Genomic DNA, 112,533 nt, shown 5'->3' with positions numbered 1-112,533 from the left:
AGCCGCACCGTCTACGAGGACGACGACGTGATCGCCTTCCTCGACGCCAACCCGCTCGCGCCGGGGCACACGCTCGTCATCCCGAGAGACCACTACGAGACGCTGAACGACCTGCCCGACGGCGAGGCCGCCGCCGTCTTCGACGCGCTCCACGACCTCACGCCGGTCGTCGAGGACGCCGTCGACGCCGACGGCTCGAACGTCGCGTTCAACAACGGCGAGGCCGCCGGCCAGGAGGTGCCCCACGTCCACGGCCACGTCATCCCGCGGTTCGACGGCGACGGCGGCAACCCCATCCATGCCATCGCCGGCAGTCGCCCCGACCTCTCCGACGACGAACTCGACGATATCGCCGACCGGATCGCGGACGGCGCGGAGTAAGCGCGGCGACGGGTCGGCCGTTCTTCGACCGCCGCGTCGAGGCGACACCGGTATTTTTTATTCGGGAAGGAATGAAATGAACTCATGCCCACTGACACGGCCACGCTGGTCGGCGCGACTGGCGGGGCAGGGACGACCAGGCTCTCGATCGAAGTCGCCGCGACGCTCGCGCGGGACGGCCGCAACGTCGCCGTCGTCGACGCAGCGTACGACACGCAGGGGCTCTCGCACTACGTCGACGGCCGGATCGATCCCGACGTGACGACGCTCGTGACCGACGAGACCGCGTCGGTCGGCGACGCGCTGATCGACCTCGACTACGGCGGGCCGGGCCGACTCGCCATCTGTCCGGCCAGGGCCGCGTTCGAGGCGCTCGCCCGGGCGAAAACCGCCGTCGCGGCGGAGCGCCTCGGTGACGAACTCCGGACCGCCGCCGACGCGGTCGACCACGTCGTCGTCGACGCGCCGCCGGTCGCCGACAACCCCGCCGTCACCGCGGTGACCGCTGCGGACCGCGTCGGCGCGGTGATCCCCGCGACTCACCGGGGCGTCGACGCGCTCCAGCGGCTCCGCGGCCGCCTCGCCGACGTGGGGAGCAGCGCGGACCTGGTCGTCGCGAACCGCGGGGAAGACCCCGTCGGGACGGCCGACGTGTCGGTCCCAGAGAGCGAGGTCACCCGTCCGGCGAACGCCCCGGCCTGCGCCGACCCGGACCCCGAGTTCGCGCCGGCCGTGGCGTCGCTCGCCGAGGCGCTGTTCGAGGTGTCGCTGGACCTGGAGTTCCCCGAGGAGAAGTTCCTCTCCCTATAGGAGGTCGTCGACGGAGCTCATCGCCTCGTCGAGCGGATCGTCCGCGGGGCCGCCGTCGGCGAGGACCCCCTCGGCGGCGTCGGCCGCCGCCGGGATGGGGTCGTGGGTCTCGACGTAGGCCGCGAGCGCGAACTCCGTCTCGGATCCGCCGGCGAGCGCCAGCGCGTCCGACCGCGGGAGCTCCGCCGCCAGCCAGTCCCTGACGACCTCGCGCTGTCGCGGGGAGAGCGGGGACAGCCCCTGCACGCCGAGCCGGTGGAGCGCCTTCGCCGCGGTCATCGGTGCGAGGCCGGCGGCCCGCCCGGCCGCGCCGACGCTCGCGCCGTCGGCGTACGCCTCGACGACCGTTGCGGCCGCGTCGGCGGCACAGGGGAGTTCGTCGACGTGGTCGGACAGCCGCGCGGCCAGGTCCGCGTCGGTCTCGTCGACCGTCGCCACGCCGGGGTCGCGCTGCTCGGCGGTGACCTCGATACCGGCGGCGATGTCCGACAGCGTCATACCCCACTCTCCTCTCTCCATCCGTTAAAAATCATCGATCACTGGGGCGGAATCTACTCGTCTGTGATGGGGAACGTACCGGTCACCGGTACGCTCCACGTCGAGAAAGCGCCGTTCGTTCCGCGTTTCGTCCGTGTTTAAATATCCCGTCGGGCCGAAGCTTCGACTGTGATGAGCACGACACGCTCTTCCCCCGCCTGTCCGGAGTGCGACGGACGACTGAACGAGAGCGGCGACGAGACGGTCTGCGCGGAGTGCGGTCTCGTCGTGGCCGAGGACCGCATCGACCGCGGGCCGGAGTGGCGGTCGTTCGACGACGACGGGACGAACCGCGAGCGCACCGGCGCGCCGCTGACCCGGTCCAGACACGACCGCGGCCTCTCCACGGAGATCGGGTACGGCTCCGGGTCGAACACGCGCCTGACCGGCCGGAAGCGTCGGCAGGTCGCCCGGATGCGCCGCGAACACAACCGCGCCCGCATCTCCTCGAAGTCCGACCGTAACCAGGTGTACGGCTTCACCGAGATCCGCCGGCTGGTGAGCTCGCTATCACTCCCCGAGAACGTCCGCGACCGCGCCTGCACGCTGTTCGAGTCGGCCCAGAACGAGGACCTCCTCCGCGGCCGCTCCGTCGAGGGGTTCGCTGCCGCCGCCGTCTACGCCACCTGCCGGGTCGAGACGGTGTCGCGGACGCTCGCCGAGGTCACCGCTGACGCCCGCGCCGACGAGAGCGAACTCAAGGCGGCCTACGACGCGCTGAACCGGGAACTCGGCCTCCCGACCGGGCCGATCGACCCGCGCGAGTACCTGCCGCGCTTCGCCAGCGAACTCGACTGCTCGCGCGCCGTCGAGCGCCGCGCGACGGAGTTCGCGGAGCGGGCGACCGACGAGGGCATCGTCGGAGGCCGGGACCCCAGCGGCGTCGCCGCGGCCTGCCTCTACGCCGCCGACCGCGAGCGCGACGGCGGGCTAACCCAGACCGAGGCCGCGGAGGTCGCCGGCGTCTCGCCGGTGACGCTCCGCTCGGCGTACTACGCGATCACCGACGAGGAGTGACGGTCGGGCGGCGGAAGCGGGTCAGCGGTGACCGACCGGTTACTCGTCCCGGTCGGCCGCGTCCGGCAGCGTGAACGAGAACGTCGCGCCCTCGCCGGGTTCGGACTCGACCCGGACGTCGCCGCCGTGGCGCTCAACGATGCGCTTGACCAGCGCCAGTCCGATGCCGGTCCCGGAATCGTCGGGGCCGTGGAGGCTCTGGAACACCTCGAAGACGCGGTCGGCGTCGTCCGGGTCGATCCCGATCCCCTCGTCGCTGACGGAGATCACCCACTCGTTTCCGCCGTCGGCGCGGTCGGCGGCGACGCGGATCCGCGGCGGCGCGTCGCCGCTGTACTCGATGGCGTTCGAGAGCAGGTTCTGGAACACCTGATTGAGTTGGCTCGCGTCGCCGTTGACGCGGGGGAGGTCGTCTGCGGCGATCGCCGCGTCGGACTCCTCGATCTTCACCTGGAGGTCGTCGCGGACGTCCGCGAGGACGTCGTTGAGTTCGACCGGCTCGAACGGGTCCCCGCGGGTGTCCACTCTGGAGTACTCCAGAAGCCCCTCGATCATGTCGCGCATGCGGTCCGCGCCGTCGACTGCGAATTCCAGGAACTCCCGGCCGTCCGCCTCCAGTTCGTCGGCGTACCGGTCCTCGATCAACTGGAGGTAGCTGGAGACCATCCGAAGCGGTTCCTGCAGGTCGTGGGAGGCGGCGTAGGCGAACTGCTCGAGGCGCTCGTTCGACTCCTCGAGTTTCCGCTCGTACTCCCGGCGCTCGGTGACGTCCTGGACGACGAGCATGCCCGCGAAGACTTCGTCGTCGGCGTTCCGGACTGGCAGGGTCTGACTGAACAGATGCCGGTCGTGATACTCTATCTCGAACGTATTCGACTCACCCGCAAGGGCGGCACGGAAGTTCGGTTCGACCTCTTCGAGGAGCTCGTCCGGGTACAGTTCGCGGACGCTGCGGCCGATTCTGTCGTCCGGATCAATGCCCTCGCTCGTTAGGAGCTGGCCGCCCACAGCGGTGTACTGCAGGTCATCGTCAAACAGCGCCACCGCGCCATTGGGGAAGTCCTCCACGAGTGTCCGGTAGCGTCGCTCGGACTCTTCGAGGGCCCGCTCCCGCTCCTTCCGTTCGGTGATGTCCTCGGCGATACCGACGACGCGAGTTTTCCGGTCGTTGTGGACGATGCCAGCTTGAACGTCGAGCCACCGGGTCTCGCCGTCGGGTGTGACGATGCGGTACTCCTCGTCGAACCCCTCCTCGGGGGTGGTATCGTACGCCCGTTCGACGCGCTCGCGGTCGTCCGGGTGCACTGCCTCGAGGAACGAGAACGGGTTCTCGTACACCGAGTCTCTGTCGCGCCCGAAGACTCGTTCGTACGCCGGGTTGATGTAGAGGATCTCCCGCGTGTCCGGGTCGGACATCCAGACCACCTCATCGAGGTTCTCAGCGAGCATTCGGAACTTCGCCTCGCTCTCTTCGAGCGCCCGCTCGCGCTCCTTGCGCTCGGTGACGTCCTGAACGACAAGCATCCCCTCGCTGACTTCGCCGTCCGCGTCCCTGATAGGCAGGGTGTGAGCCGAGAGGTGTCGGCCGCGGAACTCGATCTCGAAGGCGTTGGTCTCGCCGGCGAGCGCGGCGTGGAAGTACGGTTCGATCTCGTCGAGGAGGCCCTCGGGGTGGAGTTCGCGGATGCTGTGCCCGATGCGGTCCTCGGGATCCACGTCGAGGGTGTCCAGCAGTTCCCCGCCGACGGCGGTGTACTCCAGGTCCTCGTTGAACAGCCCCACCGCGCCGTTCGGGAAGTTCTCGACCAGCGTACGGTACCGGCGTTCGGATTCTTCGAGGGCTCGCTGGCTCTCCCGACGCTCGGTGATGTCGGTCAGCGTGATGACCCCGCGGGTCACCTCACCGCGCTCGTCGCGGACCGGCATCCCCTCGGCCCTGACGATGCGACGCTCGCCGTCGGCGGCCTCGATCTCGACGATGTCGGGGTCGGTCACCTCCTCGCCGTCGACGACGCGCGCCAGCGTCATCTCCGCCGGTTCGACTCGTTTGCCTGAATCCGCCCGTCGCACGGGATACCGCTCGTACTCGTCGACGGACCCCGCGTCGAACACGTCCCCGCCCCAGATCTCGTGGGCGGTGTCGTTGGCCTCGACGATCCGGCCGTCGGCGTCCGCGACGATGACGCCGACCGGCAGGACATCGAACAGCGTCTTCAACTGCTCGTTGTTGCGCTGTAGTTTTCGCTCCGCTCGCTTCCGGTCCGTGACGTCCTGTGACATCCCCAACGCGGCGAAGGCCTCACCGTCCTCGTCCCGGACGGGGACGACCTGAAACTGGTAGATCCGGTCGTCGAGGTCGATCTCGAACGCGTCGGACTCTCCCTCCAGTGCGGCCTCATAGCGCGGGACGAGCTCGTCGGCCAGTTTCGGCTGCACGCTCTCGGTCACCGGTCGCCCCTCTATCTCTTCGGCGGTGACGTCCGCCACGTCGCGGGGGTGTCCGCCGACGGTCTGGTAGCGGAGTTCCTCGTCGACGAGCGCGACAGCGCCGTTGGGGAAGTGCTCGATCAGTGCCCGGTAGCGCTGCTCGGACTCCTCTAGCTCGCGTTCTCGCTCCTTGCGCTCGGAGACGTCGCGGTCCGAGACGAGGATCGAGACGACCTCGCCGTCGTCGTCGGTGACCGGGCGGAAGACGCCGTTGAGTGTGTACCGCTCGCCGTCCGGGCGAGTGAGGTCGGCTTCGAACTCGACGTACTCGCCCGCGGCCGCACGCATGGTCCATTCCCTGACGTCCGCCGCCACGTCGTCGCCCTCACCCCACCACGGCGTCTCCCAGAACGCCTCCCCGGTGACCGCGTCGAGGTCGGCGTCGATGTACTCCATCGCCGTCCCGTTGATGTCGAGCACCGTCCCGTCGGGCTCCAGCAGGCCGACGAGGATGTTCGGGTCCTCGAAGACGGCCTCGTACCGGCGCTCCATCTGTCGGAGTTGCCGCTCGTCGCGCTCCCGCTCGGCGGCCGACGCGAGGGCGTTCGCGACGCTCCGGACGAAGGTGACGTCGCGCTCGGTGAACGACCGCCGGGCGGTCGCGAAAACGCCGAGCGTCCCCCACGGCTCGTCGGCCGGACCGACGGGGACGCTGATCCCGCTGCCGACATCGTTGTCGGCCAGCAGGTGGTCGCCGTCGAAGCGGTCCTCGGCGCGGCGGTCGTCAACGACGACCGGTTCCTCCGAACGGAGCGCGAACCCCGCCTGCGTGTTTCCTTCTGCGGACACCGTCGCCTCCCCGACCGACTCCGCCGGCCAGCCGGCGCCCTGACGCAAGAGAAACGCCTCCCCATCGGGTAGCAGTTCAAGGACGCGGCAGTACTCCGCGTTCAGCGTCTCCGCGACGAGCGCCGCCGCGTCGCGCAGCAGCTCGTCGAGCGGCTCGGCTTCCAGCGCCCGCTGGCCGAGTTCTGCGACGATCTCCTGTTGGCGAACCCGCGCTTCGAGTTCGGCCTCGGACGGCGATGGAGAATCCATCTACCAACACGTCCGCGACCAGCGGGATAAAAGTCTCTTGGTGCGATCGCTTCCCCGAGCGAAGGTTCCCGCCAGATGTCGGTAACGACGCGGTTCCCGTACGGCTTCGCACGGTTCACACACCCGTCCGGACAGTTGGACGCCCGACGCCACGGCCGCGACCGGGTGTAGTTTATCCGCTTCCCGCCCCTAGGGCCGTCGATGACTACGCGAGACGACGGCGGGTCGGTCGCAGACGAGGACGAGAGCCCGTCAGCGTCGGTTCGGGACACCGACGCGGCCGGTTCTCGGGAGCGGACGCGCACCTGCGACGAGGGCGAGAGCGGTGCGGGCATCGGCGAGAACGGTGCAGGCGTCCGCGAGAGCGGTGTAGATGCCGTCGATGACATGGCGACTGGCGGCGAGGACGAAGCGGCTGGCGGCGTCCACGCGGACCGTGAGAGCGCGGCCGAGGTCGCCGTCGCCGTCGAGGGGCTCCGCAAGCGGTTCCGGACCGGCGACGACGCAGTGACGGCGGTCGACGGAGTCTCCTTCGAGATCGAGGCCGGGGCCGTCGTCGGGATCCTCGGACCGAACGGCGCGGGGAAGACCACCCTGATCAAATCCGTTCTCGGGATGGTGCTGCCGGACGAGGGCGAGATCCGGATCAGCGGCGTCGACGCTCAGGACGACCCGCGCGCCGCGTACGCGCACGTCGACGCCATGCTCGAGGGCGCGCGCAACGACTACTGGCGGCTCACCGTCCGGGAGAACCTCCGGTACTTCGCGACGGTCAGCGGCGTCGACCCGGACTCGGTGGCCGACCGCCAGGAGCGCCTGCTCGACCGCCTCGAACTCGCGGAGAAGGCGGACGTCCCGGTCCGCGACCTCTCGCGTGGGATGAAGCAGAAGGTGTCGCTCGCGAGCGTGCTCGCCGGCGGCGCGGACGTGGTGTTTCTCGACGAGCCGACGCTCGGGTTAGACGTCGAGAGCGCGCGGACGCTCCAGCGGGAACTCCGCCGCCTGGCGACCGAGGAGGGGCTGACCGTCGTGCTGAGCAGCCACGACATGGACGTCGTCGAGACGGTCTGCGACCGCGTCATCGTCATGGCGGACGGCCGGATCGTCGCCGACGACGCCGTCGACGCCCTGCTCCGGAGCGGCGACGACGCACACCGCGTCCGGATCGCGAGCCGCGACTTCGACCGGGAGCTGCTCGCGGAGCTGCGCGACCGGTTCGACGTGACCGGCGTCGAACAGCTCGATCCCGGCGCGCGCGTCGAGGTGACGGCCGACAGCGAGGGGCTCTACGCGGTGATGGCGTTCCTGCGAACGCGCGGGGTGACGCTCGATCGGGTCGTGACCATCGAACCGGACATGGAGGACGTGTTCGTCGAACTCACCGCGGGCGACCGGGGAGACCGATGAGTTCTGACGACCGCAGGGTCGCATCCGCGCCCCGCGAGGACGCGTCTACGCCCCGCGAGGCCGGCTATCTCGACCTCGCGGCGGCCGTGCTGTACCGCGAGTTCCTGATCTTCGTCCGCTATCCGGCCAACGCCGTCGGCGGCGTCGTCGTCTCGCTGTTCTTCTTCGGCCTGCTGTTCTACGGCGGCCGGATGATCGCCGGGCGGGCGCTCACCGACTCCATCGAGGGCATCATCGTCGGCTACTTCCTGTGGACGCTGTCGGTGGGCGCGTACTCCTCGATATCGAACGACATCGGCAGCGAGGTCCAGTGGGGCACGCTGGAGCGACACGTGATGACGCCGTTCGGGTTCGCGCCGGTCGCGCTCCTCAAGGGCGTCGCGAAGGTCGTCCGGACGTTCCTCACGTCGGCGGTCGTCCTGCTGGCGATGCTCCTCATCACCGACACCGCGCTCCGGATCAACGTCCTGACCGTCGTCGCCGTGTCCGCGCTCAGCATCGCGTCGGTGCTCGGCCTCGGCTTCGCCGCCGGCGGCATCACCGTGCTGTACAAGCGGATCGGCAACTGGCTGAACCTCCTGCAGTTCGGCTTCGTCGTGCTGATCTCCGCCCCCGCGTTCGACCTGGGCTGGACGCGGGCGCTCCCGCTGGCTCACGGGAGCGCGCTCCTCCAGCGGGCGATGATCGACGGGACCCGGCTCTGGGAGTTCTCGCTCGTCGACCTGGGGATCCTGGTCGGGACCGCCGTCGGCTACCTCGCGCTCGGCTACGCGGTGTTCCAGTACTCGACGCGACGGGCGCGCCGCCTCGGGGTTCTGGGCGATTACTGACCGGGCTACCGACTACTTCTCGAAGTCTTCGGTGATCGGCTCGCCCTCCTCCGTCGGCGGGGCGACGTGGTCGACGAACTCCTCGGGCGTGGGCTGGGTGACGGTCACGCGGACCTCGATGTCGCCAAGTTCGTCGGGGTTGCCGACCGCGAAGTTGATGACGCCCTGAAACGCCGCCTGCTTTTTCAGCGCGAACGAGAAGGTGTCGCCGCGCAGGGTGTCGAAGAACTCCCGGCGGGCGGTGTCGAGTATCTCCTGGCGGTGGAGCAGCTCGGAGAAGTGCTCCATCGAGTGCGCCGTGGCGACTACCTCGCCGGGGCGGGACTCCGTCTCGGCCTCGGGGAAGACGTTCGTCACCGCGTCGGCGACCCGGTCGGTCACCTCGGTGTCTTTGACGGGCGCTACGATCCGGACGTCGACGCTGTACACCGTACTCATGGTTCCTCCGTGAGCGCGTCGGGGCCGTCGGCGATCAGCGTCCGGACGCGTCGCCGGAACGCCGCCAGCGAACCGGTGTTCTCGATGACGGCGTCGGCCCGGTCCATTGCTTCGCCCATGCCGAAGCCGAGTTCGCGCTCGTCGCGCTCTTCGAGGCTCTCGCCGCCCTCGTCGACGCCCTTGTCGCGCCCGCGGTCGTCGACGCGCTCGGCGCGGAGTTCGAACGGGGCCTCGATGCTGACCAGCGTGAACGCGTCGCCGAACGCCGCCTTGAAGCGCTCGACCTCGATGCCCGAGCGGAGGCCGTCGACGAGCACGGTGTCTGACTCCTCCAGCGCGTCCTCGACGACCGGGAGCGACCGCTCCGCGATCGCGTCCGGGCCGTTCTCCTCGCGGAGCGCCTGCGCGATCTCCCCGTGATGCGTCGCGGGGTCTAACCCCCGGTCCCGGCACTCCCGGCGGATGACGTCGCCCATCGTCACGACGGGGACGCCCAGTTCCTCGGCGACGGCCGCGGCCTCGCCTTTGCCGCTGCCCGGCAGGCCGACGGTCCCGATGACTCTCATTGGGTCGTGATACTTGCGTGGCGCGCTTAAGGTCTTTGAAGCGCTCAACGAGTACGAAACCCAACTTATTTTGAGTCCTGTGACGGAGGAATACCCGAGGGCACGTAGCTCAGTCCGGATAGAGCGTCGGACTTCTAATCCGACGGTCGTGGGTTCGAATCCCATCGTGCCCGCTGCTGCGAACGACAGTGAGCAGGGAGCGGTAGCTGTGGGATTCGAGGCACGGAACGAGGGAGCGAAACGACCGAAGTTCAGGAGGTTCGAATCCCATCGTGCCCGTTCTCTGCGACCGAAGCGAACGGGACCGACGCGGTGAGTTTCCGCCCGCGGCGGCCGACGCGCCGACGTTCGAACCGCGCGTTCGGCGCGATTCCACCAGTTTCTTTTCGCACTTCGTTGATGGATAAATAGAGCCGCCCTCCAGAGGCTCTGTGACACCATGGACATCGAACGCTTCAGATCCGAACACGTCCCCACCGACAGCGCCGAGACCTTCCAACTAGAGAACAGCTACACGCTCGACGTCGAGGTCGACGGCAGCGTGATGGCGAAAGCCGGGTCAATGGTCGCCTACACCGGCGATCTCTCGTTCACCGGCCGGGCGTCGGCCGAGGGCGGCATCACGGGCTTTCTCAAGGAGGCCGCGACCGGCGAAGGCACGCCCGTGATGACCGTCGAGGGCGACGGACACGTCTACCTCGCCGACCGGCAGAAGAAGGTACAGGTGCTCGAACTGGGCGCCGACGACGCCATCACGGTCAACGGCGAGGACGTCCTCGCCTTCGAGTCGGGGCTCGACTACGAGATCGACACCATCGACAGCCTCGCCGGGTCCTTCGCCGGTGGGCTCACCAACGTCTACCTCCAGGGGCCGGGCCACGTCGCGATCACCACTCACGGCGACCCACTGGTGCTCGATCCTCCGGTCTCGACGGACCCGAGCGCGACGGTCGCCTGGACCGGAACCTCGCCGGACGTGGAGGTCAACAAGAACCTCTCGGACATGGTCGGCCAGGAGTCCGGCGAGCGGTTCCAGATGAACTTCGAGGGGGAGGGCGGCTTCGTCGTCGTCCAGCCGTACGAGGAGTTATAGCGGTCGCGAGGTGAAGCTCGCGCCTCCCACCGCGAACGGTGTCAGGGGGAGTGGTACGAAACTTCCACGTACTCGCACCCCTCCGACAGTTGTGACGGTTCCCCCGATCGACGCGACTACTTAGGCCATCGCCCCCAGTCGGCGGACGGGTCAGCTACCCTGTACTTGTCGCCGACGACCGCTCATCGCGGGGGGCGAAACGGGTCGTTTAACTCCTGAAAGAGTGCTGGTGAGTGACTTACGGGACGGTTTCTCACGAAACGGACTTCTCTCCTTTTCAGCGTGGCGGCGCAACCACGGTCTGCGGGTGAACTGATTATGACCGACGACAGCCTTCTTGAGCGGATAGCGGACGACGAGACGCGGCGTTCGTTTATCAAAAAGAGCGCAGTGACGACGGCCGGAACGGGACTGGCCCTCTCCGGCACCGCCAGCGCGCAGGACGACGATGCCGGAAGCGGCGGCCTCGACGACGATTGGAAGGCGCTGATCCAGGCGAGCAACTTCCACCCGGAAGGGAAGTTTGCTATCGTGTCCGGTGTCGTGAGTTGGACGCCGAACTACGGCGATATCCAGGACAGCTTCTTCAGCGACTACAACACCCGGATGATCCGGTGGCAGAACACCGGCGAGGTCGTGCCGCTGTGGGCCGCCGAGGAAGCGAACCTCGGTTCGTTCGACGGGGACCGAGGGTTCGTCTCCGACGCGCACGACGACCAGGATCAGCCCCAGCTGTTCCAGATGAACAAGGAGTGGACGCCGTTCGGCGACAACCCCGAACTCGTCACCGTCAAGGTCAGCCCGGTGAACGAGGACGACGAGGACAGCCTCCTCGACGTCGACGAGTGGTTCGTCGACGGCGACGACGAATCCTGACTGTCCGCGTCACGAAAGCCGCTCTTCCGCGAACTCCTTCTTTCGATCCGCCCGAAAGCGGCGGCCGTCGTAGCGGGCTCGTCCGAAAGAATATCGCGGAGGCGTCACCGGCCGCCGACGGACACCTCGGATCGCGTCGTCGGTCACGTCGCCGTCTCGTTCCCGGCCGTCGCGTTCGCGGGTTCTACAGCCCCGTCGCCCGTGGCGTTCGCCGCTTCGGCGTCGGTGAGGTTGTCGCCCGCCTCCAGCGTCTCGTTCTCGGCGGCGCCGGTCGGCGCGCCCGTCGACGACCAGTTCACGTCGACGAGGATCGACGCGTTCTCGCCGGTGTCGACGGCTACGAACGGCGTCCCGACGCCTCCCGTCGCGTTCCGGTCGAAGCGGACGGCGACGTCGGTGGCGACGAACGACAGCTGCCGGTCGTCGGCAGTGAGGTTCAGGACGACGTTGTCCGTCGACCCGTTCGCCGCGTGGTAGGTCCAGTTGCGGTTGTCGGACGCCGCGACGCCCGTCAGGAAGTTGTCGCTAGCGTTTTCGAACAGCAGGCCGGCGGAGGGGCCGAGCATCGGGTCGTCGCCAGCCGTGTTCCGGACTTCGAGGCCGGACACGACGTTCTCGGTGGCGTTGAAAAACGCCATCCCGGCGAGGGACTGGTTCGTCGCGGTCACGTTCCGGAACTGGGTCCGGTGGCTCTCGGCCACGAAGTACCCGACGAACCCGTTGTCCGCCGCGCGGACGGAAGACAGCGCGTTGTCGTCGGCGCTGAACGCGATGACGCCGAAGACGGCGTTGTCGTCCGCGCGCACGTCGCTCACGGACGTGTCGGTGACGTTCTCGAGGATCAGTCCGGATTCGGCGTTCCCGCTCGCGTCGACGCCCGCTATCGTCGAGCCCGTCACGTTGCTCGCGAACACGCCGCCGAACCAACCGGTGCTGCTGACGTTCCGCACGGTGACGTTCGTCAGGTTCGCGCGCGCGTCGTGGAGCGGCAGGACGGCCACGCCGACGTCGGGGGAGAACGTCTCGTTCTGCCCGGTCGCCGCCGTCTGATTCGCGTCGCCCGACGCGTTCGTCACGTTCGCGTCGGCCGTCGCGCTCCCTATCGATACGCCAGTGTCGACCGGATCCCCGGTGGACCCTTCGACAGCGTTCCCGCCGCCGTTCAGCACTACGTCGTCGGCGGCGACGACGACGCAGGCGGTGACCCGCGTCCCGTCGAACTCCAGTATCGTGGCGTTCGCCGTCGCGTTCGTCAGGTCACCGGCCAGTTCGTACGTGCCCGGTTCCGTGATCGTCGTACACGAGTCGATCGTCGTCGCGCCGTCGCCCTCCTGTCCGTCGTCCTGAGCGATCGCCCCTGCCGGGACGACGCTGACGACCAGGACCAGCGTCATCACGAGCGCGACGCCGGATCGAAGTTTGTCGTACGTCATCAACCAACACACTAGCCGGAGCGGAGTTTGTTATGATTCGGGTAGGAGCGCCCTCGTACGACCTAGGGGGAAATTTGTGAGCGGTCCAGGATAAAAATCAAGTGAGATCGATCGTTTCGATCAGTTCGAGCGTCGCCCGTGTCGACGGTAATCGGAGGTCAACCGCCGGAAACGGCCAGTTACCGGTCACGATGCCGGACCGACCCCGGAGAGCGGTGCGGACGACGCGCACCGACTCGTTCTCTCGACCGTAGAAGCGGGGCCCGTTCGCCGCTACCGCGCCCGCCGCACCAGCCGGCGCAGGTCGAGGTGTCCCGCGCCGTGGTACAGCTCGCCGCCCGGTGCGTCCCGCGCGGTCTCCCGGATCAGGGTTTCGACCTCCTCGGGACTGGCGTCGGGCCGCAGGGAGCGGACGAGCGCGTACGCGCCCGTCACCTGCGGGGCCGACATCGACGTGCCGGCCTTCCAGCCGGAGCCGGGGACGGGATTACCGTCATCGTCGTACTGGACGATAGTAGAGAACACGAGGTCATAGAACCAACCGGGGACACCCTCTTCGATCGCCTCCAAGTCTGCGTCGCCGCCGGCGGCACTCACGTCAACTCCGTGCCCGTAGTTAGTGTAGAACGCGGGGGAATCGGTCCCGTCATCCAGCGTCTTCAGACTCTTGTCCTCGCGACTGTCCTGCTTGTCGTCCCAGAGGTAGCCGATAGGGCCGGTCGCGGAGACGCCGAAGATGCCCTCGGCTTCGGTCGGCATACTCATGACTCCCTCCTCGGACATGTTCATCGAGTCGTTACCCGTCGAGTTGACGATGGTCATCCCTCTCTCGTGAGCGTAATCGGCGAGACGCTCATACAGTTCCTTGATCTCGAGAAGATAGGGATACTCCTCGGGATCGTAGTGAATGTACCCGACGCTGAAATTTGCGACGTCGCAACCCTTGTCTGCGGCGGTATAAAGCGCGGCGAGCGAGTCGCCGGTCGCCCCCTCCACGCCGGAGAACACCCGGTGGGACACGATCTCGGTGTCGGGCGCGGTGCCGAGGACGCCCTCGCCGTTCGCGTTCGTCGCAGCGATGATGCCCGCGACGTGCGTCCCGTGGTCGCCCGCGCCGTTCGGCCGCCAGTCGTAGTCGTCGGTCGTGAAGTTCTCCGAGAGTTCCTCGTTGACCACGTCCGCGAGGTCGGGGTGGCCGTCGTAGACGCCGGTGTCGACGACGGCGACGCGGGTCCCTTCGCCCGTGGTCGTGTCGTGCACGACCCGGCGGTCGTCGGGGCGTTCGGTCAGGTCGTCGACGCGCTGGACCCGCTTGTCCCACTGGAGTTCGGTGTTCGTGGGCGCGCCGCTGTCCCAGGCGGGGCCGTTGCTCCCCTCGGAGTTAACGTTCCGCTCCGCGACTGGCCCTCCTTCGGGCGTCGCGTCGTGGCGATACACCGATACGTCCGGCGTCGTCGACGCCGACCCGGGTACGGCGTTCGGGTCGCCGCGCGCCGCGAGGATGTCAATGCCGTCGAGGTCGTGGACGATCTCGACGTCATCGGGCACCTCGCTCCGGGAAACCTCCCGCAGGTCGATGAGGAAGCGTCGGTTTTCCCGACTGCCTCCGCCGGCGCTGGCGGGACCGCTGACCAGCGCGGCGGCACCGACCACGCTACCCGTCGCCTTGAGGAACGATCTTCTGTTATGGTTTGACATTGCACTCCGTTCATCGACAACTTCGATAATAAATAGTTCCCTATTTATAATGAATTAGAGATAAGTTGCCGATAGTTACTAACGGATACTATCCAGATAGAATCCAGCGCGAAAATCCGCTCTATGCGTCGGAATCGTCGCGATAGACACTATACGGCGGTCGCTCCGCCGGAAAATGCCGCGATACGGGGGAGGCGGGAATCGCTAACTATGGCTGGCGATGCGTGCACGACGCGCAGGCCGAACCGGAAAAACTCGGTCCCTCAGACGAGGTTGTCGCCGACGTCCTCGAAGTCGGCGCGACAGAACGGACAGCGGTAGTTCGTCGCGAAGCCCGACGTCTGGGCGACGGTCCGGGCTTCGAGTTCGTGCATGGCGATGTTACGGCCACAGTCCGGACAGGCGACCTTCGGCATACTTCACGAACTTTCAGGCCATACACTTAACTGATCCGATGTGTGGCGAAAACGCCGCGGAGAGGTGTCAACAGTCTATAAATTGGTTCGCGGCGACTCGCTCGGATCGATAGACCGATCACCGGCAGGCGGTTTCGTGGTATTCCTCTGATCGGGAGAGACAGTTAGATCGTCGTCTCAGCCCTCGAATCCGTCCTCGAACCGGAAGGTGCCGTCCCGCTGGATCACTTCGCCGTCGACCTCGATGTAGGAGTCCTCGCTCATGTCGACGATCATGTCCACGTGGACCGCGCTCTGGTTCTGTTCGTTATCCTCGCCGACGTTGGCGTCGTACGCGCGGCCGACGGCCATGTGGACGGTGTCGCCCATCTTCTCGTCGAACAGCATGTTGTAGGTGAACCGATCGATGTCGCGGTTCATCCCGATGCCGAGTTCGCCGAGGCGGCGCGCTCCCTCGTCGGTGTCGAGGACCTCGGTGAGGGTCTCCTCGTTCTTGCTGGCCGAGTGGTCGACGACCTCGCCGTCCTCGAACTTCAGGTAGGCATCGAGCACCTCGCGGCCCTGATGGTAGAGGGGCTTGTCGAAGAGCACCTCGCCCTCGACGGAGTCGGGCACCGGCGCGGTGAACACCTCGCCGCCGGGGACGTTGTTGCTGCAGGTGTCGTTGATGGGGTGGTTGCCGGCGACGCTCATCCGGACGTCCGTCGTGTCGCCGCTGACGATCCGGACCTCGTCGGCGCCGTCGAGGATCTCCACGAGCTGCTGCTGGAACTCGTGCTGTTCGTCCCAGTCCTTGTTGACGGCGTCCCAGACGAAGTTCTCGTAGCCCTCGGTGCTCATCTCCGCGAGCTGGGCGTTGGCGGGCGCGGGGTACTGCGTGAGCGTCCAGTTGTCGGTGAGGCGCTCGTTGAGGATGGGTCGGTGGGCCTGCTGCCAGGCGGCGTTCTGCTCGGGGTCGACGTCGCTGGCCTCGGTGACGTTCTCGTCCGCGCGGATGTGGATGTGCGCGTCGGCGGCCTCGACGAGCGCTCGCTCGTGCTCGGGCGTCTCGAAGTCGCCGTCGTGCGCGCGGAGGTACGAGCGGATGGCGCGGCCGCCCCGGTTGGTGTACTGGGCGACTGGGTTCGCCCCGACGTCGCCGATCACCTCGTGGAGGGCGACGACGAGGTCCTGGGCGACCGGTGACGCCTTGATGACGACGTCGTCGCCTTCTTCGAGTTCGAGTGCTTCGTGGACCAGGAGCGACGCGTGTTCGCGGATGCGCGGATCCATACCCGCCTCTGGTAGCGGTGCGTGCAAAACCGTTTGGTTTCCGATCGGTCGGGTGGGAAACGTTCGCCCGGCGCCGCGGCCGCCGGCGGCGACGCGTCGACAGCCCCAACCGCGGCGTATTTCCCGAACCGCCGCGAACGGCGACGTATGATCGATCTCCGGAGCGACACGGTGACGAGACCCGACGCGGCGATGCGCGACGCCGCCGCGAACGCCGAGGTGGGCGACGACGTCTACGGCGAGGACCCGACGGTGAACGAGCTCGAACGCCGCGCCGCCGAGGCGGTGGGCATGGAGGCCGCGCTGTACGTCCCGACGGGGACGATGGGCAACCAGGTCGCGATCCGCACGCACACCGAGCGCGGACAGGAGGCGCTGGTCGAGCGCGAGAGCCACGTGTACAAGTGGGAACTGGGCGGCATGGCCCAGCTGTCCGAGCTGCAGGTCCGCACGCTGGACGGCGGCGAGCGCGGGGTGCCGACGCCCGAGCAGGTCCGCGAGGGCTACGTCGCGGAGGACCTGCACCGACCCGGCACCGGCCTGCTCTGTCTGGAGAACACGCACAACAGCAAGGGCGGCGTCGCGATCGACCCCGAGAAGATCGACGCGGCGGCCGCAGCCGCACACGACCGCGGCGTCCCCGTCCACCTCGACGGCGCGCGCGTGTTCAACGCGGCGACGGCGCTCGACGTGCCGGCGGCGCGCATCACCGAGAGCGTCGACTCGGTCATGTTCTGCCTCTCGAAGGGGCTCGGCGCGCCGGTCGGGTCGATGCTCGCGGGGAGCGAGGAGTTCGTCGAGCGCGCTCGCCGCAACCGGAAGCTGTTCGGCGGCGGGATGCGTCAGGCCGGGGTCATCGCGGGGCCGGGCCTCGAAGCGCTCGACAACGTCGACCGCCTCGCCGAGGACCACGACAACGCCCGCGCGCTTGCGGAGGGGTTGGACGATATCGACGGCCTCGCGGCCCGCCCGCCGGAGACGAACATCGTCCTCGTCGAGACCGACGGGGCCGGACTGAGCGCGGAGGAGTTCCTTGCCGTCTGCGAGACCGAGGGCGTGCTCGGCGTCGAGTTCGGCGAGACGGTCGCACGCTTTTGCACGCACTGGGACGTCGACCGCGACGACGTGGAGACGGCCGTCGAGCGCGTCCGGACGGCGCTCGCGTGAGTCGGACCGCGGAGCGTCGCGCTTTCGACGCTACCGTCGCCCGTCGTCCATCCCCTCCTTGAACCCGAGCAGGGTGCGACGGAGCATCAGGTAGAAAAAGAGGATCAGCGCGAGCAACGCGCCGACGATGAGCACGATGAAGGGGTCGACGGAGGCCATGTCGCCGGGTAGTCGCGGGGCGAGGAAATAGGTTTCGACGGCGAAACGGCCGCGTAATTTCCGGTGGCGAGGGAGAAAGTTCATGCCGCCTGACTCGCATCACCGACACATGGCCGACCTCCTGCCCTCCACGTCGGACGCGTCCGCGCCCGAGGACGCGGACCCCCGGGTCGTCGGCGTCGACAGCGAGGACGCGGACGACGTCCTCGCCGCGCTCTCGTCGGCGACCGCCCGGGAACTGCTCGCGGTCCTGCACGACGACCCCGCTACCCCCTCCGAACTGGCCGACGCGGTCGACACGTCGCTCCAGAACACCCAGTACCACCTCGGCAACCTCGAGGACGCCGAGGTCGTCGAAGTCGTCGACACGATCTACTCCGAGAAGGGGCGCGAGATGAAGGTGTACGCCCCCGCCGACCAGCCGCTCGTCCTGTTCGCCGGACAGGAGGAGGAGACGTCGACGCTGAAGTCGGCGCTCTCCCGCCTGCTCGGCGGCGTCGGCATCGTCGGCGCGGCGAGCGTCGCGCTCCACCGGCTGGCCGGCGAGATGGCGGTCACCCCGCCGAGCAGCGGCGGCAGCGGCGGGAACCGCGAGGGCGGCGCGGTCGGCGGCGACGCCGACGGCGGCGAGTACCTCACCGGGGACGACGCCGACCCCGGCGGCCCCAACCAGACCAACGGCGGCGAGGCGACGGAGACGGCGACCACGACCACCACCGAGAGCGGCGACGTCGGCATCATGAACGAGGAGACCACGGAGGCGACGAGGACCGCCGAGGCGACCGAGTACGCCGAGGAGGACACCGTCGCCGAGACCGCGGTCGAGACGACGCGAGAGACGGCCACCGAGACCGCGGACGCCGCCGACGGCACGACCACGGTGGTCGGCGACGCCGCGGAGGCGGCCAACGACACGGCGACCTCCGTGCTGGACCTGAGCGGGGCGATATCGCCCGGGCTGGTCCTGTTCGTCGCCGGCACGATCGCCGTGACGGCGTGGGTGTTCTTCTACTACGTCGAAAGGTGAAATAGCCGTTTGAGCTTACGCTGACTTCTTGATTGTTCCGCCGGTAGTCGCTGTTGCGGTCTCCGTGGCACCCTGCCCTCCGCACAGCCCTCCGCGCCGCGGCGGTCGGCCCTCCGCGCCGCGGCACTCCGCCGTCCGAAGCGGCCTCGACCGCCGCGACGGCCCCACGCTGTCCGCATCGGCCCTCCCGACCACGCAACCGGCTTCGCCGGCCGACAGCCCGCCGGCGACCGGATCGCCGCGTCGAACGCTATTCTCCGGATCCCGCGTCCCCGACCGCATCGACCTCGAACCGCTCGACGACCGTTCCGTCCGGTTCGAGCAGTCGCCCGCGAGCGCCGCCGTCGCGCGGCTCTAGCTCCGCGTAGCCCGGCCTGTTGCCCCGCGGATCGGCGTAGCTCCCCGGGTTCAGGAGCGTCACGTCGCCGGCGCGGGTCACCGAGGGACGGTGCGTGTGCCCGGAGACGACGAGATCCGCGCCGCGGGAGCGGCCGAACATCGCCAGCCCCGTCGCGCCGCCGTCCCGGCGGTGGGTCAGCGCGACCGTCAGGTTGCCGGCGGTCACCGTGCGGGCCGGCGGCAGGCGCTCGCGGACCGCGGAGCCGTCCGCGTTGCCGTGGACGGCGAAGAGGCGGTCGCTCTCCGCGCGGAACGCGTCGAGCGCGGCCTCGGACGTGAAGTCGCCCGCGTGGAGCACGAGGTCGGCCGCCGCGACGGCGTCCGCCATGTGGTCGGTCAGTTCGTGGCCGGTGCCGCTGTGGGTGTCCGAGCAGACGACGATCACGGCGGTGTTTGCCCGCCCCGGCGTACCACTCTTTCGTCACAAGTTCAATAGGGGACCCTTCCCTACTGGTGCCCATGAGCGAGGAGTGGGGGGACGACGCCGAACTCCGGGGCGACGGGAGCGCGGAGCGCGGCGACGACCCGGAGACCGTCCTCGCCGCCTTCGTCGACGCGGCGCCGCGGACCGCCGCGGAGGTGGCCGACGCGGTCGACGCCCCCGCCGACGCCGTCGCCGAGGAACTCGCCGCCCTCGAGGAGCGGGGCGACCTCCGACGGACGGAGGTCCCGGTCGAAGGTGCCGACGCCGCCGAGGGGGACGACGAGACCCTGTCGCTGTGGTACCTGCCGGCCGAGACGCTCCGGGAGCGCGCGTCCGAGGGCCTCGCGGAGGCCGACGACGACGTCGACCGCGCGCTCGCCGAGATGGCGGTGCCCGGCGCGAGCCGGATGATGCGCGACTGGCGCCGCGACGCCGTCCGCGCCGTCGTCGAGTTCCTCCGCGAGGAGGGGCCGGCGACGGCCGCGGAGATCCGCGCGGCGGTGTACCCTCCGCACTCCGCGGGGTACGACGACCCCGACGTCTGGTGGGACTGCGTGCGACCGCGCCTGCTGAGCGTCCCGGGCGTCCACCGCGAGGACGGCGTCTGGCGCTCCGAGGAGTCCTGAGGGCGTCGGAACCCCCTACTTCTTTCATAGCGGCGGTCGCCGTTGGGAGTGATGGCAAGTAGCAAGTCGGTCGTCATCGCCGCGCTCATCGCCAACGGCGCCATCGCGGTGCTGAAGTTCGTGGGGTACCTGCTGACCGGGAGCCCGTCGATGCTGTCGGAGACGTATCACTCTATCTCCGACACGGGCAACCAGGTGTTCCTGCTGATCGGTATCCGGTTCAGCGGTCAGGAAGCGACGCGGTCGCACCCGTTCGGCTACGGGAAGGCGCAGTTCTTCTACAGCTTCCTCGTCAGCGTCTTCCTGTTCGGTATCGCCGGGTGGGAGAGCGTCAAGCACGGCTACGACGCGCTCCAGCACGGCGTCCACCGCGCCAGCGAGCCCGTCCAGTTGCTCGGTGTCACCTTCGATCCCGTCTACGTCAACTACGCCGTGCTGATCGGCGCGATACTCTTCGAGGCGTACGCGTTCAAGAAAGCGAACGACGCGATCACGAAACAGATGGACCAGCACGGGTGGAGCGGCTACCGCGAGGCGTTCCGGAAGACGAGCGACGTGACGACGCTGACGGCGCTGACCGAGGACTTCATCGCCCTCTCGGGGGCCGCCATCGCGCTGCTGGGCATCTACCTGACCCGGACGACCGGGAACTACATCTACGACGCCGCGAGCGCCGTGATCATCGGGATCATGCTGATGGGCTTCGCCCTCGCGCTGGCGTGGGAGAACAAGCGGCTCATCCTCGGCGAGAGCGTCCCGAAAGACGAGGAGCGCGAGCTCCGGGAGATCGTCGAGAACGCCGAGGGCGTCACGGACATCGTCGGCTTCCGGACGGTCTACTTCGGCACGGACCAGATCCTCGTCACCGCGGACGTCGCGTTCGACCCCTCGCTGGAGACCAACGAGATAGACGACCGGATCACGAAACTGGAGGACGACCTCATCGCGCACAACCCCGGCGTGAAGAAGGTGTACGTCGAGCCGGAGGTCGAGTCGTCGGCGTAACGGTTCCCGCCCCGTTCTCCGGGCTCGTTACGGGCGTTACTGGTCGCTGTCACGCCCTCGCCGTCAGAGCGGTTAGCGGACGCGACGGCGATGTAGCACGTGTTATCCAACCACGACTAGTGGCAAATTTTTCGCCGGTGCGTTCCGTCGACCCGTTCAGACAATGAGCGTTTCCGTATCTGAGATAAGAGAAGCCCGCGACAGGCTCGACGACGAGTCGGTCGTCCGGGAGACGCCGATCGAAACGAGCAGGTCGCTCGAAGCGGAGACGGGGGCGACGGTCCGGCTCAAGATGGAGCACCTCCAGCGGACGGGGTCGTTCAAGACCCGGGGAGCGTACAACAAACTGAAGCAGGCGACGTCCGCGCGGAGCGAAGCGACACGGGCGGTCGCGGCGAGCGCGGGGAACCACGCGCAAGGGGTCGCGCTCGCCGCCACGAAGACCGGCCTCGAATCGACGATCGTCATGCCGAAGAACACGCCGCAGACGAAGATCGACGCGACGTCGGACTACGGGGCTGACGTCGTGTTGCACGGGCACGACTTCCGCGAGGCGATGGCGCACGCGAAGTCGATCGTCGACGACGACAGCGTCTTCGTCCACGCCTACGACGACCCGGCGATCGTCGCGGGGCAGGGGACGCTCGGGCTCGAAATCGTCTCGCAGGTCCCGGACGTGGACACCGTGATCGTCCCGATCGGCGGCGGGGGGCTCATCGCGGGCGTCGCCGCGGCCGTCGACGAGACGTCGCCCGAGACGCGAGTCGTCGGCGTGCAGGCCGAGGCGGCGGCGACCGTCCCCCAGAGTCTGGACAAGGGCGAACCGCGGACGATCGACTCGGTGCAGACCATCGCCGACGGGATCGCGACCGGGGGCATCTCGGACCTCACCTACGAGATGATCGCGGAGCACGTAGACGAGGTGATCACGGTCTCCGACACCGAGATCGCCGAGAGCGTCCTGTTCATGCTGGAGCGAACCAAACAGATGGTAGAGGGCGCGGGCGCGACGACGGTGGCGGCGATGCGAAGCGATCGGCTCGACGTCCGCGACGAGGTGGTCGTCCCGGTCCTGTCCGGCGGCAACCTGAGCATGACCGACCTCCGGACGGTGCTCACGCACGGGCTCACCCATCGCGGGCAGGTCGTTCGACTGCGCGTCCACATCGTCGACCGCCCCGGCGAGATGAACCGCGTCTCGGAGATCATCGCGGACTGCGGCGCGAACATCTACGAGGTGAACCACGAGCGGTCCGTCGAGGAACTCGACGTCGGCAACGCGTACCTGCAGTTCCGTATCGAGACGAGCGGCACGGACCAGACGGACCGCATCGTGGAAGCGATCCGCGACGCGGGCTACTCCGTCACCCGTGTCAGCTGAGGCGGGACCCCGTCCCGCGCGTTCGGATGCAGGCGGCCGAGACCCGGCGTCCGGAGTCGTTCGGTCCACTCGCTGGGTACGGGATCACTTTCACCGCGGCGGCCGAGACTTTTTGTCCGGTGGCGCGAAAGGACACCGCGTGGCAGAGACCAACGGGTACATGCGGTTCTTCCCCTACGACGCCCCCTACGACAACCAGCGGGAGGCGATGGACCGCATCTACAACGCGCTCTCGCGCGAGCAGGACGTGCTCTTCGAGGGGGCCTGCGGCACCGGGAAGACGCTGTCGGCGCTCGTCCCGGCGCTTGAGTACGCCCGCGAGGAGGACAAGACGGTCGTCATCACGACCAACGTCCACCAGCAGATGCGCCAGTTCGTCACGGAGGCGCGCCAGATAACCCGGCAGGAGCCGATCCAGGCCGTCGTGTTCAAGGGGAAGTCGTCGATGTGTCACATCGACGTGGGCTTCGAGGAATGCCAGGTGCTCCGGGACAACACCTACGAGCTCGTCGACGCCGAGCGCGACGTGCGACAGCTGGAGCGCCGACAGGAGGAGCTCTTAGAAGAGAGCCAAGAGGGCAACGAGCGCGCCACCGAGGCCCGCTCCGCGGTGATGGACGAACTCGACGCCGTCGAGGCGGAGGTCGAGGACCTCGAAGAGCAGAACACCTGCGAGCACTACTACAACAACCTGACGCGGGACTCCGACGAGTTCTACGGCTGGCTGTTCGAGGACGTTCGCACCCCCACGGAGATCTACGAGTACGCTCACGAGCGGACGCTCTGCGGCTACGAACTCCTCAAGGACGGCATCGAGGGCGTCGACCTCGTCGTCTGCAACTACCACCACCTGCTCGACCCAGCCATCCGCGAGCAGTTCTTCCGGTGGCTGGACCGCGACCCCGAGGACGTGATCACCGTCTTCGACGAGGCCCACAACATCGAGGGGGCCGCGCGCGACCACGCGACGCGCACGCTCACGGAGAACACGCTGGACCAGGCGCTCGACGAACTCGACGACAGCGACGACGCGCGAGCGCCCGGCGCGGAGAACGTGATCCGGGCGTTCCGGGACGCCCTCGTCGAGACGTACGAGGACTCCTTCGGCTTCGGCGACCGGGAGCGGGTCGGCGAGGACTGGGAGGACGTTTCCGTCGCCAACGACGAGGGCCGCGACGACCTGACGCGGGCGTTCCTCCAGCAGTACTCCGGGCCGGGCATCGACTCGGATCTGGAGGCCGCCGCGAACCTCGGCCTCGAACTCGACGAGGAGTACGAGGAGGCGTACAAACGCGGCGAGACGACCACGCGGACCGAGTGCCAGACCCTCCAGGCGGCGTCGTTCGTCTCCTCGTGGATCGACGAAGGCGCCGAGCTCGGCCAGTACCCCGTCCTCTCCGTCCGCCGCGACGCGGGGACCGAGGAGGTGTACGGGCGCGCGGAGCTGTACACCTGCATCCCGCGGGAGGTGACCGGCCAGCTGTTTGATGAGGTGTACGCGAGCGTCCTGATGAGCGCCACGCTGCGCCCGTTCGACGTGAGCGAGGACGTCCTCGGCCTGGAGAGCCCGGTGAACATGGCCTACGGCCTCCAGTTCCCCGAGGAGAACCGCCGGACGTTCGCCGCCGGGACGCCGGCGCTGTTCGCCAGCGAGCGCGACGACCCCGAGACGCAGGACGTCGTGGCCGAGACGCTCTCGGACGCCGTCCGGTTCACGCCGGGGAACACGCTCGCCTTCTTCCCGAGCTACGCCGAGGCCGAGCGCTACGAGGAACTGCTCGACGTGGAGGCGACGGTGCTGCGCGACCGGCCGGGCGAGTCCGCCGAGGAACTGCGCGAGCGGTTCGCCGACAGCGAGGACGCCGTCCTCCTCACCTCGCTGTGGGGCACGCTGGCCGAGGGCGTGAGCTTCGACGGCGACGACGCCCGCACCGTCGCGGTCGTCGGCGTCCCGTACCCGCACCTCGACGACCGGGCGAAGGCCGTACAGGACGCCTACGGCGCGGCGTACGCGGAGCGCAGCGACGACGCCGGCTGGGAGTACGCCGTCGAGATCCCGACGATCCGCAAGACGCGGCAGGCGATCGGCCGGGTGATCCGCTCGCCCGACGACTTCGGCGTGCGCGTCCTGCTCGACAAGCGCTACACCGCCGCCGCCGAGGGCGAGATGGGCAAGTACAGCGTCCACTCCTCGTTCCCGAAGGAGGAGCGCGAGGAGATGATAGACGTCGCGCCGGAGAAGCTGAAGTTCGCGATGCTGAACTTCTACCAGGGGCAGGACGCCTACGAGGACGGGCCGCCGGCGCCGTAGGGGACCGCGTCCCGGTACCGGGGTCCTAGGCGGGGAGCGAGACCGTGCTCACGGACTCGTCGTACGTCGCGTCCCAGAACTGGAGCTTCGACACCGTCCAGGAGACCCGCTCGACGTCGCGTTCGGCGAGGCGGCGGGCCGCTTCCTCGTCGCCGTCGCGGGCGAGCGTGACGTGGGGCGTGTAGTCGTCGCCTTCGAGGTTCTCGACCGCGCCGAACTGCTCGACGAGCCGTCGGTGGAGCCGGCGGAGGCCGGGGCTCTCAACGGACAGGTAGACGACCGGGGAGGAGCCCGACGGCGGGTCGGTGAAGTAGTCGATGCCGGTGACTTCGACCTCGACGGCGGGGGCGTTCGCGAGCGCGCGCCGCGCCTCGTGCTGGACGTGGCCCGCGTACTCGGGGGTACCGAGGCGTTTCACCAGGATCGAGTGACGCTCCCGGAGGTGGTCGAAATCGACCAGCTCCGGATGCATCTCGGAGGCGAGCCGGGAGACTCGTCCGGGGACCGGGGCGTTGATGCTGAACACGGGCGGTCTAGGAGGTCGCCTGTCAAATGGGTGCCGATCAGAGACGGTCGAGGAGCCAGAGGACGACCAGGATCACCGCGAGCAGCGTGATCACGGGCCGGAGGGGGCCGAGAACGGCGAGGAGACCGCCGACGAGGAACTCGACGATTTCCAGGACGAGCAGGAGGGCGAGGAGACCGAGCACCACCTTCAGTAGCGTCTCGACCTCGACGTCACCGCGGGAATCGAGCATGCGCGACCGTTCGGTCCAGATAGATAAATACTCTGTGGCTATCGGGACGACAAGATATTTCCCCGTGCCGTCGACAGCGGGAAACGATGCACGGCACGACGAGGTCCCTGCTTGCGCTCTTGGTCGCGACCGCGCTGGTAACGGCCGGCGTCGGAACCGCCCTCGCGACCGCCGGTGCGACGCCGGCCGCGGGCGAGGATCCGGATCCGAACGCCCTTCACCAGAGCGTCGAGACCGACGAGATCCGCATCCTCGTGTCCGTCGACGAGAACGGGACGGCGCGCTGGGAGATGCAGTACTGGACCAGACTCGACGACGACAACTCGACGCAGGCCTTCGAGGACCTGCAGCGCGACGTCGAGGAGAACCCGGAGAACTACACGTCGCGGTTCCGGGAGCGCATCGAGCGCACCGCCGCCGCCGCGGAGAACGAGACCGGTCGAGAGATGTCGGTCCGCGACGTGAGCGTTCGGGCGGAGACGCGGTCGATCCCGCAGGAGTACGGTGTCGTCACGTACTCGTTCACCTGGGAGCGCTTCGCCGCAGTCGACGGCAGCGAGATCCGGATCGGCGACGCCATCCGCGGGTTCTTCCTGAGCGACGAGACGCGCATGACCGTCGAGTGGCCGGCGGGGTACGAGGCGTCCGTCGTGTCGCCGGACGCCGACGACAGCGGCGACCGGTCGGTCACCTGGCGGGGGTCGCAGACGGACTTCGGGACCGACGACCCCCGGATCCTGCTCGGCCCGTCGAACGGGGGAGACGGCGCCGACGGCGACTCCCCCGACGCGTGGATGCTCGGTGCGCTCGCGCTCGTCGGCGCGGTCGGCGTCGCCGCCCTGGCGTACTGGGCGCGGCACCGAGACGCGAGAGGCGACGAGACGACCGGGGCGACCGGCGGCGGTGGCGACGCCGACGCGGCAGGCGAAGGCGACGGCGACGCGACCGACGACGGACCGCCGCCGGAACTGCTCTCCAACGAGGAGCGCGTCCTCCGGCTGCTCGACCAGCAGGGCGGGCGGATGAAACAACAGGAGGTCGTTCAGGCGCTCGACTGGACCGAGGCCAAGACCAGTCAGGTCGTGAGCGACCTCCGGGACGAGGGGAAAGTAGAGAGCTTCCGCCTCGGTCGGGAGAACGTGCTGTCGCTCCCCGACGAAGGCGAGGAGTAACGGGTCCGGCAGTCGCCGAATAGCTCCCTCGCACCGGCAATCGGGCGACTGCACCGGGATGAACCGTCTTGAATCCGCCTTAATCGGGGTTGATCCGGAGCGAGGGAGTGTCAGTTATATGGAGAGCGGTCGCGTACGACCGGGTAGATGGAACGACGCACCCTCCTCGCGCTCGCCGTCCTCGCCGCCGCGCTGGTGGCGGCGCCCGCCGCCGCGTTCGCGGGAGCGGACGGGAGCGTACCGCAGGACGACGACGACGCGAACGACGGGAACGAATCGGTCGCACCGGGCGAACGCCTCGCCGGCGTCGTCGGCGTGCAGGGCGCCGAGATCGACGGCGAGATGGAGGAGCGGACCTTCGGCGTCCGCGTCGCCGCCGCCGCGAGCGACGAGGCGCGGGCCTCGATTGTGGCCGGGGAAATCAACGACACCGAGGAGCGCCTGACCGAGCTCGAACAGCGCCGGGCCGAGCTGGAGCAGGCCCGCGACAACGGGTCGATCTCCGAGGGCCGCTACCGCGCCGAACTGGCGAAGGTCGCCGCGGAGATCCACACCGTGCAGCGCATGGCGAACGCGAGCGAGAACGCCGCCGAGGGGATCCCCGCCGACGTCCTCGAAGCCAACGGCGTCGACGCCGACGCGGTCCGGTCGCTGCGCGATCGCGCCGAGAACCTCTCCGGTCCCGAGGTCGCCGAGATCGCTCGCTCTATCGCCGGTGAGAATCCCGGTTCGCCTGCGGGACGAGACGTCGGGCCCGGCGACCGCGGTCCGGGCGAAGGCGTCGGGAACGAGACGACGGCAGACGAGACGACGACCGGCGAAAACGGAACCACGACCGCCGACAACGAGACGGCGTCCGACGACAGCGAGACCGCGGACGACGAGCCGTAACGCCGATCCGACGGCCGCGAGGCGCGCGGCGTAACTTTTGCCCCGCCGGAAGGGTTTAATAGCCCAGTACCGCTACGTGGACTTACCGATGGCACGGTCTCGCCGCGCCGCGCTCGCGACGGCCGCGAGCGGCGGGTCCGGCGCCCCTTCTCCGCGACCGCGACCGCGACGACCGGGCCTCTTCTAGGCCCACCTCTACTCCACTACTTCGACCCGATTCGCAACGAACCCCTGAGAACGCTTTAGGCCGCCTATAGACATCTCTGCGTATTTCTTTTATAAACTAAAAGGAAGGATTTAAGCCCCTGAAGGGGCTCTCTCCGGGTACAAATGGAACGCGTGGCACTCGCCTTCTCGGGCGGACTCGACACCACAGTATGCGTCGGACTGCTCGAAGAGGAGTACGGGTACGACGAGGTCATCGGCGTCACCGTCGACGTCGGCCAGCCCGACGAGGAGTTCGAAGAAGCTGAGGAGACCGCCGAAGCGCTCGACGTCGACCAGTACGTGGTCGACGCGCGAGAGGAGTTCGCCACGCTCTGTCTCGACTCGCTGAAGGCCAACGCGACCTATCAGGGCTACCCGCTGGGCACCGCGCTGGCGCGCCCGGTCATCGCGAACGCCATCCTCGAGACCGCGAAGGAACACGACTGCGACGCCGTGGCTCACGGCTGCACCGGCAAGGGCAACGACCAGCTCCGCTTCGAGGCGGTGTGGCGCGACTCCGACCTCGACGTCATCGCGCCCGTCCGCGAACTGGAGCTCACCCGCGAGTGGGAGATAGAGTACGCGGAGGAGCGCGGCCTCCCCGTCGAGAGCGGCAACGAGGGCGACTGGTCGATCGACACGAACCTCTGGAGTCGCTCGGTCGAGGGCGCGAAGCTGGAGGACCCGGGCTACGTCCCACCGGAGGACATCTACGAGTGGACGGACGCGCCCGGCGAGGCCGGCGAGGCCGAACTCGTCGAGATCGAGTTCGCGGACGGCGAGCCCGTCGCCGTCGACGGAGAGGAATACGGCCCCGTCGAACTCATCGAGTACCTCAACGACCTCGCGGGCGCGTACGGCGTCGGTCGCACGGACATGATGGAAGACCGCATGCTCGGCCTGAAGGTGCGCGAGAACTACGAGCACCCCGCCGCGACCGTCCTGCTCAACGCCCACGAGGCGCTCGAAGGCCTCGTGCTCACGCAGGAGGAGCGCGACTTCAAGGCACAGGTCGACCAGCAGTGGTCGAACAAGGCGTACCAGGGCCTGATCGACGCGCCGCTGGTCGGCGCGCTCGAGGGGTTCATCGACGAGACCCAGTCCCGCGTCACCGGCACCGTGACGATCAAACTCGAAGGCGGGAGCGCCCGCCCGGTCGGCCGCGAGAGCGAGTACGCGGCCTACTCCGAGGACGCCGCCTCGTTCAACACCGAGACCGTCGAGGGCCAGGGCATCACCCAGAAGGACGCCACCGGCGTCGCGAAGTACCACGGCTTCCAGGGCCGCCTGGCGAACAAGGTCATCGACGCGAAGGACAAGCAGACGCTCGCCACGGACGGGAGCGGAGCGAGCGACGGGACGGAGGAGTGAGGATGTCCGAGGGGAACTCAGGCGACGTCGTCCGCCGGGACCGCTTCAGCGGCGGCCCCGCCCGGGAGTTCCTCTCCTCGCTCGACGCCGACCGGCGCATCTTCGCGGCCGACCTCGCGGTCGACCGCGCGCACGTCGTGATGCTCGCCGAGCAGGGGATCGTCGACGGCGGGACGGCGGACGAGATACTCGCCGCGCTGGACGAGGTCGAGGACGTCGGCCACGGCGCGCTCCCCGAGGGCGAGGACGTCCACGCCGCCATCGAGACGGCGGTCATCGACCGCGTCGGCGAGGCGGGCGGGAAGATGCACACCGCCCGCTCGCGCAACGACGAGGTGGCGACCTGCATCCGCTACCGCCTGCGCGAGGACGTGCTGGACGCCGCGGAGGCGACGCTGGGGTTCCGCGAGGCCCTGCTGTCGGCGGCCGAAGCCACCACCGGGGCGGTGATGCCCGGCTTCACGCACCTCCAGCCCGCCCAGCCGACCACCGTCGCGCACTGGCTCTGCTCCTACGAGTCGGCCGTCGCGCGCGACACCGAGCGCCTGCTCGACGCCTACGACCGGATCAACCGGTCGCCGCTCGGCGCGGCGGCGTTCGCGGGGACGCCCTTCGACGTCGACCGCGAGCGCACCGCCGAGCTACTCGGGTTCGACGCCGTCGTGGAGAACTCGATGGACGCGAGTTCCGCCCGCGACTTCCTGCTGGAGGCGACGGCGGCGCTGGCGAACCTCGCCACGACGCTGTCGGGGCTCGCCGAGGACCTGATCGTCTTCGCGAACAAGGGGTACGTCGACCTGAGCGACGACTACTCGTCGACCTCCTCGATCATGCCCCAGAAGAAAAACCCCGACACGCTGGAGCTCGTCCGCGCGACCGCGGGCGACGCCGCGAGCGGGGTGAACGGCCTGCTGACCACGCTGAAGGGGCTACCCCGCGCGTACAACCGCGACCTGCAGCGCGCGACGCCGCACGCCTGGGAGACGGTCGACGCCGTCGTCGAGGCGGTCGACGTGGCGGCCGGCGCGGTCGCCACCGCCGACTGGGACGAGGCCGCGCTCGCGGACGCCGCGGGCGAGGGGTTCTCGACGGCGACCGGCGTCGCCGACCTGCTGGCGATGCACGGCCTCCCGTTCCGTACCGCCCACGAGATGGTAGCGGTGGCGGCCGAATCGGGGGCCGATTACGACGCGCTCGACGCCGCGGCCCGCGAGGTGCTCGGCGACCCCCTCGCCGAGTACGTCGACCGCGAGGACGTGGAGGCCGCACTCGACCCCGCCGAGAGCGTCGCCAGTCGCGACTCGACCGGCGGCCCCGCGGCGGCCGCGGTGGCCGACGCGCTCGACGCCGCCGAGGCGACGCTGTCCGCCGACGCGGACGCCGTCGAGTCGAAGCGGTCCGCGCTCGCCGACGCCGAGGACGCCCTCCGTACGGAGGTGAGCGAGTATGCGTGACCGACCGATGCGACCGCCACTCCTCCCGCTACCGCCGTCCCCGCGAGGGGACAGATAACATATTCCGAAAGTGATACTCGGAACGCGAATCTCGGTTCGTTCGCCTTTCTGACGCGATTAGAGGCGGGTGCAATTACTTAATTTATCTGGTAAGTTCGAAGGTTTTAAGGTGTGCTGGCGTCGAGTAGAGGGTACAATGGCAGAATGCGTTGAGTGCGGGGCCGACGTGGACCTGCACGACGACCTCGAAGTGGGAGAGATCGTGGACTGCACCACCTGCGGCGCAGAGCTCGAAGTGACCGACACCAACCCGCCGGTCCTCCAGAAGGCCCCCGAGCTGGAGGAGGACTGGGGGGAGTAAGGTGACGGACGAGACGACTTCCACGCGCGTCCGAAAGGGCGCGACGACCGCAGCGACATCGGAGACACGCACATGAACGTCGGAATGCTGTACTCCCGGATCCGCAAGGACGAGAAGCTGCTCCTCTCGGAGCTGCGCGACCGGGGCCACGAGGTCACGAAGATCGACGTCCGGAAACAGCAGTTCAACATCGAGGACGCCCCCGAGAAGTTCGAGGGCCTCGACGTGGTGCTGGACCGCTGTCTGGCGACCAGCCGGAGCCTCTACGTCACGCGGTTCGCGGAGGCCTACGGCGTACCCGTCGTCAACAGTCCCGACACCGCGGAGGTGTGCGCGGACAAGGTGAAAAACAGTCTCGCGCTGAAGGGCGCGGGCATCCCCACGCCGAACACCGACGTGGCGTTCACCAAGGACGCCGCGATGGAGACGATCGAGGAGTTCGGCTACCCCTGTGTCCTCAAGCCCGTGATCGGCTCCTGGGGCCGCCTGATGGCGAAGATCGACGGCCGGTCGGCCGCCGAGGCCATCCTCGAACACAAGGCGACGCTCGGCCACTACGAGCACAAGGTGTTCTACGTCCAGGAGTTCGTCGAGAAGCCCGGCCGCGACATCCGGGTGCTGGCGACCGACGGCGAGCCCGTCGCCGCCATGGTCCGCTCGTCGGACCACTGGCTCACGAACGCGGCGAAGGGCGCGGAAACCGCCGAGTTCGAGCTCGACGACGAGGCCAGAGACCTCGTCGAGCGCGCGAGCGACGCGGTCGGCGGCGGCCTGCTCGGCGTCGACCTCATGGAGACGGGCGACTCCTACACCGTCCACGAGGTCAACCACACCGTCGAGTTCAAGGCGCTGAACGACACGACGGACGTCGACGTGCCCGGCGCGGTCGTCGACTGGCTGGAGGCGAGAGTCGAGCGCGAACAGGGCCAGGAGGTGACGGCCTGATGGCGGGCGAGTCGCTCTCGGCGTCGGTCGTCGGCGGCAGCGGCTTCACCGGCGGCGAGCTCCTGCGGCTGATCGACGCGCATCCGCGCCTCGACGCGCAGCAGGCGACCAGCCGGAGCTACGACGGCAAGAGCGTCGGCTCCGTCCACCCGAACCTCCGGGGCACCGACCTGCGCTTCTCCGATCCGGCGGACCTGGAGAGCGTGGACGTGCTGTTCACGGCGACGCCGCACGGCGTCTCGATGGAGCGGATCGACTCGTTCCGGGAGGTGGCGGACACCGTCGTGGACCTCTCGGCGGACTTCCGGCTCGACACCGAGGAGCAGTACGACGAGTGGTACGACGGCCACAGCCGGCCCGAACTGCTCGACGAGGCGGCGTACGCCCTCCCGGAGATCAACCGCGAGAACCTCGAAGGGGCGGACCTGATCGCCTCCGGCGGCTGCAACGCCACCGCGACGATCCTCGGGCTCCACCCCCTGTTCGAGCACGGCGTGCTCTCGGGGGACGAACAGATCGTCGTCGACGTGAAGGTCGGCTCCTCGGAGGGCGGCGCGGGCGGCGGCGAGGCCTCGTCGCACCCGGAGCGCTCGGGCGTCGTCCGCCCGTACGCGCCGAAGGGGCACCGCCACGAGGCCGAGATAGAGCAGTTCCTCGGAACGTCGGTGTCGTTCACGTGCCACGCCGTGGACATGATCCGCGGCGCGTCCGCGACCTGCCACGTGTTCCCGGACGGCCCCGTCTCGAAGGGCGACCTCTGGGGCGCGTACCGCGAGTCGTACGAGGAGGAGCCGTTCATGCGGCTGGCCGCCGGCGGGAGCGGCGTCTACCGCTACCCCGAGCCGAAGGCGGTCGCGGGGACGAACTACGGCGAGGTCGGCTTCGAACTGGACCCCTCGAACAAGCGCGTCGTCGCGTTCTCGGCCATCGACAACATGATGAAAGGCTCCGCCGGACAGGCGGTCCACGCGGCCAACGTCGCGCTCGGCTTCGAGGAGACGGCGGGTCTGGAGTTTCAGGGACTCCACCCCGTCGGCGCACCCTGATTTTATGAACGCAGCACCAACTACGGAGGTTTTCGTACCATGACAGTAGTAGTCAAGATCGGTGGCGCGCGCGCCGTCGAACCGGAAGGCGCACTGGCGGACGTCGCCCACCTCACGGCCAACGGCGAGGACGTCGTCGTCGTCCACGGCGGGTCGACCGCGGTGGACGAGACGCTGGAGGAACTGGGCGAGGAACCGGAGTACGTCGAGACGCCCGGCGGCGTCGTCGGGCGGTTCACCGACGAGCGAACCATGGAGGTGTTCGAGATGGTGATGCCCGGGAAGCTGAACACCGACCTCACCGCCGCGCTCCAGAACGAGGGCGTCGACGCGGTCGGCCTCTCGGGCGTCGACGGGAAACTGCTCACCGGGCCGCGGAAGTCCGCGGTGCGGGTCGTCGAGGACGGCAAGAAGAAGATCAGACGGGGCGACCACTCCGGCACGATCGAGGACGTGAACGCCGACCTGCTGGAGACGCTGCTCGCGGGCGGCTACACGCCGGTCGTCACGGTGCCGATGCTGTCCGGCGAGGGCACGCCGGTCAACGCCGACGCCGACCGCGCCGCCGCGGCCGTCGCCGGCGCGCTGGAAGCGGACCTCGTCGTTCTCACCGACGTCGCCGGGATCTACGAGGACCCCGACGACGAGTCGACCGTCATCGACGAGGCGACGACGCCCGCGGAGTTCGAGCGCGTCGAGGACGCCGCGGAGGGGTTCATGACGAAGAAGGTGATGGCGGCGACCGAGGCGCTGGAGGGCGGCGCGGCCTCCGTCACCGTCGCGGACGCGAACCTCAACGACCCCATCGTCGGCGCGCTCGACGGACAGGGGACGACGATCACGCCCGGCGCGGTCGGCGCGGAGGGTCCTGACGGGGCGGACGTCGCCGAGGAGGACCTCCTGTGACGGGGTTCATCTTCTCCGAGAAGCCGGTCCGGATCGAGCGCGGCGAGGGCGCGTACGTCTACGACGAGGGCGGGAACGAGTTCCTCGACGTGGGAGCGTCGTACGCCTGCGTCCCGCTTGGGCACGGCCACCCGGCCGTTCACGAGGCCGTCACCGAGCAGTTCGAGAAGCTCACCTACGTGCAGGCGTCGTACCCGAACTCGGCGCGCACGGCGCTGTACGAGCGCCTCGCCGAGACGGCTCCCGACCCGATCGGCAAGGTGTGGCTCTGCAACTCCGGCACCGAGGCCAACGAGGCCGCGCTGAAGTTCGCCCGCTCGGCCACGGGGAACGCCAAGATCGTCGCGACGATGCAGGGCTTCCACGGCCGCACGATGGGGTCGCTCGCGACCACGTGGAAGAACAAGTACAAGGAGCCGTACGAGCCGCTGATCGACGGCGTCGAGTTCGTCCCGTACGACGACGAGGAGGCGCTCGCCGAGGCGGTCGACGACGAGACGGCCGGCGTCATCGTCGAACCGGTTCAGGGCGAGGGCGGCATCAATCCCGCCTCCGCCGAGTACCTGCAGGCGGCCCGCGAGATCACCGACGAGGCCGGCGCGGCGCTGATCTTCGACGAGGTCCAGACCGGCCTCGGCCGGACGGGGACGCTGTGGAACTGCGAGCAGGCGGACGTGGTCCCCGATATCCTCACGTCGGCGAAGGGCCTCGCCAACGGCCTGCCGATGGGCGCGACGCTGTGTCGCGACTGGATCGCCGAGGACTACGGCTCCCACGCCTCGACGTTCTCCGGCGGTCCGGTCGTCTCGGCCGCTGCGGAAGCGACCGTCTCGACCGTCGTCGAGGACGATCTGCCGGCCCACGCCGGGGCGATGGGCGACTACCTGCAGACCGAACTGGCGGCGGCGCTCGGCGACGAGGTGCGCGAGGTCCGCGGCGAGGGGCTGATGGTCGGCGTCGAGGTCGGCCGCGGCGCGAACCGCGCGCTGAAGGAGCTCGCGCTGAACCACGGCGTGCTCGCCCTGCCCGCGGGCCGGACCGTCGTGCGCCTGCTCCCGCCGCTGACGATCGGGGAGGAGCACGTCGACCGCGTCGTCGAGGCGATGGAGGACGTCGTCGGATGAGCGCGACGGCGACCGTCTCGGCCGACGAGGCGCGCGAGCTACTCGTGGACCTCGTCTCCATCCCCTCGCCCACCGGCGAGGAGGCGGCGGCGGCCGAGCGCCTTGTCGACTTCTTCGAGGCCCACGACCGCGAGGCGTGGACCGACGAGGTGGGCAACGTCCGCGCCCCCGCCGACGACTCCGTCCTGCTCACCTCGCACGTCGACACCGTGCCGGGCGAGATCCCGGTGGAGATCGACGAGGACGGCGGTCCGTCAGAGACGGACCGAGACGGAGCCGGTGAAACCGGCGAAGTGCTGTGGGGCCGCGGCTCCGTCGACGCGACCGGGCCGCTCGCGGCGATGGCCGCCGCGGCGGTGCGCACGGGCATCTCCTTCGTCGGCGTCGTCGGCGAGGAGACCGACTCCCGCGGCGCGCGCCACCTCATCGAGGACCGCGACGCGCCCGACGCCGTCGTGAACGGCGAACCCAGCGGCTTCGACGGCATCACGCTCGGCTACCGCGGCTTCCTCGCGGGCACCTACGTCGCGACGAGCGAGTCCGGCCACACCTCCCGCCCGGAGCCGAACGCCATTCAGGACGCCATCCGCTGGTGGTCCCGCGTCGAGGACGCGTTCGAGCCTGACGAGTGGGAGCCCGTCTTCGAGCAGGTGACGACCAAGCCCGTCTCCGTCGACGGCGGGTTCACGGCGGACGGCCTCTCCGTCGAGGCGACGATGGACGTGCAGCTGCGCATCCCGCCGGAGATGACCGCCGAAGCGGTGCGGGAGATAGCCGACGGCGAACTGGAGTCCGGTACGGTCACCTGGGAGGAGCCGATCCCGCCGGTGATGGAGAGCCCCCGGAACGACGTGGCGCGGGCGTTCCGCGTCGCTATCCGGGACGAGGGCGGCGACCCGCGGCTCCTCCGCAAGACCGGGACCAGCGACATGAACCTCTACGCGAGAGCCTGGGACTGCCCGATGGCGACGTACGGCCCCGGCGACTCCGACCTGGACCACGCGCCGAACGAACACCTCGATCTCGGCGAGTTCGACCGCTCCGTCGCGGTGCTCGAAGCCGTCGCCGAGGACCTCAAAGCATGACGAGACACTACCTCGACGTCGACGACCTCTCCGAGGACGAACTGGAAGCCGTCCTCGACCAGGGCGCGGAGTACAAGGAACAGCTCGCGGCCGGCGAACCCCACCGCGACCTGCGGGACCGGACGCTCGGCATGCTGTTCCAGAAGCCCTCGACGCGGACCCGAGTCTCCTTCGAGACGGGGATGACGCAGCTCGGAGGCCACGCCGTCTTCCTCGGCGAGAACGACATCCAGCTCGGCCGCGGCGAGCCGCTCAAGGACACCTCGCGGGCGCTCTCTCGCTACGTCGACGTGGTGATGGCCCGGGTGTTCAAACACGCCAACGCCGAGGTGCTGGCGGAGTCCGCCGACGTGCCGGTCGTCAACGGCCTGACCGACGACGCCCACCCCTGCCAGACGCTGGCCGACCTGCTGACGATCCGCGAGACGATGGGCGGGTTCGACGGCGTCTCGGCGGCGTGGATCGGCGACGGCAACAACGTCGCTCAGTCGTTCGCACTCGGCTGTGCGCTGACGGACGTCGACCTCACGGTCGCCACGCCAGAGGGGTACGGCATCGACGACGACGTCGTCGAGCGCGCGAACGACCTCGGCGGCGACCCGACGATCACACAGGACCCCGTCGCCGCCGCCGAGGACGCCGACGTCATCTACACGGACGTCTGGATCAGCATGGGCCAGGAGGACGAACGCGACGTGCGGATGGACGACTTCGAGGGGTTCCAGGTCTGCGAGGAACTGCTCGACCGCGCCGCCCCGGACGTCTCCGTGATGCACTGCCTGCCCGCCCACCGCGGCGAGGAGATAACCGACGACGTGATGGAGAGCGAGCGGGCGCTCGTCTGGCGGCAGGCGGAGAACCGGATGCACGCCCAGAAGGGGCTGCTCGCGTGGCTGCTGGACGAGGCGTAGCGGCCGCCCCGATTCTCCCGCGATCGACTGTCCCGACTACCTGACGAGTGCGGCGAACGCCGCGCCGGTGAGACCGCCCCAGACGACGTGTCCGACCAGCGGCATAACCCCGAGGAACGGTGCGGCGGGCGCGTTCGCGAGGCCGACGCCGTTGAGCCACAGGGGCCAGAGGAAGACGATGTTGACCGCCCAGAGGAGCGCCCCGAAGCCGACGCCGAGGCCGGCGTTGCGGAACGGGCGGCGCGAGACGGCGCGGAGCGGCTCGCGGTCGAGCACGAGGCCGAACAGCCCGCCGAACAGCGCGCTGTGGAACACGTGCGCGACCCAGCCCGCCGAGAGGCTGGGGTCACCGAGCGTGTACATCGCGCCGATGGCGGTCATGCGCTCCAGTCGGAACTGGATGAGGAGGCCGAAGACGAGTCCGGCGACGACGCCGGCGACCGCGCCGTACAGCACGTAGGAGTTGTTCCGCTCGGGTTTCGCGTAGGCCGACTCTTCGGAAGTTGCCATACCACGTACTGTATCGGCGTGCGGAAAACTATATCTCGTTGATGTGTGCGGGACACACCGTCGCCGAACCGTTATGTACGGTTTATTGACAGCTAAAAAGCGTGGTGGCCGAAGGCGTTACCGGAGCGCCGCGTACGTCGCGCCGAGGACGCCCCCGTAGACGACGTGGCCGACGAGGCTCAGCGGGTTGAAGTTCGGGACGGCGGGCGCCATCGGGAAGCCGACGGCGTCGAGCCATATCGGCATCACGACCGCGGCGAGGACGACCCAGAGGACGACGCCGTACGCGACTCCGAGGGCGGTGCCGGTGCCGACGGAGTCCGAGTACTCGCGGAGCGCCCCCGCGCTCGCGATGGCGGCGAAGACGACGCCCAGCACTGCGGAGTTCGACATGTGGACGACCCAGCCCGCGAGCCCGCCGGAGAGTCCCCACAGCGCCGGGATGGCGTTCTCGATGACCGGCGTCATCTGCATCGTCAGCATGATCCCCATGGCGAACCCGCCCGCGATCCCTCCGACGACGCCGGCCTGCCACGCTTCGAGGCCGCGTGCGGTGTCAGTGTCTGTGCGACGGTCGGTAGCTGTTTCCTGTGCCATGGGAATGAATGGCACGAGCACGCGTAAAGGACCGCGGCGGTGCGGCGTCGGCCGCGCACTGGGCCACAAGAGTTATGTGTGATACTGTCTGACACACGCCGATCCGGGAACACTGATAGCTCTGGAGTGCGATCTGTCGCCAACGACGATGGCTGAACCACTACGTGCGACGGCTGGAGAACTCGGCGCGGACACCATCCTCGACGCGCTCAAGGACGGGCGGCGGGTGGTCATCGAGACCGAGATGCTCGGCTCGGAGTACACGGTGACGCTCCGGCACGACGGAACGGTGTACTACTGCGACACGCCGACGACGCTTCACAAGCACGAGGAGGAGTCCGAGATGCGCCGCTGCATCGAGAACCAGGGGTACATCGAAGCGGAGGGGTGACGGCCGGTGCGAAAGGGACGCCGCTGCCGCGAGTTTTAACCCCGCTCCCGCCGAACTGGAGGGCATGAGTGACTCCGAGTCGCCTCAGGACATGGGCGACCTGTTGGAGACCGCCGAGCCCGAGTTCCGGGACGTGATGACCTGCGTCTTCGACATCCAGGACCACGAGACGCGGACGTACCTCGCCCTGCTCGATCACCCCGGGAGCACCGTCGAGGAGCTCGCCGAGGAACTCGACCGCGACCGGAGCAACGTCAACCGCTCGCTGACCACGCTGATGGAGAAGGGCCTCGCCGAGCGCGAGCGGCGCCTGCTCGATCCCGGCGGCTACGTCTACCAGTACACCGCGACGCCGCTCCCGGAGGCGAAGACGATGCTGCACGAGGCGCTGGACCAGTGGGCGGAGGTCGTCCACGACTCCATCGACTCGTTCGGCGCGGAGTCGTAGCCCGGGCGTTCGCACCGGCGGGCGCCCCGTTGCCGACCGCGGCGGGTCTCGCGCGGAGCGGACCGTTTTTCCCCGCCCGCCCCGTTGCTCACCCTAATGAGCTCCATGACGCTCTCCGCCGAGGCCGACGCCGTCCCCGACGAGGCAGACGACGGCGTCTGGCTCGCCTGCATCGAGTGTGGCGCGACGTTCGCGCCGTTCGACGCGATCCGGTACCGCTGTGACGACTGCGACGGCCTGCTAGAGGTGCGATACGCCGACCCGGCGACGTTCGACGACTTCGAGGGCGAGGGGGTCTCCGGGAGCGGCGCGAGCGGAGGCTCGTCGGTGCACCGCTCCGACGGTGTGTGGCGCTACAGCGCCGCCCTGCCGTTCGAGGTCGGCGTCACCCTCCCGGAGGGCGACACGCCGCTGCACGAGGTCCCCCGCCTCGAATCCGAGGTCGGCGTCGACCGCCTCCGCGTCAAGCACGAGGGGATGAACCCGACGGGCAGCTTCAAGGACCGCGGGATGACCGTCGGCGTCCGCGTCGCCGAGGAACTCGGCGTCGACCGCCTCGCCTGCGCCTCGACCGGCAACACCAGCGCCGCGCTGGCCGCCTACGGCGCCCGCGCCGGCCTGGAGACGCTCGTCCTCCTGCCCGCCGGCAAGGTCGCCGCCGGCAAGGTCGCGCAGGCCAGCCTCCACGGCGCACGCATCCTGGAGGTCGACGGCAACTTCGACGCCTGCCTGGACATCGTGCAGGACCTCGCGGAGCGCGGCGAGGCGTACCTGCTCAACTCGCTGAACCCGTTCCGTCTGGAGGGCCAGAAGACCATCGGCCTGGAGATCTTAGAGGAGTTCTACGAGGACGAGGGTCGGTTCCCCGACCGGATCGTCCTCCCCGTCGGCAACGCCGGCAACACGGCGGCGCTGTACAAGTGCTTCCGCGAACTCGTCCGGAGCGGCGCGCTCGACGAGGACGAGGTGCCGAAGCTCACCGGCGTGCAGGCCGAGGGCGCCGCGCCGATGGTCGAGGCCGTCGAGAACGGCTGGGACGACACCGAGCGCTGGGACGAGGTCGAGACGCGCGCGACGGCCATCCGCATCGGCAACCCCGTCAACGCGCCGAAGGCCCTGCCCGGCATCCGCGAGACGGGCGGCACCGCCGTCGCGGTCTCCGACGAGGCGATCACCGACGCCCAGCGCGCGCTCGCCGCGGAGGGCGTCGGCGTCGAGCCCGCCTCCGCCGCCTCCGTCGCGGGCCTGCGAAAGCTCCGCGAGGAGGGCGTCGTCTCGGACGACGAGGCCGTCGTCTGTCTCACCACCGGCCACCTCCTGAAGGACCCGGACGCCGCCGCGGCGGCCGGCGGCGACCCCGAACCCGTGCCGAACGACACCGACGCCGTGCTGGAACACCTCGACGACTAGAACGGCGTCATACGGGCGGCGGACGGCCGTCTGCCGGGGTGTTTTGCCACTCCGTAGCATAGTTCGCGGCGATGGAGACCGACCAGCCAGAGCCGGCGGACCGACTCCCGGAGTACGCCGACGCCGCCGAGGGCGTCGCCCTCCGCACGCAGGTGGCCCAGCTGCGAGCGGAGGTGGTGCGCCTCGAAGCGGCCCTCGACCGCGAGCGGCGACGGCGACAGACGATGATAAACCGGTACGAGAAGCTGCTGCGCGAGCGCGACTGCGACTGCACCGGCGAGCGGCGGGGCGACGGACCGCTACGTCGCCTCCTGAAGTAGCGGCCGCCCGCGTCGCCGCCGCCTACTCCTCGACGCCGTTCAGCGAGATGTACTTCACTTCGATGATGCGCTCGTCGGCCTCCAGCGTCTCGAACGCCGCGTCGGGGACGGCGCTGTCGACGTTGTACACCGTCAGCGCCTCGCCGCCGATGGTCTCGCGGGCGTTGTACATGCCGGCGATGTTGACCTCGTGGTCGCCCATGACGCTGCCGATGAGGCCGATGACGCCCGGCTCGTCCGTGTTGCGCGCGACCATCATCTTGCCGCCGGGGATGGCGTCGACGCGGTAGCCGTCGACGCGGACGATCCGGGGGTCGTTGTCGGCGAACAGCGTCCCGTCGACGCTGATCGACTCCTCGCCGTCCGACACCGTCACGGTGACGAGGCTCTGGAAGTCCTCGGCCTGCCGGGTCTTCGACTCCGTCACCTCGATGCCGCGCTCCTCGGCGATCTGGGGGGCGTTGACCGCGTTGACCTGCCACTCCAGGGGCTGGAACACGCCCTTCAGGCCGCTCGCGGTGACGAGTTCGACGTCCTCCTCGGCGATGTCGCCCTCGTAGCGCACTTCGACGGTGGAGATGCGGCCGTCGAACAGCTGCGCGGCGATCTTGCCGGCGGTCTCGGCGAGGCCGATGTACGGCTCGACGCGGGGGAACGCGCTCTCGTCGATCGAGGGGGCGTTCAGGGCGTTGACGACCGGCTCCTCGTCGAACGCGGCGACGACCTGCTCGGCCGTCGAGACGGCGACGTTCTCCTGGGCGGCCTCCGTCGACGCGCCGAGGTGGGGCGTGACGACGACGTCCTCCACGTCGAGCAGCGGGTTGTCGGGGGAGACGGGCTCGTCGGCGAACACGTCGATCGCGGCCCCGGCGAGCACGCCGTCCTCGACGGCGGCGGCGAGCGCGTCCTCGTCGACGACGCCGCCGCGGGCGCAGTTGACGAGGTAGCCGCCCTCCATCTGGGCGAGTTCCTCCTCCCCGATCATGTCCTCCGTCTCGGGGGTCAGGGGCGTGTGGACCGTCAGGAAGTCGGCGCGGTCGAGACAGTCGTCCAGATCGACCAGCTCCGCGCCGAGCTGGGCGGCGCGCTCCTCGCTGATGTAGGGGTCGAACGCGACGAGGTCCATGCCCAGCGAGTCGAGCTTCTTCGCGACCTCCTGACCGACGCGGCCGAGGCCGACGACGCCAAGCGTCTTGCCGTTGACCTCGGTGCCGAGGTAGTCGCCTTTCGCCCACTCGCCGCCCTTGAGGCGGACGTGGGCCTGGGGGATCGACCGGGCGGACGCGAACGCCATCGCGACCGTGTGCTCGGCGGCCGCGCGGACGTTGCCCTCCGGCGCGTTGGCGACGATGACGCCGTGTTCGGTCGCCGCGTCGATGTCGATGTTGTCGACGCCGATGCCGGCGCGACCGACGATGACCAGTTCGGGGGCGGCCTCGAAGACCTCCTCGGTGACTTCGGTGCCCGAGCGGACGATCATGGCGTTGGCGTCCGCGACCGCCTCCAGCAGTTCGTCGCCCTCGATGTCGTACGCGGTCACGACCTCGTGGCCCGACTCCCTGAGCCGGTCGAGGCCCGCATCCGCGATGGGGTCTGTGACGAGTACCTTCATGGGAGACAGGATAATCGCGGCACTGTTAACGCTTCCTTTGTCGGCACGCCCGGCGAAATCTGCCGCTCGACGGGCGTCGGATCGCTTCCTTTTCAACGCTGCCCGCGGAACTCCGCTCCATGACAGTCGTCGCGTTCGACTTCGACGGAACGCTCTCGGACTCGGAGATGACCGTGCTCCTCGGGGAGCGCTACGGGGTCGCCGACCGGATGGCGGAGATAACGGAGCGGGCGATGAACGACGAGATAGACTACGCGACCAGCGTCCGCGAGCGGGCGGCCCTGCTGGAGGACCTCCCGCAGGAAGACGCCGAGGCGGCGTTCGGCGAGGTCGTCCTGCGCCCCGGCGCGGCGGACCTCATCGCCGCCCTGCGGGAGGCGGGCGTCCACGTCGCCATCCTCACCGGCGGGTTCGAGCGCGGCGTCGAGGCCGCGCTGGAGAAGGAGGGCGTCGGCGTCGACAGCATCGTGGCGAATCGGTTGCCGATGGAAGGCGAGGCGCAACGCGCCTCGGGAGACGCGAGCGGGCAAATCCTGCGAGCGCTGACGGGCGAGGTCGAGGGGCCGCTCATCGAGGGGACGAAAGACGACGCGCTCGAAGCGCTCGCCGACGACCTCGGTGTCGCGATGGACGACACCATCGCGGTCGGCGACGGGGCGAACGATCTGCCGATGCTGCAGGTCGCGGGACAGGCGATCGGGTTCGAGCCAAAAGACGCCGTCCGTCCGCACTGCGACGTGGTCGTCACCCGGATGGACCGGCTCCAGACGCTGCTCGAAGAGGACGGCGTGCTGTAGCGGGGCTGGTACGGGGGCGCTCGCGAGTGGCGGCGTCGGAGTCGGTGGCGACCGCCGCGGCGGCGCCGTCGCTCCGGGAAGCGATCCGACGGTCGCGAAAACGGATCGGCGTAACGCGACGCCCGCGACGCAGCGTCGTCGCGAGGAGTCGGTCGAAACGGTCGCCGCTCAGTTCAGCGCGTCGGCGAGTTCGTCGAACAGGAGGTTCTTTTTCGCGATGGCGCCGCCGACAAGGCCGAACACGACGGGGTAGAAGACGCCCGCGTAGAGGGCGGCGTCGGCGAGGCTGACGCCCACTTCGAGGTTACCCGGGACCTCGTCGAACTTGTCCGCCAGGGGCTCGGAGCTCTGGATGATCGACGTGATCATCTGCTCGTCGGTGAACGAGTGCGACATCAGCACGGCCGCGACGAGCGACAGGACGAGGTACGGCAGGGCGACCGACACGCTCGCGGCCACCAGTTCCGTGAGGTCGTCCGGGTCGGTCCACGACGTGACGAGGTAGCCGGCGCCGACGAGAAGGATGACCGGCAGGAACAGGATCAGCACCTGCAGGAGCCACCCGCCGAAGCTGAACGACGACGAGAGTGTGTTGACCGGGAGCGTGCCCAGCCCCACGGCTTCCCCGCTCGCCTCCAGACCGACGCCGTGGCTGGCGAAGAAGTACCACCCGGAGACGATCCAGGCGGCCGGACCCTCCTCCATCGGGCCCGACACGGTCATCGAGAACGTCACGATCTGGCGGTAGAACAGGTACGCCAGCACGAACGCGCCCCCGCCGGTGATGGTTCCTTCCGGCAGCCGGAGCTTGTCGACGAAGCTGGCCTGGTTCTCCCGGTTGACGGGGTCTTGTACGCTCTCCGACGGAGTCGGCGGTTCCTCACGAGACATGTACGTGGAAACACACAAACATATCATAAAAGATTTTCCTTCATACAGTATATTTCCGAAAATACTCGCAGACAGTTCCAACGCTGGATTCGACGTTCCGCGGTCGCCACCCGGACGACGCCGACGGCGGAGGGCTACGAGAACAGGCTCGTGTGGACCGGCGCGAAGTCGGTGCCGTCGTCCTCGTCGTCGGCGGTGTCGGTGATCGACCGGCCCTCCACGCCGTCCGCCAGGAAGTCGGCGACGGGCGGGCCGACGTTCTCGGGTTCGACGAGGAAGGCGTCGTGGCCGTGGTCGGAGTCGATGACGTGGTGGGCGACGGGGATGCCGGCCTCGCGGAACGCGTCCGCGAGCGACTCGGCCTGCTCGCTGGTGAAGTGCCAGTCGCCGGTGAAGGAGACGACGAGCGCCTCGCCCTCGAACGCCGCGAGCGCGGCCGCGTCGGAGTCGTAGCCGGCGGCGAGGTCGTAGTTGTCCATCGCCCGCGTCAGGTAGAGGTAGCTGTTGGCGTCGAACCGGTCGACGAACTTGTCGGCCTGGTAGTCGAGATAGGACTCCACGTCGCGGTACGGGAAGAAGCCGGCCGCGGGGTCGCTGGGGAACACGTCGCGGGCGGCGTCGCGGCCGGCGGCGCGGCGGCCGAACTTCTTCTCCATCGACGCCTTCGAGAGGTACATCACGTGGCCGAGCTGGCGGGCCAGCGCGAGGCCGTCGTCCGGGTGGTCGCCGCCGTCGGGCGAGTCCGGCGAGCCGTCGTAGTAATCGCCACCGTTCCAGTTCGGGTCCGTGGTGATGGCCCGCCGGGCGACGGCGTCGAGCGCGAGGCACTGCGGGTCGAGGCGGGCCGCGGTGGCGACCGGGATCAGGCGGTGGACGTCGTCGGGATATTGCTTCGCCCACTCCAGCACGTTCATCCCACCGACGCTACCGCCGACGACCGCGTGGAGGCGGCCGACGCCGAGCTCGTTCAACACCAGCCGCTGGGCGCGCGTCCAGTCCGTGACGGTGACCGGCGGGAACGACGTGGCGTACGGCTCGCCGGTCTCGGGGTTCTCGCTCGCCGGCCCCGTCGTGCCGTAGCACGAGCCGGGGACGTTGACGCAGACGACGTAGTACTCCTTCGCGTCGATCGCCTTGCCCGGGCCGACGATGTCGTCCCACCAGGCGCGGGCCTGGCCGCCGGTGTCGGGCGCTTCGCCGTCGCTGAGCCGGCGGTTGGCGACGTGGGCGCTCCCGGTGAGCGCGTGGCAGACGAGGACGGCGTTGTCGCCGGTGAACTCGCCGTACGTCTCGTACGCGACCTCCAGCGAGGGGATCGACTCCCCGTTCTCGAACTCGAACTCGCCGAGGTCGACGGTGCCCGCGGTCGCCTTCATCGTGTCGCGGCCTCGATCCCCCGCTCCACGTCGGCGAGGATGTCCGCGGGGTCCTCGATGCCGACGGAGAAGCGGATCAGGTCGGTCGTGACGCCCGCCTGGCGCTGCTCCTCTGGCGACAACTGGCCGTGGGTCGTGCTCGCGGGGTGGATGACGAGCGTCTTCGCGTCGCCGATGTTCGCGAGGAACGAGGCCAGGTCGACGTTCTCGCAGAACGCCTTGCCCGCCTCGTAGCCGCCTTCGAGCCCGAACGCGATCATCCCGCCGTAGCCGCCGTTGAGGTACTCGCTCGCGTTGTCGTGGGTTTCGTGGTCCTCCAGCCCGGGGTAGGTGACCCACGCCACGTCGTCGTGGTCCGCGAGGTACTCAGCGACGATGGCGGCGTTCTCGCAGTGGCGTTCCATCCGCAGGGGGAACGACTCCAGGCCCTGCAGCGTCTGCCAGGCGTCGAACGGCGACTGCTGATCGCCGAGGCTCCGGAGCGACCGGTACCGGACGGCCTGCGTGAACGGCGCGTCGGGGAAGTCCCGCGAGAAGTCGGTGTCGTGGTACGCGGGGTTCTGGCCCGCGACCTCCTCGTAGCCGTTCGCTTCCCAGTCGAACTCGCCGTCCTCGATCAGCGCGCCGCCGACGGTCGTGCCCGAGCCGTGGAGCCACTTCGTCGTCGACTCCCAGACCACGTCCGCGCCCGCTTCCAGCGGGCGACAGAGCGCGGGCGTGGCGAACGTGTTGTCGACGACCAGCGGCGCGCCGTGCTCGTGGGCGATCTCGGCGACGCGCTCGAAGTCCGGCGTGACCAGCGAGGGGTTGCCGATGGTCTCGACGTGGACGTAGGCGGTGTCCTCGTCGATCGCCGCCTCGTAGGCGTCGTAGTCGAGGGTCTCCACGAAGCGCGCCTCGATGTCCCGGCGCGAGGCGGTGTGCGAGAGGTACGCCGTCGTCCCGCCGTAGGTGTCCGTCGAGCAGACGACGTTGTCGCCCGCCGCCGCGAGGACGAGCGTCGCCGCGTCGAGCGCGGCCATGCCGCTTGCCGTCGCCACCGCGCCCGTACCGCCTTCGAGGCTCGCGAGGCGCTCCTCCAGCGTCCGCACGGTCGGGTTGCTGATGCGCGAGTAGATGTGGTCCTCGGCGTCCAGCGCGTAGAGGTCCGCCGCGCGGTCGGCGTCCTCGAACACGTACGACGTCGTCTGGTACAGCGGCGGGGCGCGGGCGCCCGTCGCGGCGTCGGGCGCTTCCTGCCCCGCGTGTACGCTCCGCGTGGAGAGGCCCGGCTCCGCGGACTCGTCGTCGTCAGTCATGTATCTCGCTCATATATCTACACACGCATATAACCCGTAGTTACGGCAAGATTCGCAAATCTTGCCACTGAGTATCACAGGGCGGCGCGTCGCGTCACCGCGCGCTCCGCGTGAGCACGAACACCAGCAGCGCCATCAGGAGCGACCCGACCAGCGACTCGACGGCGGCGATGGCTCTCGCCCACTCCCCGATCGGCTGCATGTCGCCGTAGCCGAGGGTGGCGAACGTGACGGCGCTGAAGTAAAGGCTCTTGAAGAAGACGAGCGACAGCGCCCACAGCGGCGCGTCCGCCGGATCCTCCAGTTGGTACGTGATGGCGCTCTCCGCGGTCGACTCCTGAATGCCGCCGGTGATCGGGTACAGCACGGCACAGAGGACCATCAGCGCGATCGACGCGGCGATCACCCGCCACGGGCTCGCGCCGTAGCGCATGACCAGCCGCGATCCCTCAAACCGGAGCGCGTGAACGTACGCGCCGGTCGCCCAGGCGACCCGTCGCCGCAGGTCCATCTCCCGGAGGAAGTACTCCTGCGAGCGCCCGGGCAGGACGTTGTCCCGCCAGACGCGCTGGAGTTCGCGGTACGTCGCGATGGCGGGCTCCGAGTGGGACGTCACCTCGACGGGGTCGTCGGCCGCCGTCGCCAGTTCGTCGTACACGACGCGGTGGCCGAACGCCGTCGCGTCGTCGAGGCGCACGTCGGTGAACGCCGCCCGATAGAGGCGGGCGTCCCGGAAGTTCGCGCCCCGGAGGTCGGCCGACGTGAACGTCGCGTCCTCCAGATCAGCCCCCTCGAAGGTCGCGTCCCGGGCGCTCGCGCCGCGGAAGTCCGCCCGGCGAAGCCCGGTGTCGACGAACGACGACCCCGCGAGCGTCGCGTCGGCGAAGTCGGCGTCGTCGAGGCGACACCCCGCGAGGAGGTCGGCGTCGACGAGCGTCACCCCCCGGAGCGTCGCGCCGTCGAGGCGCTCGCCCGGCCGGGGGTCGGCGGCGACGAGGTCCACTTCGCGCTTCCCGCCCACGTCGGCGTGCCAAAGACACCGCTCGGCGTCGTTCCACGTCGGTCGCCAGCAACAGACCGCACCGCCGCCCATCGCCGTCCCCACGTCGTGCTCGTACCCGCATCGGTCCCCTTGCATGCGGCGCGTACGTTCTTGAGTGGTATACGTTCGCCGGCAGCCACCCGGTAGCAGCCTGCACTCCCACTCGAGGTCACTCCGCCGCGGGCGAACCTTTTCGTTCTGGGCGTCGCCGTGCTAACTATACACATGGAGGTCCCCCGCGAGGTCCGCGAGCGGCTCGAATCGTACCCCAACGTCGTCGGCACCACCGTCGGCCCGAAGCGCGTCGACGACCGGCCGACAGAGGAGGAGTGCCTGGTCGTCCTCGTCAGCCGAAAGCTGCCCCGCGCCCAGCTCGACGACGAAGAGGCGATCCCCGAGACGGTCGAGATCGACGGCGAGACCGTCCGGACCGACGTGCAGGAGGTCGGCGACGTCTCCCTCCAGGCGGTCCGGACGCCCGCCGTCCGGCAGACGCAGCGTCGACAGGACCGGTGGCGCCCCGCCCCCGCCGGGGTCTCGGCGGGCCACCCCGACGTGTCGGCGGGAACGCTCGGATCGCCGCCGCTGCGGACCGGCGACGGGGAGACCGTCGTCCTCACGAACGCCCACGTCGCCGCGCCGGTCGACGACGCCGCCGCGGGCGACCCGTTCCTCCAGCCCGGCCCCGCGGACGGCGGCAGTCCCGAGGACCGGATCGGGGACCTGCTGGAGTGGAGCGCGATCGCGCGCGACCGGCCGAACGAGACCGACAGCGCCCTCGTGGCCGTCGACGAGGGAGCGGTCCGCGACGACGTGCTCGACGTCGGCCGGCTCGCCGGGTTCGAGGAGCCGACGCGGGACGCGACGTTCACCAAGAGCGGCCGGACGACGGGCGTCACCACGGGCGACCTGCGCGGCCGGGACACCCGGATCCGCGTCCGCGGCTACCACGACGAACCGACAGTGTTCGAGGGCGTGGACACGTTCGGCCCGATGAGCGCCGCCGGCGACAGCGGGAGCCTGATCGGCGTCGAGCGCGACGACGGCTTTCACGCCACGGACCTCCTGTTCGCCGGCAGCGACCGCGTCACGTTCGGGATTCCGCTGTCGGCCGTCGAGGCCGAGCATGGGTCGCTGACCCCGGCGGGGGCGTCGCGCCGCGACGGCGGCGGTCGGAAGTCCGCCGACGGGCCGAACTCGCTCGTCGGCCGGCTGATCGACCTCTTCGCGGCCGTCGCGCCCTGATCCCGGGGAGCGCTCGCGACTCGGGGCGCTTTTCATCCGAGAGCGACAACTGCCGCCGTGCACCGGACACGACGCGACCGAGGGCTGCTCGCGGCGGTCGTCTTCACGGTCCTGCTCGCCCAGACGCTCCTGTACCCGGGCGTGCCGGATCTCGTCGCCGCGCTCGGCGCGACGACGGCGCTCGACGCGAGCATGTGGTTCCTCGTCGCCGAGTTCGCCGCCTTCGTCTCCTTCGTCGGCGTCTGGGGCGCGGCCAGCGACGCCGCGGGCAAGCGCGTCCCGTTCATTGCGGCGGGGGCGGTCGGCGGGTGCGTCGGCTACGCCGCGCTCGCCGCTGCCGGGGCCGTCACGGACCTCTCGTTCGAGGCGGTCCTCGTCGTCCGCGCGCTTCAGGGCGCGGCGACCATCGGCGCGTTCTCGCTCGCGATGACGATGCTGATGGACCTCTCGGGCGGTCACGGCCGGAACATGGGCGCGGCGGGCATCGCCATCGGCCTCGGCACGGCGACGGGGGCGCCGCTGGGCGGGCAGCTGACCGAGATCGACCCGCTCGGACCGCTGTACGTCGCCAGCGGCCTACTGTTCGTCGCCGGCGTGCTGGTCCTCCGCGTCGAGGACCGAACCCCCGATCGGGAGGAGAACCTGCGGGCCGCGCTCGGCAACCTCGTCGGCACGCCCGCGCTCGGCATCCCGTACGCCTTCGGCTTCATCGACCGCCTCACCGCGGGCTTTTTCGCGCTGGTCGGGACGCTGTACTTCCGGTCCGCCTTCGATCTCGGCGCGGGCGACACCGGACTGATGCTCGCGCTCTTTTTCGCCCCGTTCGCCCTCCTGCAGTACCCCTTCGGGACGCTGTCGGACCGCGTCGGCCGCCGCCTGCCCATCCTCGCCGGGTCCGCGCTGTACGGCCTCGGCGTCGTCGCCGTCGGACGCGCACCGACGGTCGAACTCGCCGGCGCGGGCATGGTGCTGGTCGGCGTCCTCGGGGCGCTGATGGCCCCGGCGACGATGGCGCTCGTCACCGACCTCGCGCCAGCGAGCGAGCGCGGCGCCGCGATGGGCGGGTTCAACCTGTTCGGCAGCCTCGGCTTCCTCGCCGGCTTCCTCGTCGGCGGCACCGTCGCCGACGCCTACGGGTTCGGAACCGCCTTCCTCGTCGCGGGGGGCCTCGAAATCCTCCTCGCGCTCGTGACGCTCCCCTTCCTCCTCCGACTCGACGCGGAGCGGACCGAGTCGTTCGGCGGGACCGAGGAGGCGTGAGGTACCGTCCAGAGCGCCCGCACGCGATCGCGGCCGAACCTTTCTACTGCTCCGCGCCGTAGTCGGGAGCGTGACGACAGACACCGAGACCGAGTCCGCGCTCGCACCGAGTCGAAACGTCGGCGGTCGGGACCGCAAGGCCCGCGGCGTTCTGGGCGTCCTCCTCGGCCTCGCGGCGGTCCTCGCGCTCGGGTTCAACCGCCGGACGCAGGCCGCGGTCGTCGGCGTCGCCGCCGCCGGCCTGCTGTTCAACGCCGTCGTCGGGTTCTGCGGCCTGAACGCGCTACTTGGGATCGACACCTGTCAGCGGAACGTCGACTGAGGCCTCCGTCCGGCTTTCCAACGTCATCTGTTCTTTCGAAACCGACACGAGTCCTTAACCGTCGCAGTCCCCGCTATCGGATATGGACGACGGGAACGCGATAGACGCGCCGGACGATCCGATCGACGCGCTCGAACGAGGCCTCTCGGCGTACCTGGCCGTCGACGCGGTCCGGGACCTGCTCGACGCCGTCGACGTCGAGGCGCTGCTCTCGGACGCACCGATAGAGGAGGCCGTCGACTACGAGTCGGGGGTCCGCGTCGTCGGCCGCCTAGTCGGCCGCGTCGCCGTGAGGGACGTCCTCGCCCGGTCGCCCGCGGGGCCGCTGGTCGAGCAGGTCGGCGGGCAGGCCGCCGGCGCGAAAGCCGGGGAGGCCGCGGCGGACCTGCTGATCGAGCAGTACGATCCCGAGGGGCTGCTGGCGGCGCTGGAGGCGCAGTTCGACTCGAACCTCTGGGTCGAGAACGTCGCGGGCGGCGCGGAATCGATCGAGGACGGCGTGGACATCGAGATAGAGTCGGCGGACGACCAGACCGACGACGGGTCGAACGACCATTAGGCATGAACGAGGACGATTGCGACCGATAGGCGTCCAGCGCGGCGACCGCCGTCGCAGTCGTTCTGTCGGCGGTGCGAGCGATGCGGGACGACACATGCGTCGAGCGCGTACGAGAACGCATGCCCGGCCAGTCGACCGGAGGAAGCGTTTCGCGACGGATACGACACCGCGCGGGACCGTTGATAGACCGCCTGGCGAAGAGAGTCACTCGTCCGGAGTACCACGTCCGACCCGAGGGTTACGTGGGGACCGTGCGCCTCTCAGCCGACGAGTTCCGATCGAGGCTTCGCGAGCGCGGATTCGGCTGGGACCCCGTCAGTTTCTACCACTTCACTCCGCTTGGCGAGAGCGCTGACGGTAGCTACGTGTACCGGTCGTCCCCCTTCGCCGACCGTCAGGTACACGTCGTCCTGTTCGTCCAGCGGCCGGAGTGTATCGACGTCTACGCGCACGAGGAGTACAACTGGCTTCGCCATCCGCGCAAGCACGCCGCGGAGGAGAACATCGACCGCGTCGGCGGCGTGTCGGCGGTGCGAGAGTGGTTCGACGAAACGGACGTCCCGTACGACCGCCGAGACCGAATACGCCGCACAGTCGACCACGTCGTTCAGCGGGCGCGGAGGTACGTCAACGACCGCGCCGCCGCACACCCGGGACGACTCCCGGTCGTACGGCACGTTCTCTCGACGGTGACAGAGGGAAAGGGTCGTTCAAAAAGCTAATCTGGGACCGATCGGCGCTGCGCTTGAGGTGTCTGAGTGGTCACCGGCGAGGAGCGAAAAGGGGGTGGGAAAACGGTTCGGCGAAGGGGGGCTTGGGGAAGGGAGCCGCCGAAACGCCGAACGCGGTACGCGGTGCCGGGGTACCGCAGTCGTCGCTAGGGGCCGGAACCGAAAAACGGTGACTCGTTCTTGCGGCGGCGGCTCACGACCGACCGCTGGTCGTCGAGCAGGGAGCGCGTCCCCGCGATCGCCTGACGTCGCCGCACGTCGCGACGCGCTCAGAGTTCAGAGCGCGCTGCGTCGAGACCGGCATCTCCGACGAAGGCGTCGCTTACAACTGCTCTCGCGCTGCGGCGACGCCTTCGTCGACCTCCACGTCCACGCCGACCTCGTCCATCGCCTCGCCGACCGTCCGGATCCCGCGGAGGATCTGGTCGGCGGTGAGGTTGCCCATGTTGCTGACGCGGAAGATGTCGCCGCCGAGGTGGGCCTGCCCGCCGCTGATCGAGACGTTGCGCTCCTCGACCGCGGCGAAGAACTCCTCGGGCGACTCCTGCACCGAGTCGGGCAGCGCGACGGCGGTGAGCGTGTTCGAGTACTCGGTGGGGCCGTCGGCGTCGGCGAACAGGTCGAGGCCCATGGCGGCGAAGCCCTCGCGGAACGCGGCGGCCTGCGCGCGGTGGCGCTCGATACGGTCCGGCATCCCCTCCTCCTCGATCTGCTCGACGGCGACCGCGAGCGCGCGGAACAGCGGCACCGCGCTCGTGAAGGGCGTCTGGTGGCTCTCGGCCTTGCGGAGGTGCCAGTCCAAGTCCTCGTAGAACGGCGCGCTCTCGCCGTCGAAGTCGTCGACCACGTCGTCGGTGACGTACAGTGCCGAGATCCCCGGCGGCGCGGCGAGCGCCTTCTGGCCGTCCGTGATGGCGATATCGATGTTCCAGTCGTCGACGCGGAGCACGTCGCCGCCGATGCTGGTGACGCCGTCGACGACGAAGCGAGCGCCGTGCTCCTCGGCGATCTGGCCGACCTCTTCGGTCGGGTTCAGGAGGCCGGTGCTGGTCTCGTTGTTGACGAGGGTGACCACGTCCGTCTCGTCGGTGATCGCCTCGCGCACCGCGTCCATCTCGAACGACTCGCCCCACGTCGCCTCGACGCGGGTGCAGTCGCAGTAGCGGTCGGCGATGCGGGCGAAGCGCCGTCCGAACTTGCCGTTGACGAGCGAGACGACCTCGCTGTCCTCGTCGACCAGATTGGCGACGGCGGCCTCCATCCCCATCGTCGCCGTCCCGTTGAGGACCAGGCTCGTCCCGCCGCTCGACGTCGGTTCGCCGTCGAGCGACGACCGCTCGAACACGTAGTCGAGCCCGTCCTGCGCGCGCTCGTAGATGGCCTCGAACTCCGACGACCGGTGCGAGATCATCCCCTCGTCCATGGCGGTCCGCACCTCGTCCGTGATCGGCACCGGCCCCGGGTTCAACAGCAGGAACTCCTCGGTCATACCTGCCGATTTCGCGTCCCGACAGATAAGCCCGCCGGGTTCTGCAAACGTCGCCACCTTGCGGGTCGTTGTCAGTGCGGGAGTGCGTCCGGGCGCGCCGGTCCGTGACGCAGAGGTTTAGGGCCGCCCGCGAGTACGACCGGGCGATGGCGACCCCCGACACCGACGACAACCCCTACGTCCGCGACCCGCCGACGGACTTCGTCCCCGTCTCCGATCTCGGAGAGGACGAGGCCCGCGAGCAGGCCGCGCTGTTGCGGGAGGCGATCCGGTTTCACGACCGCCGGTACTACGTCGAGAGCGACCCGGTGATCGCCGACCGCACCTACGACGCGCTGTTCGCCCGCCTGGAGGAACTGGAAGACGAGTTCGACCTGCAGACCGACGACAGCCCCACGCGCCGGGTCGGCGGCGACCCCGTCGACGAGTTCGACACGGTCGAACACGTCGCGCCGATGCTCTCCATCGACCAGAGCGGCGAGGAGGCGGACGTCCGCGAGTTCGACGAGCGCGTGCGCGAGGAAGCGGGCGACGTCACCTACGTCTGCGAGCCGAAGTTCGACGGCGTCTCGGTCGAGGTGGTGTACGACGAGGGCAAACTGGTCCGCGCGACCACGCGCGGCGACGGGCGGGAGGGCGACGACGTGACCCGGAACGTCCGGACCATCGGCGCGATCCCGCAGCGACTCCGGGGCGCGTATCCGGAGTTCCTCGCCGTCCGCGGCGAGGTGTACATGCCCCGCGACGGCTTTCAGGCGTACAACAGCGAGCGCGTCGAGCGCGGCGAGGAGCCGTTCGCCAACCCGCGCAACGCGACCGCGGGCACCATCCGCCAGCAGGACCCGAGCGTCGTCGCCGAGCGCCCGCTCTCCTGTTTCTTCTTCGAGGTGCTTTCGAGTAGCGACGAGTGGCCGACGCGCTGGGCGGAACACGAGGCGCTCCCCGAGTTCGGCCTGCCCGTCACCGACCGCGTCGAGCGCGTGGACTCCGTCGACGACGCGATCGAGTACCGCGACCGCCTGCTCGACGCCCGCGACGACCTGAACTACGAGATAGACGGCGCGGTGATCAAGGTCGACGACCGCGAGACCCGCGAAGCGCTGGGCGCGACCGCCCGCCACTACCGCTGGGCGTTCGCCTACAAGTTTCCGCCGCGCAACGAGCGCACCACCGTGCGCGACGTGGCGATCCAGGTCGGCCGCACCGGTCGGCTCACGCCGGTCGCCCTGCTCGACCCCGTCGACGTCGGCGGCGTCACCGTCTCTCGGGCCAGCCTCCACAACCCCGAGGAGATCGCCGAGAAGGACGTCAACGTCGGCGACGAGGTGCGCATCGAGCGCGCGGGCGACGTCATCCCGTACGTCGAGGAGGTGACCGAGAAGCGCACCGATGGCCACTACGAGTTCCCGGACACCTGCCCCGTCTGCGACAGCGCCGTCGAGCGTGACGGCCCGATGGCCTTCTGCACGGGCGGGATGGCCTGCCCCGCGCAACTACGCCGCGCGGTCCAGTACTTCGCCAGCGACGACGGGCTCGACATCGACGGCCTGGGCGAGAAGAGCGTCCGCCAGTTCGTCGAGGCGGGACTGATCGAGGACAGCGTCGCGGACCTCTACGAGCTAGAGCGGGCGGACCTGCTCGACCTGGAGGGGTGGGGCGAGAGGAGCGCGGAGAAACTGCTCGCCGAACTGGCGGCGACGACGGAGCCGCCGCTGCCGGACTTCCTCTCGGCGCTCGGCGTCCCCGGCGTCGGCCCGTCGACCGCCCGCGAGCTCGCAGGGGAGTTCGGAACGCTCGACGCTGTGATGGACGCCGACGAGGACGAGCTACGGGCCGCGCCGGACGTCGGCCCCACCGTCGCCGCCCAGATACGGGAGTTCTTCGAGAGCGAGGCGAACCGCGCGGCGCTCGCCGCCCTCCGCGGGCGCGGCGTCGACCCGCAGCCGTACGAGGCCGAGACAGGCGAGGAGCTCGCCGGTCTGACGTTCGTGTTCACCGGGTCGCTCGACGGCTACACCCGCAGCGAGGCGCAGGAACTGGTCGAGCGCCGCGGCGCGAACGCGACAGGGAGCGTCTCGGGCAACACCGACTACCTCGTGGCCGGCGAGAACCCGGGCGCGTCGAAGGTGAGCGACGCGGAGGCCGAGGGCGTCCCCGTCCTCGACGAGGACGAGTTCGAGGAACTGCTCGCGGAGCGGGGCGTCTAACGTCGGCCCCGGAACGGCCGAAAGCGGGGATCAGAGCTCCGGGCGGCTCACAGCTCCGCGTCGCGGAAGACGAGGTAGCCGAGCCCGACCGGGACGACGAACCAGAGCAGCATGTACGCCACGACGAACGGGTCCGAGAAGTGGACCGGCAGCGTCTCGGGGAGGAGTTCCTGAGCGCGCTGCTGCTCGAAGAACCCGAACATCATGACCCGGGCCTGACGGCTCGTGTCGAAGATGAGCGCGTCGACGAGCGTCTTGTACGCCTGCGTCGGATTCAGTAGCTTGAGAAACAGGCGGGTTCGGACCGCGGTCCCGGCGCCGAGGTCGAGTTCGCCGATCAGCGTGTTCACCGCGAAGTTCCAGAGGAACGTAAACAGCATGAACAGCCCCAGCGACCCCATCATCGCCCGGCGGCTCGTGGCGAACGCCGCCGAGAGCCCGACCGCGAGGCCGACGAACACGACGCCGAAGAGCACCGTCAGGAGCCCGAACAGCGTGAAGTTAGCGAGCTTCAGGGAGAGCGACGTCGGCAGCATCACGAGGAGGGAGAACAGGAAGCCGACGGCGATCGGAACGGCGAGGACGGCGCTGCGGCCGAGCACCTTGCCGGCGACGACGTCGCGCCGCGAGTGCGGGAGCGAGAGCAGTATCTTCATCGTCCCGCTCTCGCGCTCGCTGGTGATCGCCGCGTACGCGACGACGATGGCGATGACGGGGACGAGCAGCGCCGACGCCTCCTTCATGATGAAGATGAACGCGTCCGTGCTGCCCTCGGCCTGTGCGGGCTGGTTCTGGCCGAACTCCAGGTAGAAGATCAGCAGCGGCGGGAGCGCGAACACGAGCACGAACAGCGCCGACAGCGCCCACAGGCCACGCGAGCGGACGGCGTCGGCGAAGTCCTTCTTCGCGACGACCTCCCAGGTCATGCTCGACCCTCCGTGTAGGAGACGAACAGGTCCTCCAGCGACGCGTCCTCCGTGTCGAAGTCCTCGACGGTCGCCCCGGTGCCCTCGACCGCGTCGATGACGGCGGTCTTCGCGTCGTCGTTACAGGCGACCGACAGCGTGTGGTCCCGGACGGAGACCTCCGAGACGCCGTCGACCGCTTTCACCGCCTCGGCGACGCCGTCGGGGACCCTGTCGACGGTGATCGTGAGCCGGCCGTCGGAGCCCGCCGCCTCGCGGAGCCCCTCGATGCTGTCCTCGGCGACGAGTTCGCCGTCGCGGAGGATGCCGACCCGGTCGCAGACGGCCTCGACCTGGCCGAGGATGTGGCTGGAGAAGAACACGGTCGCGCCGCGGTCGCGCTCCTCGCGGATGATCTCGCGCATCCGCCGCGCGCCGTTGGGGTCGAGCCCGGTCGAGGGCTCGTCGAGGATCAGCAGATCGGGGTCGCCGACCAGCGCCATCGCCAGCACGAGGCGCTGGGCCATCCCCTTCGAGTAGCCGCCGGCCTTCCGGTCGGCCGCGTCGAGGATGCCCGTGCGCTCCATCAGCGCCTCGGGGTCGTCGTTGGTGCCCTTGGACTCGACGGCGAACTCGAGGTGCTGGCGCCCGGTGAGGCGGTCGTACACGTCGAATCCCTCAGGGAGAACGCCGACGTGCCGGCGGACCTCCACGCTCTCCGCGGAGACGTCCTTGCCGAACACCTCGACGGTGCCGGAGGTGGGGTCGATGAAATCGAGGATAGCGTTGATCGTCGTCGACTTGCCCGCGCCGTTGGGGCCCAGGAAGCCGTAGATCTCGCCCTCCTGGACGGTCAGGTCCACGTCGCGGAGGGCGACGACGTCCCCGTACCGTTTCGTCACGCCGTTCAGTTCGATGGCGGCCATGGATGTGGATTGTCGGATTCCCGTTATAAATACGTTCGTACTTCCCGCTGCAACTAACCTGTGAGACGGCTCACAGGGGCTCGTCCGGGTCGCGGTCGTCGGCGACCCGGCGGGCCTCCTCGGCGTACTGCTTCCGACGGTCCGGATCCTCGACCGGCTCAAGGTCGGCGGGAGCGACCGTCGTCGCCGCGGTCACGTCCGCGCCGCGGTCGAGCGCCGCCGAGGAGAGCTGGCGGCGATAGCGCCGGTCGCCGTCCGGCGTCGCATACACGAGCGTCACCAGGTTCCGCTGGTCGAGGTCGCGTTCGACGAGCCAGACACGGACGCGGTCGTCGCTGTCGTCCATCGGGCGGCCTTCGATCCCCCGCCAGTTGAAGGTGACGCAGGTTCGGACGTTTCGTCGGTGGAACGGTTTCTAACCGCCACTTAGGATCGGCGGTAAATTACTAATTCGGCTACACGAAACGGCGCTCTCGCGAAACAGTTCGGAATCTATCGGAACGAGGTTCCCTCTTTAATCACGTCCCAGTCGGTGTTTCTGATGCAGAGAATGAGAGACAAATTGCCAAGCAGACGCGTCGTGTTCGTCGCGATCGTAGCCGTGATGCTCGTCGGACTCGCCGGTTGCGGCGGTCCCGGCGGCACTAACGACACGAACGAGACTACCGCAGAGGGCGTCGCCGAGAACGACTCGGGCGTCGGTGACAACGATACGGGCGTCGGCGATGACAGCGAGGACGGCGCGGCCGAAGAGGGCGAGACCGGCGAGGAAGGGAACGACACTGGTGAGGGTAACCAGGTCGGTAACGAGAGCGACGAGGAAGCCGAAGACGTGGGCAACGAATCCGAAGAGATCGGCAACGACACGAACGAGACCGGCGGTTCGCTCGTCGGGTAACCGAAGTTAAGCCGACGCTTTCTGCCGTCCCACCGGACGGCGCTCGAGAGGCATCACTATCGTGATGTCTCAATATGCCTCGACAAACGGTATAGGACAGGACGGCGAATGAGGGGTATGGAGTTGGCGAGAAGGGCGCTCGCCCTGATCGGTGTACTCCTGATACTTACGAGCGTAGGCACCCCGGTATCAGGACTGCAGGCTGCCCAGGACGGGATCACCGACGTCGAGTTGACGGGATCGGCGGTCGTCAGCGAACAGAACGATTCGTCGTTCGTCTGGACAGACGAATCGTTCAACCTTTCCGTCTCGTTTTCGGGCGACGAGAGCCGCGCGTACGAGGTGTGCGCGTATCGGTATCACGAGGGGAACCAGAGCCACAGGCTCGGCTGTACGGAGACGGCCGCGCAGAACGCCACCGTGACCTTCCCCGTCGACAAGTGGCCCGTGAACGAAACCGGCCCGCAGACGGTGCAGATCGTCCTCTCGACGGGTGACGGGGCGGCGACTGACCTGCAGACGAAATCGGTGACCGTAATAGAGAAGGAAGGTGACCTCGACGGTGACGGTCTGAGCAACAAGAAGGAGGTGGACGAGGGGCTGAACATGACGAACGCGGACATGGACCAGGACGGCCTCACCGACGGCGCGGAGGTCGAGAACTACGGGACCGACCCGACGAAGGCCGACTCCGACGGCGACGGCCTCCGCGACGGTCTCGAACTCCAGTTGGGGACGGACCCGACGGATGGGAGCACCGTCGCCAAGCTGAGCGCCGGCGGCTTGCTGCTCGGCGTCGGCCTCGTCGTCGGGTGGTTCCTGCTCAGACGCCGTCGGACCGGCGAGGAGGGGACCGTGGAAGCGGCCGAGACCGCCCCCGAAGCAGCGGACGAACCGCTCCTGACGGACGAACAGCGCGTCATCCAGCTCTTGGAGGAGAACGGCGGCCGCATGAAGCAGGCGGCGATCGTCAACGAGACGGAGTGGTCGAAGGCGAAGGTGAGCCGCCTGCTTTCGGACATGGTCGACGAGGGGAAGATCGAGAAGCTCTCCATCGGACGGGAGAACATCATCCACCTCGAAGGCCACGGTCCGGAGGCCGCGAAACCGCCGTACAGCGAGTGATCCGCCGGAGGCGTCAGGTACAAATCTCCCGCAGGGCTAGGTGGCGGCGATGAACGCCGCCGCGGTCCGCGAGCGGGCGAGCGACCTCCCCCGAGAGCCCGGCGTCTACCAGTTCCGCCGCGACGACGCCACGCTGTACGTCGGGAAGGCCGTCGACCTGCGGGACCGGGTCCGCTCGTACGCCGACCCCCGGAGCCAGCGGATCGCCCGCATGGTCGAGCGCGCCGACGGCGTGGAGGTCGCCGTGACGGACACGGAGACGCAGGCGCTGCTGCTGGAGGCGAACCTCATCAAGCGCCACCAGCCGCGGTACAACGTCCGGCTGAAGGACGACAAGTCCTACCCGCTGGTACAGCTGACCGACCACGCCGTCCCGCGCATCGAGGTGACGCGGGACCCCGACGAGGACGCCGTCGCGTACGGGCCGTTCACCGACAAGGGACGGGTCGAGACGGTCGTGAAGGCCCTGCGCGAGACGTACGGCGTCCGGGGCTGTTCCGACCACAAGTACGCCAACCGGGACCGTCCCTGTCTGGACTACGAGGTGGGCCTCTGTACCGCGCCCTGTACCGGCGAGATAAGCGAGGAGGCGTACGCCGAGGACGTCGCCTCGGTCCGGCGCTTCTTCGAGGGAGAGACGGGCGTCCTCGCGGACCCGCTCCGCCGCGAGATGGAGCGGGCGGCCGGGAACCAGGAGTTCGAGCGCGCCGCCAACCTCCGCGACCGGCTCGACGTCGTCGAGTCGTTCCACGAGGGGGGCGGCGAGGCGGTGGCGAGCCAGGGCGGCGAGCGGTCGGTCGACGTGCTCGGGGTCGCCATCGAGGGCGGCGACGCGACCGTCGCCCGACTCCACAGCGAGGGCGGGCAGCTGGTCGATCGGGAGCGCCACCGCGTGGCCGCGCCCGAGGGCGACGAGAGGGTTCCCCGCGTCCTCTCGGCGTTCCTCGCGCAGTACTACGCCGAGCGGGAGCTGCCGGACGCCGTCCTCCTGCCCGAGCGCCACGACGACGAGGAGGTCGCGGCCTGGCTCGAGGCGGAGGGGGTCGCGGTCCGCGTGCCGGGAGCGGGCCGGGAGGCGAAGCTCGTCGATCTGGCGCTGAAAAACGCTCGGCGGCGCGGCGGCGGCCGCGACGAGACGCGCGCACTGGCCGGCGAACTGGGGATCGACGCCGCCGAGCGGATCGAGGGGTTCGACGTGAGCCACGCGCAGGGCAGCGCGGTCGTCGGCAGCGACGTGACCTTCGTCGACGGCGAGCCCGAGAAGTCCCACTACCGGCGGAAGAAGCTGGAGGAGCGAAACGACGACTACGCCAACATGCGCGCGCTGGTGCGGTGGCGGGCCGAGCGCGCCGTCGAGGGTCGCGACGACCGACCCGACCCCGACCTCCTGCTGATCGACGGCGGCGAGGGACAGCTCGGCGCCGCCCGCGACGCGCTCGCCGAGACGGGCTGGGACGTGCCCGCCGTCGCGCTGGCGAAGGAGGAGGAGCTGGTCGTGACGCCGACGGGGGTGTACGACTGGCCGGACGACGCGCCGCACCTCCACCTCCTCCAGCGGGTCCGGGACGAGGCTCACCGCTTCGCCGTCCAGTACCACCAGACGGTCCGCGACGAAGTGTCGACCGTCCTCGACGACGTTCCCGGCGTCGGTCCGGAGACGCGAAAGCGCCTGCTCCGGCGGTTCGGGAGCGTCGAGAACGTCCGGGACGCGACCCCCGACGAACTGCGAAGCGTCGACGGGGTCGGCGAGAAGACCGCAGAGACGCTCGCCACGCGGCTGTAGCGCCGTCAGGACGGCCGTCGCGCCGAAACGCCGGATCGAGTAGTCCTCGTACCGAAGCGGCGAATCAGTCGGTCGTTGGGGAACTGAACACCCGTTCACAGTTTACGCCTCTAGACCTTCATTACCAGCGGGTAACACGTGCAATACGGCGGTATCTCCCGAAAACGTCATATGTTGTGCTAGAGAATCGCACGGATATGGCATCGGAATTCGGAGCGATATCGCTTGTACCGCCGTTGCTGGCGATCGTGTTGGCGATCGCCACGAGACGGGCGATGCTGTCGCTGTTTCTCGGCGTGTGGGTCGGGGGAGCGATCGTCGCCGCCGCCGCGGCCGACACCGTCGTCGAGTACGCCGCGGTACCGTTCACCGGCGTCGTCGAGGCGTTCGACTGGATTGTCAGCGCCGTCGGGGAGAGCACGTTCCAGGCGAAGATCATCATCTTCACCTTCCTGCTCGGCGCGGGGATAGCCCTGCTCTGGCGGCTCGGGGGGTCGCTCGCCGTCGCCCAGTTCGCCCGGTCGAAAGTGGACTCCCACCGCCGGGTGGGGGTCGTCACGTGGCTGTTCGGGATGGTGTGGTTCTTCGACGACTACGCCAACACCGCCATCGTCGGGTCGGCGATGAAGGACATGGCCGACAACATGCGGATGTCCCGGGAGAAGCTGGCGTACATCCTCGACTCGACGGCCGCCCCCGTCGCGACGTTCGGCATCTCCTCGTGGGTCGCGTTCCAGATCGGCCTCGTCGCGAGCGCGTACGAGGAGATGGGCATCCAGGGCGAGACGCCGTCGGCCGTGGCCACGTTCCTCTGGTCGATCCCGTTCAACGTCTACTGCCTGCTCGCCGTGTTGATGGTCGGCATCGTCGTCGTCACCCAGCGTGACTTCGGCGAGATGCTGGACGCGGAGACCCGCGCCCGCAGGACGGGCAACGTGACGCGGGAGGACGCCAATCCGCTCCAGAGCATGAAGGAGGACCTGGGCGACCCCGTGACTGACGACCCCCGCCTGCGGACGTTCGTCTTCCCGGTACTCGTCCTCGTCGTCGTCGTGCTCGGCGGCGCGGCTTACACCGGATGGACCGGATTCATGGGGTCCGACGCCGTCGAGGGAACGTTCACCTTCGGCGAGGCGCTTCTCGGACAGGCACCGATGGACGGCGGCGAGATAGCCCTCGGCATCGCTGAGAACGCCGACTTCACCGGCGCGCTCGTCTGGGGGTCGTTCGGCATGGTGGCGACCGCGCTCACGCTCGGCCTGATCGACGACCACATCGACCTAGAGGAGGGGATGGAGACCGTGCTCGACGGCTTCGGCATCATGCTGCACGCGGTCAGCATCCTCGTGCTGGCGTGGTCGATCGGGTCGGTCGCCTCCGCCCTCGGCACGGGCGACTACGTCACCGGCATCGCCGAGGGGATCGTCACGCCGACGCTCCTCCCCATCGTCATCCTGTTTGCCGCGGCGTTCATCTCGTTCTCGATCGGGACCTCGTGGGGGACCATGGCGCTCGTCACGCCCGTCGCCGTGCCGCTGGCGTGGTCGATCGGCAACCAGAACCCCGAGATGGTCGCCGTCGCCGTCGGCGCGGTGTTCAGCGGGTCGATCTTCGGCGACCACTGCTCGCCGATCTCCGACACGACCATCCTCTCGTCGACGTTCGCCGGGTCGGACCACATCGACCACGTCCGCACGCAGATGTACTACGCCGTCACCGTCATCTCCGTCGCGACGCTCGCGTACCTCATCTACGGCGTCACCGGCCTCGGGCCGGCCGTCTTCCTGCCCGTATGCGCGGTCGTGCTGATCGGTCTCGTCTACGGGCTCTCCGAACTCGACGCGAGTCGGAAGGACGTGCCCGCCAAGCCGTTCGACGGGGCGGGCGCCGACCGCGGAACGGCCGGGGACGACTGACCCCGCGACCGTCCCCCGCTTGAGACCGCGGGGGAACATGTTCTCACCGTCTGGGAATCGTCTCACCGGTTGAAGTCCGTTCGTCGCCAACTCTCAACCGTAAGGTGACCAATAATGGCGACTAACGAAGCCACCGTCGAGTGGATGGGTCGAGAGGAAGAGTTCGAGTACGCCGGGTCGGTCGCCGGCTACGTGACCGTGCTGGTCCGGCTCGTCGTGGGGTACTGGTTCCTCCACGCCGGCTGGGGGAAGTTCGGCTTCGTCGCGGGCGAGCCGTTCGACGCCGGGGGCTACCTGGCGAACGCCGACGGCAGCCCGATCGCCGGGCTGTTCGCGCTGGTGGCCGAGACGCCGTGGCTGCTGGAGCTCACGAACGTCATGATCCCGGTCGGCGAGTTCCTCATCGGCCTGGGGCTGATCCTAGGAGCGTTCACCCGGCTGGCGGCGTTCTTCGGCGGGGTCCTCATGACCCTGTTCTACCTCGGGAACGCCGACTGGGCCCACGGCTACGTGAACGGCGACCTGCTCGGCCTCCTGCTGTTCGTGGTCGTCGGCGTGTTCGCCGCGGGCCGGCTCCTCGGCGTGGACGCCTACCTCGAGGAGACCGAGTTCGTGAAGCAGCGGCCGAAGCTCCGCTACCTCCTCGGGTAGCGGCCCCGGTCGCCCCCGTCACGTCGTCGCGATTTTCGTCGCCGTCACCGCCGTGAACAGCACCAGGACGACCGCCGAGAGCGCGACGCCGGAGACGTTCGCTAACGGTGCAATATCGAAGGCCACCCCGACGAGGAGGGCGGCGCAGAACCCCGACACGCCGAGGTAGCGGCCGTCCCAGCCGCGCGCGGCGTCGTCCGCTTCGTCGCCGGATTCGACAGACGGGAGATAGTGGTCGAGGCGGTCCGCGAGCGGGGTGCGCTCGACCGTCTCGGCACTCTCGTCGTACTCGACGACGCCCGCATCGTCGAGCTTCGGGAGGTGAGAGTGATACAGCGAGACGTAGACGCGCTCGCGCTCCTCGGGCGGCAACGCCCGGACCGTCGTGTCGCATTCCCGCGCGGCCACCCGCTCCGCGACATCGTCCACCCGCACGGCCCCGTCCTCTCCCTGCAGGCACCGGAGGACGTTCCGCCGGCGCCCGTCCTGGAGGAGGTGGAAGACGTCGTCCACCGTGAGGGTCGGGGCGTCGTCGCTGTCGGACGGCTCCTCTCTCGTCGGTTCGTCGGCGGAGGCTTCGATCGTGCTCATTGTCGTCGACCAGTGCATTCTCCGGGGGAGTAATAAACTCACAAACCAGTAGCGTCAGTTGCATACTGTTGCAGTAAATTCTAGCGGGCGGGGGAGACCGTTCAAACGTTTCAAACCCCGTTTTCGCGCCATATGGCGGCCTCGACAACGGTTCTGGTTTCTCGACGGGGCGCCGGTTCGAATTACAGCTACAGTTAATCCGCCGGCGTTGACGGGGCTTCGATCCGGGATCAAAGGGTCGCTACCGAACGGTGGAGAAAGGGAAAGTCCGTTCCTGACCGTCGCGGAGAGATGAGGGGAGCAGGGTCCGCGGTACGTCCGACCACCACGCGAACTGCCACGTCAGTTCGACGCGGTTACGGGCCCGCCGTTTCGCGGTCGGGGCGGTCCCGGCGAGTCGTAGTGTTGTTCAGTTGTCTTTTCACAGAGGAAAGATTAACGGTGGAGACCGAAGTACGGCTACTCGATAACGATCGACGATCCGTATGGAACGTAGGACACTCGCCGTTGCCCTCCTCGCCCTGTCGTTTCTCCTCTCCCCCGCCAGCGCGGCCGCGGCAGGCGGGCCGGTAGTCACGATAACGGAGACGTCGTACTCCGGCGAGGGCGTCGTCGAATCGCCGGGCGACTCCGTTCGGCTGTGGCGGTCCGAGCCCCACGCCGTCAACGTGACGCTCTCGGAGTCGATGTGGGTGAGAAACTCCTCGTCACGCGTGCGGGTCTGCGTCGGCGTCGCCGACGACGAGAGCGAGTCGGTGCGCACCCTCGCCTGTCGAGAGGCGAGCGTCGGCGAGGAGGACGTGACGGTCACGGTGCCGGTCGAGGAGGTCCCCGAGAACGCGACCGGCCGCCGAACGGCGGTGGTGTCCGTCTGGGAGGCGGGGTCGGACTTCGAGGAGAGCGCGCTCCACGACCGACAGGAGGTTCCGGTCCAGATCCTCGAAAAGGACGGCGACCTCGACAGCGACCGGCTGACGAACGCCCACGAGGTCGAACTCGGAACCAACGTCTCCGAGGCCGACACGGACGACGACGGCCTCCGCGACGGCGAGGAGGTACACGAGTACGGGACCAGCCCGACCGCCGTGGACAGCGACGACGACGGCCTCCGCGACGGCGAGGAGATCAATCGCGGGACCGACCCGACGGTCGCAGACACCGACCTCGACGGCCTCACGGACGCGGCGGAGGTCAACGAACACGGCACCGACCCGACGAAATCGGACACCGACGGCGACGGCCTCACCGACCGGGAAGAAGTTCGCAACTACGGGACCGACCCGACGGCCGTCGACACCGACGGCGACGGCCTCACCGATAGCGAGGAGGTCGACGAGTACGACACCGATCCGAAGGTCCCGGACACCGACGGCGACGGCCTCACCGATAGCGAGGAGGTCGACGAGCACGGCACCGACCCGACGGATCCCGACACCGACGGCGACTTCGTACGCGACGGCACCGAGGTCGCGCTCTGGGCGGCGCCGAACAGCGCCCTGACGCCGCTAGCGTACGCGATCGCCCTGCTGGGAGGCGTCGCCGCGGCGGTCTGGCGGGTCGGTAGTCTCGGCGACCGCGGCCTCGGCGACGGACTCGAACGACTCCGAGCGGTCGGCGGTTCGGGGTCCGACGGGGAAGCGGACGCCGAATCGAGCGACCGCCCGGGCTCCGTCTCCGACGCGGACGAGGGCTCCGGAGGGCCGACAGGGGCCGGCGAGTCGGCGTCGCCGACGCTGATCACCGAGGAAGCTCGCGTCCTCCGGATGCTCGACGAGTATGACGGCCGCCTCCCACAGAGCGACGTCGTCGACCGGACCGAGTGGTCGAAGTCGAAGGTCAGCCGGCTCCTCTCCCGGATGGAGGACGACGGGGATATCAGGAAGATCACGATCGGCAGGCAGAACCTCATCACGTACCCGTCCGACGAGCCGCTGGAACACGACCGAGAGCGCCCCGACGAGTAAATCGCCCGCGGGATCGACCGTCAGAACTCGGGGTCGATCTCCGGCGCGACGCCGTCGTCGTCCTCCCCCGCGAGGTCGAACTCCTGACGGAGTTCGCGGATGCGGTCGCGGATGTCCGCCGCGAGTTCGAACTCCAGGTTGTCGGCGGCCTCGCCCATGCGCTCCTCCAGCTGCTCGATCCGGCGGGCGGCCTCGTCGGCGTCGCTCGGCCCGTCGCCGGCGACGTCGCTGGTGTCGGTCTGGGAGCCGGGCAGGTTCGTCTCGCCGACCTCCTTCTCGATGGTCGTCGCCTCGAAGCCGTGCTCCTCGTTGTACTCCTGCTGGATCCGCCGGCGGCGCTGTGTCTCCTCGATCGCCGCCTCCATCGCCGACGACCGCTCGTCGGCGTACAGCACCACTTCGCCGTTGACGTTGCGGGCGGCCCGCCCCATCGTCTGGACGAGCGTGGTCTCCGAGCGGAGGAACCCCTCCTGGTCCGCGTCGAGGATGGCGACGAGGCTCACCTCGGGGATGTCCAGCCCCTCGCGGAGCAGGTTGATGCCGACGAGCACGTCGATCTCGCCGAGCCGCAGCGAGCGGATGAGCTCGTGGCGCTCGAGCGTGTCCGTCTCGTCGTGCATGTACGCCACGTCGATGCCCGCCTCCTCGAAGTACTCCGTGAGATCCTCGGCCATGCGCTTGGTGAGCGTCGTGACGAGCACGCGCTCGTCGCGCTCGACGCGGTCGTCGATGCGGTCCATGAGGTCGTCGACCTGCCCCGTCGCCTCCGCGACCTCGACCTTCGGGTCAACCAGGTGGGTCGGGCGGACGATCTGCTCGACGATCCGATCGGAGTGCTCGCGCTCGTAGTCGCCGGGCGTCGCGGAGACGTACAGCGTCCGGTCGACCCGGTCCTGAAACTCGTCGAAGGTGAGCGGGCGGTTGTCGTACGCCGTCGGGAGCCGGAAGCCGTTCTCGACCAGCGAGTCCTTCCGGGACTTGTCGCCCTCGTACTGCCCCTTGATCTGCGGGAGCGTCTGGTGGGACTCGTCGATGACGGTGAGGAAGTCGTCGGGGAAGTAGTCGAGCAGGGTGTACGGCGGGTCGCCCGGTTCGCGGTCGCCGAGGTAGACGGAGTAGTTCTCGATGCCCGAGCAGTAGCCCGTCTCCTGCAGCATCTCCAGGTCGAACGTGGTGCGCTCCTCGATGCGCTGGGCGGCGATCATGTCGCCCTTGCGCTCGAAGTACGACACCCGGTCGTGCATGTCCTCTCGGATCTCGTCCATCGCGTTCTGCAGCCGCTGCTCTGGGATGGAGTAGTGCTCCGCCGGGTGGACGAGCACCGCGGGCTCCTCGCTTTTTACCTCGCCTTCCAGCGGGTCGATCTTCACCATGCGGTCGATATCGTCGCCCCAGAACTCCACGCGGACGGCGTAGCGGCCGTACATCGGGTATATCTCGACGGTGTCGCCGCGCACCCGGAACGTGCCCTGCGTGAAGTCGACGTCGTTGCGCTCGTAGTTCAGGTCGACCAGCTGGCCGAGCAGCTCGTCGCGGTCGATCGTCTGGCCCACTTCGAGCCGCATCGACATGTCGACGTAGTTCGACGGGTCGCCGAGGCCGTAGATGGCCGACACCGAGGCGACGACGATGACGTCGTCGCGGGTCAGAAGCGACCGCGTCGCCGAGTGGCGCAGGCGGTCGATCTCGTCGTTGATCGAGGCGTCCTTGTCGATGAACGTGTCCGTCTGCTCGACGTAGGCCTCGGGCTGGTAGTAGTCGTAGTAGGAGACGAAGTACTCGACGGCGTTGTCAGGGAAGAGGTTCCGGAACTCCTCGTACAACTGCGCCGCGAGCGTCTTGTTGTGGGCGATCACGAGGGTCGGCTTCTGTATCTCCTCTATCACCCACGAGACGGTGTTGGTCTTGCCCGAGCCAGTCACGCCGAGCAGGGTCTGTTCGTCCATCCCCTGCCGGTAGCCCTCGGCCAGCTGCTCGATGGCCTCGGGCTGGTCGCCGGCCGGGTCGAACGGCGCGTCGACGCGAAACGGTCGTTCCTGGTCGGGACGGTCCGGGGAGAGCGGACCGGAGTTGGCGTCGCTCACAGTAGTCGCGGTAGGGGTCGGAGTCACTTTACGCGCTCGGTCGCGGCGGCGAGAGGAGTCCTGTGCCCAACGTTCCCATGGGAACCGTGATCATATATTTCAGTACGGCAACACTTATGGCCGACGGTGTAGTCGATACGGATCCCATGGTTAATCTACGGTTCACCCGCTCGGAAAAGATCGGGATGACGGGGTCCCTGACCGTCGTCCTGAGCGCAGTCCTCCCCTGGGTGACGACGGGACTCGGGCGCGTCTCCGCGTCCGGCCTGGCCGACGGCTACCTCGGCTGGGCCACCGTCGCGCTCGGACTCGTCGCCACCGCCGGGATACTGGCGTGGGGCTGGCGGATCCGGACGCGTGCCCTCCTCATCGGCGTCGGCCTCCTGACCGCCGCCGTCATCGCCCGCACCGTCCTCACGATCTCGGCGAACGCGAACCCGGGGCTCGGTCTCGTGACGACCGCGCTGGGCGCGACCGTCATGGTCGGCAGCGGCACGTACGGCCTCCTGAACGAACACGTCCGCCGGCGGCGGGTCACCGCCTGACGAACGCTCCGGCAGAAGCCGACGCGTTCCGTAAAAGTTCTTTACGACGCTTTCGCGTGGTTTCGACTATGAGCAGAGAGGAACTTCAGCGAGCGAGCGAACTCCTGCGCGAGGCGAGCGAGGCGGCCGACGACGCGGAAGCGCGGGAGCGACTCGGCGAACAGGCCGACGAGTTCGCCGATCTCGCGTCCGCCGACCGCGACCCCGACCACGGCCGCCTGGCGCGTCACGAGCGCATCGTCGACGACGCCGCGAGCGGCGAGAACGAAACCGTCCGGGAGAACGTCGAGGAGGCGATAGAGCGCGTCCACGCCTTCCGCGAGACGATCGAGGGCGTGTGACGCAGTCGAGAACGCTAACAGACCGGCTTCGGATTGACGCCCATCGCCTCTAACTTCTCGACGTAGTCGTCGTACGCCGCCTGGATAGCGCCGCTCGCCGCTTCCGTGGCGCGCTCCCGGTCGTCGTCCGACTCGCACACCTCTTCGAGCGCGTCGAGGCCGCCGCTCCATCGGTCCTCCAGATCGGAGCCGTAACCACGGAACAGTGACGCCGTCTGCGGATCGGCCTCGCCCGTGAAGAAGCCCGACATCTGCGTCGCGCGCTTCTTCTCGGCGAGCGCCGCGCCGATCAGGCCGCCCGCGACGCGGGCGACATCGCCGTCGAGGCCACGGAGGTACACCTGTATCGCGGGCGTCCCGCCCGCCTCGTGGTCGTCGAGTTTCCCGGCGAGCGTCTCGTAGTGGTCGTGCTCCGCGGCGGCGACCTCGTCGAACCCGTCGATATCCGACTCGCCGGCCCACTCCTCGAACGTCTCGGCGGCGGCGTGGGCGCCGTCAGCGGCCGCTGTGAGGACGGCGTCGGCCTCCATCTCGCCGTCCGTGAGCGCGTACAGCGCTTTCGAGGAGCCCAGGCGGGAGAGCGCGGTCTCGTTCTCGTCGCGGATCCGGTCGAGGAAGTCGTCGGCGTTCATGCGCAGTGGTTGGAAGGGGAGTCGTTTGTAAGCATCGTCACGGGCAGGGCTTGGCGACGAATGTGAACCGCTGCAGCGGGGACGGCTTCGAAAGTCTCCGGCCCCTTCCTTCTCGCCTGTGGGCTGGTCGGTCGGCTACTGCAGAATGAAACGTTCTACTAGGCGCTAGGAGTGCGAGGTGGGAATGCGATTGTGCTTGCCGAGATGGAGCCGGTGAAGTGTTCCTTTTCTTTCATACGATAACGCAGTCCTTATGTCCGCCCGCGATTGTCCAACCTGTAATGACGACGGGATGGCGGTACCGGACGCTCGCGGTCGTCGGAGTCGCGGCGCTGACCGCGCTCGCCGTCCTCGTCGCGAACCATGCCGTCCCGCAGTACCTCTTCACGACGTACGTGCCGGTGTTCAATCGCCTGGACGTAACAGTGCTCGAGGGGCGAGACCTGCGTCGAGCGCTCTCGATGGCCGTCTTCTTCACCATCGCAGCGCTCGTCCCGATGTACAAGCCACGGCCGCGGCGCATCCTCGACGCCGTGTTTCTGACCCAGAAGCGCGTGATGGTGAGCGGCCTCGCGCTCGCGACGCTCGGGTACTTTCAGTGGTCCCACCGCCTGCCGCGCGCGACGCTGGTGATGCTGACCGCGATGCTGGTCTTCGTGTTGCCGGCCTGGTTCGTCGCGATCCGACGGCCCGTGAACGGCACGATGGAACGGACGATCATCGTCGGTGACGACCTCGCGCAGATGCGCAGCGTCCGAGACGCGGTAGAGGGCCAGTTGCTCGGGTTCCTCTGCCCCACAGGGGCGCTACCCGTGGCGGACCCGCACCAAATCATCGCTGACGGCGGCGACGTCACCGGACTGGAGGACCTCGATCACCTCGGCGGCCTGTCCCGCGTCGAGGACGTGCTCGTGGAGTACGACGTGGACACGGTGGTCCTCGCGTTCGGTGAGGCCGACCGCGGCGAGTTCTTCGGCGCGCTGGACGCCTGCTACGAGCACGGCGTCGCCGCGAAGGTCCACCGGGACTACACGGACTCCGTGCTGACGCCCGACAGTAGCGTGGGGCCGCTGGTGGACGTGGAAGTAGAGCCCTGGGACTGGCAGGACTACGCGTTCAAGCGGGTCTTCGACGTCTGTTTCGCCGCGGTGGGGTTGCTTGCGTGGCTGCCTGCGATGTTGGTGATCGCCGTCGCTATCAAACTGGATAGTCGCGGGCCGGTGCTGTACAAGCAGGAGCGGACTGCGGTACTGGGAGAGACGTTCCCGGTGTACAAGTTTCGGACGATGGTGCCAGAAGGGGAGTCGGCAGAACCCGTGGAGGACGAGGAGAACAACCGCGTGACGCGAGTCGGTCGAGTACTGCGGAAGACGCACCTCGACGAGATCCCCCAACTCTGGACCATCCTCACCGGCCGGATGAGCGTCGTCGGCCCGCGAGCGGTGTGGACAGACGAAGAAGCGTTGCTCGAGGAGTCGTCGCGCATGTGGCGAAAACGGTGGTTCGTGAAGCCGGGATTGACGGGGCTTGCGCAGATAAACGGAGCGAAAAGTACGGATCCGGAAGCGAAACTGAAGTGGGACATTCAGTACATCCGCCGGCAGACGTTCTGGTTCGATCTGAAGATCGTGATTCGGCAGGTGTGGCTGATTTTAATCCAAGCCACTGGTGCGGTAGCTTCCGAGCGTTATAGTTGAGGGACTTATGATCCGTCGTATAATGTATTTTGTATAAATATAAGATGGATTCCCTGAGTAACACCTGATACATTGTAGTACAAGATCCTGCGCATAAACACGGGCTAGGCGCCGATGTCGGGGATAGCAGAAGGCAGAATGCTCTTATACAGAGGATGAATGATTCTACTATACTGTGCCTCCCATCGTCTCATATAGCGGATCATTTCGGGATTTTGCAGCCGAAGTTCGAGATGATATCAATGATGTAAACAAGATTCGGAGCCGTTCTGTCGTACGTCTATCAGCGCTGCTCGTCGCTAGTTTAGTCCTCCTTCTACCCTTGCTGGTCCGCGGAGTGGGGCTTCCGTTGTTAGTAGTATTTCCGGTGATAGTTCTTGGGTACGTGTACTATTGCTATCAGAACGGTGAACTGGCGGAAGGGCTTATTTGTGCGTTTTTCGTCTTCTCTATTTTCCGGGCAAATATACCGATTCTCAATCCCCCGGGTTCGGGAAGCCTGAGTCTCTACATCGTCGACCTGCTCGGGGTCGCGGTTTTTATACTCCTTCTCTATGACGGCTGTAACGCCGACGTCCGGATCAGAGATTCGAAACTCGGACTTGCAGCTCTCCTCGGAATGGCCTTCTTCGTTCTCTGGTCTTTCGTCGCTGCGGCAGTAGGGATCGGACCATCGCGGCTTGCAGCTACAGTTTTCGCCATTCAACAGTCGCGCTACCTCTTCCTTTGCATTCTGTCGGCGTTTGTGATCGTACGAACGAACCTTCACGTCGCCCTATATCCGTTTTCCCTCAGTATCATCGGCAACCTCTGGTACGCAGTCGGTGAAGCGGTTCTCGGCCACACTCTCGGACTGACGTACCTCGGGGATGCCGACGGAGCAATACTCTCCGACTTCGCTGTCGGGCCTCTGACGTTCACGGCAGGCCTCTACGCCGGAGGGTTCGTCGGCAACGGTAGAGAACTGATTGCATTAGCCTTACTTCTACTCCCCTGCCTCGTCTATCTGACTGTGTACAGTTCTCGATACCTCGCACTTGGAAGCGTAGTCTGTATCTCGGCGATACAATTCCTCATCAGGATCGGGGAAACGGATGCTGGATGGATGGCATCTATTTTAACTATGATACTTACTGGTGGAGGGTTTCTATTATCATCTATTATGGTGAAAAAGAAAAACGTATTCCAAGGCACGATCTGGTCTCTATACGGTATCGGAGCGAGCGTCGTCCTGTACGCTAAACGGTTTGCCGGAGATCCAAAGCAAGCAGACGAATCGATCGAGGGCACTCCAGAGACCGAGATAGAAAACGGGTCGACGACCGGTAGTTCATCTACTAACTCGTCCGGCAGTGAAGCGGGAAACGAAGTCGTCTCCGAATCGCAGGAACTGCTAATCACCGTCGTGAAACAGGTTCCCGGGATCGAACTCAATACTCTTGGCATCCGCCTGCAGCAGTACATAGCGGCTTTCGATCTCGGATTACTTCACCCTCTATTCGGAATTGGAGGATACAACTTTTCACTAATAGCTACGCGGTACGGGCTTCCGTCGGAGATGGAAATCCACAACATGCTCCTTTCTCATCTCGCTGCTACCGGGATAGTTGGTTTGAGTGCCTATCTAGTGAGTATATTGTCAGTCTTCATGATAGCAGTGCGTCGTACATATCGGACCCACGGTGAGGAACATCATCTCTGGATGTGCCTGATGATCAGCCTTATTGCGATCCACGCCTACGGGTTCTGGGTAGTGATGCAGCGGTTCACAATGGGTAATGCAGGCCTCTGGATTCTCTCCGGGATGATCATCGGCTCCGAATACATTACATCAGTCGAGAGTAGAACGTACTCGGATAGCGACATCACGAACGAGGAACCAGGGAATTAACAGTATCGCAGCGATCGGTTTCACTCCTAGGCGAGCGTCCGCAGCACGGAAAAGCCAGGGGAGACTCCGTAGGTAAGCAGAATCCCGCTGTAATTGTCGGCCTCGTATATAGTATGCGACCTGTCTGCACTTCGGCGCGAGATGACTCGCAGCCGGGATCGATTCCAATTCGTCTGCTAAGTGGAGACGGGCATTGGAGAGGATTACTGTCGAACCAGCGGCAGACAGACCTTCGTCATGTTTACGGATAGTTACAATATTATCGACAAAGCAGATTCCTGCAGCTGTGGCCGCCTCGATAAGGAACAAGTGGTCCTCAAATCGCTTCAAATCCGTTGAGAATGATGGCTGGACCTTCTTCGTATCAATAAGTATTGAGGAGGTCAGTGACCGAATAGAACCAAACAGCAACTCGCGCACGAACTCGTCTCTTTCCATTTCCGTGTCTCCCTCCACGCACAGACCGACGTCTTCTTGCTCCAATTTCTTTAGTTGTCGTTTTAGTTTGCCTGGGTTCCAGAGGTCGTCCGAGTCTAGAAAAGCGATAAACCGCGTCTCAGCCCTTCGAATTCCTTCGTTTCTCGCCCATCCGGGCCCCCGCTTGTCCTCGTCTTCAACGACGATTATTTCCGTCGCAACCGACTGGGCCTCGGCCGATCGAATAGCGTCTTCGAGCATTGATTCCGGAGTATAGTCTGCACAATATGGAATAATGACGCTTACAGTCGCCTCTTCAGCTAGAGTCATGGAAAATCACATCCGTTATTAGTAGAATATCTCAGATGAAGACTGAGCATATCTAAATATAACCGAGAGTCTCGAGACGGTCCTGTACCGTCGGTTCAACGTCGGATGCTTCCGAGTCCGTTCGATCATAATCTAGTTCAGGCGCTTCTTTCACGGAGTCGATCACTGCCCAAGGAACCTCCCGCGTATAAGGATGCGGACGCTCCGGATGACCGTAAATTCCGTACTCGCCGAGAGCTTCACCGTGGTCGCCCATGATAGCGACAGAGTCGAAGTTGGTGTTTTCGATCAGGTGACACACGTTTTCGAGAGCCCTCTTGAGGTTAGAATCGTACAATTCAAGCAGGCGGTCCCTATCGATATCACCGTTTCGGGCACGACTCCATATTCCGTGCCCGATTGCCCCACCTCGCAATCGTTCATCGATGTTATCGAGGTCGGTCAAAGCTCGCTCATCGCCGATATAAGGAACATGCGGCTGGAAATAGTGGGCGACAATCTGATTCTCTGACTCTGCCTCCTCAATAGCCGTTCTCGTGACTGGCTCCGGAGGACAAACCCCCAGTTCTTCGTCCCACTCAGATCGCCATACTTCAACGATATCTTCGATGTGATCGGCCGGTCGGTAATCCTGATATCGCTGTTTCAAGCGTTCGTTCTTCGCGCTGATCCCTTGCAGTTCCATCTCGTCACTGATTTCGAACTTGCTCGCGTTGATCGGGGCCGCACCGGTAACGTAGGTTATATTATGTTGATCTGGCCAAACTTTCCGCACGTATTCGAACGTATTGTATCCTGCGGAGGCAATTGGTTCGACCGATCCCTCGAAGAATGTATCGAACATCTTGTCAAACCGGTCGAATCGACACGCATCAAGGACGATTAGTAACCACTCCGACTTCTGTTCTAAATCACGTACCTTCTTAATCTGCTTAGATAAGTTCCGTAATCTATACTGCATGGTTGCGTATCCGAGGGTGTAGCTGACGAGCCTTGGACGGAAATACGACGCGACAGTCCTGGGATCGCTCGCTGTTTCGATTTTAGAGAGTATTTCGCCCATTATCAGATCCTGACCTCCGGTACAGTATTATCTTGTTTGTCTCGATCTTGACTGTATTCTAAAATGGTATGGAGAATCACAGTACCCACTATAAGTACCCCATCGCTTTTAGGAACTCTTCACGTTCCGACTCCGTCGGCATACGTTCGAGTGAATCGTAGCAGGGGTCATATGTTCCTTCGTCAGTTGCCGTCGTTGAGGCCCACGGGACTGTTTTGACTGGAGAAAAGGGATACCCGAACGGATGTCCCCAGACACCTAACTCACCGAGTGCCTCACCATGGTCTGCACTGATGATAGTTTGTTCCGCATCGATATTTTGGAGCAGGATCTCGACGTAGTCCAGCGCAAGTTGCAGGTTTCCTCGATAGTGTTTCCTGACGGTCTCAGTTTTCACCTTGCCCTGCCTGGCGGGATCGTACGAGACCTCTGCAGGACGGAGATCTCGGACTGGTTCTGGACCGTTCATCAGCTCCATCATCGTCAATTCGCCGGATGACCAATCTAACGCGTCGGCGATGAACGTCAGATGAGGTAACGTATAATGCACGATGAGACGATCGAAATCGTGTTCGCGTGCGACAGCGATCGTTCGGTCCGTGAGGACGTGGGGGATGGCATCGTTCTTAGGATGTAACGGGTCGTTTTGGTTTGCAACTGCCGAGACCGTCTCGTAGTGTGCAAAGGTTTCCGCAGAAACGGGATCCCACTTAGGGATCCCACAGTGGACCATATCATATCCGTGGTCAGTATGCTCATGGAACTGTTCCTCGAAGATTCGATGCGACCAGATGTTCCCCGATACGAACGCCGTTTCACCGATCTTGTCTGCCTGATGCTGGGTGAACGTATTTAGCATCCATTCCGCAGACATACTACCGACGGATCGGATCTCTCCTACGTTTCCGAGCCAGGGGCGTTTTCTGGCACTGCGTCGTAATTCGTCTACCCTACACGTATCTAGAATGATGAGAAGGTCCCAGTCGAGATCAAAGACATTCGTTCCTATCGGTCGTCTTGAAGTGAGGGTGTTCCAAATGGGTAGATAGACCTGGTTCTGAACAGATATCGGCAACGACCGGAGACCTTTTACCCCGAGGTTCGTCGTCATTTATACGAAACCCCTGGGTCCTTCAGGGTAAAAACCCGACGGTGAACGGGCCCCTATAGCAATTTTCCACAGTGTACATCCGCGTCGACCGACCGCGGAAAATCTGCTATCGGAAACGATAAACACCATACTCGGAAATCAAACCACGTCCTGATAGCAGATGGTAGACGACCGTGACGAAGACAGTAGTCTTGCGTCGCTTGCTTCCGTCGTTCATGGAGCAGGCCTATTTCTTCTCGGAAAGGGGTTCAGTAACGCTGTCCGTCTGATCACGAATATTCTCTTGACAAGATTCCTCGGAGTGAGCCTTTACGGAATATACGCCTATCTGAACGTCGTTTTCTCTTTATTTACTGTTTTTACTCGGTTAGGTGGGGATAAGTCGATATTGAGATTTGTTCCAGAATACGAAGATCAGCCGAAAAAGCGACAAGCAATTGTGACAATCGCTTACGGAACATCGATAATTTCAAGTTCGGTTATTGCCGTATTAGTCTACGTTTCTGCGCCGATTATCTCGGCGTACACGTTAGAAGACCCCGTTTTCGTCGGCGTTCTTCGGATCACGGCTATCGTTATTCCTTTTAATACGATAGCGATGATCACGTTTGCGATCTTCAAGGGTATAGAACGGATGGACTACAACGTAGGGGTGTCTTCGGTCGCCAGACCTCTCTTTCGGCTTCTCTTCCTCGGTGGTGCAGTGGTGCTGGGCGCTTCCATATACGGGGTCGTAGCCGCCCTCGTGGTGAGTAGTTTCGTGACTATGACAGTCGCGTTAGCGGTCCTTAAATCAAAAACGACGCTCGGAAAGCCCGCTCATCCAACTAAAGCGGAGATAAAACGGTACTATGACTTCTCACTTCCGTTAACTTTCAATCAGATCGGGAATTTCCTCTATAACAGGGTAGACATACTGATGGTCGGATTCTTTCTCTCTAGTTCGGCAGTTGGAATTTATAACGTAGCCGTTGCGGTTTCTAGTATCCTCTCGCTTCCGTTGGCGGGATTTAATCAACTTTTTCCTTCGATCGCATCTCGGCTCTATCATAACGGTCAGCATAGTGAGTTAGAATCGGTGTATGCGAGCGTCACACGGATGACATTTACGATCGCGCTGTTGCCTGCTATCGCTGCAGTTGTTTATGCTCCTTCTATTCTTACAGTCTTCGGCGAGAAATTCGTTCAGGGCGATCTTGTACTCGTACTTTTCGTTCTAGCTCAGTTGACAAACTGTGCCGTTGGGCCGAGCGGATATGTCCTGATGATGTCGGATCACCAATACCTAACTCTCTTTAACCAGATCTCATCGGGCGTCTTCAACGTGTTTTTGAACTACGTTCTGATCACGAATTTCGGTTTCATTGGCGCTGCCGTGGCAACGGCAACTGTTCTGGTGATCATAAACTTAATTCGAGTATTCGAAGTGTGGTATCTCGAAAACTACCTACCGTACGACCGGAAATACCTGAAGCCGATACTTGCAGGAGTCGTCGCTGGTGCCGTCATGCACGGTATCTCATATCATCTAAATCAGTATCTACTCATTGGTGTCGGTGGAGCCGCCGGAACTGCGTCATTTATTGCGACATTGGTCTACCTCGGTATTGAGTCAGAAGACGTTGAGTTACTTAAGCAGATACTCGGCGGAACCTAGTCGGGACCCGAGTGAAGTACTGTTCCAGAATTAGGATGGGTGAGAGGATTATCCCCTCAACAGTGATTGGTATAGTCCCTCGATCTCCCCGATAACGTTCTTGGCTCGGTACCGCTCTGCCCGATCGTGGGCTCCACGAGAGTATTCTTTAAGACCTGAATCGACCAATTCTTCGACAGTTCTTGCGAGATCTTCCGGAGACCCCTCAGCGGTCGTACCGCCGGAACCGATCACACTTTTGATCGTTCCGTACTCTGTCGAGACTATTGGTGTACCCGTTGCTAACGCTTCCAAGTAGACCCTCGCTAGTGGTTCGTCCCATCGGCCGGGATACAAGAAGATGTCATGATTGGCGTACACGGTAGGGAGTTCCCCATTGGGAACGAACCCCCTGATCGTCACCACGTCGTCTAGCTCCTCCGATTCTACTTCACGCTTGAGTTCAGCGCGCATAGAACCATCGCCGACGACGGTCAATTCATAGCTGGCTTGCTCGTTCTCGCGTAGTGCCTTGAGAGTCGGAACGAGTCTATCAACTCCTTTATGGTTTTCTAATGCGCCTACATATAACAACTGATACGGCGACTGAAAATCGCTCTCATGTGGGATCGAAAACTGCTCGTCAAGCATGTGAGGGATGACGTGGAGCTTCCGCTCAGGGAAACCGAACGTAATGTAGTTCTCTTTCACGTGTCCGGATGGGGCCCGAAAGGCATCGATCTTGTCGATATTTCGTTCACCTTTTCGCACCAAGTAATCGTTTGCGAAAAGGCTAGCCGCCCGGCGTAATCGACCCTCGTTTCGCCCGAGACTCGTCGTAAGGATACAGTGAGAACACTTGGCCGGTGACTTATTGGTACAGTTCTCAATGCCCCTGTAGAGGAGGTCGTTTTTTGGACATACTCCACCGTATGCGTTGAGGGTAACGACCGTGGCCACGTCGTGCTGTTTGCCTATCGCCTCCATAGCAGGAATCGCAGTCATCAGATAACTGTGGACGATATCGAACGAGTCGAATTCGTGTATCTGCTTCTTTATCGCTCGGTTCAACCTGAGATTACCTTGGGGAAGCCAGCTCGACTCCAGCGTCCGGAGCTCTATATCCTCGATATCGTCGTTCTGTATAGGCGGATGGACTGGACAGTAGACGGTCAATTCGTGGCCCCGGTCGCGGAGTTCGGTGACGGTCTTAGTTGCGCTATGCGTCGCCCCCGTCCCTTCTGATCCGGGCCAGCTTGGATGGATAAACGCGATCTTCACAAGTAGCAGAGGAAAATCCTTGAAAGGGCGTATATTCGTCGGTATCGCTGCGTCGGTGCCGACTGACTCGCTGCTACAGCCAAGGAGACAGCGCTAACTTCTTCAGGCTAGAATGGGGAGATCGTTTCCACTGGTCACAAACAGTCTCATGTATTCCCTGAACTAGATGAAGCGAGCAGCGCAGGAACCGAAGCGACTTGTTCGGGAGATCAGTAGACTCTACTACCGGCGTGGCCGAAAGTGGGAGTTCAACGAGTCCGGGATCGACATTTTCGAGAAAGACTGGGATACCCTTGCCCTGCTTGACGCTTGTAGATATGATACGTTCAGCGATGTCAACGAACTACCTGGAGAACTCCGATCCGTCGAGTCACGCGCCGCCAGCACCTACGAGTTTCTAGTCGCGAACGTATCTGAACGACGACTCTGGGATACAGTGTATGTAACGGCCAATCCTATGCTCCATCGCCATCGCGAGCAACTCCTCCCGGATTTCCACGCAGTGGAAAACGTCTGGGCCAACGAAGGGTGGGATGAGGAGTATCGGACAGTCCGACCCAAAACCGTTACAGAAGCTGCGATACGCGCACACAGGCGTCATCCGAACAAGCGATTGCTCGTCCACTACATTCAGCCACACTATCCATATATCGGCCCGATCGGCCGAGAACACTTCCCGCTACAGAATCTGAGCCTGAAAAACGAACTTGCCGAGACAGACGTGAGCAAAGAGACCCTGAAACGGGCCTATCGAGAGAACCTTGAGTTGGCGTTGCCCGCCGTGCGAGATCTACAGAAGTCCGTTGACGGACGGACTGTGATTTCTTCTGATCACGGAGAACTGCTGGGCGAGCGGACCGGGCCTGTCCCCCTCACAGAGTACGGCCATCCATCTGGAATCTATATCTCTGCGCTCACTCAAGTCCCCTGGCATGTCTGTCCGACATCCGAGCGAAGAGAAATCGTTGAAACGAAGCCCGAACAGGATGCGGAAAAAATAGAGTCCGAAACGGTAAACGATCGATTGACTGCATTGGGGTATAAATGAACCCGAAGTGGTGTACCGTCTTTAGACACAATGCAGAGGTAAACCGGATAGCATAAACTCTCTCATCGGAATAGATACACCAGACCACTATGAGCAAGACCCTCCTCGTCGTCGGATGGGACGCGGCGACGGCATCCCATCTCAATCTCTTCGATCTTCCATTTTATGACGATCTAGATGAAAGTGGCATCCTGAAACCGGAATCGTTCTGGCAGGATCGTGAAGTTGATAGCGGATCCGCGTGGACGACGATCACCACAGGACTGTCAATGTGGGAACACCGTGTAGCGACGCTTTCTGGGATGATCGAATCTCCTTGGCAGCTTCGCGCACTCGCATCAGTAGATGGCCTCGTCCCACGGGACTTCTTCAATACCCCTGCCCGGATCTGGTTTCGGCGTCTCAGTCTAGGGAAACAACCCACCAACGCCGATATCCCTTTCAAGCGCGTCTGGCACTACGTTCCAAACGCATTGAGCGCCTTTGTCCCGCTTACTCATCCGCCAAAGCCGACGGATGGCGTAACGATAAGTGGGTTTCCGAGCCCGGACGTCGCCGTCGAACCGAAGGACCTAGAGCAGGAAATCACAGAACGCTACGAAGGCGAACCTCAGCGAAAGTTCGAGGACGGAGGGCTTCGGGACGACTACGTCGACGACCTCTTTTCGTGTCACGAACAGCGGTTGGAAACAGTCAGTTGGCTAACCGAGGACCGGGATTTCGATCTCATTTTTACCGTATTCACGCTCCTCGATCGTCTGCTTCACGTTACGGATGAGGGCGACGAGCGGATAAAGCAGGCTTACGAACGCATCGATAGATCCACGGAAACGCTCGTCGATCACGTCGATCCTGACGACGTGCTTATCGTGAGCGACCACGGGATGAAATACAGTCCTCGATGGAAGTGGAAACACATTCACGACGAGAAAAGCGGTATTTGGGCGGGAACCACTGATTTCGGCATCTCTACACATCTCGATGTTACTCCGTCAATCGTCTCCTATATGGGTCATGAGATGGGAGAGTCCAGATACGAGACCCCCTCTTCAACAGGTGACACCGAAGCGATGGAACGACGGCTTGAGGATCTAGGCTACCTGTAAACCGTGCCAACAGTTGCTCTCTGCTATCAACACCAAAGATATGCAGAATCCCTCGCTACAACGATAGAGGATCTGTCCTTTAGGGTGACGGCAGAAGTAGTCGACGGCGCTGGGATTGATCTATTGTCGACATTGAAAAAGGACAAATATGATCTCATCCAGACTGATGAAGCATTACGTAAGGGGGCCGTAGCCAGCCTAGCGAGCGAGTTTTTGAACGTTCCACACGTTCTGGACATCCAGGGTTGGGCCGACTATCTGAACACGCACGGCCAGTATGGTCCTCTCGTATCGCGAGGCATCAAATCAATCGCCGGTTTCGTGTTCTCTCGAGCTGATGGAGTTATCTTCGTAAGTCGGGAATCACGAAGGCAGTTACAGCCCCACTTTCCCCTCACCAACTGGCGCTACGCAAAGCCGGTTTTCGATGTGAGTCGTTTCTCGTCAGAATACAGTACAGATAACTCAGACACTTTAGAACTACTCACGGTAACGAATCTGCGCTACGAGGAAAAGCTGAACGGAGTGAAGACAGTGTTGCGGTCGTTAGAGCACGTATTCCCGGACTACGATATCAAATATCGCATAGCAGGCGGCGGTCAGAGCCTTACTGCTCTGAAAGAATTTGTCGATTCGTACGAATACGCCGATCGGATAGAAGTACTCGGCTTTAGAGACGACGTGACAGATCTGCTTTCGAACGGAGATATCTTCGTATACGTCAGTTATTTAGATTCCCTGGCGATGACAGTGCTGGAAGCCGAAGCCGCTGGCCTACCTGTGATCGCCAGCGATACGGGGGGGATCCCAGAGGCAGTCGGCGACGCTGGTATCGTCGTTCCACCGACGCCAACGGAGATCGCCGAAAGCGTCCAAACGTTGCTCGAAAACCCGGGGCTTCGAGTGGAATTAAGCAAACGGGCCCGTGACCGGATGTCGGACTACCGTCAACGGCAGGCAGTACATCACGTAGAACTCTGGGAGACAATGTTGGAAGAGTAGTTACCCCGGTTATCGTGCGAGGGTTCGATAAATAAGGCTACGAACCGAGTTCGGGACAAGCCGTAGACTGACCCGCGTCGTCGCGTTGAATAGGAACACCGGTAGCGACGTGAATCCCTGTTGATAGAACTCGAGTTGAGTGCGGGCTTCTTCGCGTGCGTATTCTAGCCCTCCTCTACGTCCGTACAAGTACTCACCGGCTCGGACCTTCACCAGAACTTCCGGGAGGTTCGCGAACTTGGCACCGCCAAGCAGCATCCGGATCCAGAGATCGTAATCCTCCATGCGGTCGACTGGCCGGTAGTTCCCCGAACTTAGTACGGCAGATTTGCGAAACATCACTGTCCCGTGATTCATTGGACTACGGAACCGAGCCATAGATTCGATCGATTCGTGTTCCGTCGGAACCTCTCTCCGACCGACTATATTCTCTGGATCGCCATCGAACTCGGCGATCTGACCACCGACGATATCGACTTCGGGATGCGTTGCAAGGAATTCAGACTGGCGCTCGAATCGGGTCGGCACGGAAATATCGTCTGCGTCCATCCGAGCGACAATACCGTGGGAAGCTTCTTTGACACCGACCCGGAGCGCATTTCCGAGCCCTTTGTTAGTTGGGAGTTGAATCGAGTCGATGATCGACGGGAAGTCCCTCTCGAAGGTGTCGATTGTTTCTTCGAGGGACGTAGGAACCGGACCGTCTTTGATAACCAGAACCTCGTCAGGCCTATTCGTCTGTTGTAGAATACTTTCGAGAGCCGACTCCAGTTCGGCAGCGTCGTCGTTCATATACGTCGGGAGGAGCACCGAGAACGCGTAGTCCTGTCCGTCCATCTAGTTAGTGGATAGCGGAGCAGTGAAAAATGAACTTCGTTCTGAGGGAGGAAACGGGCATCTACTGCCCGCGGCTGACGTCACCGGTATATACTGCAATATCGGTACGATACAGGAGCCCATTCGGACGAGAGCCCCCGTATTCAGGCAGAAAAAACAGTGATACCGACTACTCCCCGCTACCGGTCTCGATCGGCGCGTCGACGAGATTGCCCCACTCGGTCCACGAGCCGTCGTAGTTCACCGTATCTTCGTACCCGAGCAGCTCGTGCAGCGCGAACCACGCGACCGACGAGCGCTCGCCGATGCGGCAGTATGCGACGGTCGTGCCCTCGCCGTCGATGCCTTCCTCGCCGTAGAGCTCTGTGAGTTCTTCGCGGGTCTTGAACGTGCCGTCGTCGTTAGTAACAGCGGCCCACGAGATGTTCTTCGCGCCGGGGATGTGGCCGCCGCGCTGGGCGGTCTCCTGGAGGCCCGGCGGGGCGAGGACCTCGCCGCTGAACTCCTCGGGAGAGCGGACGTCGACGAGCGGGACGCCGCGGTCGATCGCCTTCTCGACGTCGTCGCGGTAGGCGCGGATGGACTCGCGCGGGCCGGACGCCTCGTAGTCGACCGCGGAGAACTCCGGGACCTCGTCCGTGAGCGGGTAGTCGTTCTCGACCCAGTAGTCGCGGCCGCCGTCGAGCAGGCGGACGTCGTCGTGACCGTAGTACTGGAACTGCCAGTAGGCGTAGGCGGCGAACCAGTTGGAGTTATCGCCGTACAGGACGACGGTGGAGTCGTCGCTGATGCCGTGGCTGCCGAGGAGGTCCTCGAAGTCGTCCTTGTCGAGGATGTCGCGCTGGGTCTGGTCCTGCAGTTGGGTCTCCCAGTTGAAGCCGATCGCGCCGGGGGCGTGGCCCTCGTCGTACGCCTCGGTGTCGACGTCGACTTCGACCAGCCGGTACTCGGGGTCGTCGCTCTGGAACTCGTCGAGGTGCTCTTCGACCCAGTCGGCCGATACGAGCACGTCGTTCGCGTAGTCGCTTTCGCTCATACGCGCTAGACTACTCGCGCATCTCTTATAGAGACTGCACCTTCGGCAGGTACCGCCTCGCCCCCGTCGTCGAGGAGATACTTGCCGGCGTTCTCGCGGGCGCCCGGCCCGCGATCCGGAGAGGGGACAGACCGACCGTCAGACGGACCGTTCGCGACGTCGTAGTTATCATCCGTCTAACAGCCGCGGAAAGCCGGTCAGTATTGCGGGTAGCTCCGAGCGCACCTAGGGACCGACGCTACCGGGAACCCTAAAGTCGCGGTGTCCGTAGCGGCGCGTATGACCGACGACATCGTCGTCTCGCGGGAGTGGCTGGCCGACCATCTCGACGAGGTGACCATCGTCGACGTGCGGGACGCCTGGGAGTACGACGGGATCGGGCACGTCCCGGGCGCGGTGAACGTCCCGTTCGACGAGTTCCGGAGCGAGAGCGAGGAGACGCCGGGGATGCTCCCCGGCGCGGACGCCTTCGCCGCCCTCATGAGCGAGGCCGGCGTCGCGGCCGACGACACCGTCGTAGCCTACGACGACACCCACGGCGTGTTCGCGGCGCGCTTTCTCGTCACCGCGGAGATCTACGGCCACGGCGACGTCCGCCTGCTCGACGGCGACTACAGCGCGTGGAACCTAGAGCACGAGACGACGACGGACGTACCCGAGGTGGCCCCGACGGAGTACGCGGCGACGCCGCCGGAAGACTCCATCCTCATCGACCAGGCCGCTGTCGAGGCGGCGATCGACACGGACGCCGTCCTCGTCGACACCCGCGACGACTGGGAGTTCGAGGACGGCCACATCCCCGGTGCCGTCAACCTCGACTGGAAGGAACTCGTCGACGACGAGACGCGGGGACTCAAGCCGCGCGACGAACTGGAGGAAATACTCGGGTCGTACGGGGTCACGCCCGACCGCCGCGTAATCCTCTACTGCAACACCGCGCGACGGATCAGCCACACGTACGTCGTCCTGCGGCATCTCGGCTACGAGGACGTCGCGTTCTACGAGGGGAGCCTCACGGAGTGGGAGAAAGCGGACGGGCCGCTCGAGACGGGAGTCTGACTGACGTTCTCCTGTTCGCAAGGACGTCCGCGGAACCGCCGTTTTCGACCGCGTCACATCGTCACACAGCCGTCCGCTTCTGAAAGGTACTTGTGTTTCGGTTCGAAATACATATTCGTGAGACGTCTGCCGAACCCGTTCCGCGCGCTCATCCTCTACATCGGTCTCGCGCTCGCCCGCGTCGGCCTGATCTCCGGCGAGCGGGCGCGCCGGACGACGGACCTGGCGTGGCCGCGGATCGTCACCGGTATCGCGCGCATGTCGAAAAACGCCGTCGACGTGGCGATGGTGGGGTTAGCGCTGGGTCCCGTCGCTATCGCAGGGGTCGGCTTCGCGACGCCGTACTGGGGGCTCGCGTTCTCGCTGGGCGGCGGGTTCGCCGCCGGCACCATCGCCCTGGTCTCCCAGCGCTACGGCGCCGAGGCGTACGACGACCTCGGGCTGGCGATCCGGTCGAGCGTTGCGGTCGTGCTCGCGGTGACGCTGCCCGTCGCGGGGGCGTTCTACCTATTTCCCGAACCGCTGATCGGCGTGATGACCGACGACCCCGCGACCGTGGCCTACGGCGCGGACTACCTCCGCGTGCTCGCGTTCGGCGTCCCGTTCGCCGGACTGAACCTCGTCGGGAGCCGCATCTACATCGGCGTCGACGACGCGTGGACGCCGATGCTGGTCCGGTCGGGCGGCGCGCTGTCGAACATCGCCATCAACGCCGTCCTCGTCTTCGGCCTCGGGATGGGCGTGGTCGGCGCGGCGATGGGCACCGTGCTGGCGAACGTCCTCGTCACGGCCGCGTTCGCCGCCGGCCTCGCAGCCGGGCGACTCCCCCTCGCCGGCGACCTCCCGGTGCAGGTCGACTTCGGAGGACGGTACGCCGACCGACCGACGCTCCGCGACATCGTTCGGATCGGGCTGCCGGTCGTCGGGCGGAACTCGGTGTGGACCGTCGCGAAGTTCCCCATGCTCGCCATCGTCGGGCTGTTCGGGCCGACGGTCGTCGCCGGGTACGTCATCGCCCGGCGGATCTGGGGGATCATGAACACGCCCGGCTGGGGCTTCGGTCTGGCCGCGAGCAGCCTCGTCGGACAGGAGCTCGGCGGCGGCGACGAGCGGACCGCGGAGGCGTACGGCCGCGACATCGTCCGCTTCTCGACGGCCACCTACGCCGTCGCGGCGGCGGTCGTCGGAGCGCTCGCCCACCCCATCGTCGTCTCGTTCGTCGGCGACGCCGGCGACCCGTCGGTCCCCTACGCGGTGGCGTTCGTCTACGCGGCCTGCGTCGCGTCGCTCCCGCAGGCCGTCAAGGGCGCGACCGCGGGCGCGCTGGACGCAAGCGGCGACACCCGCTGGCCGTTCTACAGCCAGGCGATCGGGATGTTCGGCTGCGCGATCCCGGTGGCGTACCTCGGCGCGACCTCGTCGCTCGGTATCGCCGGGCTCTACCTCTCGTTCGTCGCGGAGACGGCCGCGCCGGCGGCGATCAACTACCAGCGGTTCTCGACCGGGAAGTGGAAGTCGATCAGCCGGTCGTTCCGCCCCGAGTCGCCGGTCGCCGACGACTGACTTCCCGTTCTCCGAGCCGACGTGTCACTTCTAAGGTTCGTTATCTATCCTGAACGTCCATTAGAATTATTATCGCGTTAATTGTTACCAAGTAACGAGTCATGTCCGACTACACGTTAGAGACAGAGGAGGGTCGACGGGAGGCGTTGCGTCGGATGCTGACGATACGGGAGTTCGACACGACGGCCGGCGAGTACTTCGCCGACGGGGAGATCCCGGGGTTCGTCCACCTCTACATCGGCGAGGAGGCCGTCGGAGTCGGCGCGTGCGCCGCGCTCGACCCGGACGACTACATCGCCAGCACCCATCGGGGACACGGCCACTGCATCGCGAAGGGACTGGACCCCGACTTGATGATGGCCGAACTGTTCGGGAAGCGCGACGGCTACTGCAACGGGAAGGGCGGATCGATGCACATCGCCGACGTCGAGTCCGGGATGCTCGGCGCGAACGGCATCGTCGGCGCAGGCCCGCCGATGGCGACTGGCGCGGCGCTCACCATCGACTATCAGGACCGCGACGAGGTCGCGCTGGGCTTCCTCGGCGACGGCGCGGTCGCGCAGGGACAGGTCCACGAGGCCGTGAACCTGGCGTCCACGTGGGACCTGCCGGCGATCTTCCTCGTCGAGAACAACCAGTACGGCGAGGGGACGCCGGTCGAGAAGCAGCACAACGTCGACAACCTCAGCGACACCGCGGGGGCGTACGACATCCCCGGCGTGACGGTCGACGGGATGGACGTGACGGCAGTCGCCGAGGCGGTGGAGGAGGCGCGCAAGCGAGCCCGTGCCGGCGACGGGCCGACGTTCATCGAGGCCGAGACGTACCGGTACCGCGGCCACTACGAGGGCGACGAACAGCCGTACCGCGACGAGGACGAGATCGAGCGGTGGAAGCAGCGGGACGCCATCGAGTCGTTCAAAGGGCGGCTGATCGACCGCGGCGAACTCACCGAGGAGGAGTTCGAGGACCTGCGGGCTGAGGTCGAGGCGACGATCGCCGACGCGGTCGAGTACGCGCAGGAGGCCGAACCGCCCGCCCCGGAGGAGGCGTACGAGGACATGTTCGGCGAACCGGTGCCGGAGATCGAAGCGTTCGCGAACAGGCCACGCGCCGACGGCGGCGCGAAGGGAGGTGATTCCTCATGACCGCTCAGGCGGAGCTCGAGCAACAGACCGAGACCAGAACCGTCCGCGAGGCGATCCGACAGGCCCTGCGCGAGGAGATGGAGCGCGACGAGGACGTGTACGTCATGGGCGAGGACGTCGGCCTGTTCGGTGGCGTCCTCGAGGTGACTGGCGGTCTCTACGAGGAGTTCGGCGAGGAGCGCGTCCGCGACACGCCGATCGCCGAGGCCGGTTTCGTCGGCGCGGCGACCGGTGCGGCGGCGACCGGGACGCGGCCGGTCGTCGAGATCATGTTCTCTGACTTCATGGGCGTCTCGATGGAGCAGACGATGAACCAGATGGCGAAGATGCGCTACATGTTCGGCGGGAAGACCGAGATGCCCGTCACCGTCCGCACGACGGAGGGCGGCGGCATGGGCGCGGCCAGCCAGCACTCCGGCACCGTCCACGCCTGGATCGCGCACTTCCCCGGCCTCAAGGCCGTCGCGCCGGGGACGCCCGCGAGCGCGAAGGGGCTGACGAAGGCCGCCGTCCGCTCCGACGACCCCGTGTTCGTCTTCGAGAACAAGATGATCTACGAGCAGGAAGGGGAGGTGCCGACCGACGAGGACTTCACGGTGCCCATCGGCGAGGCCAACGTGGAGCGCGAGGGCGAGGACGTGACCGTCGTGGCGACCCAGCGCCTCGTCGGCGAGTCGCTGGACGTGGCCGAGCGCCTCGACGCCGAGACGAGCGTCGAGGTGATCGACCCGCGGTCGCTGTACCCGCTAGACACCGAGACGATCGTCGAGAGCGTCCGGAAGACCGGCCGCCTCGTGGTGGCCGACGAGAGCCCGCTCTCGTACGGCATCCACGCCGAGGTCGCGACGCGCGTGATGGAGAACGGGTTCTACAGCCTCGACGCCCCCATCCAGCGCGTCGGCACGCCCGACACACACATGCCGTTCAGTCCGCCGCTGGAACAGGAAGTCCTGCCCGACGGCGAGGGGGTCCGGGACGCCATCGAGCGGATCGCCTGATCCCCGTGGCCCGCGTCGGACTCGTCGTCAACCCCGCGGCCGGTCGCGACATCCGCCGCCTCACGGGCGGCGCGAGCGTCGTCGACAACCACGCGAAGCGCCGGGTCGCCGAGTGCGTGCTCGACGGCCTGACGTTCGTCGACGACCCGCCCGACGTCGAGCTGATGCCGGACCGGACCGGGATCGCCGACCACGCCGTCGCGGAGGCGCCGGCAGGGCTATCGGTCGAGCAGGTGGAGATGCCGGTCGAGGAGTCGGCGGCGGACACGCGGCGCGCGGCCGCGCACTTCCGCGATCGGGCGGACGTCGTCGTGGTGCTCGGCGGGGACGGGACGAGCCGCGACGCCGCGCTCGAACTCGGGGATGTGCCGATGGTCAGCGTCTCGACGGGGACGAACAACGTCGTGCCGACGCCCGTCGACGGCACCGTCGCCGGCGCCGCTGCGGCGGTCGTGGCGACCGGCGTCGTCGACGCCGGCGCGGCGACTTACCGGCACGGCGCGGTGGAGGCGCGGGCCGACGGCGTCAACGGCGAGAAGCGACTCACCGGCCTCGCGGCGGTCGAGATCACCGACCGGTCGTTCGTCGGGACGCGCGCGGTGATCGACCCCGCCGAACTGCTCGGCGGCGTCGTCTCGCGAGCCCACCCGTCCGAGATCGGCCTCAGCTGCGTGGCCGGCTGTATCGACCCGGTCGCGCCGGACGCGCCCGGCGGCGCCGCGCTCCGACTCGGCGATCCCGACGACGCGGCGCGGCGCGTCCGGGCGATCGTCGCTCCCGGGATGACGACCACGGTCGGCGTCGCGTCGCACGAACCGCTCGGCTGGGGCGAGCCCGCGACCTTCCAGGTGTCCGACGTCGTCGTCGGCGCCGACGGAGAGCGCGAGATCGAGGTCGTCGACGCGACCGTCGAGATCGCGCCGGTGGCCGACGGGCCGCGGCTCGTGGACGTCGACGCCGCGCTCGAAGCCGCCGCCGAGGCGGGCGTCCTCTACCGCGACGAGGCGGCGATCGAGGACCGGCGCTGACCGCCGCCGGTCCACGTCGGCCCCGTAGCCTGCCCTTCTCTGAGTTTTTACTCGTGGCCGCGATACGTCGAGAGGACCAGCTCGGACGCCGCCTCGGCGCGCTCGAAGAACCCGTCCAGGAACGCCGCCGCCTCGGCGGAGGACACCGCCCGGGAGTCGTAGGTGAGGCCGGCGGTCACGAGCGGGCGGAGGTCGACGCCGTCGCCGTCCGGGACCGCCCGCTCTCCGCTCGGGTCGACTTCGAGGGACGCGACGCAGGGCGGGTTGATCAGGCGACCGTCGGCCTCGACGCCAGCGGCGTTCGCGAGGGTGAACGTGGCACCTTGCGTCTCGCCCCCGCCGCCTCCGATGTCGGTTCGAGCCTCGACGATCTCGGTCAGCGACCGCTCGTCGACGTCGTCGATCACGCCGGTCGTCAGTCCGTCTCCGTCGACGGCGACGGCGAGCGCGACGTTCTGGGTCTCGCGGACCTGATGCGTCGACTCCGCGTACGTCCCGTTCAGCGCCGGATGGTCTTTGAGTGTCGCCGAGGCGACGGCGAGCAGCACGTCGGTCATCGTGACGCGCTCCTCGAACGCCGCCCGGACCGCGTCCATCGTCTCGAAGAGCGCCTCGCCGACCGCCGGATCGGCGACGGACGTGGCGCGTCGGTACCGGTGCGCTTCGGGCGCTTCGTCGATCCGGCGGACCCCCGCCGCCTCGTCGACCGCGGACGGCGGTGTCGGCTCAGCCGAATCGCCGGCGTCCGCCGATTCGGCGGCGTCCGCGGCGGCCTCGACGTCGTCCTCGGTGACGGCGCCCTCGAACCCCGTCCCGTCCACGGTCGTCAGGTCGACGCCGAGTTCTTCCGCGCGCTTCTCCGCCCGCGGCGAGGCTTTCACCGCCTCGCCGGCGCTCGTTTGCTCGTCGGCGTCCGTGCTCGCTTCGGCGGCCGCCTCCACGTCGCCCGCGGTGATCGCGCCCTGCGGTCCCGTCCCGTCGACCGCCGTCAGGTCGACGCCCAGCTCCTCGGCTCGCTTCTCCGCCCGCGGCGAGGCCCGCACGTCGGGTGCGCTCCCGGAACCGCCTGACGCGGACGCCGACGACGCACCGCCGGCCGCTGCGCTCCCCCCCGCGTCGCCCGTCGAGGCCGGTGCCGACGCGCCGGCTTCGGGCGTCGGGTCAGCCGCCGCGCCGGTCGCTTCGGCCGCGTCGCCCCCTGGCGCCAGTTCGGGGGCGTCTTCGCGGAGGTCGGCTTCCGCCTCCGCTTCGAGGTCCGAGATCTCGGCGTCGGCGGCCGCGACGATGCCGATTGGGGTCCCGGGCGGAACGCTCTCGCCCTCCTCGGCGTAGACGCGGCGGAGCACGCCGTCCTCTCGGGCGTCGACCTCGCCGATGCTCTTCTCGGACTCCACCTCGGCCACCTGGTCCCCCTCCGCTATCTCGTCGCCGGTTCCGACCGACCACTCGAGCACCGTCCCCTGTTCCATCTCGAGCCCCAGTTTCGGCATTCGGACTATGTATCCCATGCGATACCACACCACATGGTCTGACAAAAGGATATGCCCGAGCCGCGAGACCAGAGCGACGCGTCGCGCCCCGAGCCGTCGTCAGTCGAGCGCACGCGCCAGTTCGTCACCCACCTCGCCGATGGCCTCCCGCGCTCGGTCGAGTTCCGGGTCGGCGAGCATCGTCAGGAACCCGTGGATCATGTCGTCGTAGTGGCGCTGACGGGTCGGCACGCTCGCCGCTTCCAGCCGGTCCGCGAAGGCGCGGCCCTCGTCGCGGAGCGGGTCGAAGCCGCAGGTGGCGACGAGCGACGGCGGCAGGCCGCGCAGGCTCTCCGCTCGGAGCGGTGAGGCGTACGGGTGGCTCCCGTCGTGTTCGGACCGGAGGTAGCCGTTCCAGAACCGCTTCATGTCCTCGCGGGTGAGGAAGTACCCCTGCGCGTTCTCCGTGTACGAGTCCGTGCCGAACGCGTGGTCCGTGACCGGATAGGCGAGGGCCTGGTAGTCGATGTCGGGACCGCCGCGGTCGCGCGCGAGCAGGGAGACCCCGGCCGCGAGCGTCGCCCCGGCGCTGTCGCCGCAGACCGCGAGCCCGTCGGCGTCGGCCCCGACCGTCTCGGCGTTGTCGTCGAGCCACCGGACGGCGGCGTAACAGTCCTCCAGCCCCGCCGGGAACGGGTGTTCGGGCGCGAGCCGGTAGTCGACGGCCGTCACGACGCAGCCGCTCTCGTTCGCGAGCGCCCGACAGAGCGCGTCGTGGGTCTCGAGTCCGCCGAGTATCCAGCCGCCGCCGTGGAAAAAGGCGACCGCTGGATGCGGTCCGTCACCGGTCGGTTCGTAACTCCGGATCCGTACGTCGCCGTCCCCGCCGGGGATCGACCGCTCGGACGCGTCGGCGACGGGCTCCGGCGGTCCATCGGGGACGCAGAGGTCCCGGTACGTCTCCCGGGCCTCTTCGAGCGACAGGCGGTACAGCGGCGGTAATCCCCGATCGGAGAGGTCGTGCAGGTACTCCTCGACCTGCGGGTCGAGCGTCGACGCCATAGATGTTACTCGTTACCACACGACACTATATAACTGCTAGTCGTCGAGACGGCTCGACGCGACCGCCACGGCCGCCGTCACTCGGCGTTCGGCGGCGCGGAGTCGCCGTCTGGCTAAGCGGAGTCGCTGTCGGACGGCGGGGAGTTCCCCTCGGATCCGAACGCGTCACCCGCGTTAGCATCAGGCGGCGACGCACCCTCCTCCGAGGATGTCGCGCCCCCCGGTGCCGACGACCCGGCCGACGCGTCGGCGTCAGACAGCGTCGACTGCCGGTGGACGCCCGTCTCCTCGGAGAGCAGTTCCATCCCCTCGACGAGGAGGGCGACCGCGAGCGGGCCGGCGATGATGCCGATGGGGCCGAGGCTGAGGAGGCCGCCCGTGAAGCCGGTGAAGTAGAGCGTGCTCGGCATGTCGGCGCTCCGGCGGGCGAGGCGGGCGCGGATGAGCACGTCGGGGAGGTAGCCGATGAACACCGCGCCGAAGAGGCCGACGAGGACAGCGGCGGCGACGTCGCCGGCGGCCAGTTCGAAGATCACCAGCAGAGCGATGAGGACGCTCGGGCCGACCACGGGGAGGAACTGCAAGATCCCGGCGACGGCCGCGAGCGTGAGGACGCCGGAGTAGCCGAGCAGCGCGAACACCGCCGCGGCGATGACGAAGGTCCCCGCGGCCGTCGCCGCCTGCAGGACGTAGATGGCGAAGAGGATGGACCGGCCGCGGGCGTGCAGCGCCTCGACGACGCCGCGGTACTCGGGCGGGACCGTCCCGACCACCGCGCTGTAGGCCCGGTCCTGACCGAGGAGGAGGCCGAAGACGACGAACGCGAACAGCGCGAGCTTGATGCCGAGGACGGGCGTCGCCCCCAGGACGTTCACTGCGGCGTCGCCGACGTAGCCGACGAGCGCGTCGCGCACTTCGGTCGCGCGGACGACCCGCTGGAAGCCGAGCACGTCGAACGTGACCGAGGACGGGAGGTCCTGTATCAGACCGATCAACTGCTCTCGCCGCCGGTAGAGCACGCCGACGAGCGGCGCGAACACGGCGACGACGGCGCTGAACGCGACCGTCGTCGTGACGGCGCTCGCCCACCACTCGGGGACGCCGCGGGCGACCAGCCGTCGGTACAGCGGCGCGCAGACGGCGGCGACCGTGACTGCGAGAAACACCGTCGCTAACACGTCGCGGAGGATGACCGCCGCGACGGCGGCGAGGACGATGACGATGCCCGAGAGGGCGTAGCGACGACTGCGTGACACGAACCTATCGAGACGCGGAGACGATAAAACGCTTCCCCCGCGTGCGAACGGTCGACGCCGCCGACCGCCGACACGTCCGCCGCCGACCGCCTACTCCCCGAACTGACGCTGTTCGGCCTCGCGGAGCTCGATCCGGCGGATCTTCCCGCTGGAGGTCTTCGGGAGCTCGTCGACGAACTCGATCCGGCGGGGGTACTTGTACGGTGCCGTCTCCGCTTTCATGTAGCTCTGAAGCTCCTCGACCAGGTCGTCGCTCCCCTCGTGACCGTCCGCGAGGACGACGTAGGCCTTCACGACGTTGCCCCGCTCGTCGTGGGGGCTGGCGACCGCCGCGGCCTCCGCGACGGCCTCGTGGTCGACGAGCGCGTCCTCGACCTCGAAGGGGCCGATGCGGTAGCCCGACGAGATGATGATGTCGTCGGCCCGCCCCTCGAAGAAGAAGTAGCCGTCCTCGTCCGCGCGAGCGAGGTCGCCGGTGCGGTAGTAGTCGCCGCGGAAGGTCTCGCGGTCGCGCTCCGGTTGTTCATAGTACCCGTCGAAGATGGCGGGGCTGTCGATCGGGACGGCGATCTCGCCGGTCTCGCCCGGTTCGACCTCCGTCTCCTCGTCCACGTCGAGGATCGTCGTCCCGACGCCGGGGGCGGGCTTGCCCATGCTCCCGGGCTTCACGTCGATGCCGGGGTAGTTCGTCACCAGCGCGACGGTCTCGGTCTGGCCGTAGCCGTCCCGCGGCGTGACGCCGACGGCGTCCTCGAACGCCCGGATCGGCTCGCGGTTGAGGGGTTCGCCGGCCGACACCGCCTCCGTCAGGGCGAGGTCGTAGTCGGCGAGGTCGGCCTGGGTGAACATCCGGTACTGGGTCGGCACGGCGCAGAGGCGGGTGACCGCCTCCTCGGCCATGAGGTCGAGGAACGTCTCCGGGTCGAACTCCCCCTCGTAGAGGAACTGTGGCGCGCCGGTCGTCAGCGCGACCCCGACGGGGCTCCAGAACCACTTGGCCCACCCCGTGCCGGTCGTCGCCCAGAGGAGTTCGTCCGAGAAGTCCGTGTCGCGGTCGACGCCCCACCAGTACGGTCCGTTGATGCGCTCGAAGCAGTAGAGCCAGCGGTGGCGGTGGAGGACGGGCTTCGGCTTGCCCGTCGTGCCGCTGGTGTAGTTGATCGACATCGGGTCCGACGCGCCGAGGTCCGGTCCCTCGTGGTCCGGGTCACGGCCCTCGACGAGGTCAGCGTAGGCGTGCCAGCCCTCGCGGTCGGCGACGCCGCCGGTCCCGTCTGCCCCTGCGTCCAGCACGATCACGGTCTCCAGCGGCGTCTCGTCGAGCACCGGTTCGACCATGTCCGTCAGTTCCGCGTGGACGACGACGGTGTCGGCCTCGCAGTCGTTCGCCCGGAAGGCGACGTCGTTGGGCTTGAGCATGGACGAGCAGGGAACGAGGAGCGCCCCGCGGGCGAGCGCGCCCACCTGCACGGCGAACGCGTCGGGGTGGCGCGGGAACAGGTGCATCACGCGGTCGCCCTCGCCCACGCCCAGGTCGGCGAGCGCCGCCGCGAAGCGGTTCGCGTCGTCGCGGACCTCGCCGAACGTCCGCTCCGCCTCGCCGCCGTCGGCGTCGCGGTACCTGACCGCGAGGCGGTCGCCGAAGGAATCGGCGTGTCGCTCCAGAACGGCCGGGAGGGCGTAGTCCGCGGGGACGTCCCACTCGAAGGTTTCGCACTCGCGCTCGTAGTCGAGAGACATACGCGAATCCCCAACGATCATCCATTTGAGTTTTGCGCCGAACCGAAGCCGCCCCCGAGACGGTCGCGGCGGATCGGCGGGGTTAAAAACACACGGTGCAACCACCGAGTAATGAGACGGCGAACGTTCCTGACTGCGAGCGTCGGCGCGGCCGGCACGCTACTTTCCGGCTGTATCACGCAGGACGGCGAGGGCGACGGAAACGGCGGTGGCGACGAGCGCACCACGCTCACGACCCCCGAGAGCTTCGAGGGGACGCTGACGGTCGCCACCTACGAGGCGTTCGTCGACGCGCCGAGTTCCAGCCCCGGCGAGTGGGTGAAGCAGGCGTTCGAGTCCGAACACGAGGACGTCACGCTGGAGTGGCAGATCGCCGAGAACGGCGTCAACGAGTTCATCCAGCGGAGCCAGCAGGACGCCGGCATCGACGCCGACGTCTACCTCGGCCTGAACGTCGACGACCTCGTCCGTGCCGACGACCGCCTCGACGACTCGCTGTTCATGTCGAGCGACGTCGCGGAGATGGAGAACCGGAGCCACGTCCGGGACGACCTCGCGTTCGACCCGCAGAACCGTGCGGTCCCCTACGACACGGGCTACATCGCGCTGGTCTACGACGAGAACGAGGTCGAGGAGCCGGGGACGTTCGACGACCTGACGACCGACCCCTACGAGGGGACGCTGCTGGCCCAGAACGCCCAGTCCAGCGACCCCGGCCGCGCGTTCATGCTCTGGACGGTCGACCAGTTCGGGGAGGACGGCTACCTCGACTACTGGCGGGCCCTGCAGGACAACGACGTGCGCATCTTCGACTCCTGGAGCGACTCCTACGACGCCTACAGCCAGGGCGAGCGCCCGATGGTCGTCTCGTACTCGACGGACCAGGTGTACGCGAACCAGTACGACCAGGACATGAGCCGCCACCAGGTCGCGTTCCCGAACGGACAGGGGTACGCCAACCCCGAGGGCGCGGCCGTGTTCGCGGACAGCGACGCCCCCGCGCTCGGCTTCGAGTTCGTCGACTTCCTGCTCTCGGCGGAGGCCCAGTCCGAGATCGCGGTCCGGAACGTCCAGTTACCGGCGACGGACCACGCCGACCTGCCCGAGGAGTTCGACCGGTACGCTCACGAGCCCGAGGAGGCCGTCGTCTTCAGCTACGAGGAGCTGCAGGGTAACGTCGACGGCTGGGTCGACGACTGGGCCCGGGAGATCGCCGGGAATTAAGCGCGAACCCCCGGATCACAGCCCGTGCACCCCGCCGAACGAGCCCTCGCGTGGCTCGAACGCCGCGCGCTCGGCGCGACCGCGGTCGCCACCGCCGCGCTCATCACGGTCCTGTTCTACCTGCCGGTGGGGATCGTCCTCTCCGAGGCGGTCAGGGTCGCGCCGGGCCTCCCGCCGAGCGTCTCGCTCGCACCGTTCGCCGATGTGCTCACCGATCCGTTCTACGTCGGCGCGCTGGCCGGCGTCGTGGAGGACCCGCTGGCGGTCGGTCGCCACGCGAGCAACGTCACCGCGTGGGCCGCCGCGTTCGTCGCGGGTGACGAATCGCTCCCCGCTTTCGGCCTGTTCGGCTTCACCGCCTATCAGGCGCTGGTCTCGACCGTCGCCAGCGTCGCGCTCGGCCTCCCCGGCGCGTACGTCCTCGCGCGCTTCGAGTTCCCCGGCCGCCGGACGCTGCGCTCGCTGACCATCCTCCCCTTCATCCTCCCGTCGATCATGGTCGCCATCGGCTTCATCGCTATGTTCGGCCGCCGGGGCGTCGCGAACGGCGTTCTCGGGGCACTCGGCCTCGGTCCCGTCGACGTGATGGGGACGCTCGGGATCGTCGTCGTGGCCCACGCCTTCTACAACGCGCCGCTCGTGACGCGGGTCACCGTGGCCGCCTGGGAGAGCGTCGACGCCCGCGCCGTCGAGACCGCCCGGAGCCTCGGCGCGAGCAGGCGGCGGGCGTTCGTCGACGTGGTGGTCCCGCAGCTGCTCCCCGCCGTGTTGACCGGCGCACTGCTGACGTTCGTGTTCACCTTCATGACGTTCCCCATCGTGCTCGCGCTCGGCGGCCTCGACCTGGCGACCGTCGAGGTGTGGGTGTACGCGCTCCTGCGGAACCTGGACTACGAGGAGGCGGCGGCACTGGCGACGCTGGAGACCCTGCTATCGCTCGCGCTGACGTACGCCTACCTCCGCTACGAGACCGCGCAGGCCGCGGGGAGCCGCGGCGCGAACCCGCCGCCGCGCGAGCCGCTGGTCCCGTCGCTCCGGGCGCTCCTGACGCCGGTCCGTCTCAGTGTACTCGCCTACGCCGCCGTCGCCGCCGTCGTGTTCGTCGGGCCCGTCCTGAGCATGGTGTGGACGAGCGTCGTCGGGCCCGACGGCTTCACGCTCGCGTACTACGAGTTCCTCGTGCAGCGCCAGATCGAGGGGACCGCCGTGCAGGTGAAACCGTGGCCGGCGGTGCGTAACTCCCTGCTGTTCGGCGTCGGGACGCTCGCCGTCGCCCTGCCGATGGGCGTCGCCGTCGCCGTGCTGACGACCCGCGAGTTCCGGGGCCGCGCGGTGGTCGGCGCGGCCGCGATGGGACCCATCGCCGTCAGCGGCATCGTCACCGGCGTCGGCCTCCTGCTCGGCCCCGTCTTCGGCGTCCCGCTCGGCGGCGGCTACCGCCTGCAGGTGACCGGCGCGACGGCGATCGTCGCGGCCCACGCCGTCGCGGCGTACCCGTTCGTCACCCGGTCCGTCGCGCCGCAGCTCGGTCGCCTCGACCCCGCGATGGTCGAGTCCGCGCGGGCGCTCGGCGCGAGCCGCGCCCGGGCGCTGGTCGACGTGGAACTGCCGCTCGTCGCGGCTGGCGTGGTCGCGGGCGCGGCGTTCGCCTTCGCCATCAGCGTCGGCGAGTTCGATTCGACGGTCATACTTGCGGAGGGCGCCCAGAGCTACACGATGCCCGTCGCCGTGGAGCGCTACCGCGGCCGCCGACTCGGCCCGGCGACCGCGATGGGGACCGTGCTGCTCGTCGTCACGAGCGTCAGCTTCGTCGTCATCGACCGCATCGGGGGGCGGTTCGAGCGTGGTTGACCTCTCGCTCGACGGCGTCTCGAAGCGCTACGGCGACGCGACGGCGCTCGCTGAGGTGGACCTCCGCGTCGCGGACGGCGAGTTCTTCACGCTCGTCGGCCCCTCCGGCTGCGGGAAGACGACGACGCTCCGGCTCGTCGCCGGGTTCGAGACCCCCACGACCGGCGCGGTCCGCTTCGGCGGCCACGAGATGACCGGCGTCCCGCCCGAGGACCGGGACGTGGGGATCGTGTTCCAGTCCTACGCGCTGTTCCCGCACATGAGCGTCGCGGAGAACGTCGCCTACGGCCTGCGCTTCCGGGACCCGCCCGCTGGGCAGTCCGTCGACGAGCGCGTGAGCGAACTGCTCGACCTCGTCGACCTCCCCGGAACGGGCGATCGCGACCCCGACGAACTCTCGGGCGGCCAGCAGCAGCGCGTCGCCCTCGCCCGCGCGCTGGCCCCCGAACCCGACCTCCTCCTGCTCGACGAGCCGATGAGCGCGCTGGACGCTCGCCTGCGCGAGCGCCTCCGCCGGCAGGTCAAGCGCATCCAGTCCGAACTCGGCATCACGACGCTGTACGTGACCCACGACCAGGAGGAGGCCCTCGCCGTCTCGGACCGCGTCGCCGTCATGAACGAGGGGCGCGTCGAGCAGGTCGGCACACCGCAGGAGGTGTACCGCCGCCCCGAGACGCGGTTCGTCGCGGAGTTCGTCGGCGAGAACAACGCGTTCGACGGCCGCGTCGCCGGGCACGACGGCGAGACGACGTCGGTAGCGGTCGGTGACGCCGACCTCCGGATCCCCCGCGTCGACGCCGCCGAAGGGGAGTCCGTCACGTTCTGCGTCCGGCCGGAGGCGCTGTCGGTGGTCGACCGGACGACGACCGGCGAGGCGGACGGCAGCGGCACCGCGGTCGGCGGGCCGGCCGCTCAGTCCGCGAACCGCCTCACCGCCGAGGTGGAGTACGCGGAGTTCCTCGGCGAGGCGGTGCGGGTCCACGCGACCTGGAACGGCCGCGACCTCGTCGTGCGGCTCCCGGACGACCCCGACGCCGACGAACTGACCGTCGGCTTCGATCCCGCGGCGGCGCACGTCGTGGAGCGGTGACGGCGCGCCGAGCTATCACTACCTCCAGAGGAAACGAAGGGGTCGCCCGCGCCGTCGGCGAACAACCGCAGTGAACTCGCTTGCCGTTCGTTTCGCCGCGGTTTATGTCGTGGAAATAGTCACCACAGCACATGGAAGATGCGTTCGACTACGCCGACCACGAGGAGGGGCGACACGTCAACTACTGGGCGCTCGACCCGGCGCTCCGGCGGGAACTGGAGCGGGTGTACGCCGCAGACGAGTTCGAGTGGGCACGGCCCCGTCTGGAGGAGTTCGGCGAAGTCGTCGGGGGGACCGTCGCCGACAACGCGGACTACGTCGACGACCACGGCCCGGAACTGGACACGTACGACAAGCACGGCGACGCGGCGAACCGGGTCCGCTACCCCGCCGAACACGTCGAGAACGAGCGGCTCGTCTACGAGTCGGGGATCGTCGCCGACGCGTTCCGCGCCCCGCCGGGGCGGGCTGAGCCGATGCCGTTCAGCCACTACCTCGGGATGCTGTACCTGCTCAGCTACGCGGACCCCGGCCTCGCCTGCCCCGTCGCCATGACGGCCGGCGCGGCGCTTGTCTTAGAGAAGTACGATGACGGCGACCTCGCGGCGTACTACGATTCGCTGACGGCGCGCGATCATGGCGACCTCATCGAGGGGGCGATGTTCCTCACGGAGAAGCAGGGCGGGAGCGACGTGGGAGCGACCGAGACGACGGCGACGTACGACGACGAGACCGAGTGCTTTCGACTCGACGGCGAGAAGTGGTTCTGCTCGAACATCGACGCCGAGGGGACGCTCGCGCTCGCCCGGACGCCTGACGCGCCCGACGGGACCGCGGGGTTGTCGATGTTTCTGGTCCCGCACACCACGACCGACGGGGAGCTGAACGACCAGCTCTACCGCCGCCTGAAGGACAAGCTCGGCACTATCTCCGTGCCGACCGGCGAGGTCGAGTTCCGGGGCGCGGAGGCGTACCTCGTCGGCGAGGAGGAGGCGGGGTTCCGGCAGATGGCGGACATGCTCAACCTCGAACGGCTCTCGAACGCGGCGGCGTCCTGTGGGATCATGGGCCGCTGCCTCCTCGAAAGCGCGATCCACGCCGCCAACCGGGAGGCGTTCGGGAACCCCATCCAGGAGTACCCGCTGATGCGCGAGGACCTCGTCGACATGACCGTCGACCACGAGGCCGCGACGGCGTTCGTCTTCGAGGCGGCGCGGCTGTTCTCGGCGCGGGAGCGCGCCGAGCGCGCGGGCGAGGACGCCGACGAGGCATACCGCCTGATGCGCGCGCTGATCCCGATCGCGAAGCTCCGGACGGGGCGGATGGCGGTCGACACCGCGTCCTACGCGATGGAGGTCCAGGGCGGCAACGGCTACGTGAACGACTTCGTCACCAACCGCCTGCTCCGGGACGCGCAGGTGCTGCCCATCTGGGAGGGGACGGAGAACGTCCTCTCGCTCGACCTCCTGCGCGCGCTCGACCGCGAGGACGCCCACGAGCCGCTGCTCGACGCGATCCAGTCGCGACTGGACGACGTCTCTCACCCCGGCCTCGCGGACGCGGCCGCGACCGTTGAGGCGGAGTACCACGACCTCGCGACCGCGCTCGCCACGCTCGCAGGCGAGGACGAGGAGTACGCGCAGCTATCGGCGAAGCGGCTCGCGCACTACACCTTCGAGGTGTTCGCGGCCGCGCTGCTGCTCTCGGAGGCGCAGGCCGGGATCGACGACGGCGACGGGCGCACCGCGCTGGTCGCCCGCCGGTTCGTCGACACCCACCTCGCCGACCGCGAGGCCCGCGGGATCGCGGGCGGCGATCGGACGCCGGTCGAGCGGTTCGACGCCATCGTCCGGCACGCGCCCGTCGACCCGGACGCGGTCAGCGAGGCCGCGCCTGCCGACGACTGAGCGGCCGGTCCCGTTCTGCCGCGCAGGGCGGGTCCGCGGCGTCACCCGGCCCGCGCTACGTCACTCCACGCTCGACCAGAAGCGGTCCAGCCCGAGCGACAGCATGTCCGGGCTGACGGGCTGGAACTCGTCGTTCTCGGGGAGGTACTCGCGGACGCTGTCCCACGAGTCCCGGGCGTAGCGCTCGTCGACGAAGACGCGCGCGCCGACCTCCTCCGGGCCGCGGATCACGCGGCCGATCGCCTGCCGGGCCTTGCGGACCGCCGGGATCGTCAGTGCGTACTCGAATCCACCGCGGGACGCTGACCCGCCCCGCGAGCCCCCGCTCGCGGGCACGTCGCCGAACTCGCGGTCGTACGCGGTCCGGACCGCCCGGGTCCGCGGGCTCGCGGTGTTGATGATGGGGACGCCGCAGACTACCGCCGCGCGGAGCTTGTCCCCCTGATAGTCGACGCCCTCGGTGAGCGTCCCCCGGAGGCTGGTGACGAGCACCTTCGACTCGCCGGCGAAGAAGTCGTCCTTCAGGTCCTCGGTGGCGTCGTCGCCGCTCGACTCGTCGATGAGGACGGGCTTGTCCACGCGCTCGCGCAGCGCCTCGGCGGCCCACTCCGCCTCGGCGTAGTTGGGCATCCCGACGAGGACGTTGCCCGGCGAGCGCGCCACCTCGACGATCGCGTCCGAGTAGATCTGTCGCGTCTGGTTCTGTTCGCCCGGGCCCCCGCGGTTCTGATACGTGAACTTCGGTGCGTCGACCGCGAAGCTCTCGCGGTTCTCCTCGGGGAAGTCGAGGCCGTACGTCCGCTCGACGACCGGGCGGTCCTCCTCGCGTTCGAGGTGGCGGAGGCCGGTGACCTCCGCGAACACGTCGAGCGGTTCGAGCGTCGCGCTCATCAGCACGCCGCCGCCGAACTCCGCGAGGCGCTCGCCGATGGCGTCGCTCGGGACGCAGTTGTGCATCGAGAGGCTGGCGTTGTACGCCCGCCGCCAGGAGCCGTCCGGCTCCGTCGAGTCCCAGGTCCGCTCCAGTTCGATCTCCCGGAAGTAGTTCGTGTGGTCGTTGCGGTACCACTCGCCGAGCACGCGGCCGACCGCGGGCGTCGCTCGCTGCTTCTGCTCGTCCTCGGCCTCGTTCAGGATCCGCTCGACGACCGCGCCGACCGTCTCGGCGCGCGCCCAGACGCCGCCGTCGTACCCCTCGCGCTCGGCCCACTCCGTCACGTCGTCCTTCTCGGGCGTTTCGGGGTCACGGAGGGGGATCTCCTCGTCCGGCAGGTTCGCGAGGTTCGCCTTCCACCCGCGGTGCTCCCGCTCCAGGTACGCCGTCACACGACGGTCCAGTTCCTCGCGGAGGTCCCGGACGAACTCGCGGGTCGCCTCCAGTTCCCGGAGCGAGACGTCCGTGTCCTCCAGTTCGGAGCGGATGAGGTCGACGTCCTCGTTGGCCGCCTCGCGTCCCTCGCCCTCATCGAACCGGAGCGGCTGGATGACCCGCGACAGCTCCGTCTCGGCGTCGCGGAGCGTTGCGTCGCCGACGGCGTCGCTGACGAGGTCCCGGACGCGCGGTTCCAGCATGTGGGCCTCGTCGCAGACGACGAACGTGGAGTCGTCGAGCAGGGCGCCGGTGAACGAGCCAGTCGTCGTCGGGTCGAACGCGTGGTAGTAGTTTCCGACGACGACCTCGGCGTGGCCGAGCATCGCGCCCATCATCGAGTGCGGGCAGGTGCCGTGCTCGACGGAGCGCGCGACGAGGTCGTCCGGCGTCAGGTGGCCGGCGGCGGTGAAGTCGAACGGGACGGCCTCCGCCGGGTCGCCGTCCTCGGGCAGGTCAGAGAGGTACTGCGCGTAGAACGGACAGTACTCCGTGCCCTCGTACTCCGGCATCGTCTCGGGGTACGGCGTCGGCGTCTCCGCCGTTTCGAGGTACGTCGCGCCCGCGCCGCCGGAGTCCGCGAGGCCGACCTGCTGGCTCCGGGCGTCGGCGGTCAGCGCGTCAGCCGTGGTCGGCCCGTCGCCGGTGAGGTCGCGCGTGCGGTCGCGGAGGTCCTCGCAGCGCTCGTAGACGTTCTCGTCGTTGATCCGGCCTGCCCCCTCGCGGTTGTAGGGGCAGACGTCGGCCTTGCCGACCAGGGTCAGGCCCGACACCGGCCGGTAGTCGTCGGGCAGGTTCTCGTTTATCGTCCGCAGGTCCTCCTCGAACTGGCGAAGCTGCTGCTTGACGCTCGTCAGGACGACCACGCGCTCGTAGTCGCTCTCGGGGTCGCGGACGAGCGAGATGCCCGCCGTCAGCGCGAGCATCGTCTTTCCGGTGCCGCAGGCTCCCTCAAGCGCCGTGAACCCGCCGTCCTCGGCCGTCTGGATCGCGGTCTCGATGCCGTCGACCTGGTCGTCGTACGGCTCGTCGTGTCCGAACACGTCCCGCCAGGAGCCTGCCATCGTCTCGTCAGTTACCACCGGTCGGCGAGCCATAGGGTTGTCGGAGCGAGGTTGCCGCGGCTCCCCGGATAAGGCTTCGCCACCGCTCCGATGGCGACCGACTGCGCCGCATCGGTGGTCGGCGGCGGAGCGGCGGATCGATCGTCCGAGCCCGGCGGGTAGCCCCACAGCGGTCGAGAAAGGGTCCGCGGCGACCGCCGCGGCCGCGTGGCGTCTGGTCGCTACCGGTCCCCGGTTACTCGTCGTCCGAGCCGACTTCGTCCGCCTTCTCGTCCGCCTTCTGGGCCGATTCGTCGATCTTGTCGGCTGCCCGGTCGCCCCCCTCGTCGATCTTGTCGGCGGCCGACTCGCCGGTCTCCTGGATCGTGTCGGCCGCTTTGTCGGCGACCGACTCCGTCTTCTGGGCGGCCTCGCTGGAGCGCCCCGCCGTCTCCTCGGACATCGACTGGGCCCGCTCGCTCGCATTGCCGACGACCTCGTCGAGCGACTCGTTTCGCTGCCGCAGCGCGTAGGCGAGCGCCAGCCCGGCGCCCGCGAGTATCAGCATCGGGAGGGCGCTGCTCCCGCCGTCGTCGCCGCGTCTCACGGAGGTCTCCGCGGTTTCGGACTCCTCCATCGCCTCCCGCATCGCCTGCTTCAGCGTCGCGCGGAGGACGCCGTCCGACCCCGGGGACGTCCGCCCCGTGTTGGCCTCGTCTATCGCCTCCCTGAACACTTCCTTCAGCGCCTCGCGAACGATTCCCCCGGCGACGACCGCGAGCTGCTCCTTCCGGTCCTGTGATATCGTTGTACTCATCGGTCTCTCCCGTCGGGAGTGTCCACGCAGACCGTGGAAAACGTTCGGGGTAACTGCTTTGGAGGGACGAACCGCGAAGCCCCGGGGCGCGGGAACCGAAACCGCCGTACGGTACGGCGTCGCCCGTCGGCTACTCGCTCGTCCGGTCGTCGACGCGGTCGCCGTCGCCCCACGTCGTCTCCCCCTCGCCGCCGCCGGTCTTGTAGACGCCGCGGGCGTCGGCGACCATCTCCCCGTCCGCGTCCGTGACGTCGACGGAGACGACGGCGACGCTCCCGCCGTCGCGGACCACCTCGGCCTCGGCCCGGAGCAGGTCGGTCCCCGGCGAGAGGTAGTCGATGCGCATGTCGACCGTGGGCGTCGGCTTCCGGTTGAGCGAGAACACCGCGGCCCCGCCGACGGTGTCCGCCAGCGAGTACGTGACGCCGCCGTGGGCCACCGTCTTCCACGGGACCGACGAGTGGTGCTCCTGCAGTTCGAGGGTGCCGACGGCCTCCCCGTCCGCGGCCGACTCCATTTCGATCCCGAGCCGGTTCGCGAACGGGAGTTCGTCGAACAGCGTCAGCGCGTCCATACCGTCCATACCCCACCTCACGGTCGCGGATCACAATAAACAGTCCGGGCGTCGTTCGTTGTCCCACTTTCTCTCACCCGCTCCGGCTCCAGACGCAACCGTTACCCGACGCCCACGCGAACGTCCGGCCATGACCGACGACTTCGACGCGGACGCCTGGCGGCGGGAACTGGAGACGCAGCGCGACCAGAAAGACCAGTTCTTCGCCGAGCACCGCCAGTCCCCGGTGCCGCCGGAGGAGCGCGACGACTTCGACGGGTTAGACTACTTCGACCCCGACCCGGACTACCGCGTCGCGGCGACCGTCACCGTCCACGACGACCCGGAACCCGTCACGATGGACACCACGGCCGGCACCGAGGTGCGCTACCTGCGCGAACTGACGCTCTCGTTCGCGGTGAACGGGCAGGAACAGGAGCTCGCGGCGTACCGCCAGGAGGACGACGACCAGTACTTCGTCCCGTTCCGCGACAAGACGACGGGCCAGCAAACGTACGAGGGCGGCCGGTACATGGAGTTCGAGACCGAGCGGGACCTCTCGGACGGCGACGAGATAACGCTCGACCTCAACCTCGCGTACTCGCCCTTCTGCGCCTACAGCGAGACGTTCGCCTGCCCGCTCCCGCCGGAGGAGAACTGGCTGGACGTCGCGGTCGCGGCCGGCGAGCGAGCGCCGTAGGTCCGTCCGCCGACGGTGGACCATGTCCGATAGGGCGGTTATCGCGGCACGAGAACCCGCCAGCCGGTATTTACCCCGCGCGGACCGAGCTCCGGGTATGACGCTGCTCGTTCCGTTCGACGGGTCGGACCTTGCCGAGGGGGCGCTCCTCCGCGCGCGGGAGTTCAGCGCCGCGTTCGCGGAGGACGTGGTAGCAGTGACCGTGATTCCCGACGGCAACGCGGACTACGCGAGGGAACGCGGCTGGATCGAACCGGACGAGCCGTTCGACGCCGAAGCTATCGTGTCGAGGCTGCAAGAGCAGGTACACGGTCTGTGTGCAAGCGCCGAGCACCGCCACGAGACCGTCGATCGATACGCGCCGACCGGAACGATCGCGAGCCGCGTCCGCGCGGTGGCGAGAGAGGAGAACGCCTCGATGGTCTTCGTCGGGAGCGAGAACGCCGGCAGGCTCGTGGTGGGGATAACGAGCGTCGGCGGGACCATCGCCTCGAACGAGGCCTACGACGTGGTCATCGTTCGCCAGCGGTCACCCCCGTGAAAGCGGCGTCGTCCCGGCGGACGCGTTGCCGGGACGTGTTTTCAGTATCTCCACACGAAGCGAAGGGGTTCGACGACCGTCGATACGTCGGGGCGATGATGCGAGCGGTCTGGCGGGACGGAGGAAGCGGGCTCAGGGGGCGACGCCGACGGTCAGGAGCGTGCCGTACTCGCGGTAGCGCTCGACCATGTCCTCGCGGGTCTCCCACTCGTCGGTCGGGAACGCCGACTCGGGCGGGATCTCCGTCTCGAGGTCCGGGATGGCGTCCTGCTCGGCGACGCGCAGGCCCGCCTCGCGGAAGGCGTCGCGGTACTGTTCGCGGGACCAGCGGGTCATGTCCACGCTGATCCGGTCCTGCCAGTCGTGGGAATGGACGTTCTCCTCGTAGAAGTTCACGGCGCAGTAGAACGTGCCGCCGGGTTTCAGGACCCGACGGACCTCCGACAGCGTCTCGCGGGGGTCGCTGGCGTAGTAGAACGCCTCCATCGTCCAGACGTGGTCGACCGAGTCGTCCGCGAACGGGAGCGCGCCGAAGTCGCCGACGAGGTAGCCGACCGCGGGGTCGTCCGTGTACTCGCTGGCGTTGCGGGCCATCTCGGGCGAGCCGTCGAGGCCGTACACCCGGCCGGCGTCCTTGTTGTCCCGGAGCGCGCGGCCGGCGTAGCCGCTGCCACAGCCCATGTCGAGGACGACGTCACCCGGTTCGACCGGCATCCGCGCGAGGGCGTGCTTCGCGGTGTGCCAGTGTCGCTCCTCCATGCCGCGGTCGCGGCCGTCGGCGGCCCACTCGTCGAACTCGGCTCTGACGCTCATGCTCGACACGTGGTGGCGCCGCGACTAAACGGGTTCGGAGTCGGTCGTCGCCCTTATTAGCCGACCCCTCCGACGAGTGGTATGGTCGGTCGCCGAAAGCGCTACCGGGTCGCGGACTCCGCCCAGCAGGTCGTCGGCGGGTTCCTGCTCGCGGGCCCGTTCGTCGTCACCGAGGAGGTGTGGGTGCTCGCCGCCAACATGACCGCCTGGCACGTGCTGCTGACGGTCGGCATCGTCGCCGGCATCGGCTACGGCGCGCTGTACAAGGCCGACGCGGACCGCGACGTCGAGAGGGAGGCGGAGGTCGCCGGGATCCCGGTGCGGTTCCTCTCGCTGATGCTGGTGTCGTACGGCTCCGTCACGCTGTTGGCCGTCGCGTTTACGGCTCCGAACACGTTCCTGGTGGAGGCCGAGATCCTCGCTGACCCGACGAGGACGGCCGTCGCCCTGACGACGCTCAAGGCCGTCTCGGTCGGGGCGATCTTCAGCGTCGTCGGCGCGGCGACCGCCGACAGCGTCTTCTGACGGGTTCGGGGACTTTCCGGACCCAGCACGCTTAAGTCGATTCCCGCCGCTTCAGGCTGTATGGATTACGCGCTCGCGATCGACGGCAGTCCCGAGACGATTCCGGGCGGGACTGGCGTACTGCTCCTCCACCCGAGCACCGGCGAGACCGACCGCATCGACACCGACTTTCTGAAACAGGACACGGACCGATTTCTCGTGATCTCCACACGAACCACCGCGCGGGAGGTCAACCAGAAGCTCGACTACTACGACGTCGACGAGGACCGGGCGGTCATCCTCGATACGCTCTCGGTCGACCGCGGCTACTCCCGGCGGAGCGGCGACGACGTCCACTACGTCGGCAGCCCCGACGACCTCGACGGCATCGTCGAGCAGACCGAGCAGTTCCTCTCCTCGCACGAGGGGAAGCTCCGCGTCAGCCTCGACTCCATCACCGAACTCGCCTACTACGCGGGCGAGGAGCCGACGAAGGACGCAATCCGCGCGATCCTCGGCCTGCTCGACGAACACGACGCCGTCGGCCTGTTCCACCTCGCCACCGAGGTCCACAGCGACGAGGTCGTCGACGACTACCGCGATCTGTTCGACGGCGTCATCGACCTCGACGAGGACGGCTCCGTCGACGTCTCCTTTTAGAGTTTCTCGAAGGTCTTCTCCGCCCACGTGACGGCGTACTCGGCACCGTGCGACCGGTAGGCGCTCGTGTCCAGCGCCGCGAACGGCGCCGGGAGCTCCAGCCCGTGCTTGATCGCGGCGCAGGCGAGTTCCGTCGCGTCAGAGAAGTCGGTCTCGTTGCGCGCGACCTCGCCGGGGAGTCCGTCCAGGCGCCCCTCGATGCGGGCGCCAGCGTCGTGCCAGGCCTCGCCCAGGCGCGGGCGCTCGTCCGGCCAGTCGGCGAACGTCTCGCGAGTGTGTAAGCCGATCCAGCCGTCGTACAGCGCCGCGGCGACCTGATAGGTGGCGTTCGGATCCAGCGGGAGCGCCGCGTCGAGGTCGCGGTAGGACTCGCGGAAGAACCCGAGGAAGTGCTCCGGCTCGCCGAGGCCGACCTGTACGAGCGCCTCGGCGACCAGGAAGTCGACGAACGACTCCGGCGACCCCTCGACCCGCGGCTTCACGAGGACGACCGGCGGGACCGTCTGGCGGGTCCACGCGACGCTCCCGTCGCCCGGCATGCCGATAGTGAAGTCGCTGCCGGCGTAGCGCGCGAGCAGGCGCGGCGCGTCCGCCGGCAGCCAGTCGGCCGGATACGTCGCCGGGTCGAGTTCGTCGACGACCAGTCCCAGGTCCTCCGCGACCTCGGGCCGGAGCGTCTCGAAGTCGGTGGCGACGTCGAACACGAGCGACTCCGGCGCGTGCTCGTCGCGGACGGCCGCGACGTCGTCGGGGAGGTCGCGCTCGTCGAACATCAGGCCAGCAGGCTCTGCGCGACGAGGACGACCGCCAGCAGCGCCGAGACGGCGACGGTTCCGATGACGACTTTCGTTGCTTGGCTCATGCTCGGCGGAAGTGCCCGCGAGCGCATAAAACCACCTCAATCGGCGGCGCCCAATCGGCCGCTCAGTCCACTTCGACGGCGTCGCGCTCGGATTCGATCCGCTCGGCGTACGCGGACGTAACCGCCTCCAGAATCGCCTCCCCAGCCTCCGCCGTCGCCTTCCGTGGGTCGCCGAGGACGCCGTTCTCGGTGATCGACCTGAAACCGCGGCTGAGCAACCGGGACGTGGAGACGGCCCCCTCGTGTCCCGCTTCGAGGCGGTCCGTCCGGACGAGGTCCTCGTCGATCGAGAGCACCGTCGACGTCTCGGCCGCGCCGGCGTGGATCACGGGTTCCTCGTACGCCACGCCACCGTCGCGGAGCCCCTCGTTCTGCAGGGTCATGAGCTCCTCGAGGTCGGCGAGCGCGATCACGTTCGCGTCTATCTCGCGGGCGACCTCCGGCGCCACCGTATTGACGGGCGCGAAGTTCCCGCCGTGCGTGGGGACGAGGACGACGTGCTCGAAGCCGTGGGCGTCGAGCGACCGACAGTACGAGCGGATCACGTCCATCAGGGTCTCGGGCGGGACCGTGATCGTCCCCGGGAACTCCATGTGGTGGCCCGAACAGCCCGGGCGGATCGTGGGCGCGGCCAGGGCGTCCCCCAGTCGCTCCGCGATGCGTCGGGAGAGTTCGTCGCCCGCCAGCGAGTCCATCATCAACGGGAGGTGGGGGCCGTGCTGTTCGATCGACCCGACGGCGACGACCACCGTCCGCGTTCCCTCGTCGAGCGCTCGCCGCACGTCGGTCCACGTGTACTCCTCCAGGAGCACGGTATCGGGCAGAGACATCTCGGTTCCGGATGCACCGGTGGGGAAAATAAGCGTGTGTGCCGGTCGTCGGGTCTGTTCCGATCGCCGGAGTCGGATACCGGCGACTCAGTCCGCGCCCGCCGTCCCCAGGTCGGACTCGCGCGCGACGCGGCGCCAGCCGCCGGACCAGAATCGGAGGGTGTTGACCGCCGCGCGGACGTACATATCCGCGAGGATGGCGGCGTAGACGGCGGCGAGGCCGAGGCCGAGACCGGGGTCGACCGCCACGCCGGCGACGGAGAGCGTCACCGCGCCCGCGGGCAGGGCCAGCGCCGCGATGGGGAGTTTGAACAGGTAGGTGCCCGCGACGGTGCCGTACAGCGGCCAGCGCGTGTCACCCGCGCCCCGCAGCCCGCCCCGCATCGTCCGCGAGACGGAGAACGCGGCGACGCCGACGCCGAACATCCGGATGAAGTCGACGGTGAGGCCGACGTGTGCGGTGCCGAACGCCCGCGCGATCTGCCGGGCGAACGCGAAGATGACGCCCGCGATGAGCAGTTGCGTCGCCAGCGCGATCCGGAGCGTCTGCCAGCCGTACTCGTCGGCCTCGTCCGCGTTCCCCGCGCCGATGCTCTGGCCGACCAGCGTGCTGGAGGCAGTCGAGTAGCCCCACGCGGGCATGAGCGCGAGCAGCATCACCCGCCGGCCGATGGCGTACGCCGCGAGCACGGGCGTGCCGAGCGTTCCCAGGATGAACAGGAACGGGAACCGTCCGAACGTCCGGGAGAGCCGCGTCCCCGCGAGCGGCGCCCCGACCCGCACGATCTCGCGGACGATGCCCGCGTCCCACTGCTGTCCGCCGAGGCGGAGCCGGACGGAGAACCGCCCGGAGAGGAGCAAGGCGAGGAAGATGAGCGCCGCGCCCGTGTTGGCGATGGCGGTCCCCCACGCCGCCCCCGTGACCCCCCACTCGGAGAACGGCCCGACGCCGAAGATGAGGACGGCGTTCAGGACGATGTTCGTCGGCAGGGTGACGAGCCGGACGTACATGGGCGTCCGTGTGTCGCTCGCGCCGGCCAGCGCGCGGGCGGCGACGAGGCTCCAGAACCGGAACGCCAGCGCGAGCATGACGATCTTGAGGTACACCGCCCCGAGTTCGACCGTCCGCGGGTCGTCGGTCAGCGCGGCGATCAGCGGCTCCGCGTACAGCCACGTCGCGACGGTGATGGGCAGCGAGACGGCGAGTGAGAGCCACAGCGACTGCTTGATCGCCAGGTCCGCGCGCTCGTGGTCGCCGGACCCCTTGAACCGGGAGACGACGCTGATCGTTCCGCTCGTCAGCGCCAGCGAGAGGCCGAACGGGATGAAGTAGTACTGGAAGCCGAGTTCGAGCGCCGCGACGGCGGTGTCGCCGATAGCGAGGCTCACCATCAGGAAGTCGGCCGTGCGCAACAGCGTGCGCATCGCCCCGGTCACCATCACGGGGACGGCGAGGTCGAACGCCTCCGACCCCTTCTTCCGGTCGACGACTCCCAGCCGGGAGAGCACCGCCGGGAACAGGAAGAGCGCCTCGCGGACGCGGCGTTGCGCTGCCTCCAACATTCGAACCGAAATAGGGATTCGTCCGAGTTACGTCTTACCAGATCGCCTGGCGGTGGGTTCTACCATCCCCCTATCCCCATTTTCATCTGGAGGCGATAATCGGATTACAGAACTCTTGTCGACTACATTCAAGCGGTTCGGAGTAGAAACAGAGGGGTGTCGATCACTCGTCCGGCGACCGCCAGGTCTCCGGCACCTCGATCACGTATCGGCCGTCCTCCTTGAGCGAGATGATGTACTCGTCGCGGTCGTACAGCTCCATGAGGTTGAGTTCGTACTGCCCGGGCTGGACGATCTTGATGCTCTCGAACTGGTTGTTGAGCTCCTCCCGCAGCTCCGAGAGGTCCGGGCGCTCCGCGTCGGCGTCGTCGGGCTCGTCGACGACGCGGGCACCCTCGCCGGCCGCGGGTTCGCGGGGCGGCTCCGGCGGGTCGTCCGGGAGTTCGTCGCGCGAGACGACGTCGCTCCGGGCGTTCGCCTGCGCGGAGTCCTCCTGGTCGGCGGTCGCCGGCCCGTCCGGGCGTTCCGCGGAC

General features: G+C 67.5%; 107 protein-coding genes and 1 tRNA gene (2 of these 108 only partly in view). 63 read left to right on the top strand and 45 right to left on the bottom strand.

The annotated features are described in order from the left end of the window. Together D8670_RS02850 and D8670_RS02845 are read left to right on the top strand one after the other, a co-directional pair. Positions 1-381, top strand: partial view of an HIT family protein gene (locus D8670_RS02850; protein WP_121816593.1) — the 3' portion only. The gene continues 48 nt to the left of window position 1, outside the view; 381 of the gene's 429 nt are visible here — the last part of the coding sequence; the start codon falls outside the window, past its left edge; it ends in the stop codon at positions 379-381. An 84-nt stretch (positions 382-465) separates the two neighbouring features. Continuing rightward, positions 466-1,191, top strand: coding sequence for a ParA family protein (locus D8670_RS02845; protein WP_121816592.1), 726 nt, complete (start codon positions 466-468; stop codon positions 1,189-1,191). Here D8670_RS02845 and D8670_RS02840 read toward each other — a convergent pair. Then, positions 1,186-1,689: a DUF7858 family protein gene (locus tag D8670_RS02840; RefSeq protein WP_121816591.1), complete on the bottom strand. Its 504-nt coding sequence runs from the start codon at positions 1,687-1,689 to the stop codon at positions 1,186-1,188. The genes D8670_RS02845 and D8670_RS02840 overlap by 6 nt on opposite strands. Positions 1,690-1,860: 171 nt before the next feature. On the opposite strand from D8670_RS02840, the gene D8670_RS02835 reads away from it, so the two are divergent. Then, entirely contained in the window at positions 1,861-2,745 is an 885-nt protein-coding gene (locus D8670_RS02835; protein WP_121816590.1) for a transcription initiation factor IIB, read from the top strand. 39 nt (positions 2,746-2,784) lie between these two features. On the opposite strand, the gene D8670_RS02830 is transcribed toward D8670_RS02835, so the two are convergent. Further along, positions 2,785-6,270 carry a PAS domain-containing protein gene (locus D8670_RS02830; RefSeq protein ID WP_121816589.1) on the bottom strand — a complete coding sequence of 1,162 codons (3,486 nt, stop codon included), beginning with the start codon at positions 6,268-6,270 and terminating at the stop codon, positions 2,785-2,787. Positions 6,271-6,471: 201 nt separating this feature from the next. Between D8670_RS02830 and D8670_RS02825 the strand changes: the two genes are divergently transcribed. Both D8670_RS02825 and D8670_RS02820 read left to right on the top strand, forming a co-directional pair. Next, a complete protein-coding gene (locus D8670_RS02825; protein WP_233752179.1) occupies positions 6,472-7,677 on the top strand; it encodes an ABC transporter ATP-binding protein in 1,206 nt (401 codons plus the stop codon). Further along, positions 7,674-8,507: an ABC transporter permease gene (locus D8670_RS02820; protein ID WP_121816588.1), complete on the top strand. Its 834-nt coding sequence runs from the start codon at positions 7,674-7,676 to the stop codon at positions 8,505-8,507. Before D8670_RS02825 ends, D8670_RS02820 begins: the two co-directional genes overlap by 4 nt. 12 nt (positions 8,508-8,519) lie before the next feature. Here the strand turns inward: D8670_RS02820 and D8670_RS02815 are convergent, their stop codons facing one another. Continuing rightward, positions 8,520-8,945, bottom strand: coding sequence for an RNA-binding domain-containing protein (locus D8670_RS02815; RefSeq protein ID WP_121816587.1), 426 nt, complete (start codon positions 8,943-8,945; stop codon positions 8,520-8,522). After that, positions 8,942-9,511, bottom strand: a complete 570-nt coding sequence (locus D8670_RS02810) for an AAA family ATPase (RefSeq protein ID WP_121816586.1) — start codon at positions 9,509-9,511, stop codon at positions 8,942-8,944. The genes D8670_RS02815 and D8670_RS02810 overlap by 4 nt, the downstream gene beginning before the upstream one ends. Positions 9,512-9,609: 98 nt before the next feature. Here D8670_RS02810 and D8670_RS02805 point away from each other — a divergent pair. The 3 genes from D8670_RS02805 (at position 9,610) to D8670_RS02795 (ending at position 11,480) form a co-directional block, all read left to right on the top strand. After that, positions 9,610-9,684: transfer RNA gene (locus tag D8670_RS02805), tRNA-Arg, on the top strand. Between the two features lie 266 nt (positions 9,685-9,950). Next, positions 9,951-10,604, top strand: coding sequence for an AIM24 family protein (locus D8670_RS02800; protein ID WP_121816585.1), 654 nt, complete (start codon positions 9,951-9,953; stop codon positions 10,602-10,604). A 318-nt stretch (positions 10,605-10,922) separates the two neighbouring features. Next, entirely contained in the window at positions 10,923-11,480 is a 558-nt protein-coding gene (locus D8670_RS02795; protein ID WP_121816584.1) for a twin-arginine translocation signal domain-containing protein, read from the top strand. Between the two features lie 143 nt (positions 11,481-11,623). Here D8670_RS02795 and D8670_RS02790 read toward each other — a convergent pair whose 3' ends face one another. The 4 genes from D8670_RS02790 to D8670_RS02780 form a co-directional block, all read right to left on the bottom strand. Then, a complete protein-coding gene (locus D8670_RS02790; protein WP_121816583.1) occupies positions 11,624-12,913 on the bottom strand; it encodes a right-handed parallel beta-helix repeat-containing protein in 1,290 nt (429 codons plus the stop codon). A 273-nt stretch (positions 12,914-13,186) separates the two neighbouring features. Next, a complete protein-coding gene (locus D8670_RS02785) occupies positions 13,187-14,611 on the bottom strand; it encodes a S8 family serine peptidase (protein ID WP_121816582.1) in 1,425 nt (474 codons plus the stop codon). A gap of 263 nt (positions 14,612-14,874) precedes the next feature. After that, on the bottom strand, positions 14,875-15,027 hold the full coding sequence (locus D8670_RS20585) for a hypothetical protein (protein WP_162994112.1): 153 nt from the start codon (positions 15,025-15,027) through the stop codon (positions 14,875-14,877). 177 nt (positions 15,028-15,204) lie between these two features. Beyond that, a complete protein-coding gene (locus D8670_RS02780; RefSeq protein WP_121816581.1) occupies positions 15,205-16,299 on the bottom strand; it encodes an aminopeptidase in 1,095 nt (364 codons plus the stop codon). 147 nt (positions 16,300-16,446) lie between these two features. On the opposite strand from D8670_RS02780, the gene D8670_RS02775 reads away from it, so the two are divergent. Next, entirely contained in the window at positions 16,447-17,466 is a 1,020-nt protein-coding gene (locus tag D8670_RS02775; protein WP_121816580.1) for a threonine aldolase family protein, read from the top strand. Between the two features lie 30 nt (positions 17,467-17,496). On the opposite strand, the gene D8670_RS21615 is transcribed toward D8670_RS02775, so the two are convergent. Next, entirely contained in the window at positions 17,497-17,625 is a 129-nt protein-coding gene (locus tag D8670_RS21615; protein WP_255458918.1) for a DUF7859 family protein, read from the bottom strand. Between the two features lie 109 nt (positions 17,626-17,734). On the opposite strand from D8670_RS21615, the gene D8670_RS02770 reads away from it, so the two are divergent. Next, complete coding sequence (locus tag D8670_RS02770) at positions 17,735-18,652, top strand: ArsR/SmtB family transcription factor (protein ID WP_121816579.1); 918 nt, start codon at positions 17,735-17,737, stop codon at positions 18,650-18,652. 250 nt (positions 18,653-18,902) lie between these two features. Here D8670_RS02770 and D8670_RS02765 read toward each other — a convergent pair whose 3' ends face one another. Further along, positions 18,903-19,436: a metallophosphoesterase gene (locus tag D8670_RS02765; protein ID WP_121816578.1), complete on the bottom strand. Its 534-nt coding sequence runs from the start codon at positions 19,434-19,436 to the stop codon at positions 18,903-18,905. A 74-nt stretch (positions 19,437-19,510) separates the two neighbouring features. Between D8670_RS02765 and D8670_RS20580 the strand changes: the two genes are divergently transcribed. From D8670_RS20580 to D8670_RS02745, 4 genes are all read left to right on the top strand, one after another. Continuing rightward, positions 19,511-20,101: a hypothetical protein gene (locus D8670_RS20580; protein WP_162994133.1), complete on the top strand. Its 591-nt coding sequence runs from the start codon at positions 19,511-19,513 to the stop codon at positions 20,099-20,101. Positions 20,102-20,152: 51 nt separating this feature from the next. Next, the gene (locus tag D8670_RS02755; RefSeq protein WP_121816577.1) at positions 20,153-21,106 is read left to right on the top strand and encodes a cation diffusion facilitator family transporter; all 954 of its coding nucleotides are present in this window, start codon (positions 20,153-20,155) and stop codon (positions 21,104-21,106) included. Between the two features lie 163 nt (positions 21,107-21,269). Next, a complete protein-coding gene (gene ilvA / locus D8670_RS02750) occupies positions 21,270-22,487 on the top strand; it encodes a threonine ammonia-lyase (protein ID WP_121816576.1) in 1,218 nt (405 codons plus the stop codon). A 139-nt stretch (positions 22,488-22,626) separates the two neighbouring features. Next, positions 22,627-24,798, top strand: a complete 2,172-nt coding sequence (locus tag D8670_RS02745; protein ID WP_121816575.1) for an ATP-dependent DNA helicase — start codon at positions 22,627-22,629, stop codon at positions 24,796-24,798. A gap of 25 nt (positions 24,799-24,823) precedes the next feature. On the opposite strand, the gene D8670_RS02740 is transcribed toward D8670_RS02745, so the two are convergent. Next, a complete protein-coding gene (locus D8670_RS02740; protein ID WP_121816574.1) occupies positions 24,824-25,324 on the bottom strand; it encodes a 2'-5' RNA ligase family protein in 501 nt (166 codons plus the stop codon). A gap of 37 nt (positions 25,325-25,361) precedes the next feature. Beyond that, positions 25,362-25,556, bottom strand: a complete 195-nt coding sequence (locus D8670_RS02735; RefSeq protein ID WP_121816573.1) for a DUF7554 family protein — start codon at positions 25,554-25,556, stop codon at positions 25,362-25,364. Between the two features lie 86 nt (positions 25,557-25,642). Here D8670_RS02735 and D8670_RS02730 point away from each other — a divergent pair, with 86 nt between their 5' ends. The 11 genes from D8670_RS02730 to argF all read left to right on the top strand — a co-directional run bounded on the left by D8670_RS02730 (position 25,643) and on the right by argF (position 37,029). Then, positions 25,643-26,728 (top strand): helix-turn-helix transcriptional regulator, encoded by a 1,086-nt coding sequence (locus tag D8670_RS02730; protein ID WP_205254024.1) that lies wholly within the window; start codon positions 25,643-25,645, stop codon positions 26,726-26,728. 147 nt (positions 26,729-26,875) lie between these two features. Further along, on the top strand, positions 26,876-27,619 hold the full coding sequence (locus tag D8670_RS02725; protein WP_121816572.1) for a DUF7096 domain-containing protein: 744 nt from the start codon (positions 26,876-26,878) through the stop codon (positions 27,617-27,619). A gap of 330 nt (positions 27,620-27,949) precedes the next feature. After that, complete coding sequence (locus tag D8670_RS02720; protein ID WP_121816571.1) at positions 27,950-29,197, top strand: argininosuccinate synthase; 1,248 nt, start codon at positions 27,950-27,952, stop codon at positions 29,195-29,197. A 2-nt stretch (positions 29,198-29,199) separates the two neighbouring features. Continuing rightward, positions 29,200-30,651, top strand: a complete 1,452-nt coding sequence (argH, locus tag D8670_RS02715; RefSeq protein ID WP_121816570.1) for an argininosuccinate lyase — start codon at positions 29,200-29,202, stop codon at positions 30,649-30,651. A 196-nt stretch (positions 30,652-30,847) separates the two neighbouring features. After that, on the top strand, positions 30,848-31,012 hold the full coding sequence (lysW, locus tag D8670_RS02710) for a lysine biosynthesis protein LysW (protein ID WP_121816569.1): 165 nt from the start codon (positions 30,848-30,850) through the stop codon (positions 31,010-31,012). A 72-nt stretch (positions 31,013-31,084) separates the two neighbouring features. Then, positions 31,085-31,957: a lysine biosynthesis protein LysX gene (gene lysX / locus D8670_RS02705; RefSeq protein WP_121816568.1), complete on the top strand. Its 873-nt coding sequence runs from the start codon at positions 31,085-31,087 to the stop codon at positions 31,955-31,957. Beyond that, positions 31,957-33,003 carry an N-acetyl-gamma-glutamyl-phosphate reductase gene (argC, locus tag D8670_RS02700; RefSeq protein WP_121816567.1) on the top strand — a complete coding sequence of 349 codons (1,047 nt, stop codon included), beginning with the start codon at positions 31,957-31,959 and terminating at the stop codon, positions 33,001-33,003. Before lysX ends, argC begins: the two co-directional genes overlap by 1 nt. Before the next feature lie 39 nt (positions 33,004-33,042). Next, a complete protein-coding gene (locus D8670_RS02695) occupies positions 33,043-33,909 on the top strand; it encodes an acetylglutamate/acetylaminoadipate kinase (protein WP_121816566.1) in 867 nt (288 codons plus the stop codon). Further along, the gene (locus D8670_RS02690; RefSeq protein ID WP_121816565.1) at positions 33,906-35,033 is read left to right on the top strand and encodes an aspartate aminotransferase family protein; all 1,128 of its coding nucleotides are present in this window, start codon (positions 33,906-33,908) and stop codon (positions 35,031-35,033) included. Before D8670_RS02695 ends, D8670_RS02690 begins: the two co-directional genes overlap by 4 nt. Then, positions 35,030-36,118, top strand: a complete 1,089-nt coding sequence (locus D8670_RS02685) for a [LysW]-lysine hydrolase (RefSeq protein WP_121816564.1) — start codon at positions 35,030-35,032, stop codon at positions 36,116-36,118. The genes D8670_RS02690 and D8670_RS02685 overlap by 4 nt, the downstream gene beginning before the upstream one ends. After that, positions 36,115-37,029: an ornithine carbamoyltransferase gene (gene argF / locus D8670_RS02680; protein ID WP_121816563.1), complete on the top strand. Its 915-nt coding sequence runs from the start codon at positions 36,115-36,117 to the stop codon at positions 37,027-37,029. Before D8670_RS02685 ends, argF begins: the two co-directional genes overlap by 4 nt. Before the next feature lie 36 nt (positions 37,030-37,065). Here the strand turns inward: argF and D8670_RS02675 are convergent, their stop codons facing one another. After that, on the bottom strand, positions 37,066-37,539 hold the full coding sequence (locus tag D8670_RS02675; protein WP_121816562.1) for a hypothetical protein: 474 nt from the start codon (positions 37,537-37,539) through the stop codon (positions 37,066-37,068). Positions 37,540-37,656: 117 nt separating this feature from the next. Next, positions 37,657-38,136 carry a histidine kinase gene (locus tag D8670_RS02670; protein WP_121816561.1) on the bottom strand — a complete coding sequence of 160 codons (480 nt, stop codon included), beginning with the start codon at positions 38,134-38,136 and terminating at the stop codon, positions 37,657-37,659. A gap of 148 nt (positions 38,137-38,284) precedes the next feature. Between D8670_RS02670 and D8670_RS02665 the strand changes: the two genes are divergently transcribed. From D8670_RS02665 to D8670_RS02650, 4 genes are all read left to right on the top strand, one after another. Then, entirely contained in the window at positions 38,285-38,527 is a 243-nt protein-coding gene (locus D8670_RS02665; RefSeq protein ID WP_121816560.1) for a DUF8001 family protein, read from the top strand. Between the two features lie 64 nt (positions 38,528-38,591). Then, positions 38,592-38,975: a Sta1 family transcriptional regulator gene (locus D8670_RS02660; protein ID WP_121816559.1), complete on the top strand. Its 384-nt coding sequence runs from the start codon at positions 38,592-38,594 to the stop codon at positions 38,973-38,975. A gap of 96 nt (positions 38,976-39,071) precedes the next feature. Continuing rightward, positions 39,072-40,385, top strand: coding sequence for a threonine synthase (gene thrC, locus D8670_RS02655; RefSeq protein ID WP_121816558.1), 1,314 nt, complete (start codon positions 39,072-39,074; stop codon positions 40,383-40,385). 71 nt (positions 40,386-40,456) lie between these two features. Further along, positions 40,457-40,705 (top strand): hypothetical protein, encoded by a 249-nt coding sequence (locus D8670_RS02650; protein ID WP_121816557.1) that lies wholly within the window; start codon positions 40,457-40,459, stop codon positions 40,703-40,705. Positions 40,706-40,727: 22 nt separating this feature from the next. On the opposite strand, the gene serA is transcribed toward D8670_RS02650, so the two are convergent. Then, positions 40,728-42,317 (bottom strand): phosphoglycerate dehydrogenase, encoded by a 1,590-nt coding sequence (serA, locus tag D8670_RS02645; protein ID WP_121816556.1) that lies wholly within the window; start codon positions 42,315-42,317, stop codon positions 40,728-40,730. Between the two features lie 119 nt (positions 42,318-42,436). Between serA and serB the strand changes: the two genes are divergently transcribed. After that, entirely contained in the window at positions 42,437-43,114 is a 678-nt protein-coding gene (serB, locus tag D8670_RS02640; RefSeq protein WP_121816555.1) for a phosphoserine phosphatase SerB, read from the top strand. Between the two features lie 168 nt (positions 43,115-43,282). On the opposite strand, the gene D8670_RS02635 is transcribed toward serB, so the two are convergent. The 4 genes from D8670_RS02635 to D8670_RS02620 form a co-directional block, all read right to left on the bottom strand. After that, complete coding sequence (locus D8670_RS02635) at positions 43,283-44,005, bottom strand: DUF7978 family protein (protein WP_121816554.1); 723 nt, start codon at positions 44,003-44,005, stop codon at positions 43,283-43,285. Between the two features lie 134 nt (positions 44,006-44,139). After that, the gene (gene metX / locus D8670_RS02630; protein ID WP_121816553.1) at positions 44,140-45,381 is read right to left on the bottom strand and encodes a homoserine O-acetyltransferase MetX; all 1,242 of its coding nucleotides are present in this window, start codon (positions 45,379-45,381) and stop codon (positions 44,140-44,142) included. Then, positions 45,378-46,679, bottom strand: coding sequence for an O-acetylhomoserine aminocarboxypropyltransferase/cysteine synthase family protein (locus D8670_RS02625; RefSeq protein ID WP_121816552.1), 1,302 nt, complete (start codon positions 46,677-46,679; stop codon positions 45,378-45,380). Before D8670_RS02625 ends, metX begins: the two co-directional genes overlap by 4 nt. A 94-nt stretch (positions 46,680-46,773) precedes the next feature. After that, the gene (locus tag D8670_RS02620) at positions 46,774-47,817 is read right to left on the bottom strand and encodes a pentapeptide repeat-containing protein (RefSeq protein WP_121816551.1); all 1,044 of its coding nucleotides are present in this window, start codon (positions 47,815-47,817) and stop codon (positions 46,774-46,776) included. A 129-nt stretch (positions 47,818-47,946) separates the two neighbouring features. Here D8670_RS02620 and D8670_RS02615 point away from each other — a divergent pair, with 129 nt between their 5' ends. The 5 genes from D8670_RS02615 to D8670_RS02595 all read left to right on the top strand — a co-directional run bounded on the left by D8670_RS02615 (position 47,947) and on the right by D8670_RS02595 (position 51,829). Then, positions 47,947-48,966 (top strand): hypothetical protein, encoded by a 1,020-nt coding sequence (locus D8670_RS02615; protein ID WP_121816550.1) that lies wholly within the window; start codon positions 47,947-47,949, stop codon positions 48,964-48,966. A gap of 57 nt (positions 48,967-49,023) precedes the next feature. Then, a complete protein-coding gene (locus D8670_RS02610) occupies positions 49,024-50,226 on the top strand; it encodes an MFS transporter (protein ID WP_121816549.1) in 1,203 nt (400 codons plus the stop codon). Positions 50,227-50,296: 70 nt separating this feature from the next. Then, complete coding sequence (locus tag D8670_RS02605) at positions 50,297-50,548, top strand: YgaP family membrane protein (protein WP_121816548.1); 252 nt, start codon at positions 50,297-50,299, stop codon at positions 50,546-50,548. A gap of 82 nt (positions 50,549-50,630) precedes the next feature. Further along, a complete protein-coding gene (locus tag D8670_RS02600) occupies positions 50,631-51,107 on the top strand; it encodes a hypothetical protein (protein ID WP_121816547.1) in 477 nt (158 codons plus the stop codon). 251 nt (positions 51,108-51,358) lie between these two features. Further along, positions 51,359-51,829, top strand: coding sequence for a hypothetical protein (locus tag D8670_RS02595; protein WP_162994132.1), 471 nt, complete (start codon positions 51,359-51,361; stop codon positions 51,827-51,829). Positions 51,830-52,160: 331 nt separating this feature from the next. Here D8670_RS02595 and D8670_RS02590 read toward each other — a convergent pair whose 3' ends face one another. Beyond that, the gene (locus tag D8670_RS02590) at positions 52,161-53,327 is read right to left on the bottom strand and encodes a pyridoxal-phosphate-dependent aminotransferase family protein (protein WP_121816545.1); all 1,167 of its coding nucleotides are present in this window, start codon (positions 53,325-53,327) and stop codon (positions 52,161-52,163) included. Positions 53,328-53,473: 146 nt separating this feature from the next. On the opposite strand from D8670_RS02590, the gene ligA reads away from it, so the two are divergent. Beyond that, positions 53,474-55,534: an NAD-dependent DNA ligase LigA gene (gene ligA, locus D8670_RS02585; protein ID WP_121816544.1), complete on the top strand. Its 2,061-nt coding sequence runs from the start codon at positions 53,474-53,476 to the stop codon at positions 55,532-55,534. A gap of 47 nt (positions 55,535-55,581) precedes the next feature. Here ligA and D8670_RS02580 read toward each other — a convergent pair whose 3' ends face one another. The 3 genes from D8670_RS02580 to D8670_RS02570 form a co-directional block, all read right to left on the bottom strand. After that, complete coding sequence (locus tag D8670_RS02580) at positions 55,582-56,460, bottom strand: ABC transporter permease (RefSeq protein WP_121816543.1); 879 nt, start codon at positions 56,458-56,460, stop codon at positions 55,582-55,584. Further along, a complete protein-coding gene (locus D8670_RS02575; protein WP_121816542.1) occupies positions 56,457-57,365 on the bottom strand; it encodes an ABC transporter ATP-binding protein in 909 nt (302 codons plus the stop codon). Before D8670_RS02575 ends, D8670_RS02580 begins: the two co-directional genes overlap by 4 nt. A gap of 70 nt (positions 57,366-57,435) precedes the next feature. Beyond that, a complete protein-coding gene (locus tag D8670_RS02570) occupies positions 57,436-57,711 on the bottom strand; it encodes a DUF7967 family protein (protein WP_121816541.1) in 276 nt (91 codons plus the stop codon). A gap of 195 nt (positions 57,712-57,906) precedes the next feature. On the opposite strand from D8670_RS02570, the gene D8670_RS02565 reads away from it, so the two are divergent. The 5 genes from D8670_RS02565 (at position 57,907) to D8670_RS02545 (ending at position 63,738) form a co-directional block, all read left to right on the top strand. Further along, positions 57,907-58,263 (top strand): hypothetical protein, encoded by a 357-nt coding sequence (locus D8670_RS02565; protein ID WP_162994131.1) that lies wholly within the window; start codon positions 57,907-57,909, stop codon positions 58,261-58,263. A gap of 117 nt (positions 58,264-58,380) precedes the next feature. Next, positions 58,381-59,388 carry a helix-turn-helix transcriptional regulator gene (locus tag D8670_RS02560; protein WP_162994130.1) on the top strand — a complete coding sequence of 336 codons (1,008 nt, stop codon included), beginning with the start codon at positions 58,381-58,383 and terminating at the stop codon, positions 59,386-59,388. A gap of 49 nt (positions 59,389-59,437) precedes the next feature. Further along, on the top strand, positions 59,438-61,171 hold the full coding sequence (locus tag D8670_RS02555; protein WP_121816538.1) for an excinuclease ABC subunit C: 1,734 nt from the start codon (positions 59,438-59,440) through the stop codon (positions 61,169-61,171). Between the two features lie 197 nt (positions 61,172-61,368). Next, on the top strand, positions 61,369-63,087 hold the full coding sequence (locus tag D8670_RS02550; protein WP_121816537.1) for a Na+/H+ antiporter NhaC family protein: 1,719 nt from the start codon (positions 61,369-61,371) through the stop codon (positions 63,085-63,087). Between the two features lie 144 nt (positions 63,088-63,231). Next, the gene (locus D8670_RS02545; protein ID WP_375137270.1) at positions 63,232-63,738 is read left to right on the top strand and encodes a DoxX family protein; all 507 of its coding nucleotides are present in this window, start codon (positions 63,232-63,234) and stop codon (positions 63,736-63,738) included. A gap of 18 nt (positions 63,739-63,756) precedes the next feature. On the opposite strand, the gene D8670_RS02540 is transcribed toward D8670_RS02545, so the two are convergent. Beyond that, the gene (locus D8670_RS02540) at positions 63,757-64,329 is read right to left on the bottom strand and encodes a DUF7344 domain-containing protein (protein WP_121816535.1); all 573 of its coding nucleotides are present in this window, start codon (positions 64,327-64,329) and stop codon (positions 63,757-63,759) included. 485 nt (positions 64,330-64,814) lie between these two features. On the opposite strand from D8670_RS02540, the gene D8670_RS02535 reads away from it, so the two are divergent. After that, the gene (locus D8670_RS02535) at positions 64,815-66,293 is read left to right on the top strand and encodes a helix-turn-helix transcriptional regulator (RefSeq protein WP_121816534.1); all 1,479 of its coding nucleotides are present in this window, start codon (positions 64,815-64,817) and stop codon (positions 66,291-66,293) included. A gap of 20 nt (positions 66,294-66,313) precedes the next feature. Here D8670_RS02535 and uvrB read toward each other — a convergent pair whose 3' ends face one another. After that, positions 66,314-68,377 (bottom strand): excinuclease ABC subunit UvrB, encoded by a 2,064-nt coding sequence (gene uvrB / locus D8670_RS02530; protein WP_121816533.1) that lies wholly within the window; start codon positions 68,375-68,377, stop codon positions 66,314-66,316. A gap of 146 nt (positions 68,378-68,523) precedes the next feature. On the opposite strand from uvrB, the gene D8670_RS02525 reads away from it, so the two are divergent. Then, complete coding sequence (locus tag D8670_RS02525) at positions 68,524-68,922, top strand: hypothetical protein (RefSeq protein WP_162994129.1); 399 nt, start codon at positions 68,524-68,526, stop codon at positions 68,920-68,922. 68 nt (positions 68,923-68,990) lie between these two features. Continuing rightward, positions 68,991-69,263 (top strand): DUF7553 family protein, encoded by a 273-nt coding sequence (locus tag D8670_RS02520; protein ID WP_121816531.1) that lies wholly within the window; start codon positions 68,991-68,993, stop codon positions 69,261-69,263. A 14-nt stretch (positions 69,264-69,277) separates the two neighbouring features. On the opposite strand, the gene D8670_RS02515 is transcribed toward D8670_RS02520, so the two are convergent. Next, positions 69,278-69,895: a rubrerythrin family protein gene (locus D8670_RS02515; RefSeq protein ID WP_121816530.1), complete on the bottom strand. Its 618-nt coding sequence runs from the start codon at positions 69,893-69,895 to the stop codon at positions 69,278-69,280. A 281-nt stretch (positions 69,896-70,176) separates the two neighbouring features. Here D8670_RS02515 and D8670_RS02510 point away from each other — a divergent pair, with 281 nt between their 5' ends. After that, complete coding sequence (locus D8670_RS02510) at positions 70,177-71,592, top strand: sugar transferase (RefSeq protein WP_121816529.1); 1,416 nt, start codon at positions 70,177-70,179, stop codon at positions 71,590-71,592. 175 nt (positions 71,593-71,767) lie between these two features. Beyond that, positions 71,768-73,483: an O-antigen ligase family protein gene (locus D8670_RS02505; protein WP_162994128.1), complete on the top strand. Its 1,716-nt coding sequence runs from the start codon at positions 71,768-71,770 to the stop codon at positions 73,481-73,483. Here the strand turns inward: D8670_RS02505 and D8670_RS02500 are convergent. The 3 genes from D8670_RS02500 to D8670_RS20570 all read right to left on the bottom strand — a co-directional run bounded on the left by D8670_RS02500 (position 73,424) and on the right by D8670_RS20570 (position 76,404). Then, entirely contained in the window at positions 73,424-74,230 is an 807-nt protein-coding gene (locus D8670_RS02500) for a glycosyltransferase family 2 protein (protein ID WP_121816527.1), read from the bottom strand. The genes D8670_RS02505 and D8670_RS02500 overlap by 60 nt on opposite strands. 52 nt (positions 74,231-74,282) lie before the next feature. Continuing rightward, on the bottom strand, positions 74,283-75,293 hold the full coding sequence (locus tag D8670_RS20575) for an alkaline phosphatase family protein (RefSeq protein ID WP_162994127.1): 1,011 nt from the start codon (positions 75,291-75,293) through the stop codon (positions 74,283-74,285). An 88-nt stretch (positions 75,294-75,381) separates the two neighbouring features. After that, positions 75,382-76,404: a hypothetical protein gene (locus D8670_RS20570; RefSeq protein WP_162994126.1), complete on the bottom strand. Its 1,023-nt coding sequence runs from the start codon at positions 76,402-76,404 to the stop codon at positions 75,382-75,384. 160 nt (positions 76,405-76,564) lie between these two features. Between D8670_RS20570 and D8670_RS02485 the strand changes: the two genes are divergently transcribed. Beyond that, a complete protein-coding gene (locus tag D8670_RS02485) occupies positions 76,565-78,061 on the top strand; it encodes a flippase (RefSeq protein WP_121816524.1) in 1,497 nt (498 codons plus the stop codon). Positions 78,062-78,109: 48 nt separating this feature from the next. Here D8670_RS02485 and D8670_RS02480 read toward each other — a convergent pair whose 3' ends face one another. Beyond that, positions 78,110-79,321, bottom strand: coding sequence for a glycosyltransferase family 4 protein (locus tag D8670_RS02480; protein WP_121816523.1), 1,212 nt, complete (start codon positions 79,319-79,321; stop codon positions 78,110-78,112). Between the two features lie 166 nt (positions 79,322-79,487). Between D8670_RS02480 and D8670_RS20565 the strand changes: the two genes are divergently transcribed. The 3 genes from D8670_RS20565 (at position 79,488) to D8670_RS02465 (ending at position 82,477) form a co-directional block, all read left to right on the top strand. Continuing rightward, a complete protein-coding gene (locus D8670_RS20565) occupies positions 79,488-80,369 on the top strand; it encodes an alkaline phosphatase family protein (protein ID WP_162994125.1) in 882 nt (293 codons plus the stop codon). Between the two features lie 89 nt (positions 80,370-80,458). Next, positions 80,459-81,475: an alkaline phosphatase family protein gene (locus D8670_RS02470; RefSeq protein WP_121816521.1), complete on the top strand. Its 1,017-nt coding sequence runs from the start codon at positions 80,459-80,461 to the stop codon at positions 81,473-81,475. 84 nt (positions 81,476-81,559) lie between these two features. Continuing rightward, positions 81,560-82,477, top strand: coding sequence for a glycosyltransferase family 4 protein (locus D8670_RS02465; RefSeq protein ID WP_162994124.1), 918 nt, complete (start codon positions 81,560-81,562; stop codon positions 82,475-82,477). 9 nt (positions 82,478-82,486) lie between these two features. Here D8670_RS02465 and D8670_RS02460 read toward each other — a convergent pair whose 3' ends face one another. Beyond that, positions 82,487-83,314 (bottom strand): glycosyltransferase, encoded by an 828-nt coding sequence (locus tag D8670_RS02460; protein ID WP_121816519.1) that lies wholly within the window; start codon positions 83,312-83,314, stop codon positions 82,487-82,489. A gap of 169 nt (positions 83,315-83,483) precedes the next feature. Continuing rightward, entirely contained in the window at positions 83,484-84,350 is an 867-nt protein-coding gene (locus tag D8670_RS02455; RefSeq protein WP_121816518.1) for a sulfurtransferase, read from the bottom strand. Between the two features lie 279 nt (positions 84,351-84,629). Here D8670_RS02455 and D8670_RS02450 point away from each other — a divergent pair, with 279 nt between their 5' ends. The 5 genes from D8670_RS02450 (at position 84,630) to D8670_RS02430 (ending at position 90,146) form a co-directional block, all read left to right on the top strand. Beyond that, positions 84,630-85,409 (top strand): sulfurtransferase, encoded by a 780-nt coding sequence (locus D8670_RS02450; protein WP_121816517.1) that lies wholly within the window; start codon positions 84,630-84,632, stop codon positions 85,407-85,409. A 117-nt stretch (positions 85,410-85,526) separates the two neighbouring features. Next, positions 85,527-86,972, top strand: a complete 1,446-nt coding sequence (locus tag D8670_RS02445) for an MATE family efflux transporter (RefSeq protein ID WP_121816516.1) — start codon at positions 85,527-85,529, stop codon at positions 86,970-86,972. A 101-nt stretch (positions 86,973-87,073) separates the two neighbouring features. Beyond that, positions 87,074-88,120 carry a thiamine pyrophosphate-dependent dehydrogenase E1 component subunit alpha gene (locus D8670_RS02440; protein WP_121816515.1) on the top strand — a complete coding sequence of 349 codons (1,047 nt, stop codon included), beginning with the start codon at positions 87,074-87,076 and terminating at the stop codon, positions 88,118-88,120. Then, positions 88,117-89,118 (top strand): alpha-ketoacid dehydrogenase subunit beta, encoded by a 1,002-nt coding sequence (locus D8670_RS02435; RefSeq protein WP_121816514.1) that lies wholly within the window; start codon positions 88,117-88,119, stop codon positions 89,116-89,118. The genes D8670_RS02440 and D8670_RS02435 overlap by 4 nt, the downstream gene beginning before the upstream one ends. A 5-nt stretch (positions 89,119-89,123) precedes the next feature. Then, positions 89,124-90,146: an NAD(+)/NADH kinase gene (locus D8670_RS02430; protein ID WP_121816513.1), complete on the top strand. Its 1,023-nt coding sequence runs from the start codon at positions 89,124-89,126 to the stop codon at positions 90,144-90,146. A 47-nt stretch (positions 90,147-90,193) separates the two neighbouring features. Here the strand turns inward: D8670_RS02430 and D8670_RS02425 are convergent, their stop codons facing one another. From D8670_RS02425 to D8670_RS02410, 4 genes are all read right to left on the bottom strand, one after another. Beyond that, on the bottom strand, positions 90,194-91,654 hold the full coding sequence (locus tag D8670_RS02425) for an E3 binding domain-containing protein (RefSeq protein WP_121816512.1): 1,461 nt from the start codon (positions 91,652-91,654) through the stop codon (positions 90,194-90,196). An 81-nt stretch (positions 91,655-91,735) separates the two neighbouring features. Further along, a complete protein-coding gene (locus tag D8670_RS02420) occupies positions 91,736-92,677 on the bottom strand; it encodes an alpha/beta hydrolase (RefSeq protein WP_121816511.1) in 942 nt (313 codons plus the stop codon). A gap of 113 nt (positions 92,678-92,790) precedes the next feature. Next, positions 92,791-93,933 carry an AI-2E family transporter gene (locus D8670_RS02415; RefSeq protein WP_121816510.1) on the bottom strand — a complete coding sequence of 381 codons (1,143 nt, stop codon included), beginning with the start codon at positions 93,931-93,933 and terminating at the stop codon, positions 92,791-92,793. Positions 93,934-94,023: 90 nt separating this feature from the next. After that, complete coding sequence (locus D8670_RS02410) at positions 94,024-95,673, bottom strand: acetate--CoA ligase (RefSeq protein ID WP_121816509.1); 1,650 nt, start codon at positions 95,671-95,673, stop codon at positions 94,024-94,026. Positions 95,674-95,784: 111 nt separating this feature from the next. Here D8670_RS02410 and D8670_RS02405 point away from each other — a divergent pair, with 111 nt between their 5' ends. From D8670_RS02405 to D8670_RS02390, 4 genes are all read left to right on the top strand, one after another. Further along, on the top strand, positions 95,785-96,897 hold the full coding sequence (locus tag D8670_RS02405; protein ID WP_121816508.1) for a thiamine ABC transporter substrate-binding protein: 1,113 nt from the start codon (positions 95,785-95,787) through the stop codon (positions 96,895-96,897). A gap of 24 nt (positions 96,898-96,921) precedes the next feature. Next, positions 96,922-98,748 carry an ABC transporter permease gene (locus tag D8670_RS02400; RefSeq protein WP_121816507.1) on the top strand — a complete coding sequence of 609 codons (1,827 nt, stop codon included), beginning with the start codon at positions 96,922-96,924 and terminating at the stop codon, positions 98,746-98,748. Then, positions 98,741-99,838, top strand: coding sequence for an ABC transporter ATP-binding protein (locus D8670_RS02395; protein ID WP_121816506.1), 1,098 nt, complete (start codon positions 98,741-98,743; stop codon positions 99,836-99,838). Before D8670_RS02400 ends, D8670_RS02395 begins: the two co-directional genes overlap by 8 nt. 131 nt (positions 99,839-99,969) lie before the next feature. Continuing rightward, positions 99,970-101,745: an acyl-CoA dehydrogenase family protein gene (locus D8670_RS02390; protein WP_121816505.1), complete on the top strand. Its 1,776-nt coding sequence runs from the start codon at positions 99,970-99,972 to the stop codon at positions 101,743-101,745. Between the two features lie 60 nt (positions 101,746-101,805). Here D8670_RS02390 and D8670_RS02385 read toward each other — a convergent pair whose 3' ends face one another. The 3 genes from D8670_RS02385 to D8670_RS02375 form a co-directional block, all read right to left on the bottom strand. Beyond that, positions 101,806-104,178, bottom strand: a complete 2,373-nt coding sequence (locus D8670_RS02385; RefSeq protein WP_121817540.1) for an ATP-dependent DNA helicase — start codon at positions 104,176-104,178, stop codon at positions 101,806-101,808. Between the two features lie 235 nt (positions 104,179-104,413). Beyond that, entirely contained in the window at positions 104,414-104,974 is a 561-nt protein-coding gene (locus D8670_RS02380; protein ID WP_121816504.1) for a hypothetical protein, read from the bottom strand. 130 nt (positions 104,975-105,104) lie between these two features. After that, positions 105,105-105,548: a PaaI family thioesterase gene (locus tag D8670_RS02375; RefSeq protein WP_121817539.1), complete on the bottom strand. Its 444-nt coding sequence runs from the start codon at positions 105,546-105,548 to the stop codon at positions 105,105-105,107. Between the two features lie 130 nt (positions 105,549-105,678). Between D8670_RS02375 and D8670_RS02370 the strand changes: the two genes are divergently transcribed. Both D8670_RS02370 and D8670_RS02365 read left to right on the top strand, forming a co-directional pair. Beyond that, on the top strand, positions 105,679-106,227 hold the full coding sequence (locus D8670_RS02370) for a DUF1684 domain-containing protein (RefSeq protein WP_121816503.1): 549 nt from the start codon (positions 105,679-105,681) through the stop codon (positions 106,225-106,227). A gap of 97 nt (positions 106,228-106,324) precedes the next feature. Next, complete coding sequence (locus D8670_RS02365; protein WP_121816502.1) at positions 106,325-106,768, top strand: universal stress protein; 444 nt, start codon at positions 106,325-106,327, stop codon at positions 106,766-106,768. Between the two features lie 132 nt (positions 106,769-106,900). On the opposite strand, the gene D8670_RS02360 is transcribed toward D8670_RS02365, so the two are convergent. Further along, entirely contained in the window at positions 106,901-107,581 is a 681-nt protein-coding gene (locus D8670_RS02360) for a class I SAM-dependent methyltransferase (RefSeq protein WP_121816501.1), read from the bottom strand. Between the two features lie 81 nt (positions 107,582-107,662). On the opposite strand from D8670_RS02360, the gene D8670_RS02355 reads away from it, so the two are divergent. Together D8670_RS02355 and D8670_RS02350 are read left to right on the top strand one after the other, a co-directional pair. Next, entirely contained in the window at positions 107,663-108,106 is a 444-nt protein-coding gene (locus D8670_RS02355) for a DUF2391 family protein (protein ID WP_121816500.1), read from the top strand. 60 nt (positions 108,107-108,166) lie between these two features. Beyond that, positions 108,167-108,745 (top strand): DUF7090 family protein, encoded by a 579-nt coding sequence (locus D8670_RS02350; protein ID WP_121816499.1) that lies wholly within the window; start codon positions 108,167-108,169, stop codon positions 108,743-108,745. Here the strand turns inward: D8670_RS02350 and D8670_RS02345 are convergent. The 5 genes from D8670_RS02345 to D8670_RS02325 form a co-directional block, all read right to left on the bottom strand. Continuing rightward, entirely contained in the window at positions 108,742-109,518 is a 777-nt protein-coding gene (locus tag D8670_RS02345; protein ID WP_121816498.1) for a DUF7089 family protein, read from the bottom strand. The two genes, D8670_RS02350 and D8670_RS02345, sit on opposite strands and share 4 nt — an antisense overlap. After that, complete coding sequence (locus D8670_RS02340) at positions 109,518-109,607, bottom strand: adenosine deaminase (protein WP_121816497.1); 90 nt, start codon at positions 109,605-109,607, stop codon at positions 109,518-109,520. The genes D8670_RS02345 and D8670_RS02340 overlap by 1 nt, the downstream gene beginning before the upstream one ends. A 62-nt stretch (positions 109,608-109,669) precedes the next feature. Beyond that, positions 109,670-110,437, bottom strand: coding sequence for a creatininase family protein (locus D8670_RS02335; RefSeq protein WP_121816496.1), 768 nt, complete (start codon positions 110,435-110,437; stop codon positions 109,670-109,672). Positions 110,438-110,524: 87 nt separating this feature from the next. Further along, positions 110,525-112,000, bottom strand: coding sequence for an MATE family efflux transporter (locus D8670_RS02330; protein ID WP_121816495.1), 1,476 nt, complete (start codon positions 111,998-112,000; stop codon positions 110,525-110,527). 163 nt (positions 112,001-112,163) lie between these two features. After that, positions 112,164-112,533 carry the 3' end of a Zn-ribbon domain-containing protein gene (locus tag D8670_RS02325; protein WP_121816494.1) on the bottom strand. It continues 413 nt past the right edge of the window, so the window shows 370 of its 783 coding nt (coding positions 414-783); its start codon lies beyond the right edge, outside the window — the gene reads right to left on this strand; its stop codon occupies positions 112,164-112,166.

Origin of the sequence: Halostella limicola, from assembly GCF_003675875.1 — an archaeon.
Taxonomy (GTDB): Archaea; Halobacteriota; Halobacteria; order Halobacteriales; family Natronoarchaeaceae; genus Halostella; species Halostella limicola.
The sequence above is the reverse complement of the archived record's forward strand: the minus strand, read 5'-3'. Positions and strand labels throughout refer to the sequence as shown.

Excerpts from the sequence above, each read along its gene's own strand:
- D8670_RS02845 (WP_121816592.1), top strand. The coding sequence starts at position 466 with ATGCCCACTGACACGGCCACGCTGGTCGGCGCGACTGGCGGGGCAGGG.
- D8670_RS02840 (WP_121816591.1), bottom strand. The coding sequence starts at position 1,689 with ATGACGCTGTCGGACATCGCCGCCGGTATCGAGGTCACCGCCGAGCAG.
- D8670_RS02835 (WP_121816590.1), top strand. The coding sequence starts at position 1,861 with ATGAGCACGACACGCTCTTCCCCCGCCTGTCCGGAGTGCGACGGACGA.
- D8670_RS02830 (WP_121816589.1), bottom strand. The coding sequence starts at position 6,270 with ATGGATTCTCCATCGCCGTCCGAGGCCGAACTCGAAGCGCGGGTTCGC.
- D8670_RS02825 (WP_233752179.1), top strand. The coding sequence starts at position 6,472 with ATGACTACGCGAGACGACGGCGGGTCGGTCGCAGACGAGGACGAGAGC.
- D8670_RS02820 (WP_121816588.1), top strand. The coding sequence starts at position 7,674 with ATGAGTTCTGACGACCGCAGGGTCGCATCCGCGCCCCGCGAGGACGCG.
- D8670_RS02815 (WP_121816587.1), bottom strand. The coding sequence starts at position 8,945 with ATGAGTACGGTGTACAGCGTCGACGTCCGGATCGTAGCGCCCGTCAAA.
- D8670_RS02810 (WP_121816586.1), bottom strand. The coding sequence starts at position 9,511 with ATGAGAGTCATCGGGACCGTCGGCCTGCCGGGCAGCGGCAAAGGCGAG.
- D8670_RS02800 (WP_121816585.1), top strand. The coding sequence starts at position 9,951 with ATGGACATCGAACGCTTCAGATCCGAACACGTCCCCACCGACAGCGCC.
- D8670_RS02795 (WP_121816584.1), top strand. The coding sequence starts at position 10,923 with ATGACCGACGACAGCCTTCTTGAGCGGATAGCGGACGACGAGACGCGG.
- D8670_RS02790 (WP_121816583.1), bottom strand. The coding sequence starts at position 12,913 with ATGACGTACGACAAACTTCGATCCGGCGTCGCGCTCGTGATGACGCTG.
- D8670_RS02785 (WP_121816582.1), bottom strand. The coding sequence starts at position 14,611 with ATGTCAAACCATAACAGAAGATCGTTCCTCAAGGCGACGGGTAGCGTG.
- D8670_RS20585 (WP_162994112.1), bottom strand. The coding sequence starts at position 15,027 with ATGCCGAAGGTCGCCTGTCCGGACTGTGGCCGTAACATCGCCATGCAC.
- D8670_RS02780 (WP_121816581.1), bottom strand. The coding sequence starts at position 16,299 with ATGGATCCGCGCATCCGCGAACACGCGTCGCTCCTGGTCCACGAAGCA.
- D8670_RS02775 (WP_121816580.1), top strand. The coding sequence starts at position 16,447 with ATGATCGATCTCCGGAGCGACACGGTGACGAGACCCGACGCGGCGATG.
- D8670_RS21615 (WP_255458918.1), bottom strand. The coding sequence starts at position 17,625 with ATGGCCTCCGTCGACCCCTTCATCGTGCTCATCGTCGGCGCGTTGCTC.
- D8670_RS02770 (WP_121816579.1), top strand. The coding sequence starts at position 17,735 with ATGGCCGACCTCCTGCCCTCCACGTCGGACGCGTCCGCGCCCGAGGAC.
- D8670_RS20580 (WP_162994133.1), top strand. The coding sequence starts at position 19,511 with ATGAGCGAGGAGTGGGGGGACGACGCCGAACTCCGGGGCGACGGGAGC.
- D8670_RS02755 (WP_121816577.1), top strand. The coding sequence starts at position 20,153 with ATGGCAAGTAGCAAGTCGGTCGTCATCGCCGCGCTCATCGCCAACGGC.
- ilvA (WP_121816576.1), top strand. The coding sequence starts at position 21,270 with ATGAGCGTTTCCGTATCTGAGATAAGAGAAGCCCGCGACAGGCTCGAC.
- D8670_RS02735 (WP_121816573.1), bottom strand. The coding sequence starts at position 25,556 with ATGCTCGATTCCCGCGGTGACGTCGAGGTCGAGACGCTACTGAAGGTG.
- D8670_RS02730 (WP_205254024.1), top strand. The coding sequence starts at position 25,643 with ATGCACGGCACGACGAGGTCCCTGCTTGCGCTCTTGGTCGCGACCGCG.
- D8670_RS02725 (WP_121816572.1), top strand. The coding sequence starts at position 26,876 with ATGGAACGACGCACCCTCCTCGCGCTCGCCGTCCTCGCCGCCGCGCTG.
- D8670_RS02720 (WP_121816571.1), top strand. The coding sequence starts at position 27,950 with ATGGAACGCGTGGCACTCGCCTTCTCGGGCGGACTCGACACCACAGTA.
- argH (WP_121816570.1), top strand. The coding sequence starts at position 29,200 with ATGTCCGAGGGGAACTCAGGCGACGTCGTCCGCCGGGACCGCTTCAGC.
- lysW (WP_121816569.1), top strand. The coding sequence starts at position 30,848 with ATGGCAGAATGCGTTGAGTGCGGGGCCGACGTGGACCTGCACGACGAC.
- lysX (WP_121816568.1), top strand. The coding sequence starts at position 31,085 with ATGAACGTCGGAATGCTGTACTCCCGGATCCGCAAGGACGAGAAGCTG.
- argC (WP_121816567.1), top strand. The coding sequence starts at position 31,957 with ATGGCGGGCGAGTCGCTCTCGGCGTCGGTCGTCGGCGGCAGCGGCTTC.
- D8670_RS02695 (WP_121816566.1), top strand. The coding sequence starts at position 33,043 with ATGACAGTAGTAGTCAAGATCGGTGGCGCGCGCGCCGTCGAACCGGAA.
- D8670_RS02685 (WP_121816564.1), top strand. The coding sequence starts at position 35,030 with ATGAGCGCGACGGCGACCGTCTCGGCCGACGAGGCGCGCGAGCTACTC.
- argF (WP_121816563.1), top strand. The coding sequence starts at position 36,115 with ATGACGAGACACTACCTCGACGTCGACGACCTCTCCGAGGACGAACTG.
- D8670_RS02675 (WP_121816562.1), bottom strand. The coding sequence starts at position 37,539 with ATGGCAACTTCCGAAGAGTCGGCCTACGCGAAACCCGAGCGGAACAAC.
- D8670_RS02670 (WP_121816561.1), bottom strand. The coding sequence starts at position 38,136 with ATGGCACAGGAAACAGCTACCGACCGTCGCACAGACACTGACACCGCA.
- D8670_RS02665 (WP_121816560.1), top strand. The coding sequence starts at position 38,285 with ATGGCTGAACCACTACGTGCGACGGCTGGAGAACTCGGCGCGGACACC.
- D8670_RS02660 (WP_121816559.1), top strand. The coding sequence starts at position 38,592 with ATGAGTGACTCCGAGTCGCCTCAGGACATGGGCGACCTGTTGGAGACC.
- thrC (WP_121816558.1), top strand. The coding sequence starts at position 39,072 with ATGAGCTCCATGACGCTCTCCGCCGAGGCCGACGCCGTCCCCGACGAG.
- D8670_RS02650 (WP_121816557.1), top strand. The coding sequence starts at position 40,457 with ATGGAGACCGACCAGCCAGAGCCGGCGGACCGACTCCCGGAGTACGCC.
- serA (WP_121816556.1), bottom strand. The coding sequence starts at position 42,317 with ATGAAGGTACTCGTCACAGACCCCATCGCGGATGCGGGCCTCGACCGG.
- serB (WP_121816555.1), top strand. The coding sequence starts at position 42,437 with ATGACAGTCGTCGCGTTCGACTTCGACGGAACGCTCTCGGACTCGGAG.
- D8670_RS02635 (WP_121816554.1), bottom strand. The coding sequence starts at position 44,005 with ATGTCTCGTGAGGAACCGCCGACTCCGTCGGAGAGCGTACAAGACCCC.
- metX (WP_121816553.1), bottom strand. The coding sequence starts at position 45,381 with ATGAAGGCGACCGCGGGCACCGTCGACCTCGGCGAGTTCGAGTTCGAG.
- D8670_RS02625 (WP_121816552.1), bottom strand. The coding sequence starts at position 46,679 with ATGACTGACGACGACGAGTCCGCGGAGCCGGGCCTCTCCACGCGGAGC.
- D8670_RS02620 (WP_121816551.1), bottom strand. The coding sequence starts at position 47,817 with ATGCAAGGGGACCGATGCGGGTACGAGCACGACGTGGGGACGGCGATG.
- D8670_RS02615 (WP_121816550.1), top strand. The coding sequence starts at position 47,947 with ATGGAGGTCCCCCGCGAGGTCCGCGAGCGGCTCGAATCGTACCCCAAC.
- D8670_RS02600 (WP_121816547.1), top strand. The coding sequence starts at position 50,631 with ATGGACGACGGGAACGCGATAGACGCGCCGGACGATCCGATCGACGCG.
- D8670_RS02590 (WP_121816545.1), bottom strand. The coding sequence starts at position 53,327 with ATGACCGAGGAGTTCCTGCTGTTGAACCCGGGGCCGGTGCCGATCACG.
- ligA (WP_121816544.1), top strand. The coding sequence starts at position 53,474 with ATGGCGACCCCCGACACCGACGACAACCCCTACGTCCGCGACCCGCCG.
- D8670_RS02580 (WP_121816543.1), bottom strand. The coding sequence starts at position 56,460 with ATGACCTGGGAGGTCGTCGCGAAGAAGGACTTCGCCGACGCCGTCCGC.
- D8670_RS02575 (WP_121816542.1), bottom strand. The coding sequence starts at position 57,365 with ATGGCCGCCATCGAACTGAACGGCGTGACGAAACGGTACGGGGACGTC.
- D8670_RS02570 (WP_121816541.1), bottom strand. The coding sequence starts at position 57,711 with ATGGACGACAGCGACGACCGCGTCCGTGTCTGGCTCGTCGAACGCGAC.
- D8670_RS02565 (WP_162994131.1), top strand. The coding sequence starts at position 57,907 with ATGCAGAGAATGAGAGACAAATTGCCAAGCAGACGCGTCGTGTTCGTC.
- D8670_RS02560 (WP_162994130.1), top strand. The coding sequence starts at position 58,381 with ATGGAGTTGGCGAGAAGGGCGCTCGCCCTGATCGGTGTACTCCTGATA.
- D8670_RS02555 (WP_121816538.1), top strand. The coding sequence starts at position 59,438 with ATGAACGCCGCCGCGGTCCGCGAGCGGGCGAGCGACCTCCCCCGAGAG.
- D8670_RS02550 (WP_121816537.1), top strand. The coding sequence starts at position 61,369 with ATGGCATCGGAATTCGGAGCGATATCGCTTGTACCGCCGTTGCTGGCG.
- D8670_RS02545 (WP_375137270.1), top strand. The coding sequence starts at position 63,232 with ATGGGTCGAGAGGAAGAGTTCGAGTACGCCGGGTCGGTCGCCGGCTAC.
- D8670_RS02540 (WP_121816535.1), bottom strand. The coding sequence starts at position 64,329 with ATGAGCACGATCGAAGCCTCCGCCGACGAACCGACGAGAGAGGAGCCG.
- D8670_RS02535 (WP_121816534.1), top strand. The coding sequence starts at position 64,815 with ATGGAACGTAGGACACTCGCCGTTGCCCTCCTCGCCCTGTCGTTTCTC.
- D8670_RS02525 (WP_162994129.1), top strand. The coding sequence starts at position 68,524 with ATGGTTAATCTACGGTTCACCCGCTCGGAAAAGATCGGGATGACGGGG.
- D8670_RS02520 (WP_121816531.1), top strand. The coding sequence starts at position 68,991 with ATGAGCAGAGAGGAACTTCAGCGAGCGAGCGAACTCCTGCGCGAGGCG.
- D8670_RS02515 (WP_121816530.1), bottom strand. The coding sequence starts at position 69,895 with ATGAACGCCGACGACTTCCTCGACCGGATCCGCGACGAGAACGAGACC.
- D8670_RS02510 (WP_121816529.1), top strand. The coding sequence starts at position 70,177 with ATGACGACGGGATGGCGGTACCGGACGCTCGCGGTCGTCGGAGTCGCG.
- D8670_RS02500 (WP_121816527.1), bottom strand. The coding sequence starts at position 74,230 with ATGACTCTAGCTGAAGAGGCGACTGTAAGCGTCATTATTCCATATTGT.
- D8670_RS20575 (WP_162994127.1), bottom strand. The coding sequence starts at position 75,293 with ATGGGCGAAATACTCTCTAAAATCGAAACAGCGAGCGATCCCAGGACT.
- D8670_RS20570 (WP_162994126.1), bottom strand. The coding sequence starts at position 76,404 with ATGACGACGAACCTCGGGGTAAAAGGTCTCCGGTCGTTGCCGATATCT.
- D8670_RS02485 (WP_121816524.1), top strand. The coding sequence starts at position 76,565 with ATGGTAGACGACCGTGACGAAGACAGTAGTCTTGCGTCGCTTGCTTCC.
- D8670_RS20565 (WP_162994125.1), top strand. The coding sequence starts at position 79,488 with ATGAAGCGAGCAGCGCAGGAACCGAAGCGACTTGTTCGGGAGATCAGT.
- D8670_RS02470 (WP_121816521.1), top strand. The coding sequence starts at position 80,459 with ATGAGCAAGACCCTCCTCGTCGTCGGATGGGACGCGGCGACGGCATCC.
- D8670_RS02460 (WP_121816519.1), bottom strand. The coding sequence starts at position 83,314 with ATGGACGGACAGGACTACGCGTTCTCGGTGCTCCTCCCGACGTATATG.
- D8670_RS02455 (WP_121816518.1), bottom strand. The coding sequence starts at position 84,350 with ATGAGCGAAAGCGACTACGCGAACGACGTGCTCGTATCGGCCGACTGG.
- D8670_RS02450 (WP_121816517.1), top strand. The coding sequence starts at position 84,630 with ATGACCGACGACATCGTCGTCTCGCGGGAGTGGCTGGCCGACCATCTC.
- D8670_RS02440 (WP_121816515.1), top strand. The coding sequence starts at position 87,074 with ATGTCCGACTACACGTTAGAGACAGAGGAGGGTCGACGGGAGGCGTTG.
- D8670_RS02435 (WP_121816514.1), top strand. The coding sequence starts at position 88,117 with ATGACCGCTCAGGCGGAGCTCGAGCAACAGACCGAGACCAGAACCGTC.
- D8670_RS02425 (WP_121816512.1), bottom strand. The coding sequence starts at position 91,654 with ATGGGATACATAGTCCGAATGCCGAAACTGGGGCTCGAGATGGAACAG.
- D8670_RS02420 (WP_121816511.1), bottom strand. The coding sequence starts at position 92,677 with ATGGCGTCGACGCTCGACCCGCAGGTCGAGGAGTACCTGCACGACCTC.
- D8670_RS02410 (WP_121816509.1), bottom strand. The coding sequence starts at position 95,673 with ATGTCTCTCGACTACGAGCGCGAGTGCGAAACCTTCGAGTGGGACGTC.
- D8670_RS02405 (WP_121816508.1), top strand. The coding sequence starts at position 95,785 with ATGAGACGGCGAACGTTCCTGACTGCGAGCGTCGGCGCGGCCGGCACG.
- D8670_RS02390 (WP_121816505.1), top strand. The coding sequence starts at position 99,970 with ATGGAAGATGCGTTCGACTACGCCGACCACGAGGAGGGGCGACACGTC.
- D8670_RS02385 (WP_121817540.1), bottom strand. The coding sequence starts at position 104,178 with ATGGCAGGCTCCTGGCGGGACGTGTTCGGACACGACGAGCCGTACGAC.
- D8670_RS02380 (WP_121816504.1), bottom strand. The coding sequence starts at position 104,974 with ATGAGTACAACGATATCACAGGACCGGAAGGAGCAGCTCGCGGTCGTC.
- D8670_RS02375 (WP_121817539.1), bottom strand. The coding sequence starts at position 105,548 with ATGGACGCGCTGACGCTGTTCGACGAACTCCCGTTCGCGAACCGGCTC.
- D8670_RS02370 (WP_121816503.1), top strand. The coding sequence starts at position 105,679 with ATGACCGACGACTTCGACGCGGACGCCTGGCGGCGGGAACTGGAGACG.
- D8670_RS02365 (WP_121816502.1), top strand. The coding sequence starts at position 106,325 with ATGACGCTGCTCGTTCCGTTCGACGGGTCGGACCTTGCCGAGGGGGCG.
- D8670_RS02360 (WP_121816501.1), bottom strand. The coding sequence starts at position 107,581 with ATGAGCGTCAGAGCCGAGTTCGACGAGTGGGCCGCCGACGGCCGCGAC.
- D8670_RS02355 (WP_121816500.1), top strand. The coding sequence starts at position 107,663 with ATGGTCGGTCGCCGAAAGCGCTACCGGGTCGCGGACTCCGCCCAGCAG.
- D8670_RS02350 (WP_121816499.1), top strand. The coding sequence starts at position 108,167 with ATGGATTACGCGCTCGCGATCGACGGCAGTCCCGAGACGATTCCGGGC.
- D8670_RS02345 (WP_121816498.1), bottom strand. The coding sequence starts at position 109,518 with ATGTTCGACGAGCGCGACCTCCCCGACGACGTCGCGGCCGTCCGCGAC.
- D8670_RS02340 (WP_121816497.1), bottom strand. The coding sequence starts at position 109,607 with ATGAGCCAAGCAACGAAAGTCGTCATCGGAACCGTCGCCGTCTCGGCG.
- D8670_RS02335 (WP_121816496.1), bottom strand. The coding sequence starts at position 110,437 with ATGTCTCTGCCCGATACCGTGCTCCTGGAGGAGTACACGTGGACCGAC.
- D8670_RS02330 (WP_121816495.1), bottom strand. The coding sequence starts at position 112,000 with ATGTTGGAGGCAGCGCAACGCCGCGTCCGCGAGGCGCTCTTCCTGTTC.